Source organism: Planococcus beijingensis (assembly GCF_016820615.1).
Classification (GTDB): domain Bacteria; phylum Bacillota; class Bacilli; order Bacillales_A; family Planococcaceae; genus Planococcus; species Planococcus notacanthi.
The window spans coordinates 860,562-975,904 of the sequence record NZ_JADHDZ010000001.1; the positions used below are offsets into that span (position 1 = coordinate 860,562).

Below are 115,343 nucleotides of genomic sequence, written 5' to 3' on the forward strand. Positions count from 1 at the left end.
CCGATGGATGTCCATTTGATGATTGAAAATCCGGATCTTTATATTGAAGAGTTTGCGAAAGCAGGTGCTGACTTTATCACGGTTCATGTAGAGGCATGCCCGCACCTTCACCGGACTATTCAATTGATCCGTTCGTTTGGCGTCAAACCGGGTGTTGTTTTGAACCCGCATACACCGATTGAAACGATACAGCATGTGTTGGAAGATATTGATTTGGTTCTGTTCATGACTGTAAACCCTGGTTTTGGCGGACAGAAATTCATTCATTCTGTCGTTCCAAAAGTCAAGCAGCTGTCGGATATCATTAAGGAAAAAGGCCTTTCCATCGAAATTGAAATAGATGGCGGCATCAACGAAGAAACCATCAAACCTTGTGCAGAAGCTGGCGCGACTGTCTTTGTGGCAGGATCAGCCATCTACAGCAAGAAAGACCGGACGCAGGCTCTTCAAGCGATCAGGAAAGCGGGAGAAGAGGCGATTTCGTGAAACTCATCCTGATTGCAGGAGGTCCGGCAGGTGAACTGCCGGACTTTTCTTTTTTTCCGGAAGCTTCTTATATCGGCGTCGATTCGGGTACGTTGACGCTTCTCGAAAAAGGCATTCGGCCATTAGCGGCCGTAGGCGATTTTGATTCGGTTACTGCTGAAGAATATGAAAAAATACTTGCAGTCATGCCGGAATTGGCACGGGCTCCATCTGAAAAAGAACAGTCCGATACCGAGTTGGGACTGGAGAAGGCGATGACCTATCGTCCGGATCAAGTCATCTTGACAGGGGTAACAGGCGGACGGCTCGATCATTATATGAGTGCTTTGCATATCATGTTCAGTTACCAGCAGAAATTCCCGGAAACCCACTTTCTCCTATTGAATAACCAAAACCGCATTCGCTTCCTAAGTCCAGGCACGCACGCCGTGGAAAAGGATGAACGCTATCGTTATGTTTCGTTTTATCCATTTGCAGAGGAAGTGGAGGGATTGACTTTGTCGGGATTTAAATACCCAGTGACCGATGAAGCTGTGCCTTACGGGACCACGCGCTTTGTCAGCAATGAACTGCTTGGGCATGGCAGTGTCATTATACAAAGCGGAAGCTGTCTGATGGTGGAAAGTTCCGACGCTTAAACATTCAAAGCGACACAAAACAGGCAGCGAGAAGGAGACTCCTTCTCGCTGCCTGTTTTACAGTTTTATATTACGTTGAAGCGATTATGTAAGCATACTTTTACAACGAAAAAATGCCGGGCTGATTAGATCAGCACCGGCATTATCCATGAGCGATTATACGCGCTCAACTTTTCCTGATTTCATGGCTCTTGCAGAAACCCATACACGTTTCGGTTTACCGTCTACAAGGATGCGAACTTTTTGAAGGTTTGCTCCCCATGTACGTTTCGTCGAATTCATTGCGTGCGAACGGGCATTTCCGGCGCGAGCTTTACGTCCACTAATTGCACATACTTTAGGCATGTAAGTCCCTCCTCACAAGTGAAGCTGAAAATTATTATAGAATTTCAGTTCGTTTTTCGTTTCACATACTTTAATAATTTACCACAGACATATCGGGTTTGCAACTATATTTCGAGGTCTTTAAAGAAAAAAACCTTTACACCCTAAAACGCCTCCTTTTCTTCTATAAGGGTTTAAGGTAGAATGAAAAGAGTGAAATAGGACTCAAGGAGGAATTTCAATGTCGATTGAATTGAAGAACGAATATGGTCAAATCGATATTTCCAATGATGTAATTGCTCAAATAGCAGGCGGCGCCGCTATCGAATGCTATGGTATTGTAGGCATGGCAACGAAACACCAGATACGTGACGGCTTGACAGATATCCTTCGCAAAGAAAATTTTGCTAAAGGAGTGCTTGTGCGCCAGGAAGATGACGATTTGGTCATTGATATGTATGTCATCATCAGTTATGGTACAAAAATTTCTGAAGTGGCTTATCAAGTCCAGTCCAAAGTGAAATACACAGTAAACCAAACATTAGGAATGTCAGTAAAAGCAGTAAACATTTTTGTCCAAGGAGTTCGTGTAACGAACCCGTAGGAGGAGGAAGAGTCAGTTATGAAGTCATTAAACGGATTAAAGTTCGCTGAAATGGTGCAGATGGGATCACACCATCTTTTTCAAAATGCGGATTATGTTGATGCATTAAACGTGTTCCCGGTGCCTGATGGCGATACAGGAACGAATATGAATTTATCGATGACTTCTGGAGCGAAGGAAACGACTGCCCAAGCAGAAGAACACATCGGCAAAACAGCAAACGCTTTATCAAAAGGCTTGTTGATGGGTGCCCGAGGAAATTCGGGTGTTATTCTTTCTCAGCTTTTCAGAGGTTTCAGCAAATACATTGCAGCCGAAACGGAATTGTCCGCACTTAAGTTTGCTGAAGCTCTTCAGCATGGCGTAGAGACGGCGTATAAAGCTGTAATGAAACCGGTTGAAGGAACAATTTTGACGGTCGCAAAAGATGCGGCTGCCAAAGGCATGGAAACAGCGAAGACAGAAGAAGATATCATTGTATGGTTCGAAACGGTTTTGGCGGAAGCACAGGCTTCTTTAGAGAGGACTCCGGATCTTTTGCCCGTTTTGAAAGAAGTGGGTGTCGTTGACAGTGGCGGACAAGGTCTTGTATATGTCTATGAAGGTTTCTTGGCTTCATTGAAAGGCGAAGAATTACCGGAAAAACATACGCATAACTCAATGACGGACTTAGTCAGTGCAGAACATCATAAAAATATTGCGAGCTTCATGGATACAGCTGATATTGAATTTGGCTACTGCACGGAGTTTATGGTGAAATTTGAAAAAGGCAAGAAAGAGTTTAACGAAGCTTTATTTCGTTCTGATTTGAGTGAGTATGGAGATTCTTTGCTGGTCATCGCTGATGACGAAATTGCAAAAATTCATATCCATTCGGAAGAACCAGGAAAAGTGCTTACATATGGGCAGGACTACGGAAGCCTGATCAGCATGAAAATAGAAAATATGCGTCAGCAGCATATTGATATTGTGGGCGAAGACTTCCAGAAAAATGCACCAAAACAGCAGACAGTACAGCCATACGCGGTGGTGACGGTTGCAATGGGCGAAGGTATCGCAGACTTGCTTCGCAGCATCGGCGCTTCCTATGTTATTGAAGGCGGCCAGACGATGAACCCATCGACAGAAGATATCGTCAACGCGGTCAAGTCGATCGGTGCAGAGCGCGTGCTGATCTTGCCGAACAACAAGAACATTATTATGGCTGCAGAACAGGCAGCTGAGCTTTTGGATATAGAAGCCGCAGTCGTACCGACAAAAGATGTACCTCAAGGGATGTCTGCTTTGCTGGCCTTTAATCCAGATGCTTCGGTGGAAGATAACCAGGCTGCCATGGCGAGCGCTTCAAAACATGTGAAATCTGGATCTGTGACGTATGCGGTCCGTGATACTTCAATCGATGGCATCGAAATTAAAAAAGATGACTTCATGGGGATTTCCGAAGGCAAAATCGTTGTCTCTGACAGCAACCTGGATTCAGTAACCGAAAAACTGGCTAAACAGCTGGTGGACAGTGAAGCGGAAATTGTCACCATTCTTTTCGGTGAAGATGTGACAGCGGCAGATGCTGAAAAACTGGGGCAATTCATCGAAACGCTGAACGGTGATGTCGAAGTTGAAATTCACGAAGGCAAACAGCCTTTGTATCCATTTATAATTGCTGTAGAATAATATTTTTTATTCATTCGATCCAGTAAAATCAAGAAACGGGCGCATACTCTGTATGCGCTTTTATTTTTGTTAAATATGTCGAAATCGTGTAAACTATTGATATACGTAACCGAAAGAGAGGGGTTTGAGCCATGAAGTTCAAATCTGTTTTTGATATTATCGGCCCAGTCATGATTGGGCCTTCATCTTCGCATACTGCGGGAGCAGCCCGCATCGGAAGAGTAGCGAGGGATTTATTCGGCAGACAGCCGAACTGGGCAAAAGTGCATCTTTATGGCTCGTTTGCAGAAACCTATAAAGGACATAGCACGGATGTCGCAATCATTGGTGGATTATTGGATTATGACACGTTTGATGAACGCATTAAGACTTCATTCGAGGAAGCTGAGAAAGTGGGAATGTCGTTTGAGTTTATTCCGGAGATCGGCCATGTAGACCATCCGAACACAGCGCGCATCGTCATCGGTGACCAGGATTCTGAAATGTCGATGATGGGCATTTCAATCGGCGGCGGAAAAATTGAAATTACGGAATTGAACGGCTTTCCACTTCGCTTGTCAGGCAATCACCCGGCGATTCTGGTAGTTCATGAAGACCGTTCAGGCTGTATTGCCAATGTGGCAAACTGTTTGTATAAATATGATATTAATATTGGCCACATGGAAGTATCCCGCAAAGAAAAAGGGCATATGGCATTGATGGTCATCGAAGTCGATCAAAATGTGGATCGAGAAGTAATGGATGAGTTGAGAAAACTTCCGAATATCACGCAGGTGACGAGAATCGCCGATTAAATTGGAGGGTATAAAAATGGAAGCTTTATTCCGCAATGTACGAGAATTGGTTGAGCGGGCTGAAAAAGAACAGAAATTGATTTCTGAAATCATGATTGAACAAGAGATGCTCATGACAGACCGTTCACGTGAAGATATTATGAAGCAGATGGACCGTAATTTAACGGTCATGGAAGAAGCCGTAGAAAAAGGCCTGCAAGGCGTTCATTCCGTGTCAGGATTGACTGGCGGAGACGCTGTCCTGTTGCAGGCTTATCGTGCGAAAGGCAATACGCTCTCTGGGGACCTTTTGCTTGATGCAGTCAGCAAAGCAGTTGCGACTAATGAAGTAAACGCTGCCATGGGAACTATTTGTGCGACACCGACAGCAGGATCGGCTGGCGTGGTGCCGGGAACTTTATTTGCGGTACAGAATAAATTAAATCCGACCAGAGAGCAGATGATCCGCTATTTGTTTACGGCAGGGGCTTTCGGATTTGTCGTAGCCAATAATGCCTCGATTTCTGGAGCAGCAGGCGGATGCCAGGCAGAAGTAGGATCGGCAGCCGGAATGGCATCGGCGGCGATAATCGAAATGGCGGGCGGAACACCTCAGCAAAGTTCGGAAGCATTTGCGATCACGATGAAAAACATGCTTGGTTTGGTCTGCGATCCAGTGGCGGGATTAGTGGAAGTGCCGTGTGTGAAGCGTAATGCAATGGGAGCTGCCAACGCAGTTGTAGCAGCAGATATGGCCCTGGCCGGCGTCACCAGCCGCATTCCATGCGATGAAGTGATCGGTGCAATGTTCGAAATCGGCCAATCCATGCCGAGCGCATTGCGGGAAACTGCAAAAGGCGGACTTGCTGCAACTCCTACCGGAAAGTGGCTTGAGTCCAAGATCTTTGGAGGAGCAGTTGTTGGCAGTGGGCAGTAAAGATTCAGTCGCCACATTAAAAGGGGTCGGCAAACAAGCCGCTGAAACCCTGCAGGAAATGAAAATTGAGACCATACATGACTTGATCATGACATTTCCATATCGCCATGAAGATTTTCAATTGAAGGATTTGGCGGATACACCGCATAATGAACGGGTGACGGTGGAAGGACGGGTGGAGAGCGAAGCTTCCATCCTTTTTTTGGGTAAGAAAAAATCACGCACACAAGTACGGGTGCTGGTTGGCCGTCACTTGGTTAAGGCTATTTTCTTTAATCAGCCTTATGTTAAAGCGAAATTGCATTTAGGCGAAATCATCACGCTTACCGGAAAATGGGACCGTGGCCGTCAAGTGATTACGGTCTCGAGCCATTCCATCGGTCCGCGTACCGAGGGCGCGGATTTTGAACCTGTCTATAGCTTGAAAGGCAGCATCCACCAAAAAACATTCCGTAAACTGATGAGGCAGGCGTTGGATCTGGCGAAAGAAGACATTGAAGAATGTCTGCCCAAGCGCTTTCTTGACACTTACCAGTTGGCTTCAATTCAGGATGCCTTGGAATGGGTTCACTTTCCGCCAGACGGGGAAGCGGTCAAACAGGCGCGCAGGCGCTTTGTCTATGAAGAGTTATTGATGTTTCAATTGAAGATGCAGGCCCTCCGCAAAAAGAACCGTGAAGAAGAAGGCGGTTCGTTTATCGACTACGACCTGGAGCGCTTGAAGGTCTTTATTGACGCCTTGCCTTTCGATTTGACTGCGGCGCAAAAACGCGTAGTCAATGAAATTTGTAAGGACATGAAAGAGCCGTTCCGCATGAACCGCCTGTTGCAGGGGGATGTAGGTTCCGGTAAGACAGTTGTCGCGGCCATTGCGTTGTATGCAGCCCATACGGCTGGGTTACAGGGCGCTTTGATGGCGCCGACTGAAATCCTCGCTGAGCAGCATGCCAATACACTGGCAGAATGGTTCCAGCCATTTTCTTTGAATATTGCTTTGCTGACAGGATCGGTAAAAGGCAAGAAGCGCCAATTGATCCTCCAGCAGCTGGCAGCAGGAGAAATCGATTTGCTGATCGGTACCCACGCGTTAATTCAGCCGGAAGTACAGTTCCATAAACTGGGGCTCGTCATAACTGATGAGCAGCATCGTTTCGGTGTAGACCAGCGGCGTGTCCTGAAAGACAAAGGTTATAATCCGGACGTGCTGTTCATGACTGCTACTCCAATTCCACGGACCTTGGCCATTTCTGCTTTCGGGGAAATGGACGTGTCCATTATTGATGAAATGCCAGTTGGCCGAAAAGAAATTGAAACCTACTGGATGAAAAAAGAAATGTTCGGCAAAATTGTTGGGCGAATGGAAAAAGAGTTGTCGGCTGGACGACAAGCTTATGTCATCTGTCCATTAATTGAGGAATCCGATAAATTGGATTACCAAAATGCAGTCGATCTGTTTCAGCAGTTGGCGATGTATTTCAAAGACCGTTTTACGGTCGGATTGATGCACGGCCGCCTGCACTCTGAAGAAAAAGAACAGACCATGCGCGAGTTCACAGAAGGCAAAATCGATGTCTTGGTATCGACAACTGTAGTGGAAGTCGGAGTCAATGTGCCGAATGCTTCTTTCATGCTCATTTATGATGCTGAACGCTTCGGTTTGTCGCAGCTCCATCAATTGCGTGGCCGTGTCGGGCGCGGCAGCGAACAATCTTATTGTGTCCTGTTGGCGGATCCGAAAACGGAAATCGGCAAAGAACGCATGGCGACGATGACTGAAACCAATGACGGCTTTGTGCTTGCAGAGAAAGATCTGCAGCTGAGGGGACCGGGAGACTTTTTCGGCCGCAAACAAAGCGGTATTCCCGAATTTAAAATGGCAGACCTTGTGCATGATTACCGGGCACTGGAGACAGCCAGAAAAGACGCGGAACAACTGATCGGCAGCGAAGAATTCTGGCAAGCGGATGAAATGCGCTGTCTGCGCCGCCAAATAGAACAGTCGGGTGTATTATCCGGTGGAAGATTGGATTAAGAATGCAGGGAGCATAATTTTCCTTGCATTCTTTTTTTGTTATTTATATACTGATATTAGTACCAAGTGCTAATAGCGGGCGGTGACACAGTGAGAAGACCAAAAAAAGAGCGGCAACAAGCATTAAAAGATACCATCAGAGACAATCCGTTTGTAACGGACGAAGAACTGTCGGTAGAATTTGATGTCAGTGTGCAGACAATCCGTTTGGACCGGATGGAACTAGCCATACCGGAGTTGCGGGAGCGCATTAAACATGTCGCTGTAAAGACCTTTGAAGACGAAGTGAAATCTCTCCCGATAGATGAAGTGATCGGAGAGATTATTGATATTGAATTGGATAAAAAAGCAATTTCGATTTTTGATGTAAAACCGGAACATGTTTTTCAGCGCAATCAGATTGCCAGAGGACATCACCTGTTCGCTCAGGCCAATTCCTTGGCAGTTGCGGTGATGAACGAAGAGCTGGCATTGACTGTGAAATCGGAACTGCAGTTTTTGCGTCCGGTAACAGCGGGTCAGCGTGTCGTTGCGAAAGCGGAAGTGATCGACAGCCATCCTGAAAAAAATCGGGCGTTCGTGAAAGTCGTTTCGGCAGTCGATCAGGTGACGGTTTTCATCGGAACATTTGAAATGTATCGAATGACAGAGCAAAGTGAAGGTGACGAGAAATGAAAATAGCGGTTGACGCAATGGGTGGAGATAATGCCCCAAAAGAAATTATCGCAGGAGTATACAAAGCATTGGATGAATTCAGTGATATTGAAATCCAACTATACGGCCATCAGGAAAAAATGCAGGAATTTCTTAAGGAACATGAACGCCTGACAATCGTCCATTGTGAAGAGGTCATCGAGTCGGAAGATGATCCGGTCCGTTCAGTCAGACGCAAGAAAGACGCTTCTATGGTCCGTATGGCTCAAGCTGTAAAAGACGGCCAGGCAGACGCATGCGTATCAGCGGGAAATACAGGAGCACTCATGTCAGCAGGCTTGTTTGTTGTAGGCCGAATTGACGGTGTGGACCGGCCTGCATTGGCACCAACCTTGCCGACTATTGATGGAAAAGGGTTTGTTATGCTGGACATGGGCGCCAATGCAGAAGCCCGGCCGGAGCACCTTGTGCAATACGCCATCATGGGAAGCATCTATGCGGAAAAAGTCCGGGGTATTAAAAATCCGACGGTCGGATTACTGAATATCGGAACGGAAGAGAAAAAAGGCAATGATTTGACCAAAGCAGCTTTTCCTTTATTAAAAGAAGCGCCTGTCAATTTTATCGGCAACGTGGAATCGCGTGATCTGTTGAATGGTGTTGCGGATGTTGTGGTCACCGATGGGTTTACAGGCAATATGGTGTTGAAAACAATAGAAGGTACGGCAATGAATGTCTTTTCCATGATTAAAGATGTGTTCATGAGTTCTGCTAAAACAAAAGTTGCCGCTTTCTTGGTGAAAGACAATATCAAAGGCTTGAAAGGCATGCTGGATTACAGCGAATACGGCGGTGCTGGCCTGTTTGGTTTGAAGGCGCCGGTCATCAAAGCTCATGGTTCGTCGAACGCTACAGCATTGTTCAATGCGATACGCCAGACACGCACGATGGTGGAATACGATGTAACCGGCACAATTTACAGTACGCTGAAAAAGGAGACTGTCCATGAAGACTAAAATTGCATTTATCTATCCAGGCCAAGGATCTCAGGCGGTCGGAATGGGCGAAAGCTTTTTAACTGATGATACAAGCCGGAAGTTCTTTGAAAACGCGGATCAGTCCCTAGGCCTGAACTTATCCAAACTGATGCTTGAAGGGCCGCAGGAAGAATTGACGCTGACTTATCATGCTCAACCTGCCTTGCTGACAGTCAGTTCAATGATTACAGAACGGTTGATCCGTGCTGGTATCCGGCCTGACTATACAGCCGGCCATAGCCTTGGTGAATACAGCGCGCTGGTTACTTCCAATGTGATGGAATTTCCGACAGCTGTCGACATCGTACATAAACGTGGTTTGTTCATGAATACCGCTTTTCCTGCAGGAGAAGGCACGATGGCGGCTATTCTGGGTATGGACAGTGCAGAGCTGGAAAAAGTGACGAATGAAGTCACTGATACCACAGGTGTTGTTCAATTGGCCAACTTAAATTGCCCAGGACAAATCGTTATCTCTGGAACAAAAGCAGGAGTGGAGCAGGCTTGTCTGCTGGCCAAAGAACGCGGTGCTAAAAGAGCGATTCCGCTTGATGTCAGCGGACCCTTCCATTCGGAATTGATGCGTTCGGCATCGCAGGACCTGGCAAAAGAATTGAGTGCTGCTTTCCTATTGGATGCTAAAGTACCGGTGGTTTCGAATGTTACGGCCAAATCGGAAACGAATGCTGCTCAAATACAGGATCTATTGGTACGCCAATTGTATTCACCGGTGCTATGGGAGCAATCTGTCCGTGAAATGATCGATTTGGACGTTACGGTCTTCATCGAAATCGGCCCAGGAAAAGTATTGAGCGGACTTGTGAAAAAAATTGACCGTTCGGTTAAAACCTTGCCGGTCTATGACCTGGAGTCATTTGAAAAAGCGGTAGAGGAGTTGGCGAAATGAGCAAATTAGCTGGGAAAACAGCAATCATTACCGGAGCGTCCCGCGGGATCGGAGCGGAAATCGCTCGGCAATTCGCAGCAAACGGAGCTAAAGTGGTTGTCAATTACAGCGGCAGCCAAGAAAAAGCGGAAGCGGTTGTAGCAGATATCCAAGCGAACGGCGGAGAAGCGATTGCAGTCAAAGCCAATGTCTCAGATTCAGAATCAGTCAAGGCAATGGTGGATGGAGCCATGAAAACTTTCGGGTCTGTGGATATTTTAGTCAATAACGCCGGAATTACCCGTGATAACCTGATGATGCGCATGAAAGACGATGAATGGGATGACGTCATCAACACCAATTTAAAAGGCGTCTTTGTTTGCACCAAAGCAGTGACCCGCCAAATGATGAAACAACGTGCTGGCCGGATCATCAACATCGCTTCAATCGTGGGTGTCATGGGCAATGCGGGACAGGCAAACTATGTCGCATCAAAAGCGGGTGTCATCGGACTGACTAAAACAACAGCCCGTGAATTGGCAAGCCGTGGCATCACAGCCAATGCTGTAGCGCCCGGATTCATCACGACCGATATGACCGACCAATTGACCGAAGATGTCCAAAAAGCAATGTTGGGACAAATTCCGTTGGGCCGGTTCGGTGCGCCTGAAGATGTCGCGAAAGCTGCGCTTTTCCTGGCTTCTGATGATGCTTCCTATATGACGGGCCAAACGCTTCACCTTGATGGCGGAATGGTCATGTAAGAAAGTTTTTTGTATACTGATTTGAGGGGAGGTGACGACATTGTCAACAGTATTAGAGAGAGTAACTAAAGTAATCGTGGATCGTCTAGGTGTAGAAGAAAGCGAAGTGAAACTTGAAGCTTCATTTACCGGTGACCTAGGTGCAGATTCATTGGACGTAGTGGAATTGGTTATGGAACTTGAAGATGAATTCGATATGGAAATTTCTGACGAAGATGCTGAAAGCATGGCTACAGTAGGCGACGCAGTAACGTACATCGAGAAGAAGCAAGCTTAAGGCCGAAATGCTGAAGCGATCGTTAAGACCCGACAGGCATAAGGCGCGTTGACGAAGCGGCGTGTTTTTGCCGCACAGTCGACGTGACTTATGACCCCGAGGGTCTGATCGCTGAAGCTGGACACCAAGAAATGCAGAAGCGACCAAGCGGTCCTTTCGAAAAAGATACTTAAACACCCATTGACGCACAATTGCTGTTATACTAAGCAGTTGTGCGTCAATTCTCTTTTTGCACAATAGCTGAAAAAAAGGTAAAATTGATGGAAGTCTACAAAGGAAGGCAGATAAAAAATGGCAATGAATAGAAAAGCGAATCATCAAAAGCCGGGCGTTATAAAAGAAAGTGCCAAAGTGGCGTTTGAACAACTGCAAAAAGAGCTGAACGTTTCATTTAATAAACCCGCCCTGCTGTATCAGGCATTTACGCATTCATCTTATGTGAATGAGCATCGGAGAAAACAATTTACCGATAACGAACGATTGGAATTTTTGGGAGATGCAGTGCTGGAACTATCGGTTTCGCATTACCTCTATATGAAATATCCTGAAATGAGCGAAGGTGAATTGACGAAGCTGCGTGCAGCCATCGTTTGTGAACCGTCACTTGTTTTATTTGCCAATGAACTTGGGTTCGGCAAATACATCCTGTTAGGAAAAGGGGAAGAGCTGACAGGGGGGCGGACGCGTCCAGCTTTGCTTGCAGATGTATTTGAATCCTATATCGGCGCTCTGTACCTGGATCAGGGAATGGACCCAGTTGTCGCGTTTTTGGAGAAGATATTGTTTCCAAAAGTAGAAATCGGTGCTTTTTCGCATGTGATGGATTATAAAAGCCAATTGCAGGAATTAATACAGCAGAAGAATAATGGGGCATTGAGTTATGAAATTATCGATGAAACCGGACCTGCACACAGCCGTGTGTTCGTGACGCGAGTGTCTCTGGCAGACCAGGAGCTCGGAGTCGGCAACGGCCGGTCCAAAAAAGAGGCGGAACAGCAGGCAGCTCAGCTGGCAATCCGTAAATTGCAAGAAGCAGCGGAGGATTAACGATGTTTTTGAAGAGATTGGAAGTCATGGGGTTCAAATCGTTTGCTGATCGCATTGGCATTGATTTTGTACCTGGAGTAACAGCCGTCGTCGGACCGAACGGCAGCGGCAAAAGCAATGTCACCGATGCCATCCGTTGGGTGCTCGGTGAACAATCCGCGAAATCACTGCGCGGAGCCAAAATGGAAGATGTGATCTTTTCAGGAAGCGATTCCCGAAAACCGCTGAATTTTGCGGAAGTCACGTTAATTTTAGATAATGCAGATGGCCGTGTCCCTCTCGATTACAGCGAAGTCAGCGTAACGAGAAGGGTTTTTCGCAGTGGCGAAAGTGCCTATTTGCTGAACAAGCAAAATTGCCGGCTAAAGGATATCACCGACCTGTTTATGGATTCAGGGCTTGGAAAAGAAGCCTTTTCCATCATTTCACAGGGGCGTGTAGACGAGATCCTGAATTCCAAAGCAGAAGAGCGCCGGTCGATTTTTGAAGAAGCCGCCGGTGTCCTGAAATACAAACAGCGCAAGAAAAAAGCTGAAGTGAAATTAAACGAAACCGATGAAAACCTGAATCGGGTGCTGGATATCCTGCATGAATTGGATGGCCGGATGGAACCGCTTCAGATCCAAGCTTCTACAGCGCGCGATTATTTGGATATGAACGAACAACTGAAAGATGCCGATATCGCTTTATTGGCATTTGATGCGGGCAACTTGGAGCAGGAATTGGAACAGCTGACGTTCGATGCTGCAGCACATACGGAAAAAGAACAGCAATTATCAGCTGATATCCATCTGAAAGAACGTGCAGTTGCAAAAATCCGCCGTACTTTGGCTGATCTGGATAATAAAATAGATCAGGCGCAGAATTCTCTTGTGGAAGCGAGTGCGGAGACCGAGAAATGGCAAGGGCGCAAATTGCTCATGTCCGAGAAAAAGAGCAATGCCCATCGGCAAGCCAAGCAATTGCAGGAAAATGTGGATGCTGAAAAAATAGAAAATGTTTTTTTGGAAAAGAAGCATACCGAGCAATTAGTTTTGCTGGAAGAGCGCAAAGTGGAGCTGCAGACAATTAGAGCGGCAATCAAACAACTTGAAGAACAATTGAACCGCAGCCCGGCTGACATCGAAAATGAAATTGAAAACTGCAAGTCTATTTATATTGAATTGATGAATGAACAGGCAACAGTTAAAAATGAATTGAAGAATATCGGTTTGCAGGCACAGCAATTATCCGAGTCGACAGGACGCATCGAATCACAGCGCACGGACTTTACGGCAGAGTTGTCCAAGCTGGAAAGTGAAAAAACGAAAGCGGAGCAGAACGCTCAAGAAATCCGAACGTTATTGGATGACAAACGCCAGCAATACAAAGACAGCGAAGCTGCCTACCAACAGCAGAAGCAAAACTTCGAACAAAAACAGTCGATGCTGTTCCAGGCGTATCAATCGCAGAAGCAATTAGCTGCACGGATTGGCACACTTCAAGAATTGGAAGCTGATTTTTCAGGGTTTTTCCAAGGGGTACGTGAAGTGTTGGTAGCGCGTGAAAAAGGTCATCTAGCAGGAATTAGAGGGGCTGTCGCTGAGCTTGCGCAAGTGGAGAAAACCCACGCCAAAGCCATCGAAACGGCTTTGGGCGCTTCCAGCCAGCACATTGTCACGGAAAATGAACAGCATGCCCGTGAAGCCATCAATTTTCTTCGGAAGAAAAGAGCAGGCCGTTCTACGTTCCTGCCGATGACTGTCATGAAGGCCAGAAAGATTCCAGAACATACACTGGCCACGGTCCGTGAACATCCTTCCTATATCAGCATGGCTTTTGAATTGGTCAGCTACGATCCACAATACAGCATGATCATTGAAAACTTATTGGGCAATGTCATCATTGCGACTGATTTAAAAGGTGCCACGGCTATTGCAAGAGCAACCGGCAACCGTTTCCGTGTTGTGACACTAGAAGGCGATATCGTCAATGCCGGTGGATCGATGACAGGCGGAGCCAGCAAAATGCAAGCCTCTTTCTTTACGCGAAAAGCGGAGCTTGAACAATTGCTGGTACAGGCTTCGGAATTGAAAGAAACGATCCTGAATGCAGAGAAAACCGTTCAGAAAGAGCAGGCGGATGTCAAAGCAGCTGAAGAATCGATTCAAATTCTGCGGGCCGAAGGCGAAAAATACCGCGATATGGAAGCCGAAAGTGCCATTATCCTGCGTGAAATTGAGGCGGTACTAAAAACCACCATTGAGCGTTTCCGCCTTTTCGAAGCGCAACAGAAAAACAGGGAATACGATTTGACGGCCATTACCGGGCGTCAGGAAACAGCCGCCAGCCGCCTTGAGAGCATCGTTAAAGAATTGCACGCCATTACTGTGAAAATCGACGAATTGACGCTGTTCAAGCAGCAAAATGAATCAGCACGCGATCAGGTTCTGGAGAAATTAGCTGAACAGAAGTCCTTATATGCGGTGACAAAAGAACGTGTCACGCAATTGACTGCCAGCGAAGCTGAACTTTCTGAACGCTTGGAGAAAAGTAACCGCAAGCTGCAGGAACATCAAAAAGAACTGCAGTGGATCCAGTCGGAAGAAGCGGCAAAAGTCTATTCGGATGAGGAAATCCTTCGTGAAATCGAGTCTTGGTCAGCGAAGAAAGTGCAGATTCAGCAAACTGTCAACCAGACGAAAGAACAGCGGGCAGAGCAGCAAAATGGCCTGAATGAGCTTGAAGAAAACCTAAAGGAACAACAGCGCATCTACAAAGGCTATGTAGAGGCCATCCGAATCTGTGAAGTCAAATCGACGCGATTGGATGTCCAGATCCAAAGCCTTATTGCGCAGCTTGAAGCCAGTTACCAGCTGACACTGGAGCAGGCGAAACAATTTGAAATGATGGACGAAGAAACAGTTGTCCGCAGAAAGGTCAAGTTGCTGAAGCAGTCGATTGAGGAACTCGGGCCGGTGCATCTTGGCGCCATCGAGGAATTCGATCATGTTTCTGACCGCCATGCATTTTTGACGGAGCAGCGCAATGACTTGAATGAAGCAAAAGATACTTTGCGTACATTGATTCGTGAAATGGATGGGGAAATGACCAGCCGTTTCGATGAAACCTTCCACGCAATCCGCAAACAGTTCCAACGTGTCTTCAAAGAGCTTTTTGGTGGAGGTTCGGCGGATCTCGTACTGACCGATCCGCAGGACTTGCTTATGACCGGTGTGGAAATAATCGCTCAGCCGCCAGGCAAAAAACTGCAGAACCTGACCCTTTTATCGGGAGGGGAACGTGCACTGACTGCCATCGCTTTATTGTTTGCGATTTTGAATGTGCGCCCTGTGCCATTCTGTGTCCTTGACGAAGTAGAAGCGGCACTTGATGAATCGAATGTCGTGCGTTACAGTCAATACCTGAAGAAATTCAGCGAAGACACACAGTTCATCGTCATTACGCATCGTAAAGGAACGATGGAAGGCGCGGATGTTTTGTATGGCATAACCATGCAGGAATCTGGAATTTCGAAATTGGTGTCCGTTAAACTTGAAGAGAAAATTTAAAAGAGGAGTGGTCACGTGAGTTTCTTTAAAAAATTAAAAGAAAAATTTGCTGGGAACGCCGAGGCTGAAGAATCAACTGAAAAATACAAGGAAGGCTTAGCCAAAACCCGTACAGGCTTTACTTCAAAAATCAATGATTTGGTGGCGAAATACCGCAAAGTCGACGAAGACTTTTTTGAGGAACTGGAAGAAATCCTGTTGCAGGCGGACGTTGGATTTGAAACAGTCCTTGAGTTGATGGACGACTTGCGTTTTGAAGTCCAGAGGAAAAACGTCAAGGACACATCAAACGTTCAATCTGTCATCTCTGAAAAATTGGTTGAAATCTATCAGGCTGGCGAAGCCGAAATCAACGAAATCAATTTCGTTGAGGGTCTGACGGTTATTTTAATGGTCGGCGTCAATGGGGTCGGAAAAACTACCACAATCGGTAAATTAGCGCATCGTTTCAAAAACGAAGGCAAAACCGTCATGTTGGCCGCAGGTGATACATTCCGTGCGGGAGCAATCGAACAATTGGATGTTTGGGGCCAGCGTGTAGGCGTTGACGTCATCAAGCAAAGCGAAGGTTCAGATCCTGCGGCCGTCATGTATGACGCTGTCCGTTCGGCTAAATCCCGCGGAGTGGATGTTTTGATCTGTGATACGGCTGGCCGTCTCCAGAACAAAGTCAATCTGATGAATGAACTGCAGAAAGTGCACCGTGTCATATCACGTGAAGTTCCAGGCGCGCCCCATGAAGTGCTGTTGGCACTTGATGCCACAACCGGACAAAATGCCATGATCCAAGCGCAGACGTTCAAAGAAGTAACGGATGTTACAGGCATTGTCCTGACCAAATTGGATGGAACGGCAAAAGGCGGTATTGTCTTGGCGATCCGCAACAAGCTGAAGATTCCTGTGAAATACGTAGGCTTGGGTGAAAAATTGGATGATCTCCAACCGTTTGACGCCCAAAAATATGTCTATGGTCTATTTGCTGAAGGCTTGGATAAAGAGCAGCAATTGGAAGATGCACAGACAGACAAGTAAAATTACTTGACAGCACTATTAAAATTCAGTATTCTAAGCAGTAGAATGAGTGGGGTGAGCATCAATGATGGGATTGGAAAAAACAACACGCATGAACTATTTGTTTGATTTCTATCAGGAGCTCCTGACGCCTAAACAGCGCAGCTATATGATGCTGTATTATTTAGATGACCATTCACTGGGCGAAATTGCGGAAGAATACGACATCACCCGCCAGGCAGTTTATGATAATATCCGCCGAACGGAAGCGATGCTCGAAGAATATGAACGCAAATTGCAGCTGTTCGAGAAATTTCAGAAACGGCAGCAATTGGTTTCGTCATTTGAAAAACAGCCATTCACAGAAGAACACGTCCAGCAATTTCTGGACGAACTGAAGGAATGGGACTAGGAGGCGGAAAGAATGGCATTTGAAGGATTATCCGAACGCCTGCAAGGCACCATGACAAAGATCAAAGGCAAAGGAAAAGTCAACGAAGCAGACGTTAAGGAAATGATGCGGGAAGTCCGTTTCGCCTTAATCGAAGCGGATGTCAACTTGAAGGTCGTCAAAGAATTCGTCAAGAAAGTCAGCGAACGTGCGGTTGGTGAGGATGTCATGGAAAGCCTGACTCCTGGCCAGCAAGTCGTCAAAATCGTTAAAGATGAACTGACTGAATTGATGGGCGGCGAAGAACGGAAAATCGAATTTTCCACAAAACAGCCAACCGTCATTATGATGGTCGGGCTGCAAGGAGCCGGTAAAACGACCACTACCGGAAAACTGGCCAATCTGTTGCGCAGAAAACACAACCGTAAACCGCTGCTGGTAGCAGCCGATGTTTACCGTCCGGCTGCAATTCAGCAGCTTGAGACAATCGGTAAACAACTGTCTCTTCCAGTCTTTTCGAAAGGGACAGAACTGTCTCCTGTTGAAATTGCCCGCCAGGCGATTGAACATGCAAAAACAGAACATTTGGATACAGTCATCATCGATACGGCAGGCCGTCTGCATGTCGATGAAGCCTTGATGCAGGAATTGAAGGATATTCGTGCCCTTAAAGAGCCGGATGAGATTTTCCTGGTCGTTGATGCTATGACTGGTCAGGATGCCGTAAACGTGGCGCAGAACTTCGATGAAGCTGTCGGCATTTCAGGTGTCGTCTTAACGAAACTGGATGGCGATACGCGAGGCGGTGCAGCTCTGTCAATCCGTTCTGTTACCCAGAAACCGATCAAGTTTGTCGGGATGGGCGAAAAAATGGATGCGCTGGAAGCTTTCCATCCGGAACGTATGGCATCGCGTATCCTTGGGATGGGCGATATGCTGTCGCTGATCGAAAAGGCGCAGTCAAGCGTGGATGAAACAAAAGCCAAAGAACTGGAAGAGAAGTTCAGAACTTCCACGTTCACTTTTGATGATTTCCTTGAACAAATGTCTCAGGTCAAGCAAATGGGGCCATTGGATGAAATTCTGAAGATGCTTCCAGGGGCCAATAAAATTAAAGGCCTTGAAAACGCTAAAGTTGATGAAAGCCAAATGGATCGTGTGGAAGCCATCATCTATTCGATGACGACGAAGGAAAAAACCACACCCGAAATCATCAACGCAAACCGGAAAAAACGAATTGCCAAAGGTTCGGGAACGAGCATTCAAGATGTCAACCGGCTCTTGAAACAGTTTGAAGACATGAAGAAAATGATGAAACAAATGTCCGGCATGACCAATAAAAAAGGCAAAAAGAAAATGGGAATGCCAGGCCTGGACTCACTTTTCAAGTAAAAATTTAAGGTGTTAAGAAAAAATACTTTACAAACTATTTAAAGCTTGCTAATATAATATCTTGTGTGAAACTATTCGGAGGTGCTTTAAGAAATGGCAGTAAAAATTCGCTTGAAACGTATGGGAGCTAAGAAATCTCCTTTTTACCGTATTGTAGTAGCTGACTCACGTGCTCCACGTGACGGCCGTCAAATCCAGACAGTAGGTACTTACAACCCGCTGACAGTTCCAGCTGAAGTTAAGATCGACGAAGAACTAGTGTTGAAATGGCTTCATGATGGCGCTAAACCATCTGACACTGTACGCAACTTGTTTTCTCAAAAAGGCATTATGGAGAAATTCCATAACGAAAAATTAAGCAAGTAAGGGAGATTTTCTTATGAAGCAGCTGATTGAGACCATTGTGAAACCGTTAGTTGATTATCCGGAACATGTTCATGTCGAAACCGACGAAAACGCAAGCCGAATCGTCTACAAGCTTTCCGTGCATCCTGAGGATACAGGGAAAGTGATCGGGAAACAGGGACGTGTAGCGAAAGCTGTCCGTTCAATTGTGTACTCATCAGCAGGTGGTTATCATAAGAAGAAAACTTACCTCGATATTGTGGATTAAGAAGAAGGAAGGAGCCCTGGTTCCTTCCTTTTTTTTCAGAAAAAACGAAAGGATGTCTGCTTGTGCAATGGTTTAATGTAGGGAAAATTGTCAATACCCATGGAATCCGTGGCGAAGTACGCGTTTTGTCGCGCACCGATTTTCCGGAAGAACGATTTGCGGTAGGAACGAAACTGGGGCTTTTCACGCCGGATGCAAAAAAACCGATCATGGTGAAAATCGCCAGCCATCGCCAGCATAAGAATTTTGAATTGGTGACGTTTGAAGGCTACCCAAACATCAATGATGTAGAACCGTTTAAGGAATCCTATTTAAAGATCGCTGAACACGATTTGTCGGAGCTCGAAGACAATGCGTTCTACCATCATGAAATTTTAGGCTGTACAGTTTTTTCAACTGATGGAGAGGAAATCGGAACTATCAGTGAAATTTTGGAGACAGGCGCCAATGATGTTTGGGAAGTGACCCCGAAAACAGGGAAGAAACACTACATTCCTTATATTGAAGATATCGTCAAAGAAGTGGATGTAGATGAAAAGAAAGTGATCATCGAAGTGATGGAAGGTTTGTTGTCTTGATGAACATTAACGTCTTATCGCTGTTTCCTCCGATGTTTGAAGGTGTCTTTCAACATTCGATCATGAAAAAAGCGCAGGAAAAAAATGCGGTCAGCTTGAATGTCGTGGATATCCGTGAATTTGCCGATAACAAGCGGCAAGTTGATGACTATCCATTCGGCGGAGGTGCTGGCATGGTATTGAAACCTGAGCCCATTTTCAATGCCGTTGAAAGTCTGACTCAAGAAAGCACGCCAAGGGTCATTTTGATGTGTCCGCAAGGCGAGCGTTTTACGCAGCAAAAGGCAGAAGAGCTGGCAGCTGAGAAGGAACTGGTATTCATCTGCGGCCATTATGAAGGCTATGATGAACGCATCCGCGAACACTTGGTGACGGATGAGATTTCGATTGGGGATTTTGTGTTGACTGGCGGGGAGCTGGCAGCCATGACAGTCATCGACAGTATCGTCAGACTGCTTCCAGGGGTATTAGGGAACGCAGACTCGCCGGTTCGCGACTCATTCTCTACCGGGCTCTTAGAACACCCACAATACACACGCCCAGCCGAATTCAGAGGGTGGAAGGTGCCGGAAGTCTTGACTTCCGGGAATCATGGCAAAGTCGATCAGTGGCGTGAAGAACAAACCTTGAAACGGACTTTGGAGCGCCGGCCGGATTTGCTTGATAAAATCGAATTGAACGACAAGCAACAGAAAATAATCGCTCAGCTGAAAAAACAAAAATAGATCGCAGTATGCTCTTGCACTGGAATATGTTTAGTGGTAGTATGGATACTGTACTTTTATGTGAAGTACAGGATCACGATGTTCCGCTGCAACAGTCCATTTGGGTGTAAGAGCATCTGTAGAAGGAGAGAAAAATAATGCAAAACATTATTACAGAAATCACTAAAGAACAGCTTCGTACGGATCTTCCAACGTTCCGTCCTGGAGATACTGTCCGCGTCCACGTTAAAGTTGTAGAGGGTACACGCGAACGTATTCAGGTATACGAAGGAGTAGTTATCGGTCGTCGTGGAGGCGGAATCAGTGAATCATTCACTGTTCGCAAAATCTCATACGGTGTTGGTGTTGAGCGTACATTCCCTGTACACACACCAAAAATTGCACAGCTTGAAGTTACCCGCCGTGGTAAAGTACGTCGTGCGAAATTGTACTACTTGCGTGATCTACGCGGTAAAGCAGCTCGTATCAAAGAAATTCGATAAGATTGCATTAATGAAAGAGGGCGCTTGCGCCCTCTTTCTTTTTGCTAAAAAGTTTATTTCCTTGTACAATTAAAGCAGTACGCATGGGGAGGAACACGCATGGAGACTGAAGTGAAGAAGAAGAATGAACTGTGGGAATGGTCCAAAGCTCTGTTGATCGCCTTCGGTTTGGCAGCAATTATCCGTTTCTTTTTATTCACGCCGATTGTAGTGGATGGAGAATCGATGATGCCGACTCTAGAACATGGAGATCGGATGATCGTCAACAAGATCGGTTATTCTGTCGGAGAACCTGACCGTTTCGATATCATCGTTTTTCATGCACCGGAACAAAAAGATTATATCAAGCGTATAATCGGATTGCCGGGAGATCATGTCGCCTATGAAAACGATCAGTTATATATAAATGGTGAAGCAGTTGAAGAGCCCTATCTGGATATCTACAAGCAAGGAATAACCGGTACATTGACAGAAGATTTTGCTCTGGAGGATGTAACGGGAGAAAGCACCATACCCGAAGGATCTGTTTTTGTGATGGGCGATAATCGCCGCCAAAGCAAAGACAGCCGCCATATCGGATTGGTCCCGACCGACGAAGTGATCGGGGATACAAGTTTTGTTTTTTGGCCGTTGGCTGAAGCGGGAGTTGTCAAATAAGGAGTGGTTTTATGACGATACAATGGTTTCCTGGACATATGGCAAAAGCACGGAGACAAGTTACTGAAAAATTAAAGTTGGTTGATATCATTTTTGAACTTGTGGATGCCAGGTTACCTTTATCTTCACGAAATCCGATGATCGATCAAGTGATTCAGCAAAAACCCCGTCTCATTATCTTGAATAAAATGGACATGGCAGATGAAGTTGAAACGAAAAAGTGGATTCGTTATTTTGAGGATCAAGGTACCCGGGCGGTAGCCATCAATTCCCTTGAGGGAAGAGGGCTCCAGCTCGTGACAAAAGCGTCGAAAGAAATACTGTCAGACAAATGGGATCGCATGATTGCCAAAGGCATCAAGCCCCGTGCCATTCGTGCGATGATTGTCGGCATTCCAAACGTCGGAAAATCGACGCTCATTAACCGTTTGTCGAAGAAGAGTCTTGCGAAGACCGGTAATATGCCGGGGGTGACAAAAGCACAGCAATGGATTAAAGTCGGCAAGGAAATTGAGTTGTTGGATACACCTGGTATTTTATGGCCGAAGTTTGAGGATCCGGAGACCGGCTTGAAATTAGCGGTAACGGGTGCCATCAAAGATTCAGTCATCCAAATGCAGGAATTGGCGATTTACTCTTTGAAATTCCTGGAAGAGCGCTATCCGGAACGCATGATGGAGCGCTATGGCATTGACCATGTTGACGAGGAAATCGTCAATACCTTTGATCACATCGGCAAAAAACGCGGTTGTTACGACCAACACGGCGATATCGATTATGAAACGACGGCAGAAGTAGTGGTTCGGGATATCCGCAACCAGCATTTAGGTAAAGTGACGTTCGATTACAGAGATGAAATGATTGAAGAAGAGTGAGGATTCGCTCCATTCGGTAACTGGCTGTTCCTCAGGTTTGAGGAACAGCTTTTTATGTTGAAGCGAAGAATAATGGGCTTTTAGATCTTGGCAAGGTATGCGGCAAACGAGAAAAATTGCAAAAGAAAGAAGTTGGCGAAATGCAAAAAACAAATGAAATAAAAATCAGGCTGAACGCGACCACAGAATGGCAGCTGTGGATGGATGAACTCCAAGATGATCCGCGCAAAAGCGTACAGGCTTTATTGGCCTCATGGCATAGAAAAAGAATGCAGCAGGAAAAATTGCTGGAAAACCATAATGCTAAATTGCATTTCGACAGTTTGTTTAGAAAGCAAGGCTCTGACTTAGTGGCAGGCATCGATGAAGCAGGCAGAGGTCCGCTTGCTGGCCCGGTTGTCACGGCTGCAGTCATTCTGCCTGAGGATTGTTCCAGCCTTATAGGGTTAAATGATTCCAAACAATTAAGCAAACTTAAACGCGATCAGTTTGCCGAAATCATCAAACAAATTGCTGTCAGCTACTCAGTGCACGTTCAGCCGCCGGCAGAGATCGATCGTCTTAATATTTACCAGGCGACTAGGAATTCCATGACCAGAGCAGCTCTGGCACTTTCACCTGCGCCTTCTGTAGTGCTGGCAGATGCCATGATGCTTGAATTGCCGATGCCTTGTGAATCCATCATCAAAGGCGATGCCAAGAGTTTGAGCATTGCAGCGGCTTCAATTTTGGCAAAGACCGGAAGAGACGCCATCATGGAAAAGTATGCAGTTCAATATCCACAATATGGTTTTGAGAAACATGCCGGATACGGCACCAAAGATCATGTTGCTGCACTTGAAATGCATGGTCCATGTGAGATCCATCGCAGCACGTTTGAGCCTGTTAAATCTCTTTTAACGCAAAGTTCTCTGTTTTAAGCATAGGAAGTTTCATCCATACAGCTAACTTCGGTGGACATTTTGTGTCAACTTTAATACAATGGTAAAGGTAGTGAAATAACGATACAGATGTTTGATTGGAGGATGACAGATGAATATCCATGAATATCAGGGAAAACAAATCCTAAAGCAATATGGAGTAGCAGTTCCTGAAGGTTATGTAGCTTTTTCTCCTGAAGAAGCCGTAAAAGCCGCTAAAGAACTTGGTACAGATGTTGTTGTGGTGAAAGCCCAAATCCATGCAGGTGGCCGAGGTAAAGCTGGCGGAGTAAAACTTGCAAAAAATTTAGACGAAGTGCGTACATATGCTAAAGAGCTTCTTGGCAAAGTGCTTGTTACGCATCAGACAGGTCCAGAAGGTAAAGAAGTGAAACGCTTGTACATTGAAGCGGGTAGCGACATTCAAAAAGAATATTACCTTGGATTGGTTCTAGACCGCGAAACTTCACGTGTAACTCTTATGGGTTCTGAAGAAGGCGGAATGGACATTGAAGAAGTAGCGGCAAACACACCGGAACGCCTTTTCTATGAAGAAATCGATCCGGTTGTCGGATTGACTGGCTTCCAGGCACGCCGTATGGCTTTCAACATGAACATTCCTGCAAAATTGGTCAATAAAGCAGCTAAATTGATGCTTGGCTTGTATCAAGCTTATGTTGACAAAGATGCGGCAATCGTTGAAATCAACCCATTGGTTGTCACTGGAGATGGACAAGTTGTAGCGTTGGATGCGAAATTCAATTTTGACGCCAACTCTCTTTACCGTCACCAAGACATTATGGAGATGCGCGACTATGACGAAGAAGATCCAAAAGAAATTGAAGCTTCCAAGTACGACTTGAGCTACGTTTCTTTAGATGGGAATATCGGCTGTATGGTTAACGGCGCCGGACTTGCTATGGCAACGATGGACACGATCAACTATTACGGCGGAACACCCGCTAACTTCCTTGACGTTGGGGGCGGTGCCACTGCTGAGAAAGTAACAGAAGCTTTCAAAATCATTCTGTCTGATAAGAATGTAAAAGGAATCTTCGTTAACATTTTCGGTGGTATCATGAAGTGTGACATCATTGCGGAAGGTGTTATTCAAGCTGCTAAAGAAGTAAGTTTGGAAGTGCCGTTAGTTGTCCGTCTTGAAGGAACTAATGTTGATTTAGGTAAAAAACTGCTAAACGAATCAGGTCTTAATATTATCGCTGCTGGCACAATGGCAGATGGCGCTAAACAGATCGTAGAACTTGTAGGCTAAAGAAGGGCAGGGACAAAAATGAGTGTATACATTAACAAAGACACAAAAGTGTTAGTACAGGGAATTACAGGGTCAACTGCCCTTTTCCATACGAAGCAAATGCTTGAATACGGAACGAAAATCGTTGCGGGTGTAACACCGGGTAAAGGCGGAACTGAAGCTGAAGGCGTGCCTGTTTTCAACACAGTTGAAGACGCAGTTAAAGCTACAGGTGCCAATGTATCTGTAATTTATGTGCCGGCTCCTTTTGCAGCTGACGCAATTCTTGAAGCTGTTGATGCTGATCTTGATATGGCCATCTGCATCACTGAACATATTCCTGTATTGGATATGGTCAAAGTGAAGCGTTACATGGAAGGCAAGAAAACACGTCTTGTCGGACCAAACTGCCCGGGCGTAATTACTCCGGACGAATGTAAAATCGGCATCATGCCGGGCTACATTCACAAAAAAGGACATGTTGGCGTTGTTTCGCGTTCAGGTACTTTGACGTATGAAGCGACTCACCAATTGTCAGAAGAGGGAATTGGCCAGTCGACAGCTGTCGGCATCGGTGGTGACCCTGTCAATGGCACGAACTTTATCGACGTATTGAAGGAATTCAATGAAGATGAAGATACTTACGCAGTCGTAATGATCGGTGAGATTGGCGGAACAGCTGAAGAAGAAGCTGCTGCGTGGATTAAAGCGAACATGACGAAACCTGTAGTAGGATTTATCGGTGGACAAACTGCACCTGAAGGAAAACGTATGGGCCATGCCGGTGCGATCATTTCTGGCGGTAAAGGAACAGCTGCCGATAAAATCAAAGCGATGAACGAAGCAGGCATCGAAGTTGCAGACACTCCATCCGTTATCGGAGAAACTTTGATCAAAGTCATCAGAGAAAAAGGGTTGTACGACAAGTGTAAAACCCATTAATAATAAAGGCTCAAAACGCTGCTTATATAGCGTTTTGAGCCTTTTTCTTTGTATGTGTATTGATGAAGCGGAAAAGTCTTGCGCAGCTTCCAGTGGGCGTTTTTTGAAGGCAATGAAACTTTATGAAACCTTCGATAACTTTCCGTACATTCATTACTTTTTGCTTGTAAAAGCCCCGGAACTGCCAAAAGCAATTCCAATCCCTATGCCAAGTGCGATGCCAATAGCCAAATTATCCATAGCCACCCCGATAGCGGATCCAATAGATACCCCAAGTGCAATGCCGACGCCCATGTTGATAGCGTTGTATTTGTTTCGTTTTTCTTCTTGAACATCTTTATTTTCACCCATACTGGCACCTCCATCATTTTATTCTGGAGAAGTTCGAATATCTATATATACGGACAAAGTTAACGATGGTTTCAAGAATTCAACAAGTGAATTTCAGGGTGAGCTTTTTAAACTGCAAATCAGAAAGGGATAAGTGTTCATCTAGCGTATTTCTATTATTATATAGAAGAAAAACGGATTTTTGTGGATGGAATTTAGAGATGATGGCAATGCCATCCCCTTGTCGGTCTACCTAAATGTCCCTGTTAAAGCTAAAAACAGATCTGCAGTAAACCAAATGGCGAATCCGATATAGAAAATGAAAATAAACAAATTCACTTTGTTGAAGCCCAACCGACTTATAATGACAATAAAATATAAAAACAAGCTGACGTACAACGGATTTTTCCAATACCCCGCATTCAAATAATAAATATAGACGAGATAAGCAGCAGAGAAAGACCAGAGGACTGCCGCTAAGCAATGAATGATGATTTTGATCTGCATTATATGGACTCCTTCCGATAATCAGCTCATAAAAAGCAGGAGGTTGTGTCTGATGGATAGCTATTTTTTTCAATGTGGTGTATGCGGAATGCCGGAAAACCAATTTTAAAAATCAAAAGGCAAGCCCACAAGCAATAATAATATTTTCCGGTTTACGGTTAGCCTAAAACCCATTAGTATAGAGACAAGGTGCTCTTTTGCTGAAGCAGTTTATTTTCATCCAAACTAGAACAGGAGGAACAAAATGGACAAAAAATTTACGAAGCGCTTATTGGCGTTGCACTATGTATTTCCGAAAAGCTTGCAGAAATTACTGCCGCTTTTGGCACAGGATCCGGATTTGACGAAGCTTGAACAAAAATCTCCATACGAACTGATGCTGTTATTGAACATAAAACTGGAACAGGCGACCAAGCTGAAGGCCTCTTACCGACAATCTTTGACATTCCCCTTGATTGAAACCTACGAAAAGTATAAGATAATCCCCGTATCTTATCAACATCCCCTGTATCCTCAGAACCTGTTTGAATTAATCGATCCACCCGCTGTGCTCTATGCTAAGGGGGACCTTACTTTATTGGCTGAACCGAAAAAGATGGCGATCATTGGTTCACGAAAAGCATCCTCCTACTCACGGGCAGCGTTGCAGAAGATTGTGCCGCCACTCGTTGAAAACGGCTTTGTCATAGTCAGTGGACTGGCAAGAGGCGCAGATGCGATGGCCCACCAAAAAACGATCGATCTTGGTGGCCGGACGATTGCTGTGACCGGCAGCGGCTTTCTTCACCCTTATCCAAAAGAGAATGCGTCATTGAATAATATAATAGAAGAAAAACATTTGGTTATAACGGAATACCCACCGTATATGGAACCGAGAAAATGGAATTTTCCGATGAGGAACCGCATTATCAGTGGATTATCTAAGGGCGTTGTTGTCACAGAAGCCTACGTGAAAAGTGGAACTTTGAGTACAATTGAACATGCCCTAGATCATGGCAGGGATATTTTTGCAGTGCCAGGGGACATTAGCTCTCCATTATCCGAAGGGCCGCATAAATTAATTTTAGAGGGTGCAAAACCAGTTTGGAATGGCTGGCAAGTGCTTGAAGAGTACCAACAAATGACAGCTGAAAAAGAATGAGGAAATGAAAAGCCTTGCATTAAGCGAAAATCTGTTATACATTTTGCAACAGGTAATTCTTTAAGCAGTTCTGAGAAACCTCTATGAGGAGGAAAATATTATGGCGGATTTTTTAGTGATTGTTGAGTCGCCTGCAAAGGCGAAAACAATCGAACGGTATTTGGGCAAGAAATATAAAGTCCGTGCATCACTTGGACATTTACGCGATTTGCCCCGCAGCCAAATGGCTGTAGATGTTGAAAACAATTATGAACCCCGTTACATTACAATCAGAGGCAAAGGGCCGATCTTGCAGGATCTGAAAAAAGAAGCGAAAAAAGCGAAGAAAGTCTTTCTCGCGGCTGACCCCGACAGAGAAGGGGAAGCGATTGCATGGCATTTGGCGACAGCGCTCGGCATTGACCAAACCTCGGATTGCCGAGTGGTATTTAACGAAATCACCAAGGATGCCATCAAGGAATCATTCAAGCATCCCCGCAAAATCGATATGGATTTAGTCGATGCGCAACAGGCGCGCCGAATATTGGATCGTCTCGTGGGCTACAGCATCAGCCCGTTGTTGTGGAAAAAAGTTAAAAAAGGCCTATCGGCTGGACGCGTGCAATCTGTTGCTCTTCGACTCGTCATTGACCGTGAAAACGAAATCAAAAACTTTGAACCAGAAGAATACTGGTCCATCACTGGTGATTTCGAGAAGGACAAGAAGAAATTTGAAGCGCAGTTTTACGGCAATGCAAAAGAAAAAATGAAATTACAGAATGAAGCTGACGTTAACGCCGTTATGGCCACCATGTCCGGCAAAGACTTTACAGTAAACCGCGTGGTGAAAAAAGAGAGAAAGAGAAACCCATCCCCCTCTTTTACAACCTCTTCACTCCAGCAGGAAGCTGCCCGCAAATTAAACTTCCGTGCTAAAAAAACAATGATGCTCGCGCAGCAATTGTATGAAGGTATTGCAGTGGGTAAAGAAGGCATCACCGGTTTGATTACGTATATGCGGACAGATTCCACACGGATCTCCGATACAGCGAAAAAAGATACAATCGATTTCATCGTTGATAATTACGGTGAACAATACGTCACGCAAAAAGCTGCTGCCAAGCAATCAGCGAAATCTCAGGATGCCCACGAAGCGGTGCGTCCGACAAGTGTGATGCGGACACCGGAATCGATGAAGAGTATTCTATCAAGAGATTTATATCGTTTGTATAAATTGATTTGGGATCGTTTCGTAGCGAGCCAGATGTCACCAGCAGTCCTGGACACGGTTATGGCTGAACTGCAGAACGGAGAAGCAGTATTCCGTGCGAATGGTTCCCAGGTCAAATTCCCGGGCTTCATGAAACTTTATATTGAAGGCACGGATGACCAAAAAGAAGAAAAAGACAATATTCTGCCGGAAATGGATGAAGGGGATATCGTGACAGCGCTTGAAGTTACGCCGAATCAGCATTTTACGCAGCCGCCTCCACGCTTTACGGAGGCCCGCTTGGTGCGGACACTCGAAGAACTGGGGATAGGGCGTCCGTCCACGTACGCGCCTACACTGGATACCATCCAAAAACGCGGCTATGTGACATTGGATGCCAAACGGTTTATCCCGACCGAATTGGGTGAGATTGTCCATCAGCTGGTGCTCGAATTTTTCCCGGACATTTTGAATATCGAGTTTACTGCCAAAATGGAACACGATCTGGATACCGTTGAAGATGGCGAAGTCGATTGGCGTGCTATTATTGACGCATTTTATCAAGACTTTGAAAAAAGTGTTGAAGTCGCGGAAAGTGAAATGGAAAAAGTCCAGATCAAAGATGAGCCTGTGGGAGAGGATTGTGAGTTATGCGGTTCGCCGATGGTCTATAAATTGGGGCGTTACGGCAAATTCATGGCTTGCAGCAATTTCCCGGAATGCCGGAATACAAAAGCGATCGTCAAACACATCGATGTCAAATGCCCGACCTGTAAAGAAGGCGAGATCGTTGAAAGAAAGAGCAAGAAGCGCCGGATATTCTACGGTTGCGAACGGTATCCGGAATGCGAATTCGTTTCATGGGATAAACCGATTGAACGGCCGTGTCCGAAGTGCAACGAATTGCTGGTAGAGAAAAAAGTGAAAAAAGGCGTTCAAATCAATTGCACGAGCTGTGATTACAAAGAAGAAGTTCAATAATAATTATAGAGGTGTTCGAAAATGACGAAATATGTAAACGTAATTGGCGCAGGACTGGCGGGCAGTGAAGCTGCTTGGCAAATCGCGAAACGGGGAGTAAACGTCCGTCTATACGAAATGCGTCCGGTAAAGCAGACAGCAGCCCATCATACGGACAAGTTTGCGGAACTGGTATGCAGCAATTCATTGCGCGCCAATTCCCTGACAAATGCAGTTGGTGTCATCAAAGAAGAAATGCGCAAATTGGATTCGGTGATCATTGAATCTGCAGACCGGGCATCTGTGCCAGCTGGTGGAGCACTTGCTGTGGATCGCCATGAGTTTGCCGGAGCTGTGACCGACAAAGTAAAAAATCACCCATTGGTGGAAGTGATCAACGAAGAAGTGACTGAAATTCCGGAAGGCATCACAATCATTGCCACTGGTCCATTGACTTCTCCGGCACTTGCGGAAAAAATTCGCGTTTTGACAGGCGAAGAATATTTGTATTTTTATGATGCAGCAGCGCCGATCGTCGAAAAAGACAGCATTGATATGGACAAAGTCTATCTGAAATCCCGTTATGACAAAGGGGAAGCGGCTTATCTGAACTGCCCGATGACAGAAGAAGAGTTCAAGCGTTTCCATACAGCTCTTGTCGAAGCAGAAGTGGTGCCATTGAAAGAATTCGAAAAAGAGATTTATTTTGAAGGCTGTATGCCAGTCGAAGTAATGGCAGCCAGAGGCGAGAAGACCTTGACGTTTGGACCGATGAAACCAGTTGGACTGGAAGATCCGAAAACGGGCAAAATCCCTTATGCAGTCGTTCAGCTTCGCCAGGATGATGCGGCTGGAACACTTTACAATATTGTTGGTTTCCAAACGCATTTGAAATGGGGACCTCAAAAAGAAGTGCTTAAATTGATTCCAGGACTTGAAAATGTCGAAATCGTCCGTTATGGCGTGATGCACCGCAATACATTCATCAACTCACCGCGCGTTCTTAAGCCGACTTACCAATTGAAGGCCGATGAAAACATTTTCTTCGCGGGTCAAATGACTGGAGTCGAGGGCTATGTTGAATCAGCAGGAAGCGGATTGCTGGCAGGAATCAACGCAGCTAAAATGGCTTTAGGTGAAGAATTGCTGGTATTCCCGGCTGAAACAGCCTTGGGCAGCATGGCGCGTTACATTACGGAAGCCGACAGCAAGAACTTCCAGCCGATGAACGTCAACTTCGGACTGTTCCCGGATTTGGGTGAACGTATCCGTTCGAAGCAGGAACGAGCTGAGAAACATGCCGATCGTGCATTGGCGGCAATTCAAAATTATATGAATACAGTGACTGTTTAATTGATAAAAGCCTCTAAATGTTGGTATAATTTAGAGGCTTTTGTATTTGGTGAAAGGTGGAGCATATATGGAAAAAGAAAAGATGCTTGAATCTTTTATGACCTATATTCAACTGGAGAAGAACTATTCTGAACACACCGTCCACCATTATGAACATGATTTGATGGATTTTTTTCTGTTTTTGAATGCGGAGGGCGTACCTGATATCAAAGAAGTCGAATATATACATGCACGAAATTACGTGACGAAATTATATGATGCCAAATTATCCAGAACGACGGTTTCCCGAAAGATTTCAGCGATCCGCTCATTTTTCCGTTATGGAAACCGTGAATTCGGATTGAATGAAGCAGCATTCAGGTCATTGTATCATCCGAAAAAAGAAGAGCGGCTACCGCAATTCTTTTATGAAGAAGAGCTGGCACAGCTGTTCAAATCGGTTGTGGGAGAAGATAAATTGTCGATCCGCAACACCGCGTTATTGGAATTGCTGTATGCTACGGGCATGCGTGTCAGTGAATGCGTATCGATTCGAATGGGAGATTTGGATCAAACGATGCAGATTGTCAAAGTGATGGGGAAAGGCCGGAAAGAGCGCTATATCCCATACGGACAGTTTGCCCAGGATGCCCTGGAACATTACATTGAGGATTCACGTCCTAAGTTGATGAAGAATCAAAAACATGATCATCTGTTTGTTAACAGCCGGGGAGAAGTTTTGACAGACCGGGGTGTTCGCCACATTTTAAGTGAATGCATGAAGAAGGCATCTGTCAATTCATCGATTTATCCGCATATGATCCGCCACACATTCGCTACTCACCTGATCAATAATGGTGCTGATATCCGGACTGTACAGGAACTGCTGGGCCATTCCCATTTAAGTTCAACACAGGTATACACCCATGTCACCAAAGAGCATTTACGGAATACCTATTTAAATTCACACCCGAGAGCTTAGAGAGGAGATTTTATCATGCAAGAATTCCATGCCACCACGATATTCGCGGTTCAGCATAACGGCAAATGCGCCATGTCAGGCGATGGCCAGGTAACATTCGGCAACGCCGTAGTCATGAAGCATACAGCCAGAAAAGTACGGAAATTATACAACGGACAAGTGCTAACCGGATTTGCGGGATCGGTTGCAGATGCTTTTACCTTGTTCGAGATGTTCGAAGGGAAGCTGACGGAGTACAACGGCAATCTTCAACGCGCTGCAGTTGAACTGGCTAAACAATGGCGTGGGGACAAAATGCTTCGCCAATTGGAAGCTATGCTCATCATCATGAACAAAGACGAATTGCTGCTGGTATCCGGAACAGGTGAAGTCATTGAACCGGATGATGGCATTTTGGCAATCGGTTCAGGTGGAAATTATGCATTGGCAGCAGGGCGTGCCTTGAAAAAATACGCAGGCGATAATCTGACTGCTGCACAAATCGCACAATCCGCTTTGGAAACAGCTGCGGACATCTGTGTCTACACCAATCATCAAATCGTTGTGGAGGAATTGTCCTAATGAAAAATCAATCTGATTTAACGCCAAGACAAATCACTGACCATTTGGATCGCTACATCGTCGGCCAAAAAGAAGCGAAACGTTCTATTGCCATCGCATTGCGCAACCGTTATCGCCGAAGCCGGCTGGATGAAGAAATGCGTGGGGAAGTCATTCCGAAAAACATTTTGATGATCGGGCCGACAGGTGTGGGCAAGACGGAAATCGCCCGCCGTATCGCTAAACTGACGGGAGCGCCTTTCATTAAAGTGGAAGCGACGAAGTTTACGGAAGTCGGCTATGTCGGCCGTGACGTCGAATCGATGGTACGCGACCTGGTTGAAGCTGCCGTAAGAATCGTCAAAGAAGAAAAATTCGAAGCTGTGAAGTTCCAGGCGGAAACCGCTGCCAATGAGCGGATCGTCAAGTTGCTGGCACCGTCCATGCGCAAGAAACAACCGAACCAAAACCCGCTGGAAATGCTTTTTGGCCAGAAGTTCGAGCAGGAAGAGGAAGAACCGACAGCGGAAGTGGAAGTTCGGGTGAAGAGAAGAGAAATTGCTGCAGACCTGAAAGCTGGAAAGCTGGAAGATGAATGGGTAACAGTGGAAGTGCTTGAAAACACATTGTCCATGTTTGATGCCATGCAAGGCTCAGGAATGGAACAAATGGGTGCGAACATGCAGGATGCGTTATCATCGCTGATGCCGAAGAAAAAGAAAAAACGGCGTTTGCAGGTGAAAGAAGCCCGCCGCATTTTAACGACTGAAGAAGCCGCTAAATTGGTGGATGATGAAGAAATTTCACAGGAAGCGATTGACCGCGCTGAGCAGCACGGCATCATCTTCATCGACGAAATGGACAAAATCGCCAGCAAGAGCAATTCTTCATCTGCTGATGTATCGCGTGAAGGTGTCCAGCGTGACATTTTGCCGATCGTTGAAGGTTCCACGGTTTCGACTAAGTACGGTGCAGTCCAAACGGATTATATGTTGTTTGTGGCTGCTGGGGCATTCCACATGTCGAAACCATCCGATCTGATCCCTGAGCTGCAAGGCCGATTCCCGATCCGTGTGGAATTGCAGAAGCTTGAAGTTGAAGATTTTGTCAAAATCTTGACGGAACCAAAACATTCTTTGATAAATCAGTATAAAGCCCTTCTCGAAACAGAGGGAATTGTGGTACACTTCAATGATGCCTCAATAGTCAGACTTGCAGAAATTGCATATGAAGTAAATCAGGACACAGATAACATCGGTGCTCGTAGGCTGCACACTATACTCGAGCGCCTGTTAGAGGATTTGTCTTTCGAAGCTTCCGAGATTTCACCAGCGCAAATTGACATTACCCCCCAATATGTGAATGAAAAGCTCGAAAATGTGGCAAAAAATAAAGACTTGTCACAATTTATTCTGTAAATCAAGGCGAATTAGTTTCAATAAAGAGTAAAAACCTTTAGAATATTGAATAAACAGGGTACGAATTATGTAGGAGGTTCATTTAAATGAATTTATTAGGAAAAACAAGACGAATTAACTCTATGCTGGAAGCAGCAGGCGGTAAAAAAGTAAACTTTAAAGACATGGCTGAGACATTGAGCGAAGTAATTGAATGTAACGCTTTCGTAGTTAGCCGCAAAGGTAAAGTATTAGGTTATGCAATTAACCAACAAATCGAAAACGAGCGTATGAAAGGGATGTTGGAAGAACGCCAATTTCCGATTGAATACACTCAAAAGCTTTCGAACATCACTGAAACAACTGAGAACTTGGATGTTAACAGTGAACACACGATCTTCCCGGTGGAAGAACGTGAATTGTTCAAAAATGGTTTAACAACAATCGTACCGATCAATGGCGGCGGAGAACGTTTAGGAACACTTCTTCTTGGACGTGTAGATGCAGAATTCCATGACGACGATTTAATTCTTGGAGAATACGGCGCTACTGTAGTAGGGATGGAAATCCTTCGTGAAAAAGGCGACCGCATCGAAGAGGAAGCACGCAGCAAAGCTGTTGTGCAGATGGCGATTTCTTCACTTTCATACAGTGAACTTGAAGCAATCGAACATATTTTCGAAGAACTTGACGGCAACGAAGGCTTGTTGGTAGCTTCGAAAATTGCTGACCGCGTGGGTATTACACGTTCAGTTATCGTAAACGCACTTCGCAAGCTTGAAAGTGCAGGCGTTATCGAATCACGCTCTCTAGGAATGAAAGGGACATACATCAAAGTATTGAACACGAAATTCCTAGCTGAACTTGAACAATTGAAAATGAACTAAGTAAACAAGAAACGATGCTGGGGATTTGCCTGGCATCGTTTTTTATTGGATTAAAACCGGTTTTTCTGTACTTAACGGATTGAAGCTCACAAGTTCTGCCTTAAGAGCTCGGATGACTTGAATGTATGGAGGGCGCTTCTGCGAGAGTATTCCCGTAAAACTGCCAAAGTGATGAAAGAAAAGGCATTTGATCATTTTAAATTTGTTTTAGTTTTTATGAGAGAAACTTGTTGCGGTCTTCGCGTAAAGCGTGGTATAATTTCAAATGGTGTTAAATACACACGCATTTCGATTTGAGTCGTAGGTGCCCATGCGGGTAACGGTTCAGAGAAGAAAAATGCGGAGGGAAAAAATAACCTATCAGGAGGAAACAAATCATGGCAGTAATCTCAATGAAACAATTGTTAGAAGCTGGTGTACACTTCGGTCACCAAACTCGTCGTTGGAACCCGAAAATGAAAAAATATATTTTCGTGGAACGTAACGGTATCTACATCATCGATCTTCAAAAAACAGTCCGCAAATTGGAGGAAGCTTATAGCTTCATGAAACAAGTGGGCGAAGAAGGCGGTAAAGTACTTTTCGTTGGTACGAAAAAACAAGCTCAGGACGCAATCAAAGAAGAAGCAGAACGTTCTGGCAACTACTACATCAACCAACGTTGGTTGGGTGGAACACTTACTAACTTCGGTACAATCCAAAAACGTGTGAACCGTTTGAAACAAATCGAGCGCATGGAAGAAGATGGAACTTTCGAAGTTCTACCGAAAAAAGAAGTTGTTCAATTGAAGAAACAACACGAACGCCTTGTTAAATTCCTTGGCGGTATCCGTGATATGAGTTCACTACCGGACGTTATGTTCGTAGTTGACCCACGCAAAGAACGCATTGCAGTTGCAGAAGCAATGAAATTGAACATTCCAATCGTTGGTATCGTTGATACGAACTGTGATCCGGATGAAATCGATTATGTTATTCCTGCAAACGACGATGCTATTCGCGCAGTTAAATTGTTGACTGGTAAAATGGCGGATGCTTTGCTTGAATCAAAACCGGAAGAAGAAGAAGAAACTCAAGCTGAATCTGCTGAGTAATTCGTAATTTACACAGGTGATAAGCGGCCAACCCCTCTTATCACCTTTTTTTGAGAAAATGATAGCAAGCAAATACAGAGGAGGAATTTAATCATGGCAGTTACAGCACAAATGGTAAAAGAATTGCGTGCAAAAACAGGCGCAGGTATGATGGATTGCAAAAAAGCATTAGTAGAAACAGACGGTAATATGGAAGCAGCTCTTGATTTCCTACGCGAAAAAGGCCTTTCAAGCGCTTCTAAAAAAGCAGACCGTATCGCAGCTGAAGGAACAACTTCTATTCTTGTAAAAGAAAACGAAGCAGTAATCTTCGAAGTGAATGCGGAAACTGACTTTGTTGCGAAAAACGAAGGGTTCCAAACATTAGTAAAAGAATTAGGCGAGCACTTAATTACAACTAAACCAGCTACAGTAGAAGAAGCTAATGCTTCAACTATGTCTAATGGTTTGACAGTTGCTGACCACATCTCTAACGCTATCGCTAAAATCGGTGAAAAAATTACTTTGCGCCGCTTTGAAGTACGCACAAAATCAGATGCAGATGCTTTCGGTCCTTACCTGCACATGGGCGGAAGAATTTCAGTACTAGTTGTTCTTGAAAACTCTACTGATTCAGATGCTGCACGCGATATCGCTATGCACATTGCTGCATTGAACCCTAAATATGTATCACGCGATGAAGTTTCTGCTGAAGAAGTAGAACACGAGCGCAAAATCTTGACTGAGCAAGCATTGAATGAAGGCAAACCTGAAAAAATCGTTGCTAAAATGGTCGAAGGCCGCCTTGGCAAATATTTCGAAGACATCTGCTTGCTTGACCAAGCATTCGTTAAGAACTCAGATCAAAAAGTTCGTGATTTTGCAGCTTCAACAGGTGGATCTGTTAAAGAATTCATCCGTTACGAAGTTGGAGAAGGCATCGAAAAACGCGAAGATAACTTTGCTGATGAAGTTATGAGCCAAGTTAACAAAAAATAAGATCATTTATCATATGATTCATTTCGGGGAACACGAGAATGTGTTCCCTATTTTTCAATAAATTATGTAATGGAGGGTACCGATGAGTGTTCAGCAATATAAACGCATTGTATTAAAACTAAGTGGTGAAGCAATGGCAGGAGGGCAAGGTTTCGGATTGTCCCCTGAAATTATCAAATCAGTAGCAAGCCAAGTTAAAGAAGTGGTTGAACTCGGAGTGGAAGTGGCAGTCGTTGTAGGCGGCGGCAATATCTGGAGAGGCAAAGTCGGTTCTGAAATGGGAATGGACCGTGCGACAGCTGATTACATGGGCATGCTGGCAACAGTTATGAACTCATTGGCTTTACAGGATTCATTGGAAAAGCAGGACGTGGAAACCCGCGTATTGTCCTCCATTGAAATGCGCCAAGTAGCTGAACCTTATATCCGCAGAAGAGCGATTCGCCATTTGGAGAAAAAGCGTGTCGTCATTTTTGCAGCCGGTACCGGAAATCCTTACTTCTCAACTGATACAACAGCAGCATTGCGTGCGGCAGAAATTGAAGCCGATGTCATCTTGATGGCGAAAAACAATGTTGATGGTGTTTATTCAGCTGATCCGAAGACGGATTCTGAAGCTGTGAAATACGAAGAGCTTTCTTATTTCGATGTGATCCAACAAGGCTTGCAAGTGATGGATTCTACAGCTTCCACACTTTGTATGGACAATGATATCCCACTCGTAGTATTCTCAATTATGGAAAACGGAAATATAAAACGGGCTGTTCTCGGAGAGAAAATCGGGACAGTAGTGAGGAGAACAATATAATGCCGAAAACAGTGATGAGTGAAACTAAATCTAAAATGACTAATGCAATTCAGGCTTTCTCGCGCGATTTGTCTTCAATCCGTGCCGGCCGTGCAACGCCGTCGATTTTGGATAAATTGACGATCGATTATTACGGTTCTCCAACACCGGTTAACCAGGTTGCTGGAATCTCGATTCCAGAAGCGCGTCTAATCATGATTCAGCCATACGACAAATCAGTTCTGGGCGATATTGAAAAAGCGATTCTTAAATCTGATCTGGGATTAAGCCCATCAAATGATGGTTCAGTGATTCGCTTGGCAGTTCCTGCTTTAACGGAAGAGCGCCGCAAAGACCTTGTGAAGCAAGTGAAAAAAGAAGCAGAAGAAGCGAAAGTCGGAATCCGTAATATTCGCCGTGATGCGAATGACGAGTTCAAGAAGCTGGAGAAGAAAAGTGAAATTACAGTGGATGACTTGCGTGGCTATACCGATGATGTCCAGAAATTGACGGATGACAACATCGCGAAGATCGACGAAATGGCTAAAGATAAAGAAAAAGAGATTATGGAAGTTTAAATCGAACTTCATTTCATGTCAGGCGTCCTGTTAAGCAGGACGCTTTTTCATGCCAAAAATAAATGCTGTATTGGGAAAGAAGCGCACAATGCCGTTTTTTTTGATATGATAAGCAATAGACATGCCGATTTGTAATAGGTGGAGGACTAACTATGTTTAATAAACTACTAAAGCGAAATACTGATTTGGTCTTGGAAAGTGGAGATCGCTCAGTTTTGATTTCGAATGAAGCCGTTCCGGCCCATATAGCAATTATTATGGACGGTAATGGACGCTGGGCAAAAAAACGTTCGTTGCCAAGAGTCGCTGGACATCACGAAGGAATGAAAACGGTCCGAAAAGTGACCAAACTGGCCAATGAACTTGGGGTTGGCGTATTGACCTTATATGCATTTTCCACTGAAAACTGGAAACGCCCAAAAATCGAAGTGGATTTTTTGATGCGTTTGCCTGAAGAGTTTTTGACAACCTTCCTTCCAGAACTCATTGAAGAAAATGTTCGTGTGGAAATGATGGGGTATCATCATAATTTGCCTTTGCATACATTGAGAGCCATCAAAAAGGCAAAAGAGGCGACCAAGGAAAATACGGGGCTTGTTTTGAACTTTGCTTTGAACTACGGCAGCCGCGCAGAAATAGTCGATGCCGTCAAAGACATTGCTGCACAGGTTGCTGCGGGAACGTTGGATGTCAGTGATATCAACGAAGACCTTATTTCGGGGGGCTTAATGACAAAAGGGCTGCCTGAGCCGGATTTATTGATCCGCACAAGTGGTGAGGTTCGTTTAAGCAATTTTATGCTTTGGCAATTAGCCTATACCGAGTTTTGGTTCACGGAAACCTTATGGCCCGATTTTAATGAAGATTCCTTACTGGAAGCGATTGAGAATTACCAAAAACGCAATCGCCGGTACGGGGGGTTGAAAGGAGACGAAGTGAAATGAAACAGCGTATTATAACAGGGGTTATTGCGGCTGCCCTTTTTATCCCTTTTGTCATTTATGGAGGAGTGCCATTTATCCTCTTGGTCTATTTGTTGGGGACAATCGCATTGCAAGAGCTGTTGAAAATGAAAGGCCGGAGTTTATGGAGTATTCCCGGCCTTATTTCTTTGTTGGCGCTATACGCCTTTATGCTGCCCGATCAATGGGCAGACAATGTGCTTGAATGGACAGGCTATGAAAAAGTCGAATTTGCCTTTTTAGCTGTTATTCTTTTATTGATACATACGGTTATTGTGAAAAACAGCTTCACCTTTGATGATGCGGCTTTCGCTATTATGGGTACTTTATATGTCGGCATCGGGTTCTTTTATTTTATTGAGACACGTGAAGCCAGTTTGAGCTTTTTGATTTTTGCTTTGTTGGTTGTGTGGTTCACAGATTCAGGTGCTTATTTTACAGGCCGGAAAATCGGCAAGCGGAAGCTATGGCCGGAAATTTCCCCAAACAAAACAATAGAAGGTTTTGTGGGTGGCATCATCTGGGCGATTGGAATTGCTTTGATCTTCAATTATTTTATTCCTTTAAACCATTCAATATTCCTGATTATCATTGTGACGATCATCGCCTCGATTTTTGGGCAAATGGGTGATTTGGTGGAATCTGCATTAAAACGCCACTTCAATGTGAAGGATTCAGGTTCGATTCTGCCGGGGCATGGCGGGATTCTGGATCGTTTCGACAGTATTTTATTTGTAATGCCTTTGCTTCATTTTTTACATTTCATCTAAGAGAGGAAATTGCTGAATGGTTAAGAAAATTACGTTGCTGGGTGCTACGGGTTCAATTGGTGTGCAGACAGCTGACATCATCCGTGAACATCCACATGAATTTAAATTGGTCGGTTTTTCTGCCGGAAAAAATATGGACATCACACGTAACCTGATTGCTGAATTCGAACCTGAAATCGTCTGTGTGCAACGGAAAGAAGATGCTAAGGACTTAGCGGCTGAATATCCGGCTGTGGCAATCGTATCAGGCGCTGAAGGGCTTATCGACATTGCTGTTTATGATGCTGACATTTTGGTTAATGCGGTTCTTGGCAGTGTGGGACTGGAACCGACCCTTGAAGCCATCAAACTTGGACGAACTATTGCGATTGCCAATAAAGAAACCTTGGTGACAGCAGGACATCTTGTGATGGAAAGCGCCAAACAATTCGGTGCGGCCATCCTGCCTGTTGACAGTGAACACTCAGCCTTATTCCAAGCCTTGAATGGAGAAAAGAAAGACCAGGCAAGCCGTTTGATTCTAACGGCTTCAGGCGGCAGTTTCCGTGACTTGACGCGTGAACAGTTGAAAAACGTCACCGTCCAAGATGCGTTAAACCATCCGAATTGGTCAATGGGATCGAAAATCACTATTGATTCAGCCACTATGGTCAATAAAGGGCTTGAAGTGATCGAAGCACACATTTTGTTTGATTTCGCATATGCGGATATAGATGTGGTGCTTCACCGGGAAAGCATCATCCATTCCATGGTCGAGTTCCAGGACACCAGTGTTATGGCACAGCTCGGCACGCCGGATATGCGTGTGCCGATTCAATATGCTTTGTCGTATCCTGACCGCCTTCCACGCGAGCAGGCGAAACGGTTGAATTTGGCTGAAATCGGAAAACTGAATTTCCAGGAGATGGACTACACGCGGTTTCGGGCATTGCAGCTTGCGTTTGATGCCGGTGTTGCCGGGGGCACGATGACCACTGTCCTCAATGCCGCAAACGAACAGGCTGTTGCGCTATTCCTGAATGAGGAAATTAAATTCCTGGAGATTGAGGAAATGATCGAGCGGGCGATGGATCAGCATGAAGTTATTGCAACACCTGACTTGGAAACGATTTTGTATGTCGATGCTGAAACGAGAAAATCTGTAAAAAACATGCTAAAATAGCTAAAGATCAAAACCGAATAACTTTATAAGGATGGGTTCAAAATGGAGACAGTTATCTCGTTTATAATAATTTTCGGTGCTTTAGTGTTTTTCCATGAATTTGGCCATTTCCTGTTCGCCAAACGCTCCGGCATTTTAGTGCGCGAATTTGCGATCGGAATGGGCCCGAAAATTTTAGGGATCACCAAAGGGGAAACGCTTTATACACTGCGTTTATTGCCGATTGGTGGATATGTACGCATGGCCGGGGAAGATATGGATACCATTCATCTTCAAGCAGGCCATCGCATCGGCGTTCTGTTGAACAAAGAAGGCCAGGCTAAAAAAATCATCATGAACCAAAAGCATGTTTATCCGGAGATCTTATTTCTTGAAGTAGAAGAAGCGGACCTAGAAAAAGAATTGTGGATCAAAGGATATGATGAAGAGGAAAAGCTGATCCGTATCGAAGTGGCACGAGATGCGGTTGTAGAGGAAAATGGCAGAGAAACCATTTTGGCCCCTTACGACCGTCAGTTTGATTCGAAGTCAGTCGGAAAACGGTTTATGACGATTTTCGCAGGTCCGTTATTCAACTTCATCCTGGCGTTTCTGATTTTCACGGCGCTTGGCATGATGCAAGGAATTCCGACCTTTGAACCTGTCATTACCGAAGTGACAGAAGACAGTCCGGCAGCAGAAGCCGGGATGCAAAACGGCGATTTGGTGACTGAAATTGAAGGGAATCCGATTGGCACTTGGGATGAACTGGTTGAATCAGTTCAGAACAATGCCGGCAATGCTCTTGAGTTCGAAGTTGAACGTAACGGAGAGCCATTGAATTTCACCATCACTCCTGAGGTATCCGAACAATCGCCTGAAGAAATCGGCGTAATCGGCGTACTGTATCAAAGTCCTGTCGAAAAAGACTTTTTTGGGTCTTTTGTGTACGGTGCTGAACAAACCGTCTTCTGGTTCAAAGAGATCTTCCGTTTGCTAGGAATGCTTGTAACCGGCCAATTTACGATTGATGCTTTATCAGGTCCGGTTGGAATTTACAAGACGACTGAAGAAGTAGCCAAATACGGTTTCTTCACATTGATGAGCTGGGCAGGTATGCTCAGCATCAACTTGGGAATCATGAACCTGCTTCCGCTTCCGGCATTGGACGGCGGACGTCTCATGTTCTTCATTCTTGAAGCGGTGCGCGGCAAGCCGGTTGATCGGCAAAAAGAAGGAATGGTTCATTTTGTCGGGATCATGCTTCTCATGCTGTTGATGATCGTCGTCACGTGGAACGATATCCAAAAATATTTCTTTTAATAATTGATTGAGCATTACCGGACAGGCGATTATTATTGCCTGTCCTGAACTTTTAATCCCTTTATAAAAATTCTATAGTCAGTTGAGGTGTATTCTGGAATGAAACAAACAGCAACTTTTATCCCAACATTACGTGAAACTCCAGCCGATGCCGAAGTAAAATCGCATCAGCTTTTATTGCGCGCAGGCTTTATCCGCCAAAACACAAGCGGCATTTACTCATTCCTGCCGCTCGGCAAACGTGTACTGCAAAAAGTGGAAACCGTTATCCGAGAAGAAATGGAAGCCGCTAACAGTGTTGAAATCTTTATGCCAGCACTTCAGCAAGCTGAATTGTGGCAGGAATCAGGGCGTTGGTATTCTTACGGTGATGAATTAATGCGTTTGAAAGACCGGAATGATCGTGAATTCGCTCTAGGTGCGACACACGAAGAAGTCATCACCAGCTTGCTGCGGGATGAAATCAAATCCTATAAGAAACTGCCTTTAAATCTGTTCCAAATACAGTCAAAGTTCAGAGACGAAAAACGTCCGCGTTTCGGATTATTGCGTGGCCGCGAGTTCCTGATGAAAGATGCTTATTCATTCCATGCCACTCCTGAGAGCCTGGACGAAACTTATGACGTCATGATGAAAGCTTATACCAATATCTTCACACGCCTTGGTCTTGATTTCCGTGCTGTAATTGCGGATTCAGGTGCTATCGGAGGAAAAGATAACCACGAATTCATGGTGCTGTCGGAAATCGGTGAAGATACGATTGCGTATTCCGATAGTTCTTCTTATGCAGCGAACATCGAAATGGCAGCAGTCAATGTTTCATATCCGGTTTCAGACGAAACACCAGGAGAAATGGAAAAAGTGGCAACGCCAGGCAAGAATACCATTGCTGAGGTAGCAGAATTCATGGGGACGACTGCTGAAAAATGCATCAAAACATTGGTTTTTAAAGCAGATGAAGAACTGGTAATCGTTTTGGCGAGAGGCGATCACGATATCAATGACGTCAAAGTCAAACATGCCACAGGTGCTAAAGTTGTTGAGATGGCAACACCTGAAGAAGTACAGCAATTACTGGCGTGTGACATCGGCTCTCTTGGACCAATTAATCTTCCTGCTGAAGTCCGCTTGTTTGCTGATCATGCGGTAGAAAACATGGTCAATGGTGTAACTGGCGCGAACGAAAGCGGCTATCACTACAAAAATGTTACGCCTGGAAATGACTTTACGGTCGCTGCTTACCACGACCTTCGTTTTATCCAGGAAGGGGATGCATCGCCAGACGGCCAAGGTACAATTCAATTTGCCAAAGGCATTGAAGTCGGACATATCTTTAAATTGGGCACGACATACAGCATTCCGCTTAAAGGCACATTCCTGAACGATCAAGGAAAAGCGATGCCTTATATCATGGGATGCTATGGAATCGGCGTATCACGTGTGATGGCTGCCGTTGCTGAACAATTCCAGGACGACAATGGCTTTACATGGCCGGACATTGTTGCTCCTTACGAAGTTCATCTTGTGCCTGTAAACGTCAAAGACGATGCACAGCGCGAGTTGGGTGAAGAGTTGTATTCCCTATTGAAATCAAATCGCTACGAAGTGCTGCTTGATGACCGCAAAGAACGGGCAGGCGTGAAATTCACAGACGCTGATCTGATTGGGTTGCCGATTCGCATCACCATCGGCAAAAAAGCGGCTGAAGGAATTTTGGAAGTCAAAATACGTCGGACAGGTGAAACATTCGAATGGACGCGTGACGAATTGCTTGATCAATTGCAGCAGTTTTTTAAAAAATAACAGGAAAATCTGATATGATGAAAGGAAAGTACAAATTGTACTTTCCTTTCTTTTTCTGCTTGTTCGAGAAAAATGTAAATGTGAGTTTGCACTTTTTTAAGGTGAACGAAAGAAATGGTTTTAGCAAAATAGTTAAATGTGTAAAGTGTAAAGGAATCGTTGCGGGAAAGCAGATCAGTGATACAGCTCTCATTTTGTATCAGAGCTATCTCAGCTGTGCAGATGCTAAAGCTTGGGGTTTAGTGGAACTGGATGGCGAAAAATCCATACCAGCAAATGTTTAGTATGTTCAAATGTTAAATTGCCCTAATCCAACGCCGCCAGACAAAATGCACGTACGCTTTCTTAAATCACTACTACGAAGGGGATAATTATGACAAACCAGCAAGATCCTAAGATGCGGTTTAAAATGCTGCTTCAGCATCTCGACTTAACGGACGATGTACATATGCCCTTTTTCGAAGAGGCTGAACTGACACGGATGACTGTCCATAAAAAAGAACGATCGTGGAAATTCCTTGTAAAAGTAAAGAATATCCTGCCGATCGATTTGTACCTATTACTTAAAGAACGACTATATAGCACATTTTCTCCAATTGCTTCGGTTCAATTGAACATCGAATTTACACAGGAGACAGCACAGGAAAACCTCGTCTTATCCTACTGGAGATACGCGGTTGAAGAATTGGCTGACATGGCGCCGCCGCTGCGTGAACGATTGCTGTCACAGGCGCCGGTTTGGAACGGCAATAAGCTTCTGCTGCAATGCAATCATGAACACGAAATGATGGCACTAAAGTCAAAATACAGCGATAAACTGGCTGGGGTATACCGCCAGTTTGGATTCCCGCATGTCTCCATCGATTTTCAGTTGTCGAACGAAGACCAGGAAGCGGCGCATGCGGCTTTCATGGCAGAACGTCTGCGTGAAGAAGAGGAGATGGCGAGTAAAGCCTTGTCCGATATGAAAAAACGGGAGACGAACCGAAAAGAGAACGGTACGCCTTCTGGGCCTTTCCAGATGGGTACGGCTATCAAACCGGATGAAAATATTGTGGAAATCCAATCGATTGTTGATGAGGAACGTCGAGTGACCATTGAAGGCTACGTCTTTGATGCGGAAGTCAGAGAACTTCGGAGCGGCCGTTCATTATTGACCGTCAAGATTACAGACTATACCGATTCGATCCTCGTGAAGATGTTCTCACGTGACAAAGAAGACGCTGAATTGATGGCCAATGCTAAAAAAGGCATGTGGCTAAGAGCTCGCGGTTCGATTCAAACCGATACCTTTGTGCGGGATCTAGTGATGATGGCACAGGATATGGTTGAGATCAAACCGGTTCTTCGCCAAGATACAGCTGAAGAAAAACGCGTCGAGTTGCATCTGCATACACCGATGAGCCAAATGGACGCCGTTTCGTCTGTTGAATCATTGGTCAGCCAAGCTGCCAGATGGGGCCATCCGGCGATTGCCATTACGGATCATGCCGGCGTACAGTCATTCCCGGACGCATATGCAGCCAGCAAAAAACATGGCATTAAAGCGATTTTTGGCCTGGAAGCGAATTTAGTGGATGACGGTGTACCGATCGCTTACGAAGAGCGCCATGCTTTATTGGAAGATGAAACGTTCGTTGTGTTTGACTTAGAGACCACGGGCTTGTCAGCTGTTTACGATACCATCATTGAATTAGCTGCTGTTAAAATCAAAGGCGGCCAGATCATCGATAAATTCGAGAGCTTTGCGAATCCTCATCATGAGCTGTCATCGACAACGATTGATTTGACTGGCATCACCGATGATATGGTCAAAAACGCACCGGAAGTGGAAGAAGTGATCCGCAAATACCACGAATGGGCAGGAGACCACATTATGGTCGCCCATAACGCTTCATTCGATATGGGCTTCTTGTATGTCTGCTATAAGAAATACGGTATTGAAACAAAGCATGCTACGATCGATACACTGGAATTGGCGCGTATGCTTCATCCAGAACTGAAAAACCACCGATTGAACACATTGGCCAAAAAGTTCGGCATCGAGCTGACACAGCATCACCGAGCCATTTACGATACGGAAGCGACATCTTATTTATTGACGCATCTCTTAAAAGAAGCCGATCAAAAAGGCATTCTTTATCATGATCAATTGAACGATTATGTGGGAAGTGGAGACGCTTATAAACGTTCACGGCCGACCCATTGCACACTGTTGGCGCAGAACGATGAGGGGCTGAAAAATCTCTTCAAACTGGTGTCTGCATCTCATATCGATTATTTCTACCGGGTGCCTCGCATTCCGCGTTCATTGCTCCAACGACATCGGAAAGGCCTGCTGGTCGGTTCCGGTTGTGACAAAGGCGAAGTTTTCGAAGCGGTCATGCAAAAATCAATGGAAGAAGTTGAACAGACTGCGCAATTCTACGATTATCTGGAAGTTCATCCAAAAGAGGTTTATTCCCATTTGATTGAGCGGGAAATGATCCGTGATGAATGGAACTTGGAAGACATTATCCGGAAATTGGTGAAAATCAGCCGTAAGTTGGAAATACCTTTGGTTGCGACGGGCAATGTCCATTACTTGGATGAGACAGATGCCATTTTCAGACAAGTACTTATCGGATCCCAAGGCGGTGCGAATCCATTGAATCGCCACAAGCTGCCGAAAGTGCATTTTAGAACAACCAACGAAATGCTCGATGCGTTTGATTTCCTTGGTGCTGAAACAGCCCATGAACTGGTTGTGGAAAACTCGGTTAAAATCTCCGAGATGATCGACGTTGTCAAACCGATTAAAGATGAATTGTATACACCGAAAATTGAAGGCGCTGATGAAGAGGTTCGGGAATTGAGTTACAACATGGCCCGACAAATTTACGGAGATACTTTGCCTGAAATCGTAGAAGCGCGGATTGAAAAAGAATTGAAATCCATCATTGGACATGGTTTTGCGGTCATCTATCTGATCTCCCATAAGCTGGTTAAAAAATCATTGGATGACGGTTATTTGGTTGGTTCCCGTGGATCGGTCGGTTCTTCGCTTGTAGCGACGCTGACTGAAATAACGGAAGTCAATCCGTTGCCGCCGCATTATATTTGCCGGAAATGCAAGAAATCGGAGTTTTTTGATGACGGTTCTGTCAGCTCAGGATTCGATTTAAAAGACAAGAACTGTCCGGATTGTGATGTTCCTTATCAAAAAGAAGGACAGGATATTCCGTTCGAAACGTTCTTAGGATTTAAAGGGGATAAAGTTCCCGATATCGATTTGAACTTCAGTGGAGAATACCAGGCAGTTGCCCATAACTATACGAAGGAACTGTTTGGAGAAGACAATGTTTTCCGTGCAGGCACCATCGGCACAGTAGCGGAAAAGACGGCTTATGGCTATGTTCGCGGCTACGCGAACGATCGAGACATGACATTGCGCGGGGCGGAAATTGACCGGCTTGTACAAGGATGTTCGGGCGTTAAGCGCAGTACTGGACAGCATCCGGGGGGGATCATCGTTGTTCCGGACTATATGGACATCTATGATTTCTCGCCAATCCAATTCCCGGCAGATGCGCAGGATTCAGAATGGAAGACTACACATTTCGATTTCCACTCTATCCACGATAATCTATTGAAGCTCGATATACTTGGTCACGATGATCCGACAGTGATCCGCATGCTCCAGGATTTGTCCGGCATCGATCCGAAGACCATCCCAACTGACGATCCGGAAGTCATGAAAATCTTCGCCGGACCTGAATCACTCGGTGTGACGAAAGAGCAGATTGGCTGTAAAACAGGCACGCTCGGCATTCCTGAATTCGGTACGCGTTTTGTGCGCCAGATGTTGGAAGAAACAAAACCGAACACGTTCTCGGAACTTGTCCAGATTTCCGGATTGTCCCACGGGACGGATGTATGGTTGAGCAATGCGCAGGAATTGATCCAAAATGGAACCTGCCAGCTGTCTGATGTAATCGGCTGCCGCGATGACATCATGGTCTATTTGATTTACCAGGGACTTGAATCTTCCTTGGCATTTAAAATCATGGAGTCTGTCCGTAAAGGTAAAGGATTGACGCCTGAATTTGAAGAAGCCATGAAAAAAGAAGGCGTGCCGAACTGGTACATCGAGTCCTGCAAAAAAATCAAGTACATGTTCCCGAAAGCGCACGCCGCCGCCTATGTTTTGATGGCTGTCCGCATCGCCTACTTTAAAGTGCATTTCCCTGTTCTTTACTATGCGGCTTATTTTACAGTGCGTGCAGAAGATTTTGATGTTAACGCTATGGCCAAAGGATCACATTCGATTCGTGCTGTAATTGATGAAATCAACAGTAAAGGCCTGGAAGCATCGACAAAAGAGAAGAACTTGCTGACGGTTATGGAATTGACGCTGGAAATGGTGGAGCGGGGCTACAGCTTCCAAAAGGTTGATTTATACAAATCATCTGCTGATCAGTTCATCATAGATGGCAACAGCCTGATTCCGCCATTCAATGCCATTCCTGGATTAGGGACCAACGCCGCAAAATCCATCGTGGCTGCACGCGAACATGGAGAATTCCTATCCAAGGAAGACCTTCAGCAACGTGGCCGCGTTTCAAAAACGATCATCGAATACATGGATGATCATGGCTGTTTAGAAGGGATGCCTGAAGCCAACCAGCTGTCTCTCTTCTAGCCAGTTGCACCACAGCGCGATTTGTGGTATTATTGTAGTAACATTTACTGATAGCTCTGTCGCAGAAGAGTGGGTTCTCCCGCTCTTTTCTGTTTGTTATGGCATAAAATTGGCGGGAGGCATGTATGAGCAAAATTACAGAACAAATCGAGAAGATAGCACAACCCATCACCAGTGAACTAGCCCTGGAACTTGTAGATGTGGAATTCCTTAAGGAAGGCCGCAACTGGTTTTTACGAGTGTATGTGGACAATCCGGAAGCACCGATTGATATTGATCAATGTGCTTTAGTAAGTGAAAAGCTCAGTGAGATTTTGGATCAACTCGATCCGATTGAACAAAATTATTTCTTGGAAGTTTCATCTCCGGGTGCAGAACGTCCGTTGAAGAAGGAAAAAGATTTCGAGAAAGCTATCGGTAAATTTATCTACATCAAAACTTATGAGCCGGTTGAAGATGCAAAAGAGTTTGAAGGCTATTTAAAGTCCTATGACGATGAACAAGTGGAAATTGAAATTAAAATCAAAACACGCAGAAAAATAATCAACATTCCGAAAGATAAGATTGCGATAATCCGTTTGGCCATTGATTTTTCTGTTAAACCTGATTGAAGAACCTGGGAGTGAATAAAATGAGCAGTGAGTTATTGGATGCTTTTGAAGTACTAGAGAAACAAAAAGGGATTTCCCGTGAAGTCCTGATTGAGGCAATTGAAGCTGCGTTGGTAACGGCATACAAACGGAATTTCAACCAGGCACAAAACGTCCGCGTGGATTTGAACTTGGACACCGGCACGATGCTGGTCTATTCCCGCAAGGATGTTGTAGAAGAAGTGGAAGACGAACGTCTTCACATTTCATTGGAAGATGCTAAAGTCATCAACCCTGCTTACGAGCTTGGAGATGTCGTGGAAGAAGAAGTGACGCCCCGTAATTTCGGACGCATTGCTGCACAGACAGCGAAACAAGTTGTAACTCAACGTGTTCGTGAAGCTGAGCGCGGCCTAATCTTCGAAGAGTTTGTTGACCGTGCTGACGATATCGTCAACGGCATCGTTGAACGCATGGACGTACGCAACTTGTATGTAGGACTTGGCAAAGTTGAAGCAGTGCTTCCGCAGACTGAGCAAATGCCGAATGAGCATTACAAGCCTCATGACCGCATCAAAGTGTATATCACAAAAGTGGAGCGCACAACTCGCGGGCCACAGGTATTTGTGTCGCGCACCCATCCGGGATTGCTTCGCCGTCTGTTTGAAAACGAAGTGCCTGAAATTTACGACGGCATCGTTGAAATCAAATCGATTGCACGCGAAGCAGGAGACCGTTCTAAAATTTCCGTATTCGCACACCGCGATGACATTGATCCAGTAGGGTCATGCGTCGGGTCTAAAGGCGGACGTGTCCAAACGATCGTCAATGAGTTGAGTGGAGAAAAAATCGATATTGTTGAATGGTCTGAAGAGCCAGTAGTCTTTGTAGCCAATGCACTTAGCCCATCCAAAGTATTGGATGTGCAAGTCAATGAAGAAGCAAAATCAACGACGGTTGTTGTTCCTGACTATCAATTATCTCTTGCGATCGGCAAACGTGGACAAAATGCCCGTTTGGCAGCAAAATTGACTGGCTGGAAAATTGACATTAAAAGCGAGACTGACGCTCGGGAAATGGGCATCTACCCGAACCCGAATGCCGATATCGAATTAGTGGAATCCGGTGAAGAACTGGACGATTTTGATTTTTACGAAGAAAAAGAATAATGTAGAAAAGGTGATGTCCGTTGGCTCTGCAAAAGAAAATTCCATTACGGAAGTGTGTAGCTACAGGCGAGATGCATCCTAAAAAGGAAATGATCCGCGTTGTCCGTTCAAAAGAAGGCGAAGTAGCCGTCGATTTGACTGGCAAAAAATCAGGACGCGGCGCATACCTTTCGAAATCGGAAGATGCCATCGCGACTGCCCGCAAAAAGAAAGTGCTGGACAAGCAATTGGAAGTCAAGATTCCAGACGAAATCTATGATGAGTTAATTCGCGTCGTTCTCAGAGAGCAGTTGAAATAATGACGAAACAAAAAATTCTTCAATTACTTGGATTGGCGACACGTGCAAGGATGACCATTTCCGGTGAAGAAATGACCGTGAACGAAGTTCGAAAAGGAAAAGCGAAATTAGTGATAATTTCAGAAGACGCTTCGGACAATACCAAAAAGAAATTGCAGGACAAATGCAAATCATTTGGAGTGGATCTGCATGTTTTAGGATCGCGGTTCGATTTGGGACATGCGATAGGCAAAGAAGAGCGGGTAGTGATTGCAATCACCGATAAAGGTTTTGCAAAAAAAATAACCAGCTTATTCGAAGAAATTAATCGGGGGCGAGCAGATGACCAAAATTCGAGTACATGAATACGCTAAGAAGGTAGACAAGCCAAGCAAAGAAATCATCAATGAATTGTCTAAACACAATATTAACGTGCAAAACCATATGGCTACATTAGAGGACAATGCTGTTTCGAAATTAGACAGCATCTACAAAAATGCGTCTGCAGGACAGCGTCCAGCAGCACAATCGCGTCCATCAGGACAAAGCCAATCCCGTCCGTCACAAGGCGGCCAGTCCCGTCCATCACAAGGCGGCCAGTCCCGTCCATCAGGACAAGGGCAATCACGTCCATCACAAGGCGGCCAGTCACGTCCATCAGGGCAAAGCCAATCACGTCCGGCAGCAGCTCCAAGCCAAGGGCAATCCCGTTCGCAAGGAAACGGCCAGCGTCCGACTACACCAGCAAAAACTGGTTCGAACTTCACACCCAAAGCAGCTAAACCGACGGCAGGTCCAGGCCAACGTTCTTCAGGACGTCCAGGAGGCGGAAACCGCAATGGCTTCCAAAACCGCAACCGTAAAGGGAAGCAGCAGCAACCGGTAAATCCGTTGCCGCCAATGCCTAAAAAAGAGAAAGAATTGCCGGCTAAAATTACGTTCAGCGAGTCATTGACAGTAGCTGAGCTGGCGAAGAAATTAGGGCGCGAGCCTTCTGAAATCATCAAAAAATTATTCATGCTTGGTGTAATGGCTACCATTAACCAAGAGTTGGATAAAGATGCAATTGAATTGATCTGTGCTGAGTATGAGGTTGAAGTGGAAGAAGAGATTCTTGTTGATAAAACAGATCTTGAAGTTTACTTTGAACCTGAAGACGAAAGCCTGAACGAAGAACGTCCACCGGTTGTGACAATCATGGGGCACGTTGACCATGGTAAAACAACGTTGCTTGATTCAATTCGCCACACGAAAGTGACGGCAGGAGAAGCCGGCGGAATTACGCAGCATATCGGTGCTTACCAAGTTGTAGACAACGGCAAAAAAATCACATTCCTTGATACTCCTGGACACGCAGCATTTACAACCATGCGGGCACGCGGAGCGAAAGTGACAGACCTTGCCATTATTGTTGTTGCAGCAGACGATGGCGTTATGCCACAAACAGTTGAAGCCATCAATCATGCTAAAGCTGCAGAAGTTCCGATCATCATCGCAGTCAACAAAATGGATAAGCCAAGCGCAAATCCTGACCGTGTTATGCAAGAACTGACTGAGCATGGCTTAGTTCCTGAAGCATGGGGCGGAGACACGATTTTTGTACCGATTTCCGCATTGACTGGAGACGGCATTGATTCGTTGCTTGAAATGATCTTGCTTGTTTCTGAAGTAGGGGAATTGAAAGCTAACCCGGCACGCCGTGCAATTGGTACGGTTATTGAGGCAGAGCTTGATAAAGGCCGTGGTTCAGTAGCTACACTTCTAGTACAGGACGGTACGTTAAACGTTGGAGATCCGATCGTTGTCGGCAACACATTTGGACGCGTCCGTGCAATGGTTTCGGATGTAGGCCGTCGCGTAAAAGAAGCGGGCCCATCAACTCCAGTTGAAATCACTGGGTTGAATGATGTACCACAAGCAGGAGATCGTTTTGTTGTCTTTGAAGATGAAAAAACAGCTCGTCAAGTGGGCGAAACACGTGCAACATCTGCGCTTCAAGTTCAGCGTTCAGAAAAAACACGCGTAACACTTGATAACTTGTTTGATCAGTTGAAACAAGGCGAAATGAAAGAGTTGAACCTGATCGTCAAAGCAGACGTTCAAGGAGCAGTTGAAGCTATGGCAGCATCACTTCTTAAAATCGATGTAGAAGGCGTCAACGTGAAAATCATCCACACAGGCGCTGGTGCGATTACAGAATCTGATATCTCATTGGCAGCTGCATCAAATGCCATCGTTATCGGCTTTAACGTTCGTCCGGATGCAAACGCGAAACGCGCTGCTGAAGCAGAAGGCGTAGATATCCGTTTGCACCGCATCATCTATAAAGTGATCGAAGAAATTGAATTCGCAATGAAAGGGTTGCTTGACCCAGAATTCGAAGAAAAAATCATCGGCCAAGCTGAAATCCGCAGCACATTCAAAGTATCTAAAGTCGGAACGATTGCCGGAAGCTATGTAACAGAAGGCAAAATTACACGTGACAGCGGCGTTCGCGTCATCCGTGAAGGCATCGTAGTATTTGAAGGCGAAATTGACACGTTGAAACGTTTCAAAGACGATGCAAAAGAAGTGGCTAAAGGCTATGAATGTGGTATTACAATCAAAAACTTCAACGATGTGAAGGAAATGGATATCATTGAAGCGTATATTATGGAAGAAATCGTACGCAAATGATCCTGTACATGGAATGCGAATTTTTCATTCCAACGGCACATTCGTTAAAAGATAAGCGGGCAGTCGTGAAAAGCATGCTGACCCGCAGCAGACAAAAATTCAATGTTTCCGCAGCGGAAATTGACCACCAAAATGTTTGGCAGCGGACCCGCATCGCTTTTGTTATCGTCTCTTCCTCAAAAGAAATGGCTGATAAGGAAATGGCGCAGGTTCTCTACTATTTGGAAAGCAACCCCGCTTGGGAATGTTTGGATATTGAGAAAGAATATTTGTAAGAACGAGGTGGATTAGCAATGACAATGCGCGCGAATCGTGTAGCCGAGCAGATGAAAAAAGAGCTCAGCGATATCATCAGCCGAAAACTGAAAGATCCACGTATCGGATTTGTCACTGTAACAGATGTTGAAGTTACAGGAGATCTCCAGCAGGCAACTGTATATATCAGCGTATTAGGTGAAGACCATGCAAAAGAACAGACATTGCTTGGGTTAACGAAGTCGAAAGGATTTATCCGCACCGAAATCGGACAGCGGATCCGTCTTCGCAAAACTCCTGAATTGTCTTTTGAAATCGATTCATCGGTTGCTTACGGCAATCGAATCGATACATTACTGCGTGATATTCAAGAACCAAAAGAAGATTAAAAAAAGCCTGCTGTCTATTTTAGATAGCAGGCTTTTTTTGCATCAAGCAAAGGAGTTAAGGCATATGGCGCTGAACGGAATTCTACCATTGTGGAAAGAAAAAGGGATGACCTCCCATGATTGTGTCTTTAAGTTAAGAAAGATCCTGCAAACGAAAAAAGTCGGACATACGGGGACTTTGGATCCTGAAGTGGATGGCGTACTGCCAATCTGCATCGGCAATACGACCAAAGTGGCAGAATATATCACCGACCAAGGAAAGACTTATGAAGCGGAAGTGACCATCGGCTATTCGACTGAAACAGAAGATGCAACAGGCGAAACGGTGGATACGGACCTCTCAGAAAAGCTCATTACCCGCCAGCAAATTGCTGAAGTCTTTTTGCAGCTTACCGGAAATATCAAACAGATTCCCCCAATGTATTCAGCCGTCAAAGTGAACGGCAAAAAGCTATATGAATATGCACGCCAAGGAATCGCCGTTGAACGGCCTGAGCGGACAGTCCGCATCGATTCGATTGAGTTATTGGATGATGATCTTCAATGGACTGGCCAGCAAATCAAATTCAATATCCGTATCCGCTGCGGCAAAGGAACTTATATCCGGACATTGGCTGTGCAAATCGGAGAAGCATTAGGCTTTCCTGCGCATATGTCCCGGCTGACTCGGACAGAATCCGGTAAATTCGCCAAAAAAGATTGCGTAACACTTGCCGAAGTGGCTGAACTTGCTCAAAATGGAGTTATCGGCGACATTTTGAAACCGCTCAGCTATGGTCTAGAGGCGTTTCCATTCATGGAAATCGAACCGAAACAGATATTTGCTGTAAAAAACGGGCAAGTACTGGCGCGTCATGCCATACTTGATCAAATGGGATTTGTAGTTTTGACCTATCAGGGACAACCCGTGGCACTCTATAAAAACCATCCTGAAAAAGCGGATAAGATGAAGCCTGAAAAAATGTTCGGTTTTCCGACAGCGGACGAGGTGTAGTATGGAAATTATTCATTTAAGTTATCCGATTCACGTTAAACCCGATAGTGAGACGGGACCATTGTCCTTGGCCCTCGGCTTTTTCGACGGTGTACATAAAGGACATCAGCGCGTGATAGGCGACGCCATCAAACAAGCTGAAAGCAAAGGCATTAAATCAGCGGTTATGACGTTCGATCCACATCCTTCATTGGTTTTGGGCGGCAGAAAAGAAGAAGTCTTTTATATTACGCCTATGCAGCAGAAGATGGAAATCCTTGAAGGAATGGGCGTCGATTATTGCTTTATCGTGCGCTTTACTTCAGAGTTTGCCAAATTGACGCCGCAACAGTTTATCGAGATATTCATTAAGGAACTGAATGTCAGCCATGTCACAGCCGGGTTCGATTTTTCGTTCGGCAGCAAAGGCAAAGGCGATATGACCTTGATGAAAGAGCTGGGTGACGGGCAGTATGGCGTCACTGTCATAGAAAAACAGGAAGATGGCAATGAAAAAATCAGTTCGACACGCATCCGTGAGCTATTGAAAAACGGTGCAGTCGAGCAGGTTTGCCATTTGTTGGGCCGGCCATTCCGTGTTTTAGGAACCGTGGTCAATGGTGATAAACGGGGACGCACCATCGGATTTCCGACGGCCAATATAGAGCCGGAACTGGGTGCTGTCGTGCCAAGCCGCGGCGTTTACGCGGTGAAAATTCAAGTGCAGGGGCAGACTTACAATGGTGTCTGCAATATTGGCTTCAAGCCGACGTTTAATAATCCCGATGTAAAAAAGCAAGTCATCGAAGTGCATATTCTTGATTTTGACAAGTCGATCTACGGGGAAATGGTGGAAGTCGAATGGCATGAACGGATCCGGGATGAGCAGAAGTTCTCCGGCATTGATGAGTTGAAAGCGCAAATTCAGCGTGACAAGATGACGGCTGAGCAGTTTTTCGCTGGCATTAATTAATCAGTGTGGTTGATTTCGGAAATGGCTTATGCTATTATTTATGAGTACTGAATGTACAAACCGTTGCTTGGCAAATCGAATCACCAACGTTTGCTCGGTAATTGGGGATATCAGAAATTAGGAGGTGGAAACAGTATGGCAATCACACAAGAACGTAAAAATGAATTGATCAATGAATACAAAGTGCATGACACTGATACTGGGTCTGCAGAAATTCAAATCGCCATTCTTACAGAAGACATCAACAACTTGAATGAGCACTTACGTACTCACAAAAAAGATCATCACTCACGTCGTGGTCTATTCAAAATGGTTGGACGCCGTCGTAACTTGCTAAAATACTTACGTGAAAACGAAGTTGCTCGCTACCGCGAGTTAATCGCAAGACTTGGCCTACGCCGTTAATAGCAAAAAGTAAAAGCGGGATTCGTCCCGCTTTTTCTTTATGGATAAAACTTTAAATTATCGCATCGCATACCGGATGCTTTTTTGATACACTACTATTGGATACATATAGTATAGAGAAACAAGGTAAGAGAGAGGAGCTCGATATTATGGGGCAAACAAAAAAAGTCTACACACTTGATTGGGCTGGCCGCGAATTACAGGTTGAGGTCGGCCAATTGGCAAAACAAGCAAACGGAGCAGCATTGATCCGTTATGGTGATACAGCAGTTCTTTCAACTGCAACCGCTTCAAAAACTCCGAAACCTTTGGATTTCTTCCCATTGACGGTCAACTACGAAGAGCGTCTTTACGCTGTCGGTAAAATCCCAGGCGGATTCATCAAACGTGAAGGACGCCCTTCTGAAAAAGCGACTTTGACAAGCCGTTTGATCGATCGCCCAATCCGCCCGTTATTCCCGGATGGTTTCCGCAACGAAGTTCAAGTCATCTCCATGGTTATGTCTGTAGATCAGGATTGTCCATCAGAAATGGCTGCAATGTTCGGTTCTTCTCTAGCCTTGATGATATCGGATATTCCTTTCGGCGGTCCGATCGCTGGAGTAATCGTCGGTTTGATCGACGGACAATTTATCATCAACCCGACAAACGATCAGCTTGAGCAAAGCTCGATCAACTTGACGGTTGCCGGTACTAAAGAAGCCATCAACATGGTGGAAGCCGGAGCGAAAGAAGTTTCTGAAGAAGTGATTTTGGAAGCCATCATGTTCGGACACGAAGAAATCAAGAAATTGATTGCCTTCCAAGAACAGATTGCTGCAGAAGTCGGCAAAGAAAAAACGGCAATCCAGCTTTACGAATTGGATGCAGAATTGACGGCGACACTTAAAGAAGCAGTAGAAGCTGAATTGAATGCAGCTGTCCAAATCAATGAAAAACAAGCACGAAATGAAGCGATTGACGAAGTCAAAGCCCGTGCAATGGCGGCATACGAAGAATCGGATGACGCTGTGAAAAAACAGGCTGGCCAGATCCTTGATAAAATGGTCAAAGACGAAGTACGCCGCTTGATCACAGATGAAAAAATCCGTCCGGACGGCCGTGGACCTTCTGAAATCCGTCCATTGTCATCAGAAGTCGGCATTCTTAACCGCACACACGGTTCAGGCTTGTTCACTCGCGGTCAAACGCAGGCGATGAGCATCTGTACGCTAGGCGCTTTAGGTGATGTTCAAATCATCGACGGCCTTGGCATCGAAGACACAAAACGTTTTATGCACCATTACAACTTCCCGTTGTTCTCAGTAGGTGAAACCGGATTCCTTCGTGGGCCTGGACGCCGCGAAATCGGACACGGAGCACTTGGTGAGCGCGCTCTTGAAGCAGTCATTCCAAATGAGAAAGATTTCCCTTACACGATCCGCCTTGTTGCAGAAGTATTGGAATCTAACGGTTCGACTTCACAGGCGAGTATCTGTGCTTCCACACTTGCGATGATGGATGCCGGTGTTCCGTTGACAGCTCCAGTTGCAGGTATTGCGATGGGCCTTGTCAAAAAAGGCGAAAACTACACAGTACTTTCTGATATCCAAGGCATGGAAGATCACCTTGGCGATATGGACTTTAAAGTAGCCGGTACTGCAAAAGGCATTACCGCTCTTCAAATGGACATCAAGATAGATGGCCTGTCACGTGAAATCTTGGAAGAAGCGTTGACGCAAGCTCAAATCGGACGTATCCACATCCTTGAATCGATGCTGGCGACGATTGCTGAACCAAGAACGACACTTTCCAAGTATGCACCGAAAATCATCATGGTGAAGATCAATCCTGACAAGATCCGTGATGTTATCGGACCTGGTGGAAAAGTGATCAACAAAATCATCGATGAAACAGGCGTTAAGATCGATACGGAGCAAGACGGTACGATCTTCATTTCTTCAGTAGACGAAGAAATGAATGCGAAAGCGAAAGCGATGATCGAAAATATCGTGCGTGAAGCGAAAGTCGGCGAATATTACGAAGGCAAAGTCAAACGCATTGAAAAGTTCGGCGCATTCGTTGAATTGTTCCCGGGCAAAGACGGACTCCTTCACATTTCGGAAATCCAGGAAGAACGGACGAAAGAAGTGGAAGATGTTCTGAAGATGGACCAGATCGTCCAAGTCAAAGTAATTGAAATTGACCGCCAAGGACGTGTAAACTTATCACGTAAGGTTGTTTTGAAAGAACAAAAAGAGGCAGCTGAAAAACAAAACCAAGAATAATCATCTATTCAAATTGCCGACTTTGTCGGCAATTTTTTACTATGAGGAGGAACATGCACATGGTGACTACACAGACTTGCAAAAATGGATTGCGCATTGTTTCCGAACACATTCCCCATTTTCATTCCGTAGCAGTTGGGGTTTTTGTCAATAACGGTTCACGGGATGAGTTGCCGGAAGAAAACGGCATTACGCATTTTATTGAACACATGCTGTTCAAAGGAACGGATTCGCGCACTGCGAAAGAAATCGCCCGGGAATTCGACCGCATCGGCGGCGATATCAATGCCTATACATCAAAAGAATATACCTGTTACTACGCAAAGGTTTTGGACCATCATGCGGAACATGCTGTAACGGTACTCGCGGATATGCTGTTCAATTCGCAGATGGATCCGGTGGAATTCGACAAGGAACGCCAAGTCATCCTTGAAGAAATCAGCATGACTGAAGACATGCCGGACGACGATGTGCATGAGCAATTATGGCGCGTCATGTATCCGCAGAACTCGATCGGCGCACCGATTCTTGGGACCGCTGAAACCTTGGCAAGCTTTACGCCTGAGAAAATCCGCGACTATATGGATCGCCATTATACACCTGCAAATACGGTCGTTTCGGTGGCAGGCAACATCACTCCAGCTTTACTGGAAAAGATTGAAGCGTTATTCGGCTCATTCGAGAAAAAAGAAAGTCCGAAAAAGTACGAACTTCCTGTTTTCACATCCGGCTATTCACTGAAAAATAAAGAAACGGAACAAGGGCATCTATGCCTTGGCTTTCCCGGCCTGTCTTTAAATGATCCGGATATCTACAGCTTCACGGTTCTGAACAACATCATCGGCGGCTCCATGTCTTCAAGGCTGTTCCAGGAAATTCGTGAGCAACGTGGATTGGCCTACTCGATTTTCTCCTATCATTCTGCTTATTCCGATCATGGAACATTGGCGATCTACGGTGGAACATCAGATGAACAAATGGCTGAAATGCAGCAAGTCATTATGACCTTGTTAAAGGAATTGAAAAATGGCGGTATTACGGAAGAGGAAGTGACCGACTCCAAAGAACAGCTGAAAGGCAGTTTGATGCTGGGTCTTGAAAGCACAAGTGCGCGTATGAGCCGTAACGGCCGTCACGAACTATTGCTGGGCAAACACCAGACTTACGATGAAGTGCTTTCTCAAATCGATCAGGTAACATTAGAAAAAGTTTATTCCTTATTGGAGATCCTGGTGGAATCGCCAGCGGTTTCCATCATACGTCCGAAAGAAGCTTCCTTAGTATAAAGGGAGCTTTTTTGCTGTTTTGCTCCTTTAGCAGGGTAAATTATGTTACAATAATTCAAATCAACATTGAAGGAGCGAATATTGTGAAAACATTCAACGTAGCGATAATGGGAGCAACAGGTGCAGTCGGCCAGCAAATGACAGAGCAATTGGAGAAACGGAATTTTCCTATAAAAGACATTGTCTTTTTGTCTTCAAGCCGATCTGCCGGAAAAGAGATTACATTCAATGGCCAGACTTTCACCGTTCAGGAAGCCAAACCTGAATCATTTGAAGGCATTGATATTGCTTTATTCAGCGCAGGAGGAAGTGTTTCAGAAAAATTCGCCCCTGAAGCGGTTAAACGTGGTGCCGTTGTTATAGATAATACCAGCGCGTTCCGTATGGACAAGGAAGTGCCTTTAGTTGTTCCTGAAGTGAATAAAAGCGATCTTTCTCTCCATAAAGGAATAATTGCCAATCCAAACTGTTCTACAATCCAGATGGTCTGTGCATTGCAGCCATTAAAAGAACTGTTTGGCATGACGAAAGTGGTGGTTTCCACTTATCAGGCAGTATCGGGAGCGGGAATTGATGCCATCAATGAATTGAAAGAACAAGCTGGCGACTTTGACAACGCAAAAACAGCTGATGCAAAAATGCTGCCGGTCAAATCGGCTGAACGCCATTACCCGATCGCTTTCAATGTAATTCCGCAAATTGATCAATTCACCGACAACGGTTATACATTCGAAGAAATGAAAATGATCAACGAAACGAAAAAAATCATGCACGATGATTCCCTGGCAGTCGCAGCGACATGCGTACGCTTGCCGGTGGTCACAGGGCATTCTGAATCGGTTTACGTGGAACTCAAAGAAGCGGCAACTGTTGGGCAGGTCAAGCAGGCAATTGCACAGGCACCAGGCGTGGAGCTGATGGACGACCCATCAAACCAACTGTACCCGATGCCTTTGATGACTGCAGGACTTGATGAAGTGTTTGTCGGCCGTATCCGCCAGGACTTGGACAACCCGAATGGCTTCCACCTGTGGGTCGTTTCAGATAACCTGGTAAAAGGCGCAGCACTGAACTCGGTTCAGATTGCAGAAGCCCTGATTGAAGAAAATATCATTTAATCCCGAACGGCAATCGAAAAAATGAACCGGCCTATGAGCCGGTTTATTTTTTTCTTTGGACTGTTTCCGGTGATTCCCGTATAATGAATTCTATGGATGTGTACGGGTGAATTTTAGGAGGAAATAAATTGAGCAAAATTAAAAATGAAGTAATAAGAGTTATCCCTTTAGGCGGAGTCGGTGAAATCGGCAAAGCAATGTACGTAATCGAAATTGACGAAGATCTATTCGTCGTGGACAGTGGATTGATGTTCCCAGAGGATGAAATGCTGGGTGTGGATATCGTCATTCCGGATATGACTTTCCTTGAAGAAAACAAAGACCGCGTCAAAGGAATCTTTTTGACACACGGGCACGAAGATGCGATTGGTTCAATTGCTTATTTACTGAAGAAAATCCAAGCGCCGGTCTACGGATCAAAATTGACGATTGCATTAGCTAAAGAACATATTAAAGAACAAGGTTCTTTAAAGCATGTCAAGTTCTTTGAAGTTACTAACAAGAGCCGCATGAACTTCGACAAAACACATGTGACGTTCTTCCATACGACACATAGTATTCCTGACGCATTTGGGATCGTCTTCCACACATCTGAAGGCGCAATCGTGCATACAGGCGAATTCAAATTTGATCAGTCAGCTAAAGGCAGTTACAAGCCCGATATCGCAAAAATGGCGAAATTGGGAGAAGACGGCGTATTGATGCTGCTGTCCGACTCTACTGAAGCTGAACGCCCAGGATATACAACTTCGGAAATTGTGGTTGCAGACCATATCCTGTCGGCATTCCTTGCTGCTGAAGGCCGTGTACTGGTATCCCTTTATTCATCAAACTTTATTCGTATCCAACAGGTATTCGATATCGCGGCAGCGACAGGCAAAAAAGTCGCTGTAGCCGGAAGAAGTCTGGAGAGCAGCTATGAAGTCGGCCTGCGCCTAGGCTACTTGACAGTCGACGAAGATACAGTCATTTCCCTGAAAGACCTGGAGAACTACCGTGATGACGAAGTGGTCATCATTGTTACCGGTAACCAAGGGGAGCCGCTTGAAGCTTTGGACAAAATGGTCCGCAAGCAGCACAAAGACGTAAAAATCAAAGAAACAGATACAGTATTAATTACATTCACACCATCACCCGGTATGGAAGTTCCAATGTTCCAAACAATGAATAAGTTGGCGAAAGCCGGCGCAAATGTTTTGACCGCCAGCAAAAAAGTCCACGTATCAGGACACGGCAGCCAAGAAGATCTTAAAATGATGCTGAACATGATGAAGCCGAAATATTTCATTCCGATACAGGGTGAATACAAAATGCTGATTGCGCATTCTAAATTGGCGCAGCAGGTCGGCTTGCATAAGTCTGAAATCTTTATCGCCGATAAAGGCGATATCGTGGAATACAAAGAAGGCAAAGTCCGGATGAGCGGGCGCGTTACTGCCGGCAATGTACTTATTGATGGAATCGGCATCGGCGACGTAGGCAATATCGTTCTGCGTGACCGTAAGCTATTGTCCCAGGATGGGATTTTCATCGTTGTGGTTACGCTGAACCGCAAAGAGAAGAAAATCGCTTCCGGCCCTGAAATGATTTCACGCGGTTTTGTCTATGTCCGTGAATCAGAAGAGCTGATGGATGAATCTACAAGACTTGTACGCAAGGTCGTTGAAAAATATGTCACCAGAGACGCATTCGAATGGAATAACATCAAGCAGGAAATTCGCGATACATTGAATTCCTACCTATTCCAGCAAACGAAGCGCCGTCCGATGATCATCCCGATAATTATGGAATACTAAGAAAAAAGCAAAAGGATTTCCATACCGATCTAATCGGAGGGAATCCTTTTTCGATTATGGAAGAAAAGAGGGATCGCTATGACCAGGGCTCGTACAACTACGAAAGCAAAACCAAAAGCGAGAGCAAAAGCAAAACCGCGGCAAAAGCCGAAAAATAAAAAAAAGCAGCCGATGCCGATGATCGCTTATGAAGTGATTGGTTTGGTACTGCTTGGAATCGCCGTGTTGATGGTGTTCCAGTTGGGCGTCATCGGCAAGATGTTCTACAATTTAGCTGAGTTTATCGGTGGCTATATGGCCTTCCTGATTCCACTGGCAATTGTCTATGTCGCTATCTATGTAATGGTTAAGCGGAAATGGCCAAAGCCAAGACTGAAAGTGGCAACAGGAGCCGGCTTTATCCTGATCGGCATTTTGTTGATTTGCCATTTAATCTGGGCGGCCGGATCCATCCTGCCGATTACATCAGCCAATGTCATTTCTGAAACCATTCGCCATACGCAAATGACCGGCACAATCTGGACTACGTATTTGGCGACAGGCGGCGGAATCGTCGGTGCCTTTTTATATGCGCTATTGCATGTGTTGTTTGATACAGCGGGAACTTGGATCGTCGCGATTATCCTGATGTCGATTGGTGCCATCATCTTGACAGGAAAAGCGGCCGCACCGTTTATTGCCGAAAAAATTCCAAGTGCACGTCCGGCAATCGATTCGCTGATGAATCGTTTCCAGCGGAATGAGCCGAAAAAACTGCGCGCTCCGCGCAAGAAATCAGCACCTGAACAAGTGCTGGAAATCAATGAATCCCTGGCTTATGAAGAAGAGGAAGAAGAAGACCTTCTGTACCGCCCACAGCCTGAAGAACCGATCATATCGGCATTTACTGAAAACGTGAAACCCAAACAGCCGGAAGTGCAGAACGTGCCTGCTGCGGAAACTGCTGCAGAACCGGACACCGGTGATATCCAGTTGATGTCGACTGCAGAAGAACTGGAAAACGAAGAATACCAGCTGCCGCCTCTCAGCTTGTTGACACTGCCGCCGCACCACGACCAAAGCGGCGAGTATTCAGGCATCCAGAAAAACGCCAAGAAACTTGAGAAAACGTTCCAGAGCTTCGGCGTCCGTGCGAAAGTGACGCAGGTCCATTTAGGGCCAGCTGTGACGAAGTACGAAGTGCTGCCCGATACCGGCGTCAAAGTCAGCAAAATCGTCAGCCTGCACGACGATTTGGCATTGGCCTTGGCTGCGCGCGATATCCGGATTGAAGCGCCGATTCCCGGAAAATCCGCAATCGGCATTGAAGTGCCAAACACGGAAGTCTCGATTGTTAGTCTTCGTGAAGTGCTGGAATCGGAAGAAAACAACCGGCCTGATGCCAAATTGCTGTTTGCCTTAGGCAGAGATGTTACAGGCCAAGCAGTGATGACAGAATTGAATAAAATGCCGCATCTGCTCGTTGCAGGATCAACAGGAAGCGGGAAGTCGGTGTGCATCAACGGCATCATCACCAGCATCATCATGCGGGCAAAGCCGCATGAAGTGAAAATGATGATGATCGATCCGAAAATGGTGGAGCTGAACGTCTATAATGGCATTCCACATTTGTTGGCACCGGTTGTCACAGATCCGCGGAAAGCGGCACAAGCGTTGAAGAAAATCGTTTCGGAAATGGAAAGAAGATACGAACTGTTTTCTCACACCGGAACTCGCAATATCGAAGGATACAATGAATACGTACGGGTCTTCAATGAGGAAAATGAAGACAAGCATCCAAAGCTGCCGTTTATCGTTGTCATTGTCGATGAGTTGGCTGATTTGATGATGGTTGCTTCAAACGAAGTGGAAGACGCCATTACTCGCCTGGCACAGATGGCGCGTGCAGCAGGGATCCATTTGATCATTGCGACACAGCGCCCGAGCGTCAACGTCATCACTGGCGTCATCAAGGCGAATATTCCATCACGCATCGCTTTTGCGGTGTCATCTTCCATCGATTCACGGACAATCCTGGATATGGGTGGAGCTGAAAAATTACTAGGACGCGGGGATATGTTATTCCTTGGAGCAGGCCAATCAAAACCGGTCCGTGTGCAAGGGGCATTCCTGTCGGATTCAGAAGTTGAAAAAATTGTTGACTTTGCAATTGAGCAACAAAAAGCTCAGTACCAGGAAGACATGATTCCAAGTGAAATCGACGAGACCAAAATCGATGAAGAAACAGATGAAATCTATGATGATGCGGTCCAGTTGGTGACAGAAATGCAGACAGCTTCGGTTTCCATGCTGCAACGACGCTTCCGTGTGGGCTACTCGCGTGCTGCCCGCATCATAGACCAAATGGAGCAGCGGGGAGTCGTCGGACCTTATGAAGGCAGTAAACCGCGGACCGTGTTAGTTCCAAAGCAGGAAGAATATTGAGTAATTTGGGTTTTTTTGTGACAAAATGATTAGTATCTTTGAATATAGGGAAATGAAAATTCGCTAAATTCGACAAATTACTATTTATTTCATTTCTAATAAGTGGTATAGTAATTTTGATTAGTAGGAATGTTTTACATCAGATGTCTGATCTCTGTCATGGGTGGTGAATCATATGACAATTAAATCGGATCATCGTGCTTTGTACCTTCAGGTTATTGACCGAATGAAGCAGGATATTGCTGCGGGCGTCTACAAAGAAAAAGAGAAGTTGCCGTCCGAATTCGAATTGTCAAAAACCCTGGGAGTCAGCCGGGCGACTTTGCGAGAAGCGCTCCGGCTGTTGGAAGAAGATAATATCATCGTCAGACGCCACGGAGTCGGCACATTCGTCAATTCAAAGCCTGTTTTCACATCTGGGATTGAACAATTGACGAGTGTGTCCGATATGATCCGTCAGGCAGGAATGGAACCCGGCGCTATCTACTTGAGCACGTCGGAGACCCTTTCTTCTGAGGAAGATATAAAACGCTTTCATTGCACCGCCGATGATACTGTCATTACAATTGAACGCGTTCGCACGGCAAACGGAGAGCCTGTCGTTTACTGCATCGACAAGGTGCCTTCGGACTATTTGCCTGCAGATTTTTTAGGGCGCAAGGAAAGTTCCATTTTTACAGCGATTGAAGAATCCGGCGATATTCATATTTCCTACGCGGTGACGTTCATTGATCCGACTGGGTATCATGAAGATGCTTCTCCAATCCTGGAATGTGAACCGGAAACGGCTTTACTGGTATTAAAACAGCTCCATTACGATGAAGACGATCGATTGGTGCTTTATTCAAAGAATTACTTCAGAGCTGATAAATTTAGCTTTCATGTGGTTCGCAAACGCGTGTAAAACATCAAATTCCTGCTAATATCAAAAAAACCTTGGGGGTTATTACATTGACAAAACGTAAATTTGGTCTAGGTTTATCATTAATGCTTGCTGCTGGTACGATGCTTGCTGCCTGCGGAAGCGAAGAAGATACTTCAACAGGTGAAACTGGCGGAGGAGAAGGCACGGAAGAAGCTGCTGATTTCTCGGTTGCCATGGTTACAGATGTTGGCGGTGTGGATGATAAATCCTTCAACCAATCTGCTTGGGAAGGGGTCCAGCAATTTGGTGAAGAAAATGGCCTTGAAAAGGGCGATGGCGGCTTTGACTACCTTCAATCTGCATCAGATGCGGATTACAACACCAACTTGAACAACTTGATCCGCCGTGATTTTGATGTCGTATTCGGTATCGGCTACCTTATGGAAGGTGCTGTAGCAGAAATTGCTGAGCAGCAGCCGGAAGCTCAAATCGCCATCATTGATGCGGTAGTAGAAGCTCCAAACGTTGCAAGTGTCCTGTTCAAAGAGCAGGAAGGCGCATTCCTTGCGGGTGTAGCAGCAGCTCTAATGACAGAAACGAAAAAAATCGGATTTGTCGGTGGGATGGAAATTCCAGTAATCGAACGTTTTGAAGCAGGATTCCTTGAAGGGGTTGCAGCTGTAGACGAAACAGTTGAAGTCGATGTTCAATATACAGGGGCTTTTGATAAAGCGGAATTAGGTAAAACAACTGCAAACCGTATGTACTCAGCTGGAGCTGATATCATTTTCCACGCAGCTGGCGGTACTGGGAATGGTGTATTCACTGAAGCAAAAGAACGCAAAGAAGCAGATCCGGATGCAAACATCTGGGTTATCGGCGTAGATGCTGACCAATACGATGAAGGCCAAACTGGCGATGCCAACGTAACTTTGACATCTGTATTGAAAGGTGTAGACAAAGCAGTAATCAACATTTCTGAACAGGCAATGGCGGGAGATTTCCCAGGTGGCGAAACAATCACTTACGGCCTTGCTGATGATGGTGTAGGCCTTGCGGATTCTCGTGGAGCAATTCCAGAAGATGTGATGACTAAAATCGAAGAATTTAAAAAACAAGTTATCGATGGCGAAATCACAGTACCAGAAAAAGTAGAGTAACAGTCACTCAGAAACACGGTCATCATAAAGACCGGGTCAACCGGTCTTTATGATTTTTTTTGTCTAAAGAAGGAAGTTAATAGATGAAAGGCTTTTGGCAACGGAAGCCTTTCCTGTATTAATTAAATAAAAGAAGTCAGCAGTTTCGAGGGAGTGACAACAGTGGAATATGTAATTGAAATGCTGAATATCCGTAAAGAGTTCGGTACGTTTGTCGCAAATGACAATATTACGCTGCAACTGCAAAAGGGAGAAATTCACGCATTATTAGGGGAGAACGGCGCAGGGAAATCGACGTTGATGAACGTCTTGTTCGGTTTGTACCAGCCGGAAGGCGGAGAAATCCGGGTTCGGGGCAAGAAAGTGGATATTGCCAATCCGAATGTCGCAAACGATCTGGGAATCGGAATGGTCCATCAGCATTTCATGCTGGTCGAAAACTTTTCGGTCACCGAGAACATCATCTTGGGCAGTGAGCCAACCAAATACGGCATCACCAATAAAAAAGACGCGGCCAAGAAAGTTCAAGCGTTATCTGAACAATATGGGTTGAACGTAGATCCGTATGCGATTATTCAAGACATTTCTGTAGGCATGCAACAACGGGTCGAAATATTGAAGACTTTGTACCGCGGAGCCGAAATTTTGATTTTTGATGAACCGACTGCTTCCCTGACACCTCAGGAAATCACGGAATTGATTCAAATCATGAAAAGATTGATTGCTGAAGGAAAATCAATTATTTTGATTACCCATAAACTAAAAGAAATCATGGATGTGTCGGACCGGGTTACGGTTATTCGCAAAGGCCAGGGAATTGGCACAGTCATCACTTCAGAAACAAATCCAAATGACCTTGCGTCGTTGATGGTTGGTCGGCAAGTGGAATTCACCACCGTTAAAGGGCAAGCTTTCCCAGGCGAAGAAGTCTTGGATATTAAAGATTTGGTCGTCCAGGATTATCGCGGGATCGATAAAGTGAAAAGCTTGAATCTGAACGTTCGCAAAGGTGAAATTGTCGGAATTGCGGGAATTGATGGGAATGGCCAATCCGAATTGATCGAAGCCATAACTGGCCTTCGAAAAGTGAAAAGCGGCACTATTTTTGTCAATGGCAAAGACGTCACGAATATGAAACCACGCAAAGTGACAGAAACGGGAGTCGGCCATATCCCCCAGGATCGCCATAAGCATGGCCTTGTACTGGATTTCCCGGTAGGCCATAACATTTCACTTCAAACGTACTATACAAAACCCATCTCTAAATCAGGAATTATTGATTACAATAAAATCAATGAGAAGGCGCTTCAAATTATCAAGGATTTTGATGTCCGGACGCAAGGACCGTCAGAATTAGCCCGTTCGCTATCGGGAGGAAATCAGCAAAAAGCCATTATCGGACGCGAAGTGGACCGCAATCCGGATCTATTGATTGCAGCGCTGCCGACACGGGGGTTGGATGTCGGTGCAATCGAGTTTATCCATAGCCGCTTGATTGAACAGCGTGACAACGGCAAAGCCGTTCTATTGATTTCGTTTGAACTCGACGAAGTCATGAACGTTTCAGACCGTATTGCTGTTATCCACGACGGAGAAATTGTGGATATTGTCACGCCTGAAACCACCACTGAGCAGGAATTGGGCTTGTTGATGGCAGGACACACCGGTCACAAAGATACACAGGATTTGACGAAGAAAGGTGAGGATCAGCATGTCGAATAGAGCGACCAATCTCCTGGTCCCCATCGTTTCCGTTATTTTAGGATTGCTAGTCGGTGCAGTGATCATGCTGGCCAGCGGCTATAATCCATTGGAGGGCTATGCCGCCCTTTGGAACGGAATTTTTGGAGACATGTATACGATCGGAGAAACGATTCGCCAAATCACTCCTTATTTACTGGCTGGTCTGGCAGTTGCTTTTGCGTTCCGCTCAGGACTTTTTAACATTGGTGTGGAAGGGCAACTGATCGTTGGCTGGTTTGCTGCGGCGTATGTGGGAGTAGCCGTCGAATTGCCGAAGATCATCCACTTGCCATTAGCCATTATCGCAGCAGCAGTAGCTGGAGCTTTATGGGGCTTTGTACCAGGTCTTTTGAAAGCGAAATTCCATGTCCATGAAGTAATTGTCACAATCATGATGAACTACATCGCTTTGCATGTTACAAATGCATTGATTCGGACCGTTTCTGATGGCGGTGACCGCACAGAAAGCATTTTTGCAAGTGCTTCCCTGCGCTCAGAGTTTTTAGAGAATCTGACGGAATTTTCGCGTCTGCATCTGGGAATTGTCATTGCTTTGCTTATGGTCGGTGTCATGTGGTTCATTTTGGAGAAAACAACGCTCGGCTTTGAGCTGAAAGCTGTTGGATTTAACCAGAATGCTTCTCAATATGCCGGCATGAATGTCAACAAAAACATCATTCTCGCCATGGTCATTTCAGGGGCGTTTGCTGGATTGGGTGGAGCGATGGAAGCACTTGGAACATTTGAGTATGTTTCTTCCAAGGGTGGGTTTACCGGAATCGGTTTTGATGGAATCGCTGTTGCCTTGCTCGGCATGAATACGCCGCTGGGTGTCATCTTCGGTGCAACCTTGTTCGGTTCCTTGAAATATGGGGCTTTGAATATGCCGAACGCTGCAGGTATTCCAATTGAGATTGTAGAGATTGTAATTGCGGTTATCATCTTCTTTGTAGCTTCAGGATACATCATTCGCTTGCTGCTGCTCCGTGCATCAGCTAAGAAGAAGGAGGCGAAGTAATATGAGTTTCCTTGACGTTCTATACTTCATCATTCCTTCAGCGATCTTCTATGCAGCGCCACTTATCTTGGTGGCGATCGGCGGTGTCTTCTCGGAAAGATCGGGTGTTGTCAACATCGGCCTTGAAGGGCTGATGGTCATCGGTGCGTTTGTCGGGATTTTGTTCAACTTATTGTTTGCCGATACGTTCGGCGCAGCCACACCTTGGATTTCATTGATCGCCGCCATGGTTGCCGCATTGCTGTTATCTTTATTGCATGCAGTTGCATCCATTTCATTCCGCGCAGATCAGGTAGTATCAGGTGTTGCCATCAACTTATTGGCAGTTGCGTTGTCTTTGTATCTGGTGAAAAGAATTTTCGATAAAGGGCAGACAGACTTTATCACTGAGCGCTTTTCGCGCTATAATGTTCCGTTCCTTTCGGACATACCGGTTATCGGTCCATTATTCTTTACTTCTGTTTACAATACATCGTTCTTCGCGATTGGGGTTGCCTTTGTAGCCTGGTTCATCATCTATAAAACGCCGTTCGGCTTACGCTTGCGTGCTGTAGGTGAGCATCCAATGGCAGCGGATACGATGGGAATCAATGTAGCGAAAATGCGTTATGTCGCGGTTATGATTTCCGGTGCGCTAGCGGGAATCGGTGGTGCAATCTATGCGCAGACCATCACCAATGATTTTGGCCATGCCACAATCAATGGCCAGGGCTTCATGGCGCTGGCAGCGATGATTTTCGGTAAATGGCATCCGCTTGGTGCAATGGGAGCTGCTTTGTTCTTCGGATTCGCGCAATCCTTGAGTATCGTCGGATCATCTATACCGATAATCCAGGAAATTCCGAATGTGTTCCTATTGATTTTGCCGTACGTCTTGACGATCTTTGCACTAGCCGGATTTATCGGACGCGCCAATGCACCACTGGCGAACGGAAAACCATATATCAAAGGACAACGATAAAGTATTTTGAAAAGGGGCTGTCCCAAAAGGTCATGAAAAATGACTTTTGGTGACAGCCCTTTTGTCGTTCCCGAAAGACCTGGCTGATGTCCAATGCGGCGGACGCGTTCCGCGGGCACGTCTTCTGCCGCTTTCCTTTCCATCAGCCGGCTGCTCTCAGAAAAGGTATTCCTACATCCAAAAACAACCGGAGAGAAAGGCTTTTTTTCTCTCCGGCCATGTTATTTTAGAGACTTACGAAAAAGCCACTTTTTATTGTATGCCGATCCAGTCGCTTTCGCTTTTCTTATGATCCAGCTCCGACGCCCGGTCCCTCGAGGTCGCTTCAGACTTGCTGATGATGGCAAAAAGCGCCATTAACAGCAAATCCTTCAGCGCTTGTCAGGGCGAATACGGGCATCTTCGCTTTTCTTTATTTGCAATTAACGGAAAAGGTTCGGTATAGTTAGAACATGAACGACGAGAGGGGATTCAACATGTTTGAAACGATTAACATTGCTAAAGGCGTTAATGTGCACGTCAATGAAACTACACAGTTTAAAACGATAAATTTCTCGATTAAATTCAAAGATAAACTTACCAAGGAAAAAGCATCTGCCCGTTCGATTTTGGCAAATGTATTGCAGCACAGCAATGAGGTCTATCCCTCACACACGGCGCTGCGTATGGTTCTTGACGACCTGTACGGTACATCTCTTTACATAGATTCTTCAAAGCGGGGCAATGAGCATATTGTGACGCTGAACGTTGAAACGGTGAATGATCAATACCTGTCTGAAAAAGGGGTTTTGGAAAAAGTCCTGAATTTGATGTACATCGTTTTGTTCAAGCCGAATTTTGAGCATGGCTTATTTAAGGAAGCTATTTTTAAACGTGAGAAAAATGCCATTATCCAACGCATTGAATCCGTTTTTGATGAAAAGACGCGTTATGCGCAGCAGCGTATGATGGAATTGGCATTGCCCAATCATCCGGCTTCAATCACATCGAATGGTACTATTGAGGATGTAGAAAATGTCACCAACGAACAATTGGTTGCCGAATACAAAGAAATGTTGACTGAAAATGAAATTGAAATATATGCAGTGGGTGACGTTAAACCGGAAATGATTGCGTCTCATATCCGTGAATTTTTTCACTTCAAGGATCGGGAAAAAGCGATAGCTGCACCGCCTTTGGAATTGGTTAAACCGGAACAGTCACGCGTGCTTGAATATGAAGACATGAAACAAGGGAAATTGCATATGGCATTCTTTACACCGATTACGTTCCGCGACGAAAAATTCCCCGTCATGCAATTGATGAATGGCGTCTTTGGCGGTTATGCACATTCGAAGCTGTTTGTTAATATTCGCGAAAAAGAAAGCATGGCTTACTATGTATCAAGTTCTTTCGCTTCGCAATTTGGCTTGATGTTCGTGCTGGCAGGGATTGATTCAAAGCTGGAAGAAAAAGCAGTGGCATTGATTCTGGAACAATTGGAAGAAGTCAAAAAAGGCAATATTTCTGATATTGAGCTTGAACAGACAAAGGCCTTGCTGACCAACCAATTGAAAGAGGCATTGGATTCAGCGCGTGGACAAATCGATATTTATGATCAATACATGGAATTGACGGATTCATTTGAACCGGAATTTATGATCAACAGATGGAAACACGTTACCAAAGACGACATTGCCGCTGTTGCTCAGGAACTGTCTTTGGAAATGACTTATTTCTTATCAGGCAAGGAGGATGAAAAAGATGCATAAAGTCGAATTTGAACAATTGGAAGAAACGCTTTTCCACGAGAAGTTGGATAATGGGCTGGACGTTTATATTCTGCCAAAAAAAGGATTTTCAAAGACTTTTGCGACTTTTACTACTAAATACGGTTCGATCGACAACCATTTTGTCCCTCAAGGTGGAATGGAACCGATTAAAGTGCCGGACGGCATCGCTCATTTCCTTGAGCATAAAATGTTCGAAAAAGAAGAAGGGGACGTTTTCCAGGAGTTCAGCAAACAGGGTGCTTCAGCAAACGCCTTTACTTCATTTACCCGGACCGCTTATCTGTTTTCGGCTACGGGCGAAATCGATAAAAACGTCAAAACACTTTTGGATTTTGTCCAAAGCCCTTATTTTACGGAAAAGACCGTAGAAAAGGAAAAAGGCATCATTGCGCAAGAAATTACGATGTACGATGACCAGCCTGATTGGCGCCTGTATTTTGGCATCATCGAAAACCTTTATAAAAACCATCCGGTGAAAATTGATATTGCGGGTACTGTGGAATCCATCCAGGACATCACGGCTGAACATTTATACACGTGCTACAACACGTTCTATCATCCGTCCAATATGTTGTTGTTCGTCGTCGGAAATGTCGATCCGGATCAGATGATGAAATTGGTGAAAGAAGATCAAGCGCAGAAAACATTTGAAGCGCCAACAGAAATCAAACGCATTTATCCGGAAGAACCGAAAGAAGTGGCAATCAAGGAACGCGTACTGGAAATGAGCGTTCAGAAGCCGAAAGTCTTTTACGGCATCAAACCGGAAAAGTTGGATTTGATTGGCCCTGATATGCTCAAGCATGAATTGGCAGCTCAATTGGCTTATGAATTGCTGTTCGGTCGGACATCGGATTTTTATCATCATGCTTACGAAAACGATTGGATCGATGAATCTTATTCTTTTGATTATTCATTAGAGCATGGTTTCGGATATGCTTTGATCGGTTCTGATACCCACAAACCCGAAGTGCTGATAAAGGAAATCAAACATACGCTTCAAAATGCAATTGAAAAATGGCCTTTTGGACAGGAAGACCTTGACCGTGTTCGCCGCAAGAAAATCGGTTTTTTCCTGAGAGCGTTGAATTCGCCTGAATATATCGCGAACCAGTTTACTCATTATGCGTTCAATGAAATGAACTTATTCGATGTTGTGCCCGTTCTGGAGAGCCTGGAAGTGGTTGACCTTCAAAATGCTTTTGCTTTAGTCAGCCATGAATCCCAGCAATCGATCTTCACTATTATGCCGACTGCGAAAGAAGCAGAGTGAAACGGTTTGCCGTCTTATTAGGAGCTTCTGGAGAAATCGGTGAAAGCATCGCTCATCAATTGGCAAAGAGCGGATGGTCGCTGTACTTGCATTGGAATTCGAATCCAGCAAGTGGGCTTGCGGCCCGGTTAACGGAACAGTATCCTGCACAGGAGTTTGTTCCGATACAGGCTGACTTTGCTGATGAAGCAGGAGCCGGGCAGTTGGCTGGAAATGTTTATGATGCAAGCTGCGTTATTGTGGCGAGTGGGCATTCCTTACAGAAAATGCTCATTGATACAACAGAACAGGACATGGAGTCACTTTGGCGTGTGCATGTGAAAAATCCGATTTCGGCGATCCGTTCGATTTCACCTTTTTTTCATCGTTACAATAAATCTTATGTTGTCTTTATCTCTTCAATCTGGGGTGAGACCGGTGCCTCTATGGAAACGGTGTATTCAGCTGTGAAAGGTGCCCAACTGGCATTTGTTAAAGCCTATGCCAAAGAAATGGCGCCGTCTGGAACACGTGTCAATGCAGTGGCACCAGGGTTCATCATGACGAAAATGAATGATTCCTTTTCTGCAGAAGAATTGCAGGAAATCGAGGACGATATCCCATTGGGGTTGGGGTCCCCTCAGGATATAGCGGATGCCGTCGAATTTCTGGTCGGCGGAACAGCGGATTATATGACTGGGCAAACCCTCCGAATTAATGGCGGATGGCTGATATAATCGCATTTCCTGTAACTATATGCCCCTTTCCCCATAGCAGTAAATCCGCTATCATATTAACTAGAGATTCCTGTAGAGAAAGGTCTGGTATTGCATGAAAGAATGGTATTTTGAATACGAAATTCAAGTGAACCGTCCTGGTCTGCTTGGCGATATCGCTTCTCTTCTGGGAATGCTGCGCGTCAATATCGTAACCATCAATGGTGTCGACCAAGGCCGGCGTGGAATGCTGCTGCGTGCTGAGCATGATGTTCAGCTGGAGCGCTTTGAACAGATACTGTCGACCATCGAAACTATCAAAGTGACGAAATTCCGCGAACCGAAGCTGCGTGACATCCTGGCAGTGCGCCATGGGCGTTATATCCAGCGTGACGCGGATGATCGGAAAACCTTCCGCTTTGTGCGTGATGAATTGGGTCTGCTGGTTGATTTTATGGCTGAAATCTTCAAGCAGGAAGGCCATAAGTTGGTGGGGTTAAGAGGGATGCCACGAGTCGGAAAAACCGAGTCGATTGTCGCAGCCAGTGTCAGCGCCAATAAAAAATGGATATTTTTATCTTCCACAATGATCAAGCAAACCGTCCGCAATCAATTGATGGGCGACGAACACAACGCCAATAATATATTTATCTTGGATGGCATTGTCACTCGCCGTTCATCCGATGAACGCCATATGCAATTGGTGCGTGAAATGATGCGTATGCCCACCATTAAAGTAGTGGAGCATCCGGATAAGTTTGTTGAGCAATCAGATTACAGCATTGAAGATTTTGATTATATTATCGAATTGCGCCATCATCCAGAAGAAAAAATCACCTATGAAGTGTTGGAAAAAAACACTTTTATGAACGAAAAATCACAAGGCGATATGTTTGGTGACGGATTCAACTTCTAAGTAGGCAGGTGATTGTATTGAGTGAATTGGGTACGCGGCTTAAAGAGGCCAGAATCGCCAAAGGGTATAGTTTGGAAGACCTGCAGGATTTGACCAAAATACAAAAACGTTATTTGGCTGGTATAGAAGACGGCAACCATAGTATGATGCCTGGCGCTTTCTATATACGTGCGTTTATCAGGCAATATGCTGCAGCTGTTGGGCTGAACGGGGAAGAATTGCTCGAGCAGCATAAATTGGAAATGCCGGCCGATCAACCTGCTGCTCAACCACAAATGCCAAATACCTTTTCTTCCAGAAGCCGCTCAGTCACAAGGACAGCGCCCAATGAAGCATATGCCGAATTTATCCCTAAAGTGTTAGTGGCGCTGTTTATAGTCCTGATCCTTGCGGTTGCCTGGTATTTTTACAGCGCATCAACAAACAGGGATTCTACGGGTACGCCTGTGGAGGAGGGCAACGGTGTTCCTTATGAGACTCCGGCTCCTGCTGTGCCGGAGGAGACGGAAGAACCTATTGAGGAAGAGCCCGCCGACGAGCCTGCTGCAGAACCTGAAGAGCCGGAAGCAGTATTGACTGTTGAAGGAACGCAAGGGGAAACAACGACTTACTCGTGGCAGGGGCCCGCTGAACGTGAGTTGGAAATAACGGCAAGCGGCCCGTCGTGGATTGCAGTTACTGATGAAAATCAGCAGGAATTGACTTCTGAAGCCCGTGTCATGCAAGCTGAGGAAACAGAAAAAATCGATTTATCAGAAGTGGAAAGCGTTCGTTTGCGTATTGGCGATTATTCAAATATTACCTTGACGCTCAATGGTGAACCGATTGAGTATTCCCAAAACATTCAACCCCAAAATATCGTTATTCAATTTATGAACGCCGAATAGCCATCTTGGATGGCTATTTTTCTTGACAGTTTGAAAGGAGAAACAATATGAACATACCAAATCAGATCACCATTTCGAGGATTTTATTGATTCCAGTATTTATGGTGGTCATGCTAGCAGGTTTCGACTGGGGAAACATAACGCTTTTCGGAGCTGAAATGCCCGTCACTCATTTTGTAGGAGGACTTATTTTTATCTTTGCTTCATTGACGGATTGGGTGGACGGCTATTATGCCCGTAAATATAACCTCGTCACGACTTTCGGGAAGTTTTTGGATCCGTTGGCCGACAAACTATTGGTTTCAGCTGCATTGATCATTCTTGTAGAACTGGGCTTTGCCGCATCATGGATTGTCATCATCATCATCAGCCGTGAATTTGCAGTGACGGGCCTCCGATTGGTGCTTGCTGGAGAAGGCGAAGTGGTCGCTGCTGGCAGCCTGGGGAAAATCAAGACAACCGCGCAAATCTTGGCGATTGCGGCCTTGTTGCTGCATAATACTATTTTCACATTGGTTGGCTTGCCGTTCGGTGAAATTATGCTCTATATTGCTTTGATCTTCACGGTGTGGTCGGGCTGGGATTATTTCTATGCCAACCGCCGCGCATTGATGGCTTCAAAATAACTCAAAAAAATTGTAGGCAGTGGAGTTGTTTTTCTTCACTGGCTTTAACTGCAGGATAAACGCATGCAAAGGGGATTGAACAGATGAACGCTGAAATTATTGCGGTAGGTTCAGAATTATTATTAGGCCAGATCACCAATACAAATGCCCGTTTCCTGTCTAATCATTTAGCGGAACTGGGCATCAATGTTTATTATCATACCGTGGTGGGAGACAACTCAGACCGTTTGGAAGATGCAATTAAAATTGCAGAAAGCCGCGCTGATTTGATCTTGTTCACTGGAGGGCTGGGACCGACTAAAGATGATTTGACGAAAGAGTCGATCGCCCGACACTTGGACACGACGCTCGAAATGAACCAGGAAGCATTGGACTCCATCGTTGCTTTTTTTCAGCGAGCAGGCAGACCCATGACCGAGAACAATAAAAAGCAGGCGCTGGTATTGAAAGATAGCGATGTGCTCGTCAACCATAACGGAATGGCGCCGGGCATGATGTACGAAAAAGACGGACGCGTCTATATTCTGCTACCCGGACCACCAAAAGAAATGGAGCCCATGTTCCAGTTCGAAGCAAAACCGAAGCTGGCCAGACTGCTGAATAAGGCGGATGTCATTTTGTCGCATGTTCTGCGTTTTTATGGCATTGGCGAAGCTGAACTTGAAGACCGGCTGCAGCACATTTTAGATAAACAGTCGAATCCGACCATTGCGCCTTTGGCTGCAGATGGGGAAGTGACTCTTCGCATTACGGCCAAAACCAATACGGTTGAAGAAGCATGGCAATTGATCAATAGCACCAAGAACGAAATATTGGATTTGGTGGGTGACTATCTCTACGGCTATGACGACGATTCGCTGGCTTCAAAGACGGTGGAACTTTTGAAAGGGCAGGGAAGAACGATTTCCGCCGCTGAAAGTTTAACCGCGGGTCTTTTTCAGTCTGAATTAGCATCGGTCGCAGGAGCAAGCGCTGTGCTTGCAGGCGGTGTCATCACTTATAATGAGGAAATGAAAATACAACAGCTTGGCCTGTCTTCTGAGCTTCTTGCTGAACACGGTGTGGTCAGTGAACAGACAGCGCTAGCGATGGCTGAAGCTGTGCGCAGCAAATTTAAGACTGATATCAGCGTTTCACTGACAGGCGCAGCAGGTCCCGATGCCCATGGCGATCAGCCGGCAGGTACGGTTTGGATCGGCATCGCTACAGAAAAGGGTTCGCAGTCTTTCCGGCTCCAGTTATCTGGCATGCGGAATACAAACCGCTTGCGGGCTGTTAAACTGGCGCTGCATTATGTGATTCGAACGTTAACCAATGAAGATGCACGCAAAATTTAATTTTGCGTGTTTTTTTCTGCCCATAAATGGGAATTGCACTTTATAAGGCGTTTAAATTTCGCTTTTAAATAAATAAAGCGAATAAACGTTCGCTTTTTTCTTGTGTATTTCTCAATAAGCTAGTATACTAGAAACAGGTAGAAAATTAGGTTTTCATTTAGAGGAGGATTTCTTTTGAGCGATCGTAAAGCAGCGTTAGACATGGCGTTAAAACAAATAGAAAAGCAATTCGGTAAAGGTTCTGTCATGAAATTGGGGGAAAAAACCGACCGTAATATCTCATCAGTTTCCAGTGGATCTTTGGCATTGGATACAGCGTTGGGAATAGGCGGATATCCGCGCGGACGTGTGATTGAGATATATGGTCCTGAAAGTTCAGGTAAAACGACTGTCTCGCTTCATGCGATTGCAGAAGTGCAGGCAACCGGCGGAACAGCAGCATTTATCGATGCGGAACACGCATTGGATCCGGTTTACGCAAAAAACCTTGGCGTTAATATCGATGAATTGCTATTGTCTCAGCCGGATACTGGCGAGCAGGCATTGGAAATCGCAGAAGCGCTTGTCCGTAGTGGAGCAGTTGATATCGTAGTTGTCGACTCGGTAGCAGCATTGGTGCCAAAAGCGGAAATCGAAGGCGAGATGGGCGATTCTCATATGGGATTGCAAGCGCGTTTAATGTCTCAAGCTCTACGCAAACTTTCTGGCGTCATCAACAAATCGAACACGATTGTGATTTTCATCAACCAAATCCGTGAAAAAATCGGCGTTATGTTCGGTAACCCGGAAACGACTCCTGGTGGCCGTGCGTTGAAATTCTATTCTTCCGTACGCTTGGAAGTGCGCCGTGCAGAAGCCTTGAAATCAGGTACTGAAATCATCGGTAACAGAACGAAGATCAAGATTGTGAAAAACAAGGTTGCACCACCATTCCGTACAGCTGAAGTTGATATCATGTACGGAAAAGGGATTTCTCGTGAAGGTGAAATCGTTGATATCGGTTCAGAATTGGAGATTATCCAGAAGAGCGGTTCATGGTATTCATACAACGACGAACGCATTGGCCAAGGCCGTGAAAATGTTAAACAGTTCTTGTTGAATAACCCTGAAGTCCGCAATGAAATTTCTGGGAAAATCCGTGAGTCTTACGGTATGGCGGCAGCATCCTACACAATTGCCGGCAATAAAGAAGACCCAGAAGATTTCAACCTTTTACTGGATGAAGACGACGAATAAAATCACTTGAATAAGCAGGGAAAAGCCGCCAAGCACATGCTAAGCGGCTTTTCTGCGATTTCAGGAATGAATTATTAGGTTCGATTTGTATAAGAACCAGGAAAGCGTTTGTCTGATGTCTATCAGAATTCCACAGACTCTGAATCAGGTAACTGGTGATACAGGAAGTCTCATACTTAGGCTACTTCCCTTATATGATCGCTTGCGCTTTTCTCTAGTCCAGCTCCAGCGATCAGCCCCTCGGGGTCATAAGTCCCTCTGTCCATGCGGCTGAAGAGACGCCGCACAGCCAAAGTGCCTTATGCCTGTCAGGGCCAGACGATCGCTTGCGCTTTTCTCTAGTCCAGCTCCAGCGATCAGCCCCTCGGGGTCATAAGTCCCTCTGTCCATGCGGCTGAAGAGACGCCGCACAGCCAAAGTGCCTTATGCCTGTCAGGGCTAGACGATCGCTTGCGCTTTTCTTGGTTGACACGACATAAGTCCATCTATACAATTAAAATTGTATAATTTACTAATTCTTAAATAGTTGCAGTTGAAAAAATTTTTACTTATTCATCTTTTAAACTGAAAAAAATCAATAGCAAGAGGAGGTGTCCGAATGGGTATTAACGAGTTCATCTTCGCTTTGCTTGGTATCATCGTCGGTGTGGTTGTTGGATATTTTGCATTGAAAAAAGCTAACGATTCCAATATTGCAGGCGCTAAAAACTCTGCGGAGCAAATAGTCGAAGATGCAAAACGAGAAGCTGAAGCGCTGAAAAAAGAAGCCTTATTGGAAGCGAAAGACGAAAATCATAAATTGCGTACTGAAACAGAATCTGAAATTCGGGAACGCCGATCTGAGTTACAAAGACAAGAGAATCGGTTGTTGCAGAGAGAAGAAAATTTAGATCGCAAGGATGATGCTTTAAACAAAAGAGAAGCGAGTCTGGAACGCAAAGACGAAGCGCTCGCAGAAAAACAACAGCATATTGAACAGATGGAAAGCAAAGCTGAGGAGTTAGTCCGACAGCAGCAGTCCGAAATGGAACGCATTTCATCTTTGACACGCGAAGAAGCGAAATCAATCATCTTGCAGGACGTTGAAAAAGAACTTTCAACTGATATTGCTGTAATGATGAAAGAATCGGAAGCCCGCGCCAAAGAAGAATCGGACAAAAAAGCGAAAAACATTTTGTCATTGGCGATGCAGCGTTTCGCAGCAGACCATGTAGCAGAAACTACCGTATCGGTAGTCAACTTGCCGAATGATGAAATGAAAGGTCGTATCATCGGGCGTGAAGGACGTAATATCCGTACGCTTGAAACCTTAACAGGAATCGATTTAATCATCGATGATACGCCGGAAGCGGTTATTCTATCAGGATTCGACCCGATCCGCCGTGAAACGGCGCGATTGGCACTTGAAAAACTTGTATCAGATGGCCGTATCCATCCTGCACGCATCGAAGAAATGGTCGAGAAGTCAAGACGCGAAGTGGATGAACAAATTCGTGAAATTGGTGAACAAACCACATTTGACGTAGGTGTACATAACCTGCATCCTGACTTGATCAAAATTCTTGGGCGCCTTCGCTACCGCACAAGTTACGGACAAAATGTACTGAAGCATTCTGTGGAAGTTGCATTCCTGTCAGGCTTGATGGCAGCAGAACTTGGAGAAGATGTTACACTTGCCAGACGTGCTGGCCTTCTGCATGATATCGGTAAAGCGATTGATCATGAAGTGGAAGGAAGCCACGTGGAAATCGGTGTGGAACTTGGAACCAAGTACAAGGAACATCCGGTTGTCATTAACAGTATTGCCTCTCACCATGGCGACACCGAAGCGACTTCAATCATTTCGGTCATCGTTGCAGCAGCAGATGCATTGTCTGCCGCTCGTCCAGGTGCACGAAGCGAAACACTGGAAAATTACATCCGCCGCTTAGAGAAGCTTGAAGAAATTTCCGAATCGTATGAAGGTGTTGAGAAATCATTCGCCATTCAAGCGGGACGCGAAATTCGCATAATGGTTCGCCCTGAACAGATCGATGACATGACGGCGCATCGTCTGGCCCGTGATATCCGGAAACGGATTGAAGAAGAGCTGGATTATCCAGGTCATATCAAAGTGACGGTCATCAGAGAAACCAGAGCAGTTGAATACGCAAAATAATAAGGGTGAGGCTTCGATGAATGTCTATTCAAAGAAGCCTTTTTCTTATGGAAAAAGGTGAGTTTGTGAAAATTTTATTTATTGGAGATATTGTAGGATCAATCGGAAGAGATGCATTGGAGTCATATTTGCCGAGATTGAAAAGAAAGTATTCGCCGGATGTCATCATCGCCAATGGCGAGAACGCCGCAGCAGGCCGCGGCATCACTAAAGCTATCTATCAGGATTTACTGTTCATGGGAGTGGACATGGTGACGATGGGCAACCATACATGGGACCAGAAAGAGATTTTTGATTTTATTGATGAAGTGGATTACTTGATCCGTCCCGCCAATTTTTCGGACGAAGCACCTGGCCGTGGCATGGCGACTGTGACGAAAAATGGCCAGACTTTGTCTGTCATCAACTTGCATGGCCGCGTCTTCCTGCCGCCGCATGAAGATCCCTTCCAAAAAGCAGACGAGCTGATAGAGGAAGCCAAAGCAATTTCTCCGTTAGTGTTTGTGGACTTCCATGCAGAAGCAACCAGTGAAAAAATCGCCATGGGCTGGCATTTAGATGGCCGTGCCTCCGTTGTAGTGGGAACCCATACGCATGTTCAGACTGCCGATGCACGTATTTTGCCAAATGGCACAGCGTATATCTCGGATGTCGGGATGACAGGTCCATATGATGAAATACTCGGCATGAATAAAGATGCCGTACTTTACCGTTTCAAAACCAATATGCCGACGCGTTTTGAAGTGCCGAAACGCGGCCGGTCAGTGGTCAGCGGATTCTTTACGGAAGTGGACGACCAATCGGGCAAGGCAAAATCATTTGAACGTGTATATATCAATGAAGATTATCCGTTCCAAGGCTAAATCTGCAGCTTCTTGACGAAACACCGACAATTCGAGCAGACGCCTTGTAGAACATGCGTGATTTTCAGTATAATAAGGTATCGAATGAAAGTTTTTATGCAATAGAAGTCAAGGCAATACTTTCAACTTGTCCATGCATTGTCTTCTTTTCATCGTGCGACTAAAACTTTCAGCGAATAATTGAAGGCATTGCTTGTATAAGGCGGAAATCTTGTCTGCCATATCCATTTACCTGTACAATCAGATTCAGTGGCAATAGTGAAGAATGCAGTATGCAACTATTCACGTCCGCACTGCATGGCGCATCAAGAATTACTAAAACTAAAACATGGTCATTGAACGGTGAACTTATGGAAGTCGTATCAGACCAAGAAGTGGGTGTCTATAAATGACGTATACAAAGCAGGAAATCATCGACAAAGCACGTGAAGTAGCAGATATGATCGCAGCAACAGAAGAAGTGGATTTCTTTAAACGCGCGGAAGCACAAATTAACGAGAACCAACAAATCCGCGAAAAAATCGCCAGCTTGAAGAGCTTGCAGAAACAAGCAGTCAACTTCCAAGCATACGGTAAAGAACGCGCATTGACTTTGATTGAAGGCAAAATCACTAAAATCGAAGAAGAAATCGACGCTGTGCCGATTGTCCAGGAATTCAAACAATCGCAAAGTGACGTCAACTCTTTATTGCAGATGGTCTCAACAGCCATCGCTAACCAAGTGACAAACAACATCATCACAGAAACAGGTGGCGACTTGTTGCGTGGCGAAACTGGATCAAAAGTCCGCAACGACACACCAGGAAGCTGCGATTAAAAGAAAAGCGGAAGCGATCGTGTAGTCCTGACAGGCATAAGGCACTTTGGCTGTGCGGCATCTCTTCTGCCGCATTGCCAGAGGGACTTATGACCCCGAGGGGCTGATCGCTGGAGCTGGACAAGAGAAAAGCGGAAACGGCCGTTCAGCTCCGACAGGCATAAGACGATTTGGCGAAGTGGCGTTTTTTCAGCCGCATAGCCAGAGGGACTTATGACCCGAGGAGCTGGCCGTTGGAGCTGGACAAAAAGAAAAGCGGAAACGATCATTTAAGGAAGGTAACCTAAGTACGCGACGTCCTGTCGCAACGGTTACCTGATCCACATCCTGTGGACCTCCGACAGGCACAAGACAGGCCAGCAGAGTGGCGCACTTTGCCACGCAGCTGAGTTGGCTTATGACCCCGAGGGGCTGATCGCTGGAGCTGGACAAAGAAAAGCGGAAACGGCTGTGTGTTGAATACCAACACTGACTTATAACTTTTTCCATCAGCATTAAACTGAAAGAGCCAAAGCTCTTTCAGTTTTTTCTTTTCCCCTTTGAATTTTGGTATAATAGAGAAACGACGAATCGATTTGAAAGAGGTTTTAAAATGGCACCGACACCAATGATGCAACAATATTTTCAAATAAAGTCCGAATACCTGGATGCGTTTTTATTTTTCCGTATGGGCGATTTCTATGAGTTGTTCTATGATGATGCCATCAACGCATCGCAGATTTTGGAAATTACGCTGACGAGCCGCGGAGGCACTGGAGATGACCGAATTCCCATGTGCGGCGTTCCCCATCATGCAGCGAAGAATTACATCGATCAATTAATACTGAAAGGCCATAAAGTGGCCATCTGTGAACAAGTGGAAGATCCGAAAACGGCCAAAGGAGTGGTCAAGCGTGAAGTGGTGCGCCTTGTTACCCCAGGTACGCATACAGAAGGGAAAAGCGTCGATTCCAAATCGAATGTATTCCTTGCAGCTGCTGACGAGTTATCGGATGGCTTCGGGCTATCGTATGTTGATATCAGTACAGGCGAAGCTACAGCTACATACATAATGGGGACGGAAAAAGCCCTTCTTCAGGAACTTCAATCGTTGAACATCCGTGAATTGGTGGTTTCCGAGCAGTTATTTGTCTTATTGACCGAAGAAGAGCAGGACCTGGTGCTGTCTATCGAAACGATGGAAGAAGCGGCTCCGTTAAGCCCTTCGCTTGTGGCTAACTGTCCGAATGACCTGCAGATGAGCTGCCACCGTCTTCTGGCGTATATTGCGCGGACTCAAAAGCAATCACTTGATCACATTCAAGCGTTTGCCTACAAAGAGAACAATCAATTATTGAGCATCGATTTCCACTCGAAGCGCAATCTGGAGTTGCTGCAGTCGATCCGTGGAGGTGAAACAAAAGGCACTTTGTTGTGGCTCTTGGATGAAACCGTTACAGCGATGGGCAGCCGAAAATTAAAGCAGTGGCTGCACCAGCCTTTAGCGAATAAACGGATGATTGAAGAACGCCAGCACATGGTGGCCGCATTGATCGATCAATATTTCGTGCGTGTAGAGCTTCAGGGGCTGTTGAAGGAAGTCTATGACTTGGAACGCCTATCCGGCCGTATCGCCTTTGGGAGCGCCAGTGGGCGCGATTTGGCGCAACTTCGGAGCTCGCTTGAGAAAGTGCCGGTGCTGATTGAAGAATTGGCCAATTCGGGAAATCCGGCATTGGTGGAGTTCAGTGAAAAACTGGATCGCTGCATCGAGGTCTGTGAATTGCTGCAGGCCATCAGTGAAAATCCACCCTTGTCTTCAAAAGAAGGCGGCGTCATCCGTGATGGCTTTAATCAGCAACTGGATGAATACCGGGATGCTTCACGCAACGGCAAAGACTGGATTGCAGAACTAGAACAGAAGGAACGTAAACTGACAGGCGTCAAATCCCTGAAAATCGGGTACAACCGCATATTCGGCTATTACATTGAAATGTCCAAAGCGAATATGCATTTGGCGGATTTGGAGCGTTATGACCGCAAACAGACGCTGGCGAACGCTGAACGCTATACAACGCCTGAACTGAAAGAAAAAGAAGCGTTGATTTTGACAGCTGAAGAAGAAAGTCTGTCACTTGAATATGATTTATTCGTAGCGATCAGGGATGAAGTCAAACAATACATTTCTCGTATTCAGCGATTGGCTTCCTCCTTGAGCGGGCTGGATGTCTTCCTGAGTTTCGCCAATGTAGCGGAAAAATATCGTTTTGTTAAACCTGATTTTAACGATGCCAATGAAATTTCCATCATCGAAGGACGGCATCCGGTTGTGGAAAAAATGCTCAACAAGCAGCATTATGTGCCGAACGATTGCGTGCTCGCAGAAGGCCAAAACATGTTGTTGATCACCGGACCGAACATGTCGGGTAAAAGTACGTATATGCGGCAAGTGGCACTGACGATTGTTTTGGCCCAGATCGGCAGTTATGTACCGGCTGAATCTGCAAATCTGCCGATCGTCGACCAAATCTTCACGCGCATCGGGGCAGCTGATGACTTGGTGTCCGGACAAAGTACATTCATGGTTGAAATGCTGGAATCGCAATATGCCATCACCCACGCGACCAAAAATAGCTTGCTGCTGTTTGATGAAATCGGCCGAGGCACCTCGACCTACGATGGCATGGCACTGGCACAATCGATGATCGAATACATCCACCGTGAAATCGGGGCTAATACGCTGTTTTCCACGCATTACCATGAGCTGACGGCGTTGGAAGGTACGCTTGATAAGCTTCACAATGTCCACGTGGCGGCAATGGAACAATCGGGCAAAGTGGTGTTTCTCCACAAAGTGAAAAAAGGCCCGGCGGATAAGAGTTACGGAATCCATGTCGCGGAGCTTGCGAACTTGCCGGAACCGATATTGGCACGCGCACGCGAGCTGCTGAAAACATTTGAACAAGATAAAAAGCAACAGCCAAAAAACATTGAACAGTTATCCTTCTTTGATGAGATGGATACCGAAAAAGATGAAATCCTTCAGACCATCACGGATGTGCAAATTGCCGCGATGACACCGCTTGAAGCGTTGCAACTCATTAACGAATTGCAGCAAAAACTGATTAATAAGGAGTGAAATCATGGGCGTCATTCGATTGATGGACGAACCTTTATCCAATAAAATAGCCGCTGGTGAAGTGGTCGAACGCCCGACTTCGGTCGTTAAGGAATTGGTGGAAAATGCCATCGATGCCGGCAGTACAGCAATTGAAGTGCTGCTGATCGAAGCCGGACTGACGTCCATCCAGATTATCGACAATGGTGTGGGGATGGATGCCGACGATGCATTGTTGTCGTTCTCCCGCCACGCTACCAGTAAAATTGCCAATGAACATGATTTGTTCCGGATCCGCACGCTTGGATTCCGCGGAGAGGCGCTGGCCAGTATCGCCTCGGTCTCCAAAGTGACTTTGCACACATCCAATGGAACAAGTGGGACGTTTGTACAAATGGAAGGCGGACGCCTGACAGAGCATCGTGCCGGTTCTTTGAGAAAAGGAACCGACATTAAAATCGATCAACTGTTCTTTAATACGCCGGCGCGCTTGAAATACATGAAGACGCTGCAAACGGAACTGGGCCATACCATCGACTTGCTGAACCGGTTTGCATTGAGTTATCCCGCCATCGCCTTCAAATTGACCCATGACGGCAGAACCATTCTGCAAACAGCCGGCAGCGGAGAAATTAAGCGTGTACTGGCAGATATCTACGGAGTGGTCATCGCCAAGAAAATGGTGCCCTTTGAGGGTCAATCGCATGATTATAAGATATCAGGTTACGCGTCACTACCCGAAATCACCCGTGCCAATAAAAACTATATTTCGTTGTTCGTCAATGGCCGTTGGGTAAAACATTACGCGATCACTAATACGGTACACCGCGCTTATCATACCTTTTTGCCGCTTGAGCGGCAGCCGATTGTGGTGATGAATATTGAAGGCGATCCTTATTTGACAGATGTCAATGTCCATCCGGCGAAACTGCAGATTCGGTTAAGCAAAGAAAAAGAATTGATGGAATTGATTCATGAAACGATCCGCCGGACGATCAGTACGGTCGTTCGTGCACCCGTCATCGATAAACCAAAACCAGTAAAGCAGGCGCCGACCAAACAACTGGATCTGTGGAAAAGTTCCTTTACAGTCCAGGAGCCGAAGCAGCCTTTGCCTGAGAGGGCCGCGGAGGACTGGAGCGAACTGCCGATTGAAAAAGAAGTGGAGCCGGTTCGCCGGCAATCCGAGGAAGCCGCACCGGTCAAGGAAGTGCTGCAGCCATTGCCGGAACGTGAAGAAGATGACAGCCCGCAATTCCCTGAGCTGGAAGTAGTGGGGCAGATCCACGGCACTTATATTGTGGCGCAAAGCAATGACGGATTTTATCTCATTGATCAACACGCGGCACAGGAGCGCATCAAATACGAATATTTTCGCGAAAAAGTGGGCGATATCGACAGCAATGAGCGCCAATCACTGCTCTTGCCGTTGACGTTCCATTACAGCCGCGATGAAGCTTTGCGGTTAAAGGATAATTTGAATGTGCTGGCAGACAGCGGGGTGTTTCTCGAGGAGTTTGGCGATACGTCATTCATTGTGCGTGAATACCCGACCTGGTTCCCGAAAGGCTTCGAACAGGAAGTCATCGAAGACTTAATTGAACAGGTCCTGACAGAACGCAAAGTCGATGTTAAAAAGTTGCGTGAAGACGCAGCCATCATGATGAGCTGCAAGCGGTCGATCAAAGCGAATCATTTTTTGCAGAAGCATGACATGGAGCGGCTGTTGGCGGATTTAAAGCAAGCGGAACAGCCGTTTACTTGTCCGCATGGACGTCCTGTAATCATTCATTTCAAAACCTATGATGTTGAAAAAATGTTCAAGCGAGTCATGAATTAGGTGTCTCAGTTTGGAGAGTTTTGGGTAAGTATAAAGAATAGGTGATATGACTCAGTGAGGAAGGGTGTGGAGAATGCAGGTACGCAAAGATTATATGCATGTGTCTGATGGACACGAACTTTATTATGTATGCTATGAACCGCCAAACCCAATCGGACATGTCCATATCATTCATGGAATGGCAGAACATATTGCCCGCTATGAAGAGTTTGCTGAGTATTTGGCATCGCGGGGGTTTATTGTTTCCGGCCATGATCAGCGCGGCCATGGGAAAACTGCGGAACGCAACGGTGTGCAAGGCTATTTTGCAGATCATGACGGTTTTAACGAAGTCGTTGAAGATGCCCGCTCAGTCATCAGTGAAGTCCAGCAGGCAACCGGCAACTTGCCGCTTATTTTATTCGGCCACAGTATGGGGTCATTTGTGGCCCGGCGTTATATGCAGCTGTACAGCGAAGACATCAGCCGAGTCGTCTTATCAGGCACAGGCGGCAACCCGGGGGCTTCCGGAAAAATGGGGTTGGCTGTGGCGTTGGCCTCTGCAAAAATGCAAGGCAAACAGCAGCCCAGTAAGACTCTTGGTAAAATGACATTCGGCAGTTTCAATAAACCTTTTGGCGACGAAGGTTCAGCGAGTGCTTGGCTATCGAGTGATAAAGAAGCGGTTGCAAAATACGAAGCGGATCCTTGGTGCGGTTTTGAATCGACCAATCAGTTTTATGTGGATTTGTTCTCAGGCTTGGCCCTCATCAACAAACCGTCCGAAATTGACCGCATCCGCAAAGACTTGCCGGTGCTGTTGATCAGCGGCGCAATGGATCCTGTTGGCGGCAATGGAAAAGGGGTTTTCAGTTCAGCAAAGCAATTCGATAAAGCAGGCATGAAGAACGTCAAAATTTATCTGGCGGAGCAAGGACGCCATGAATTGTTGAACGAAATTGATCGCCATTTTCATTTTGAGCTGATCGGTGATTGGATGTGCGGAAATGATTGATGTAATAGCCATCGTTGGCCCGACCGCATCCGGCAAGACGGCATTGAGCCTCGAACTGGCTAAGCGATTGGACGGGGAAGTCATTAATGGGGACTCGATGCAGATCTATCGGGACATGACGATAGGGACGGCGAAGATTTTGCCGGAAGAAATGCAGGGGATTCCTCACCATCTTCTGGATATTAAAAATCCGGACGAAAGTTTCTCTGTTGCTGAATACCAAACGCTGGTACGCGAAAAAATTGCAGATATTCAATCGCGCGGCAAGCTGCCGATTATTGTTGGCGGCACTGGACTTTACGTGCAGGCGGTTTTGTTTGATTACCGATTCTCAGAGGAAGCAGTGGACCAGGAACTTCGAGACAGTCTGCATCAGGAACTGGAAGAACTGGGTCCTGATAACATGCACCGGAAATTGCTGGCACTTGACCCAGATTCGGACATCCATCCCAATAATACACGCAGGGTTATTCGTGCTATTGAAATCCTGATGAGCGGCCAGAAAAAAGGTGACCGGGAGTTAGCTTTATCGCCTATGTACAATGAATTGATCATCGGCTTGGATATTTCGAGAGATATCCTTTATGAGCGCATCAATCAGCGTGTAGAGGTGATGCTTGGGCGAGGCCTGATTGCTGAGGTTGAGTCATTGCGAAACAGGGGCATACGGGATGTCCAATCCATTCAAGCCATTGGTTATAGAGAAATCTACGCTTATTTGGACGGGCAGGCTACCCGTGAAGAAGCGGTTCGAAAACTCAAACAAAACTCAAGGAAGTATGCCAAAAGGCAATTTACTTATTTCAAGAACAAATTACCGATATTCTGGATTGATGCATTGGCAGATCCCGAAAAGAATCTGCAGGAAATAATCGCCTTCATGCAGGAAAATGACAGAGACTGTCGAATTGATAAACTGACAACAAAATTTAATACAAGTAGAAAATTAGGGGGATTTTCATGAAACCGATCAATATCCAAGATGTCTATCTGAATCAGCTTCGTAAAAATAATATTTATGTAACTGTCTTTTTACTCAACGGCTTCCAATTAAAAGGAACCATTAAATCCTATGATAACTTTACGGTGCTGGTCGAAACGGAAGGCAAGCAGCAATTGATCTATAAACATGCTATCTCAACGTTTTCTCCAGCAAAAGCTGTAGCGATCGAACACGAAGAGTAAGGGAGATTCCGGACTGCCGTTGCAGTCCGGTTTTTTATTGGGCTTAGTTTCAGTGTTCTGTCGCTTTGCCAAAATGGCTTATGCCTGTCCAATCTAAACGGCTGTTTCAGCTTTTCTTGATGTTCAGCTTCAGCAGCCAGCCCCTCGGGGTCATAAGTCACTCCGGCAATGCAGCTGAAAAGATGCTGCACAGCCAAAGCGCCTTATGCCTGTCAGGTCTAGACGGCTGCTTTAGCTTTTCTGGTTGACAGGTGGCTTTTGACGGTATAGCATTTTCAGTGGAAAAGGAATTACATTCAGGAGGCGTATGTATGAAAACCATCACAGCAGATGAATTACAGCAACGAGTAGAAGCTGGAGAAGAACTGAACATCATTGACGTTCGCGAAGCGGACGAAGTGGCCGCGGGAATGATTCCTGGAGCTAAGCACATTCCTCTGGGGGAAGTGGCAGACCGCATCGAGGAACTGGATGCCGGGAAAGAATATCATATGGTGTGCCGTGCAGGCCGCCGCAGCGAAATGGCATGTGGTATTTTGGAATCAAACAACATCGATACAATCAACGTCGAAGGCGGCATGACTGCCTGGAACGGCGAGACAATCGCATAACATAAAAAATCAGACCGCCCGGGAAATTTAGCCGAGTGGTCTGTTTTCATGAAGTTTGGATTTTGCGGGCAGGCAATCTCCATTTGAATGTATAAGAGAGAATCCGCAAGGCTGTAATCAGCACAAACAAAGAATAGAGCATCAGGTCAGTTTGCACTAAATTAAAGCTGATAAACAATCCCGCCAAAGCAGCCCAGACTGCATAGATTTCCGCTTTTAAAACCAATGGCTTACGGCCTGCCAGCAAGTCGCGGATGATTCCTCCTCCGGATCCTGTCAGGACTGCTGCAACGATCACTGCAAAAAGCGGCAATTCCAAATCGACCGCATAAATGGCACCTTGTACGGCGAACGCCGACAATCCGATTGCATCAAAGAAATAGCCCCAGCGATTCCAATGGCCAAGCAATTTATGCGGGAATAAAAACACAATCGTGATAGAGATAAGGGCTAGCTGAAACATAAACTCCTGTTCCCACAGCGCCGAAACCGGCACGCCAATCAATAAATTCCGGACGGCACCGCCTCCAAAGGCAGTGACTACGCCAAGAAGGTACACGCCGAAAATATCGTATTCTTCTTCCATTGCAATAATGGCCCCGGAAATTGCAAAAGCAATCGTTCCAATGGCGCTCAGTACTTCCCAAGCCATAGCCTTTTATCCCCCTTCGCGTACAACTCTATGAATTGTATCAGAATTTGACGCTATTTCAAGTCGTGCCTCATAATAAGATGAGAAGTTTAACAGAATGGAGAATTGCATGCATACACAGATTAGAACAATAGAAGAAACTATCCAACTACAGCTTCAACTGGCTGATGAAATTGCATACGTTAATCAGAAGAAAGTGCTGGATGCTTTCCATAACCAGCGTGTCAGTGATCACCATTTCAACCCGTCAACGGGCTATGGCTACGATGATGAAGGGCGCGATACGCTGGAACGCGTTTACGCAGATGTCTTTAAAGCGGAAGCGGCACTCGTGCGGCCTCAAATTATCTCTGGCACTCATGCCATCACAATTGCATTATTCGGTATCTTGCGGCCGGGAGATGAGTTGCTTTACCTTACAGGAAAACCCTATGACACCTTGGATTCCATCGTTTCAGGAGGAGAAAAAGATACGGGTTCTTTGAGGGATTTCGGCATCAGCTACCAGCATACAGATCTGGATGCTGGCAATAAAATCGATTGGGAAGCTGCTCAAAATGCAATCGGTGACAAAACAAAAGTCATTGCCATCCAGCGGTCCAGAGGATATGATACACGCCCTTCATTTACAATAGAAGAAATTGAAGAGATGATAGTCCGGGTTCGTGAGATAAAACCGGATGCAGTTATTTTTGTCGATAATTGCTATGGCGAGTTTGTGGAGATGCAGGAGCCGATTGAAGTGGGTGCGGATCTGATCGCGGGCTCGTTAATCAAAAATCCAGGAGGTGGATTGGCGAAAATCGGCGGTTATATCGCAGGAAGAAAGGATTTAATCGAAAAATGCGGTTACCGGATGACGTCTCCGGGTATAGGGGGAGAGGCAGGTGCTTCTCTTAATGCACTGCCTGATATGTATCAAGGCTTTTTTATGGCACCGCATATTGTTTCGCAAGCGTTAAAAGGGGCCATTTTCACTTCAGCGCTTCTGGAACAGGCTGGCATGATGACGACGCCTCATTGGAGCGACAAACGGACCGACTTGATTCAATCAGTGTCGTTTCAGAATGCTGAACAGATGATTGCGTTTTGCCAAACCATTCAGGCGAGTTCACCGGTCAATGCGCAGTTTGCGCCTGAACCAGCTTACATGCCGGGCTATGAGGACGATGTCATCATGGCTGCCGGTACATTTGTGCAGGGATCCAGTATCGAGCTGACTGCGGACGGTCCGATTCGTCCACCTTATACGGCATTCGTTCAAGGCGGTCTTACGTATGAACACGTAAAAATTGCCGTATTGAATTCAGTAGATGCATTAACAAAATTGAAGTTAATTTAAATGATTTCCCGTATGGAGCATACGGGAAATTTTCATGTAAGAAAACATAACATGTTGTTGACAGGTAATCTGACATGATGTATACTTTAAGAGTAGTAATTATGTGAAATGGGTGAAACTTATGACGAACCGGGTGCGACGAACGATGCCGCTTCTTCCAATCAGCATAGTTATGCAATTGACGGAATTGACCGCTAGGCAAATTCGTTATTATGAAGAGCATGAGTTGATCAACCCTGCCCGTACCGAAGGCAACAAGCGTATGTTTTCCCTGAATGATGTGGATACACTTCTCGAAATCAAAGAATATTTGGATCAGGGACTGAATATTGCAGGCATCAAGAAATTATATGATACAAAAGAAATCCCTAAAAACGAAAAGGCAGAACCGAAAAACTTAAGCGATGCCGAGCTCCGCAAACTATTGCGCGAAGAATTGAAGCACCAAGCCCGCCCTTTTGAAAAAGGCGGTTTCAGACAAAGTGATTTAACCCGTTTCTTTAAATGAGATGGGGTTACATACAATATTTATAGGAGAGTGAAGAGAACATGGGCAAGTATTCAAAAGAAGACATTCAACGATTAGTAAAAGAAGAGAACGTTAATTTTATCCGTCTGCAATTTACAGATATTCTTGGGGTCATCAAAAACGTTGAAATACCGACATCCCAATTGGACAAAGCACTCGATAACAAAATGATGTTTGATGGATCTTCCATTGACGGTTTTGTACGCATTGAAGAATCTGATATGTACCTATACCCTGACTTGGATACATGGGTTGTATTCCCTTGGATCACAGGAAAAGGAAAAGTTGCACGTTTAATCTGTGACATCTACAGCCCAGATGGCACGCCATTTGCTGGAGATCCACGTACAAACTTAAAACGTGTATTAAAGGAAATGGAAGAGCTAGGATTTACGCATTTCAACCTTGGACCAGAGCCGGAATTCTTCCTGTTCAAACTTGATGAAAGAGGCGAACCATCTCTTGAATTGAATGACCACGGCGGCTATTTTGACTTGGCACCGATGGACCTGGGCGAAAACTGCAGACGCGACATCGTTCTTGAACTGGAAGAAATGGGCTTTGAAATCGAAGCTTCCCACCACGAAGTGGCACCAGGACAACACGAAATCGACTTTAAATATGCAGATGCCGTACAAGCATGTGATGAAATCCAAACCTTTAAGCTGGTTGTTAAGACCATTGCCCGTAAACATGGCCTTCATGCTACGTTCATGCCGAAACCACTATTTGGTGTCAGCGGTTCAGGAATGCACATGAACCTTTCCTTGTTTGATGGAAATCGCAACACATTCCTGGATGAAGACGGCGAAATGAAATTGAGTGAGACAGCTTACCAATTCATCGCTGGAATCATTGAACACGCGAAAGGCTTTACAGCTGTAACAAACCCGCTTGTAAACTCGTACAAACGTCTTGTGCCAGGTTATGAAGCGCCTTGTTACATTGCATGGTCAGGCCAGAACCGTAGCCCGTTAGTGCGTATTCCAGCATCACGCGGTTTGTCTACACGTGTAGAAGTGCGTTCAGTCGATCCGGCAGCTAATCCATACTTAGCGATGGCTGTTCTTCTTGGCGCAGGCCTTGATGGAATCAGAAGAAAACTGACTCCACCAAATGCTGTAGACCGCAATATCTATGCAATGAACCAAAAAGAGCGTGAAGCAGTTGGGATCGAAGATCTTCCAAGCACACTTTACAACGCTTTGCAGGAATTGCAAAAAGATGAAGTAATGACAAAAGCATTGGGAAGCCACATTTTGAACAATTTCGTCGAAGCGAAAGAAATCGAATGGGATATGTTCCGCACAAGCGTCCACCCGTGGGAACGCGAGCAATACTTGAAGATGTACTAAAAATTACCTTAAGCCGTTGGTGCTGCAAAGCGCCAACGGCTTTTTTCTGTTTTCCGTCGAGTCCAGAAAGAGAAAATGAAAAAAAATAATGGAAATTGAAAACTAATAGAAACTTATTCGTGCGCTAAAGCGACTAATTGGCAATGACCTGGCAGACTGAGATATTAAAAAGTTTTTAAAAAAAGAAAGTTAATATTTGACTATGTTGCTGATTAGTAAAAGAGGAGGAATCATTATGTTCATTGTCTTATACGCAATTCTAATTTCTCTCTGGATCACGTCTTTAGTCGCTTTCGGAAAATCATACATCCGTTACCACAAAGAAGAACGTGCTTATGAAGAAAGCCACCGCGTCGATTCTTGATCAGCAGAATGCTTCACGGTTGAGAATTGAGTGATTCTCGTTGATGGTGGAATATCTGTGTGTGTTTCCTGTTAAAGGGATTCCGGCTTCAATTGCTCCTCAAATAATTGGCGAAGAATTTCAACGGAGTTTTTAAAAGAAGCAGGCCACAAGATTAAAGAACAGTATGCCGTTTGGAATTTAGTGAACAGGTCGGGTGTGATTCTTACTGTCTTGGAAGAAAGCGTGATAGAAATAGAGCCTAGGCTGATGGAAGTTAACGAGCAGGCTCTCTTCGATGGAATCATTAAAATAAGTGAACTGGAGCAAAGAACCTCGGATTTACTGAACTGTTTCGGTGATATTGAAAGAACCCTGCTGATTCGTCGTACAGACATCTATACTCTGCTCGAAAATGAATGGATAGGCATGGGTATTGAAGACCCCTTGAAACTGGCTAAACGGCCATTAGAAGATAAATTATTTAAACAATCAACATTGGAAAAGATACTGAAGAGACCGATAAATGAAATTTTTGTCGATTGGAGCTTCAAAGCCGATAAAGGTTATGCTGTTCTGACTCTGCAGAAAAAATAAACATGAAAACAGTTTCTCCTCGGAGATGCTGTTTTTTTATGTGCTGGCCAAGAAAGATTCCAGATGCAAGCGGATATCTCTTTGTCTTGCTGTTGCTTGAAAATATCCTGATTCTAACTAAACAGGCTTTGTGAAATTTATGATGAAAATATGCAGAGTATGCGAAGAATACCTTTTTATAGTTTACAGCCGGTCAATTAAGGTTATAATTAGTTGCAGCCTGAAAAGTTAATAACTCATACTGAATTTTTCTTTCTCTTGAAAGAAGAAAGATTCTGTGGGAGGCGATTAATTTGAGGAAAATCCAAGGACTTTCGAATCTTGTAGAATATTTGGAATCAGTGAATTATCCATTGGCTGCAGAGCAGATTACAGATTTAATGTCGAAAAGAAAGATTCCGCACCGCAAAGCATTCCAAGACACTGTGATCTTTAATTTAGAACACATTGACTGGTGGATTGCTGAGCAGCAGAAACGATGATTAATTGATGAACATGCTTGAGTAAAAGAAATAACCTTGTCGTCCGTTCTGCAAAGAACGAACTGCGAGGTTATTCTTTTTTGGTAACTTTATACACTTTTTTGTGTCTACTGTTATAATAGTCTAAAAACGGAGGGGGAATCGGCTATGCGCTTTTTAATGTCTATCATTGTTTTTTTAATCTTCTTTTCGTTTGCAGGCATTGGCACATATGTTATCGGACCCGATTTGTCGACCGACCGGCTGGTCGCCGAGGCGACAGAAGAGCTTCGGAACAACGGGCAAATGGAAAAAGTGGTGGAATATGTTGAAAGTGATCCACAAATGCTTGAATATGTAGAAGAAGCCAAAATTGCAGAGGAAGAGAGTATGCCTTTGCCATTTGAAACAACTGGAGATGCGGCGGGTACGGTCATCAAAAAGGTCGGCATTGCGGATCTGGCTAAAATGAAATCGGGAATTGAAGATGGCACGATGTCAGCAGACGAAGTGATTCAGAAGCTTGAAGAGGATTTGAATGAAGAAGAGCTGCTTGCCCTGAAAGTGATCGTATACAAGGAATTATACAAACAGCAATAATGAAGGATATATGCTAAACTGAGTCACGAAGATAAAGTAAAAGTTTAAAGGAGGCTATTGCATGAAACCGTTTCGCGTAGAGTTTTATTTTGATCAAGGCAATACCATCGTACACAATGTCCAGGCTGTAGATAAAGAATCGGCATTAAGCAAGATTCCTTCCAATGGCACTTATGAAATTTCAGATGAACAAACAGGCAATATTTATCGCATTACTATCAATTTAGTTAAATATATTATCGTCAGCGAACTGTAGAAGATTTTTTCTCGGCAAGCTGCACTTAAGGTGTTGCTTGCGCAACTCCTTTTTTTAAAAGATTTTTTGCATGACAATTCGATTGGGAGGCAAATGAATGGAATTCAGAGGATCGAGTGCTTACGAGGAAAAAGATTTTTTGAAGAACTTTCTGCAAAGAAGAAATCGGGCGGAGAGCCCTAATAACAGCATTGAAAAACCAATAATCTATGGGTTGCTTGGCAACTTTCAAAACCAGGAAATACTCGATTTAGGATGTGGAGATGCCTTATTCGGAAAAGAACTGTTGGAAGCAGGAGCGCATTATTATCATGGTGTAGAAGGGTCTGAAGAAATGATCGGCTTAGCGGCTGCAAATTTGGAGGGTGTCAATGCCGATCTGACATTGGCAATTATGGAGTCATTTGTCTTTCCTGAAAATACCTATGACATTGTCTCCTCTCGATTAGCCATCCATTATTTACTGGAAGTGGACGAACTATTCCGAAATGTATATGAATCCTTAAAAGCTGAGGGGAAATTTGTGTTTAGTGTGCAGCATCCACTGACGACCTCATCTTTTTCAAGTAAAATGTCAGGAGAAAAAAGAAGCAACTGGCTGGTGGACGATTACTTTAAAGAAGGGGAACGGCACGAACCGTGGATCGATAAAATTGTCGTCAAGCATCACCGGACCATTGAAAGCTATTTTACTTCTTTGACAAACGCGGGATTTAGCGTAACGAATGTTCGGGAAGGGAAGCCCGAACGTCAATATTTCAGTTCTGATGAAGAGTATAGTAGGAGAATGAGAATTCCTGTAATTTTAGCTTTCAGCTGTCATAAACGCTAAATCGAAATTGTTTACATAATATAAATATCCATTAAAAAAAACCGGGGATTTCCCCGGTTTTTTTTAATGGATTTGGCGGTAAACGCCTACAACTTTACCAAGAATTGATACTTGGTCTACAATGATCGGATCCATTGATGAATTTTCAGGCTGAAGACGGAAATAATTTTCTTCTCGGAAGAAGCGTTTGACTGTTGCTTCATCCTCAGTCGTCATTGCGACAACAATGTCCCCATTATCCGCGGTCTGCTGCTGCTTAACCACTACATAATCTCCGTTCAAAATTCCGGCTTCGATCATACTTTCACCCATGATCTCCAGCATGAAGATGTGATCATCTTCAGTGCCATAACTTTGCGGAAGCGGGAAATACTCTTCCACGTTCTCAATTGCTGTAATAGGAACACCGGCAGTTACTTTACCGATCAAAGGAACATGCAGTACCGGACTTTTATCGATTAACGCTTCATCAGTGCTTATTACTTCAATGGCTCTCGGCTTAGTGGGATCCCGTCTGATCAAGCCTTTGCTTTCAAGACGCGCTAAATGTCCATGTACAGTCGAACTGGATGCAAGACCGACTGCCTCACCGATTTCGCGTACGGATGGCGGATAGCCTTTCAGCCGAACTTCCTCTTTTATAAATGACAGAATGTCTTCCTGGCGTTTGGATACTTTTTTCAACAGTTTCACCTCATTTGAGTAATTCTACTTGATTTCTACCAATAGTATACCAACTCGGGCATTGAAATGCAAACATAGGTTCGAATTTTATTCTTGACAAAAACACCTGTTCGCATTAATATGAGAACATACATTCCGAACACAAATTATTAGGAGGCGGTTCAAATGACATTCATTCGACAAAATTCTTATCTTATCGCATTTTTCTCATTAATTGTGGTATTTACTTTTTACGCCATACTGTCCCATAATACAAACAGTACATCAATGAGCCAAGTTGAAATAGAAGAAGGCGATACGCTTTGGACTTTAGCTGAATCTTTCAGTGGCGCGACTCCCCATCATGAATGGATAGAGGAGATTATGAAAGAAAACAACCTTTCTACTCCAAAAATCATTGCAGGACAATCCCTTAAGATTCCAAGCGACCAATTGAAATTTGCTCCTGATGAGACCATTAAATTTGCAGGTGATGCTGAATGAAGAAAAATGCATTAATTTATTGCCGTGTCAGCACGACCAAAGATACGCAGGAATCCTCCCTTGAGAGACAGGAAGAAGAACTGATGAAATTCGCGTTTGAACAATCTTATAAAGTGGATGGTGTATACACCGATCAGCACAGTGGATACGAAATGGATCGTGACGGTCTGCTTGAAATGCTTAATTGCATTAAGGGAGACAAAATCGATGCCGTTTTTATTCAGGATGAAACGCGTTTGGGCAGAGGGCACGCACGTATTGCTCTTTTGCATGTCATGAAGAAATATGGCGTGGAAGTTTATACCTTATCGGATATGGGGCCAATAGCCCTTAATGATATGGATGACATGGTGCTTGAAATTCTGGCAATCGTTGAAGAATATCAGCGCAAAATACATAATGCCAAAATCAAGCGGGGCATGAAACGCGCTGTGGAAAATGGCTATAAACCGGAAAAAAATCTAAAAGGCAAAGGCAATCCTGATGGGCGTGAACGCTTGGATCTGCCTATCGATCAAATTGTCAGCCTGAAAACTAATGGGCTGACTTTCAGTGAAATTGCTGTAACCTTGCAAGGATTCGGCTACCAAGCGAGCAAGGCGACGGTTCATCGGCGATATAAGGAATACGAAAAGCTGATGAAAGACTAAAACATTGCAGAAACCTTACTTTTTTTGTACCATATGAAAAGAAGAAAGGTGGATGTCTATGTTATCACCAGACAAATTAACTAGAATTAATGAACTATCACGTAAATCGAAAACGACTGGATTATCCAAAGAAGAAGCAAAAGAACAATCTTCTTTGCGCCAGGAATATTTGCAAACGTTCCGTAAAACGATGCGTGGAACAATTGAAAATGTAAAAGTAATTGACCCGAATGGGAACGACGTAACGCCAGAAAAGGTCAAAAATATTCGAGAGAATAAGTATTTGAATTAAATACTTATTCTCTTTTTCATTGTATTCTTTTCTATTGTTGACTAAACTAGAAAGGGATTATATTTTTGTTTGAGAGAGGATGTTACTATGTCAACCCACGCAGATCAACTTGCAGTGACAACAATTCGTACACTTTCCATCGATGCAATCGAAAAAGCAAATTCTGGTCATCCAGGATTGCCAATGGGCGCAGCTCCAATGGCATATACTTTGTGGACTAAGCATATGAACCACAATCCAAAAAATCCGGATTGGTTTAACCGTGACCGTTTTGTGTTATCCGCTGGACATGGTTCCATGCTTCTATACAGTTTGCTTCATTTAAGCGGCTATGGTTTAGAAATGGATGAAATCAAAAACTTCCGTCAATGGGATTCAAAAACACCTGGACATCCCGAATATGGCCACACTACAGGCGTTGAAGCAACGACCGGTCCACTAGGACAGGGAATTGGTATGGCCGTCGGTATGGCAATGGCTGAGCGTCATTTAGCGGCTACTTACAATAAAGAAGGAATGAATATCGTCGATCACAACACTTTCGCTTTATGCGGTGATGGAGATTTGATGGAAGGCGTTGCCGGAGAAGCTATTTCTCTTGCGGGCCACTTGAAATTAAACAAATTGGTTGTTCTATATGATAGCAACGACATTTCGTTGGACGGTCCACTTGGCAAGAGTTTCTCTGAAAATGTTCAAAAACGTTTTGAATCATACGGCTGGAACTATTTGCGCGTAGACGATGGCAATGTATTGGACGACTTATCAGAAAAAATCGCACAAGCCAAAGAATCTTCAGACAAACCGACATTAATCGAAGTCAAAACCGTTATCGGTTACGGAGCTCCGAACAAATCAGGTAAAGCAGATGCACACGGCGCGCCGCTTGGTGAAGATGAAATGAAATTGGTTAAAGAATACTACGAGTGGACTTTCGAGCAAGATTTCCATGTGCCGGAGGAAGTATATGAAACTTTCCAACAGGCAACTGAAGAGCTTGGGGCAAAAGCTGAGTCACAATGGAACGAATTGTATTCACAATACGAATCAGCACATCCGGAATTGGCGGAACAATTGCAGATGGCGATCCGTGGTGATCTTCCAGAGAACTTTGATGCAGAGTTCCCGACATATGAATTCGGTAAGAAACAAGCAACTCGTTCTTCTTCAGGAGATATGATCAATGCAATCGCTAAAACAGTTCCTTCCTTCTTCGGAGGCAGTGCTGACCTTGCTGGATCCAACAAAACGAACATCAAAGGCGCTGGCGATTTTGACGCTGAACATCCTGAAGGACGCAATATCTGGTTTGGTGTGCGTGAATTTGCAATGGGTGCAGCCTTAAACGGTATGGCTCTTCATGGCGGACTTCATGTCTTCGGCGGAACGTTCTTCGTCTTCAGTGATTATGTCCGTCCAGCAATCCGTCTGGCTGCATTAATGGGGCTTCCTGTCACTTATGTCTTCACACATGATAGCGTAGCTGTAGGCGAAGATGGCCCAACACATGAACCGGTTGAACATTTGGCTTCTCTTCGTGCAATGCCGAACTTGAGCGTTGTTCGTCCCGCTGATGCTAACGAAACAAAAGCGGCATGGCGTTTGGCGTTGACGGCGAAAACTACACCGACTTTATTGGTTCTTTCTCGTCAGGACTTGCCAATTTTGGAAAATAGCGCAGAACTTGCAGAAGCTGGCGTGGAGAAGGGTGCATACGTTGTGTCCCCTGCTGAAAATCCACAAGCGCTATTGCTTGCGACTGGATCGGAAGTTAGCTTGGCTGTAGCTGCACAAAAGCAATTGGCTGAAGAAGGAATTGCAGTTTCTGTCGTTTCAATGCCATCATGGGATCGTTTTGAAAAACAGGATAAAGAATACAAGCAATCCGTCATTCCAAGAACTGTCAAGAAACGCCTGGCTATTGAAGTCGGTACTTCATTCGGTTGGGATCGCTATACAGGCGACGAAGGCGATATTCTTGCAATCGACCGTTTCGGTGCAAGTGCACCGGGAGATCGCATCATGGAAGAGTTCGGCTTCACAGCTGACAATGTTGCAAACAAAGTGAAAAACTTAATCAACGAAAACTAATATGGAAGGGCTGTCCCAAAAGGTCATGAAAAATGACTTTTAGTGGGCAGCCCCTTTTCTATTTGATGAGCAGTAAAAAAGGTGATGTTTCGTTTATCCCGCTTTAACGGGCAATAAGATCTCCCGCTTTTCGATCTGTAAGGGGGAGAGACCCCTACTGATTGAAGTTTCACTTTATCCCGCTTTAACGGGCAGTATGGTCTCCTGCTTTGACAAGCAGGAGATCCACTGACCGTAAAAGTCCGATTGGTTCAACTAACAATCAGTAAGGGGGGGAGACCCCTACTGTTTGAAGTTTCACTTTATCCCGCTTTAACGGGCAGTAAGATCTCCCGCTTTTCGATCAGTAAGGGGGTGAAGACCCCTACTGATTGAAGTTTCACTTTATTATTTTCCTCCTTATGGTCACAATTCCTTTTTTATAGTATAATCCATTGTGGTGCACTACTTATTTACGCAACACGAAGGAGGTAACAAGAATGGATACATGGATCTGGATCGTAATCGTTATCGTGGCTTTACTCGCAGGTGTTGCACTTGGATTCTTTATCGCACGTCGATATATGATGAAATATTTGCAAGATAACCCACCAATCAATGAAGAAATGCTGCGAATCATGATGATGCAAATGGGACAAAAACCGTCTCAGAAAAAAATCAATCAAATGATGACTCAAATGAATAAAGCGTCAACCAAACCTAGCAAAACTGCTAAAAAATAAAAAGTACTCTTCGGAGTGCTTTTTTTATTTTGTTCGAATCTGCTATTAGAATTTCGGATTTCGGGTATTGAGCCAGTAAGATGCCAATTTTTGATGGCGGCTTGTATGCAGAAATCAAAGGAGGAATTCAGGATGGCGGAAAATGAAGAACTGCTGTTTTATTTACCGGTCATTGAAGAAGATGCCAAGGAAGCAGGGAAGTTTCATCTTGAAAGCAATCAATTGAAAAAGGCTTTTCCCGTCTCATTGGATAAGATCGATGATTTGGTGAAAGATATGACAGATTATAGCTTAGATACAATCGAACTCCACGTTACCGGTATTGTAAAAAGTGGACCGATTACGGAATTGTTCATTGGCGCTGAAGGGCAGGCAGGCATGAAGTTGGTCCTCAACAAAAAGAAGAAACCATAATAAAAAGCACTCCGCGGAGTGCTTTTGTCATTTTACGATAGACACGGCCGAATTTGCTGAGATAGTGTGTAGGTCCTGTTGTTTAGGCGTCAGTAAATCATACTTCATCAGGAAATTTGCAACTGCCTCTTCGTATTGATCAGGGTTGCTGTTGAAAGATTGCGCATGTGCGCCTTCTTCAAACATTTTCAATTGTTTTGGTCCTTCTTTTAATGCATAAAGTTCCTCGCTCATTTTCGCCAGGACAAAATCATCATGAATACTGTGTATGAAGAGCACAGGTTTTTTTATATTGGCTACTGTTTCCCTCGGAGAAACAGTAGAAATGGAATAGCCATCACGCATTTTCATGAACAAACTGGCGAGTCGCAGAGCCAAAGTTGTGCGCAGGGGTGTCGTGGTTTTCATGACATGCAGAATCTGTTCATAAATGTCGGAATAAGCGCAATCAGAGATATAGAAATCTGCGGTGTCTTCCATACCGGCGTAAAGCAAAGTTGTAGCAGCCCCCATGGATTCACCGTGGATGCCATAAAAAAGCTCATCACCAACATGCAGTTTTAATGCAGCTACGACAGCTTTCAAATCGATTTTTTCAAAATGTCCGAAACTGGTTGTTTTTCCTCCGGAATCTCCATGGCGCCGATGGTCATAAACCACCGAATTAAACCCTAAACGCTCAAACATCCGTGCGTACTTAAAAGAATTGACTTTCGTTTCGGTCACGCCATGGCAAATGATGACATAGCGATTAGTATCGTGAGGTTCGAGAAAAATAGCTTTTATCGGGTAGCCATTCTCGGATTCGATCCATTGCTCGCTTTTAGGGACATTGGCATACCAGACTTCATCATAGCGTTTAGCGCTCGTTTCCCTTTCTAGAATCAGCTTTTCATCTTTTTTCTTTACATACATCAGCCGGTTGCTGGCGATAAATCCCGCAACTGTAGCTGTTGCTGTAAGGACGCTTGATATAATGGCGGAAGTCCAAAGCAATCTTTTTTTCATGGCATAAGCTCCTTAAGGTTGGTTTTTATATAAGGTATACATGCCTGTGGCAACTGGATTGGTTACGTGGGGCTCGATTTTTTCGATGGCTTGATATAAAAGATTCTCATCAATTCCTGTATTGATGCCCATCCGGTGGAGCATATTGACGACATCCTCTGTGGCGACATTTCCGGTTGCGCCTGGTGCGAATGGACAGCCTCCGAGGCCGCCTGCAGAAGCATCAAACCGAGTGACGCCAGCCTGCAACGAAGCCAGTATGTTGGCAAGGGCCATTCTGCGGGTGTCATGGAAATGGGCTGTCATCAAGACATCTGGAAACGCTTCGATTAGTTTAGTAAACAGTTCATAGCTTTCCTTCGGATTCGCCATGCCGATGGTATCGGCGACGCTCAGTTCGTCGACTCCCCATTCCACGAACTGGCGGCATAAATCCAGTGTTGCTTCCGGTGATACCGCTCCTTCAAATGGGCAGTAAAAGGCAGTCGATATACAGGCGCGGACAAAAGTGCCTTGTGCTTTCAAGTTAAGAATCAACGGTTTTAAAGTTTCCATGCTTTCAGCGGTAGTTTTATTGATATTTTTTTTATTGAAGGTATTGGAAACGCCAACAAAGACGGCGAGTGATTGAGCTCCAGCTTCGAGAGCTGCATTGATGCCGCGTTCATTTGGTGTCAACACGAATTGGCGCCCGGTTTTTTTCGTCTGTGTGACGATATCCCGGGCATCACCCATTTGCGGCACCCATTTAGGAGACACAAAGGATGTCAACTCCATTTCCTGAACTCCGGCGTCCTGCAAAGCAGCTATAAATTGAAGTTTATTTTCAGTAGTAACAAGTTTTCCTTCATTTTGGAGACCATCCCTTGGTCCGACCTCGATAATTGTTGCATTTTTTGGTAAACTGAACATAATATCCCCCCTGCTTTCCATTGTATATAGGGAAGGGATAAAAGAGCAACTAACAGACAATCACTCAAGGGGGAAAAGTACATGTCACAGGAAATCGTTATTGTAAGCGCTGTCCGTACAGCGGTAGGTTCATTTCAAGGGTCATTAAAAGACGTGCCGGCTACACAATTAGGAGCGATCGTCATCAAAGAGGCGATCGGACGCGCCGGGATTCAGCCGGAGCAAGTTTCTGAAGTCATTATGGGGAATGTTCTTCAGGCCGGGTTAGGCCAAAATCCAGCACGCCAGGCATCCATCCATGCGGGGCTGCCGGAAACTGTGCCCGCTATGACCATCAACAAAGTCTGTGGATCTGGATTGAAATCTATTCAGCTCGCTTACCAGGCGATTTATGCTGGGGATGCAGACATTGTCGTTGCAGGTGGAATGGAAAACATGAGCCGTGCACCGTATCTCATGGAAAATGCCCGCAGTGGATTCCGCATGGGGGATCAGAAAGTAGTCGACAGCATGCTCGTTGACGGCTTGACCTGTGCATTCAATGATTACCATATGGGAGTCACTGCAGAGAATTTATGTGATCGTTACGACATCACACGTGAAGAACAAGATCAATTCGCTGCCCGCTCACAAGCACGTGCCACCGCTGCAGTCGAATCTGGCAGATTTGATGACGAAATTGTGCCAGTGGAAATTCCCCAGCGCAAAGGAGATCCAGTTATCTTCAAGGCAGATGAATACATTAAGAGTGATTCCAATGAAGCGCGTTTAGGAAAGCTGCGTCCGGCTTTCAAAAAAGACGGTAGTGTGACAGCGGGCAATGCATCAGGCATTAACGATGGTGCAGCTGCAGTTGTGGTCATGTCCAAAGCGAAAGCGGATGAACTTGGACTGACGCCGCTGGCAACTGTAGTAGCAAACGGCAGTGCAGGAGTTGATCCCGCTGTAATGGGAATCGGTCCCGTGCAAGCTGTGAAAAATGCCTTGAAAAAAGCCGATATGGCATTAGAAGACATTGAACTGATCGAGGCAAATGAAGCGTTTGCTGCGCAGTCGATTGCGGTTGACCGTGAGCTGAAGTTTAATCATGATATACTGAATGTCAATGGAGGAGCCATTGCGATTGGTCACCCGATCGGCGCAAGCGGCACACGCATTTTTGTCACTTTGCTGCACGAAATGATCAAACGTGACGCTAAGACGGGATTGGCGACTCTTTGCATCGGCGGCGGCCAAGGGATCGCAACGGTTATTAAACGTCCTTAAGGAGAGAGAGCAATGGCTAAAAGAAAAGAAGAATCCAACAGTATGTTGTCTGACGATGTGTTGGCAAAACTGAAGGAAACGAAAAAAGAATTGTTGAAACACGAACAGAAGTTGGAAGAAGAAAAAGAAGCACAGCGTTTATTCGAACGCAAAGAACGCGAGAAGAATCTATCATTTGCTGAACTTCTGGAGCGCCATGGAGATAAAGGGAATAAATTTTAGTTTTAAAAAGGAACACAATAGTTCTTATATGAAAAGGCAACGAATCTACTCATCACAGCAGCCAACCTCGAAAATTGAGGTTGGCTGTTTCTGTTTCAAGAAATCGGGTGGTTTGAACTATTTCTGTTGAGGGCAGTGAAGATAACGTGATTTGAGAACCAGAGATAGAACGAAAATGATAAACGCCAATATTGCAGAAACAACAAGCGCTGTTTGTTCTCCGTATTTATCGATGATAAAAGTGTAAAAAATGGGTGAAATCGCAGACAACAAGAAGCCAGGTACTAATAATTTTCCTACGGTGGCTCCGTAAGTATTGTGGTCAAACAGAATCAACGGCAGGGTTCCACGCGTAATCGTCATCAATCCGTTGCCGGCTCCGAAAAGAAATGCAAACAATAAAGCAGCTATAAGGAACCGGCCGCTGAGAAGTCCGCTGAAAAAACCAAGGGGCAATATACCTGAAGCTAAAATTGTCAATGAAATAGGATGGAGGCGGGCGCCGAACAGAACTTCGCAGACACGCGCAAAGGATTGTCCTATTCCCCGGAGAGTTGAAATCCATACTGAAAGAGCGGCGGTCAAACCGAGGCCGGCAAGAATAGTAATCATGTAAGTCGACATGGCAGAGTTCAAAATATTTAACAGCGTGAATATCAATGCATAGAGGCTGCCTGCGACCCATCGTTCTTTGTCTGCAGTAATGACAGGAAGGAGAGAAGGCGGCAGCTCCTTTTTATTATTGAACCGCTGTTTAGGAAGAGATAGATGCAAAGGGATGGTTAAAAGGGCAAATCCCGCATAAATTAGAAGAGCTGCTCTCCATCCGAAAGCTTCAGCTAACATGAAACCGACAGGCCAAAAGACGCTGGAAGCCAATCCGCCCAAAAGAGTGATTTGTGAAATGGGGCGTTTTGCATGTATGCCACCTATACGCGCTAATGCTGCAAATGCCGCATCATAGAGAGTCAAGCGCATAGCAAACCCGAGCAGCACCCACGACACATAATAAATCCCAATAGAATAGGATAAAGCAATGCCGCTGCAGCCTAATGACAATAGGGCAGATCCCCCCGACATAACGAAGCTTCCGCCATAGCGGTCGATTAATCTTCCCGTCAGTGGAGATGTAATTGCCATAATCACTAAGGCTGTTGAAAATCCACCATAGACAGTCGTTTCGCTCCAGTCCAAATCAGCAGCGATCCGTGTCCCGAATACAGCGATCGAATAATAGGAAATTCCCCAGCAGATAAGTTGAGAGATACCGAGTGAAATAACAGTTCGGCGAGTGATCATTGTTTCACTTCCTTACTATTCCTTATCGATAAAGCCATTATAGAATTTTTTAAGGGGCTATGGTTAATTTATAAGGAATATCTCGGATGCTATTCGGACGAAAAAAAAGGAACCCGCGGCTGCAGGTTCCTTTTTGAAAATTAATGTGTTTCATCATATTTCAATGCTCTGTCCATGAAGACAGCAAACTCTGCTCTCGTGACGTCGGCTTTTGGATTGAATTTTCCATTAGTTGAACCGATGGTGATCCCAGCAGCGTACAAAGTATCGATATACTTATCTGACCATCCGCCCTTTTTAACATCTGGGAAGTTATGGGAGCCTTTTGCTTCGATATCAAACGCTGTTACTAGCACCTTAGCCATCTCTTCGCGTGTCAGCTTGCTTTTCGGTTGGAATAGGTTGTTATATCCTTCGAAAATTCCGGCACGTTGTGTTGCTGTGATTGCATCGAAATTCGGATGCGATTTCGGAACATCTTTGAACGCTTTATATGGCAGTTCATTTTCTAAGTCCACTGCGCGATCGAACATTAGTGATACATGTTGACGTTGAATTCCATCTCTCCATTTGAAAGTTCCATCTGGATGTCCTTTAATAATGCCTTCTGCTGCCATGCGCTCAATTGCTTCGTAAGCCCAAGCAGGCTTTTCAGGCGTTACATCCGGGAAAGTTGGTTTTGTCGGTTCTGGTTTTGGATCTGGTTTTGGATCCGGTGCAGTTGAACCAGTCGTAAATTGATAAATTGGTGATTTTTCACTCTCGCCTGCCGCATTGGTTATATTCATGTACCAATGATAAACGGTGTTTTTGCTTAAGCCTTTCCACTCGGCAGAAGCCACTTCGCCTGATTTCAAGTCTTTATCCTGGCCGATAGCCTGGTCGGTATAGATGTTGACGGCCATATAATCCGTTTCGATTTGTCTAGGGTTGTCTTTTGCTTTTACATCCGCCAAATCGAATTGGGCTGTAAAGCTTTCTTTTGCAGGGTCGAATTGTTCGAAATCGTAATCATTTTCGAAAGGAGAGTATGACACAAAATCCAATGTTTCATCCGTTGGATCGAACGTCAGCTTCTTCAAATAGCCTTGTCCACGGTCAGGAGCAGTATTGCCCTGATGATTTGCCAACACTTCCAGCACTTCACGTGTTGAGCCATCTTCATTTTCAATCTGTTTGACACGGTAGTTAGCGCCGTGATGATGGCCACTGAGGACCATTTTAACATTTTCATTAGGGACGACAATTTCTCTGTTGACCACTCGTGCTTGTTCGGTTACGTATTGTGCCAACGAATTGATATTCTCATGCATGCCGACAATGGCATTGCGGTCTGCATGCTGCTTAAGAACTTTGTTTGCCCAGGCGACGGTTTCAGCTGATCCATCTCTTCCGTAGCCAAGATATAGAAAAATGAAATCATGATCGCCGAAAGAAAACAAATCGTAATGGTTTTGATTTTCTTCGTTCATTGCTTCACCAAACCACGATTTGTCTTTAAAGCGATCGATTCCAGCGTATCTCGCGAAAATGGAATAATCATAAGTTTTGTTGAGGGTGTCGATTCCTACATCATGGTTACCGGCTAGTACCCCATACGGAATGTTGGCAGCATCGAGCCGATCCAAGTTTTCCTCTGCAACTTTCCATTGTTCCTCATCGATTACATTATTGACAAGGTCTCCGGTATGCATGGCGTACTCATAAGTTCCTTTTTTGTATTCGTCGATCATCCAGTCTGTCATGGATGTCCAGACTTCAGGGAAATCCTGTGCATAGTATTGGGTATCCGTAAACCAGACCATAGAGAAGTCTTCATCTTTGGAATCTGTCAGCGTTCCGGAATCGTGGACCATGGCCTGAACTTTTCCATCTTTGACGAATCTCTCTTTATCAATTTCAGCTTTCAGGACAATTTCTTCGCCCTTTGCATTTCCTTCCGCCTGGTTCAAAGCGACCCAGTTGCCCGCTTTATAATCCCATGCTGAAAGATTGGCTAAACCACTTGCCAAAGTTTTTCCTTCCCAATACAGCTGGATCGCGTTGCCGGCTGCCAAGTCCTTGGAGACGTCAACTACAAAACGTTGAGAAGGAAAGCCGTTGCTGCTTTTGGTGACGGCTGTTTTTCTGTCGTCAGCTGCCATCGCTTTTATTTGTTCACCCGTTAAAGGAGCGGCATTTGTTTGGATCGGCACAGTAATCGGGTTGTCGGCTGAATCATTTGCAAAGCCGGTTATCCCTTTGCCTGCAAAATCATATTTGAATCCTTTTTTGAAATCGACGGTTTTGATGCCTGCCCCTGTTGAATCTTTTACAATAGCCTCTAAGGTGGGGGTAAGGCTGACATCTTTTGAGTAATTAGCAGGCTTTACCTGTTCTGGTTTTTGCGGGGCTGCCAGTGGAGTTAACGAAACACTGGTTAGCACTAAAGCTACTGCCGCTGTGGTGGTGAAAAACTTTTTAATCATCTGTTGTCCTCCTTTAATGGGTGTTGCGTGTTTAGTAGGTAAAAAAGACTTAAATAAACAAAATTAATTATAAAAAAATAGTTTACCAGGGATATATATCCTTTCTTTTATTTTTTAGTGAACCTATTTATTCATAATAACAAATAAAAAATAAAAAACAACTTAATTTTCCATATTTTTAGAATATTTAATTATCTGAAGCATTACCTTCAGCTTACATGGGATAAAACAAGGCAGGATTACCTGCTTTATAGTTGGATAACATTGTCATAAAAAAAGGCAAAATTTTTGAACCTATTTAGAGGGAAGAGTACAATGACTGGAGATTTATCAATAAATATTCATAAGATTGAAAGGGCGGCGAAGTAAAGTGAGTAAAGATAAGATGAATGTATTGGGCTTTTATAATCCAGGATCGAAAACAGCAGCGCCGAATTTTGAGAAGGTTGAAATTGACCGTCCAAAAGCGGCAGGAAGAAATTTGCTTGTTGAAGTCCGTGCGGTATCGGTCAATCCGACGGATCTGCGGACTCGTGACGCCAAAGGGGAAGATGATCAGACATTAACGGTCGTTGGACGTGATGCATCAGGAATTGTTGTAGAAACAGGGGATGACTGCAGGTTGTTTCAGGTGGGAGAAGAAGTGTTTTATGCCGGTACAAGCATTGCGCAGGGAAGCCTTAGCGAAGTCCAGCTGGTAGATGAGCGGATTGTTGGAAAGAAGCCGAAAAGCATCGGTTTTGCGGAAGCTGCAGCACTGCCTCTGACCAGCGTCACAGCCAGCGAAGCGCTTTTTGATCGGCTTGGTGTATCACGGAATCCGACTGATAACAAAGAAAAAGTAATCTTGATTATCGGTGCAGCAGGCGGGGTGGGATCTGTGGCCACTCAAATGGCTAAATTAGCCGGATTGACTGTCGTAGGAACTGCTTCCCGTCCAGAATCAAAAGAGTGGGCGTTGAATCATAAAACAGACTTTATCATCAATCATCACGAAGCTTTTGAACCGCAATTGGAAGCTTTGGGTATTTCGGGGTTTCATTATATATTCTGTTTAACCAATATCGATGACCACATGGAGAGCATGGCTAATGCTATCCTTCCACAAGGTAAAATCTGTTCGATCTTACCGGCAATGAAGCCGCTTCATCCAGCTTTTTTTTCAAAATCGGTCAGCTTTTCCTATGAGTTGATGTATACGCGCTCAGTGTATCAAACAGAGGATATGATTTCACAGCATCATATTCTGAACCAGTTAGCAGATTGGGTGGATGAAGGGGAAATTCGTTCGACAATGTCCAAAAAACTTGCGCCTCTCTATCCAGAGACATTAAAAGAAGCCTATGAGATCCTGCTCACAGGGCGAACTATCGGAAAAATTGTTGTTGAGGGTCCGATTTATCCCTAAAATGCCAAAAGAAAACTGAGTCAAAATTATTCCATAAATTTTCTTCTGTTTTGAATAATCAGAAAAATGATGTTATGGTGAATATGTATCCACCCACACTTCTGCTTGATGGAAAATTAGTTGACAATCATTAAAAGGAGGAACTTCAATGGCTGATGAAAAAAAACCGGAAGAAACTTATTCAAGCAGGGCTGAAAGAGAACGGATTGGCCGTGAAACGAATGCAGGTTTTGCGCGAGTGGAACGTGCGGAAAGAGAGAATAGTTCCACTGATATTCCGACAGGACCCATCGGAAGAAAGTTAACTGAAGATGAAATTCGCCAAAGGGTTGGTCAAGGGAATTTTGATTCTGCAAAAGACGACAATCAAACAAGTTCAATCAATAGCTGAATAAATTAAGAGGCTGCATCTTCTATTAAAGAAGAACAGCCTCTTTTTTGATTTATTCAGTTATTCTGCTGATTCGAATCTTGCTTACAGATTCTCGAGAGTAGGTGCCAAAAACGTCCAGATTAGCCCTGCTTCTTCAGGAGAACGTGGGGTGATGACAGACGATTTCGGATAAGGCAAAGCGGCAATCCGTTGTTCGACATATTTCTTTACGTATGGATTTTGATCGATGGCTTCTATATAAGTCGTTTGAGCAGTTTGGGAAAGTATTCCTTTCTGCCGCTCCATAGACCACCTCAACCAAGCATAGAATGCATTATCGTTGAGTTCTTCTTCGTAATGGCTGATCAGACTCTCGGCTTCTTTAAGGCGGCCCAAGGCGATTAACGCCGAAACCGCTAAATATCTTACCCCCTGATGATCTCCTGGGTTCAAACGCAGCACCTCATAATAAATAGGGAAAGCCTCTTCGAAGCGGGCTTGCTCCCAATAGAAATTTCCAAGCAAAAATAGGGATCTCAAATACGGCCGGTTTGGAACGTACAACCAAGCTACATCCATTTCCGGTTCAAAGCGTTCTTTTCCGCTGGAAACCGCTTTTTGAAGCAATTGTTCTTTTAAGGACAAATTCTCTTCCATTTCAGCTGCCAGTAGGAAGGCATCTGTATTTTGGGGATCCAACCTCTGAATCTGCTCCACTTGGCTGGTCCGATTTATAGTTGTATAGGCACTGTAGGCAAGAAGTTGAGCTTTTTCAGCTTTGGTTTTCGGTTCATAGGATTTGCTGTGGTAGTACTCCATCTGGCGTTTCAATTCATTTTCACTTGTAATGGTCGCATTTTTCAAATGCATATATAATTGCCAATTCTGCAGTTCATTGCCTTTGGGATCCGTTCCGACTTCAAATGCATAAACGGCTCCTTTCTCTGGGTCTTCTTTGCTTTTGGCGGTGTGATAAAAAGAACCGAGGTCATTTTTGAAAAGTGTCAGTCCTTCTGTATCCACGCCAAAATGCTGTGCGGTTTCTTCAGTCTTCCAGTCGAGCTTCACCAATTGGTGATCGATGGCAAATTGGACTGCGCCGGCGACCGCTTCTTTAGGAATTATTGCTAAGGGTTCTGCGTAATGAAAGAAGGCTTCGATTAATTCGTCACTCTTCAAATCATGGGCAATTAGGAAATTCTCCAATTCCTCCACAGTTTCAAGAACAGCATAAGCGACTTTTTCGGTGCTCAGAAGGCCACTGCTTAGGAGCTGGTAAACAGCCAAAATGTTCCGGCTGTAGAATTCCTTTGCGTTTGCCGTTTCGGATGACTGATACATCTCCTGAAGCTTTCGGACACTTTCCGGTTTCACTTTAACAGCAACCGTCAGGCTGTTCAACACCATCATGAAATGCTCGCCTATCCGGACATCGGGCAAATAGAAACCGGTGGCTATGTTTCCAGCTTCAACCGGAAAAGACTCATTAACTTCAATTTCCATAATATCTTTAGTCAGCAAATCACGGACTTGAGCTTGGTAATTGGAAACGGAAAGAACTTCGCCGGCCATAAACAGTGGGTTAAGCCAGGATTCAAGGATCAGTTTGATTTGCATTCTTTCTTCCTTGATGATCTTCCGTTCAATAAAACTATTCCATACATCGACGCGTTCAGAAAAGAAAAAGATATCTCCGATAATGCCATTCGATTTATCTTCTCCGTAAAGTGGGACGAGAAGGTTTTCGACTTTATCTTTCCATTTCACCAATTCTTTCTGTTCTGACCGACGGGGATTATTTTCAAAAAAATCCCGAAGCGTCCCTTGCAGTACTTTGTTTTGTTCTTCAATCATCAGCTTGGAGGATCCGCCCGTCCCACAGCATTTTTTATATTTTTTGCCGCTTTCACAATGGCAAAGCTCGTTTCTGCCAATCGCCTTTATCATATAGAAGGCTCCTGAAGCAGCAGACGTTCTTCATCGCGGCTATGGATGGCGTTCACTACCAAAAGTGCATGAAACTGTTTCATGACCTCATAGCTGAGGCCTTCTTCTGCAAGCAATATTTTGATGTCAGCCACAATGATGCGCAAGATATCATGATCGCGTGTCAAATCAGCCACTGTTTGCTTGAGTTCTGGTTTCTGGTCGATCATTTCCTGATAAAATCCTTCTTCCTCTGCATCCGCATGGCTGATGATCCGTGTTTCCCAATACTCCAGCAAATGATCCGCCGCTTGATGGGCAACTTCGTATTCTTTAGCTCTCAATAAATCTTCAACTTCTTCTGTTTTAGTTACTGCTCCAGATAAGGCGCCTTCATGGATGGCATGATGGGCATGCAGCTGGCGCAAAGATGGTCCTGACATAGTCATTCATTCCCCTCATTTTTTTTCAGTATAACATGCCAAAAACCGCTGATTTTCCAGCTAGGGCATTTCCTTTGGTGAAAGAGGGAACTCCCTTATCCGATGAGAAACGGGGAGTTTTGAAGCTGGAAAAATAGATGGAAATCGGCATTTTTTTTCGG

The 115,343-nt window shown here is 45.0% G+C and carries 112 protein-coding genes (1 of these 112 only partly in view); 101 read left to right on the plus strand and 11 right to left on the minus strand.

Annotated features, from left to right (window positions below; genetic code table 11):
* Positions 1–486, plus strand: the 3' portion of a protein-coding gene (gene rpe, locus IRE19_RS04030) for a ribulose-phosphate 3-epimerase (RefSeq protein ID WP_191714033.1). Its footprint begins 180 nt before the window's first position; 486 of the gene's 666 nt are visible here — the last part of the coding sequence; the start codon falls outside the window, past its left edge; it ends in the stop codon at positions 484–486.
* On the plus strand, positions 483–1,124 hold the full coding sequence (locus IRE19_RS04035; protein ID WP_203339421.1) for a thiamine diphosphokinase: 642 nt from the start codon (positions 483–485) through the stop codon (positions 1,122–1,124). The genes rpe and IRE19_RS04035 overlap by 4 nt, the downstream gene beginning before the upstream one ends.
* Positions 1,125–1,280: 156 nt before the next feature.
* On the opposite strand, the gene rpmB is transcribed toward IRE19_RS04035, so the two are convergent.
* Positions 1,281–1,469 carry a 50S ribosomal protein L28 gene (rpmB, locus tag IRE19_RS04040; RefSeq protein ID WP_049693306.1) on the minus strand — a complete coding sequence of 63 codons (189 nt, stop codon included), beginning with the start codon at positions 1,467–1,469 and terminating at the stop codon, positions 1,281–1,283.
* 220 nt (positions 1,470–1,689) lie between these two features.
* Between rpmB and IRE19_RS04045 the strand changes: the two genes are divergently transcribed.
* The 25 genes from IRE19_RS04045 (at position 1,690) to sucD (ending at position 25,519) form a co-directional block, all read left to right on the plus strand.
* Positions 1,690–2,052 carry an Asp23/Gls24 family envelope stress response protein gene (locus tag IRE19_RS04045; RefSeq protein WP_191714035.1) on the plus strand — a complete coding sequence of 121 codons (363 nt, stop codon included), beginning with the start codon at positions 1,690–1,692 and terminating at the stop codon, positions 2,050–2,052.
* A gap of 18 nt (positions 2,053–2,070) precedes the next feature.
* Positions 2,071–3,723, plus strand: a complete 1,653-nt coding sequence (locus IRE19_RS04050; RefSeq protein WP_203339422.1) for a DAK2 domain-containing protein — start codon at positions 2,071–2,073, stop codon at positions 3,721–3,723.
* A 131-nt stretch (positions 3,724–3,854) separates the two neighbouring features.
* A complete protein-coding gene (sdaAB, locus tag IRE19_RS04055; RefSeq protein WP_203339423.1) occupies positions 3,855–4,517 on the plus strand; it encodes an L-serine ammonia-lyase, iron-sulfur-dependent subunit beta in 663 nt (220 codons plus the stop codon).
* 16 nt (positions 4,518–4,533) lie between these two features.
* Positions 4,534–5,433, plus strand: a complete 900-nt coding sequence (gene sdaAA, locus IRE19_RS04060; RefSeq protein ID WP_203339424.1) for an L-serine ammonia-lyase, iron-sulfur-dependent, subunit alpha — start codon at positions 4,534–4,536, stop codon at positions 5,431–5,433.
* Positions 5,423–7,465, plus strand: coding sequence for an ATP-dependent DNA helicase RecG (gene recG / locus IRE19_RS04065; protein ID WP_203339706.1), 2,043 nt, complete (start codon positions 5,423–5,425; stop codon positions 7,463–7,465). Before sdaAA ends, recG begins: the two co-directional genes overlap by 11 nt.
* A 90-nt stretch (positions 7,466–7,555) precedes the next feature.
* Entirely contained in the window at positions 7,556–8,140 is a 585-nt protein-coding gene (gene fapR, locus IRE19_RS04070; RefSeq protein WP_191714039.1) for a transcription factor FapR, read from the plus strand.
* Positions 8,137–9,135: a phosphate acyltransferase PlsX gene (gene plsX / locus IRE19_RS04075; RefSeq protein ID WP_191714040.1), complete on the plus strand. Its 999-nt coding sequence runs from the start codon at positions 8,137–8,139 to the stop codon at positions 9,133–9,135. The genes fapR and plsX overlap by 4 nt, the downstream gene beginning before the upstream one ends.
* Entirely contained in the window at positions 9,125–10,063 is a 939-nt protein-coding gene (gene fabD, locus IRE19_RS04080; RefSeq protein WP_191714041.1) for an ACP S-malonyltransferase, read from the plus strand. The genes plsX and fabD overlap by 11 nt, the downstream gene beginning before the upstream one ends.
* Complete coding sequence (fabG, locus tag IRE19_RS04085; protein ID WP_191714042.1) at positions 10,060–10,806, plus strand: 3-oxoacyl-[acyl-carrier-protein] reductase; 747 nt, start codon at positions 10,060–10,062, stop codon at positions 10,804–10,806. Before fabD ends, fabG begins: the two co-directional genes overlap by 4 nt.
* A gap of 40 nt (positions 10,807–10,846) precedes the next feature.
* On the plus strand, positions 10,847–11,083 hold the full coding sequence (locus IRE19_RS04090; RefSeq protein WP_146556574.1) for an acyl carrier protein: 237 nt from the start codon (positions 10,847–10,849) through the stop codon (positions 11,081–11,083).
* Positions 11,084–11,374: 291 nt separating this feature from the next.
* Positions 11,375–12,130 carry a ribonuclease III gene (gene rnc, locus IRE19_RS04095; protein ID WP_284700300.1) on the plus strand — a complete coding sequence of 252 codons (756 nt, stop codon included), beginning with the start codon at positions 11,375–11,377 and terminating at the stop codon, positions 12,128–12,130.
* A 2-nt stretch (positions 12,131–12,132) separates the two neighbouring features.
* Positions 12,133–15,681 (plus strand): chromosome segregation protein SMC, encoded by a 3,549-nt coding sequence (smc, locus tag IRE19_RS04100; protein ID WP_203339425.1) that lies wholly within the window; start codon positions 12,133–12,135, stop codon positions 15,679–15,681.
* Positions 15,682–15,696: 15 nt separating this feature from the next.
* Complete coding sequence (gene ftsY / locus IRE19_RS04105) at positions 15,697–16,713, plus strand: signal recognition particle-docking protein FtsY (protein ID WP_191714044.1); 1,017 nt, start codon at positions 15,697–15,699, stop codon at positions 16,711–16,713.
* 67 nt (positions 16,714–16,780) lie between these two features.
* Positions 16,781–17,104 carry a putative DNA-binding protein gene (locus IRE19_RS04110; protein WP_191714498.1) on the plus strand — a complete coding sequence of 108 codons (324 nt, stop codon included), beginning with the start codon at positions 16,781–16,783 and terminating at the stop codon, positions 17,102–17,104.
* Positions 17,105–17,116: 12 nt separating this feature from the next.
* The gene (gene ffh, locus IRE19_RS04115; RefSeq protein ID WP_191714045.1) at positions 17,117–18,475 is read left to right on the plus strand and encodes a signal recognition particle protein; all 1,359 of its coding nucleotides are present in this window, start codon (positions 17,117–17,119) and stop codon (positions 18,473–18,475) included.
* A 93-nt stretch (positions 18,476–18,568) separates the two neighbouring features.
* A complete protein-coding gene (gene rpsP, locus IRE19_RS04120; RefSeq protein WP_191714046.1) occupies positions 18,569–18,841 on the plus strand; it encodes a 30S ribosomal protein S16 in 273 nt (90 codons plus the stop codon).
* Between the two features lie 13 nt (positions 18,842–18,854).
* Positions 18,855–19,088, plus strand: coding sequence for a KH domain-containing protein (locus IRE19_RS04125; RefSeq protein WP_203339426.1), 234 nt, complete (start codon positions 18,855–18,857; stop codon positions 19,086–19,088).
* A 62-nt stretch (positions 19,089–19,150) separates the two neighbouring features.
* A complete protein-coding gene (rimM, locus tag IRE19_RS04130; protein ID WP_203339427.1) occupies positions 19,151–19,666 on the plus strand; it encodes a ribosome maturation factor RimM in 516 nt (171 codons plus the stop codon).
* On the plus strand, positions 19,666–20,391 hold the full coding sequence (gene trmD, locus IRE19_RS04135; protein ID WP_203339707.1) for a tRNA (guanosine(37)-N1)-methyltransferase TrmD: 726 nt from the start codon (positions 19,666–19,668) through the stop codon (positions 20,389–20,391). Before rimM ends, trmD begins: the two co-directional genes overlap by 1 nt.
* Before the next feature lie 137 nt (positions 20,392–20,528).
* The gene (gene rplS, locus IRE19_RS04140) at positions 20,529–20,873 is read left to right on the plus strand and encodes a 50S ribosomal protein L19 (RefSeq protein WP_191714049.1); all 345 of its coding nucleotides are present in this window, start codon (positions 20,529–20,531) and stop codon (positions 20,871–20,873) included.
* Between the two features lie 99 nt (positions 20,874–20,972).
* Entirely contained in the window at positions 20,973–21,530 is a 558-nt protein-coding gene (gene lepB / locus IRE19_RS04145; protein ID WP_191714050.1) for a signal peptidase I, read from the plus strand.
* A gap of 11 nt (positions 21,531–21,541) precedes the next feature.
* Positions 21,542–22,405, plus strand: a complete 864-nt coding sequence (ylqF, locus tag IRE19_RS04150) for a ribosome biogenesis GTPase YlqF (protein WP_191714051.1) — start codon at positions 21,542–21,544, stop codon at positions 22,403–22,405.
* 140 nt (positions 22,406–22,545) lie between these two features.
* Entirely contained in the window at positions 22,546–23,325 is a 780-nt protein-coding gene (gene rnhB / locus IRE19_RS04155; protein WP_203339428.1) for a ribonuclease HII, read from the plus strand.
* Positions 23,326–23,437: 112 nt separating this feature from the next.
* Positions 23,438–24,598: an ADP-forming succinate--CoA ligase subunit beta gene (gene sucC / locus IRE19_RS04160; RefSeq protein ID WP_191714053.1), complete on the plus strand. Its 1,161-nt coding sequence runs from the start codon at positions 23,438–23,440 to the stop codon at positions 24,596–24,598.
* An 18-nt stretch (positions 24,599–24,616) separates the two neighbouring features.
* Positions 24,617–25,519, plus strand: coding sequence for a succinate--CoA ligase subunit alpha (gene sucD / locus IRE19_RS04165; protein ID WP_191714054.1), 903 nt, complete (start codon positions 24,617–24,619; stop codon positions 25,517–25,519).
* Positions 25,520–25,672: 153 nt separating this feature from the next.
* Here sucD and IRE19_RS04170 read toward each other — a convergent pair whose 3' ends face one another.
* The gene (locus IRE19_RS04170) at positions 25,673–25,870 is read right to left on the minus strand and encodes a glycine zipper domain-containing protein (RefSeq protein WP_203339429.1); all 198 of its coding nucleotides are present in this window, start codon (positions 25,868–25,870) and stop codon (positions 25,673–25,675) included.
* Between the two features lie 228 nt (positions 25,871–26,098).
* The gene (locus tag IRE19_RS04175) at positions 26,099–26,356 is read right to left on the minus strand and encodes a hypothetical protein (RefSeq protein ID WP_203339430.1); all 258 of its coding nucleotides are present in this window, start codon (positions 26,354–26,356) and stop codon (positions 26,099–26,101) included.
* Between the two features lie 244 nt (positions 26,357–26,600).
* On the opposite strand from IRE19_RS04175, the gene dprA reads away from it, so the two are divergent.
* The 55 genes from dprA (at position 26,601) to IRE19_RS04450 (ending at position 91,554) form a co-directional block, all read left to right on the plus strand.
* On the plus strand, positions 26,601–27,497 hold the full coding sequence (gene dprA / locus IRE19_RS04180) for a DNA-processing protein DprA (protein ID WP_203339431.1): 897 nt from the start codon (positions 26,601–26,603) through the stop codon (positions 27,495–27,497).
* Positions 27,498–27,597: 100 nt separating this feature from the next.
* A complete protein-coding gene (gene topA / locus IRE19_RS04185; protein ID WP_191714117.1) occupies positions 27,598–29,667 on the plus strand; it encodes a type I DNA topoisomerase in 2,070 nt (689 codons plus the stop codon).
* Positions 29,668–29,688: 21 nt separating this feature from the next.
* Positions 29,689–30,999 (plus strand): FADH(2)-oxidizing methylenetetrahydrofolate--tRNA-(uracil(54)-C(5))-methyltransferase TrmFO, encoded by a 1,311-nt coding sequence (gene trmFO / locus IRE19_RS04190; RefSeq protein WP_191714118.1) that lies wholly within the window; start codon positions 29,689–29,691, stop codon positions 30,997–30,999.
* 67 nt (positions 31,000–31,066) lie between these two features.
* Positions 31,067–31,960 (plus strand): tyrosine recombinase XerC, encoded by an 894-nt coding sequence (xerC, locus tag IRE19_RS04195; RefSeq protein WP_203339432.1) that lies wholly within the window; start codon positions 31,067–31,069, stop codon positions 31,958–31,960.
* A 15-nt stretch (positions 31,961–31,975) separates the two neighbouring features.
* The gene (gene hslV, locus IRE19_RS04200) at positions 31,976–32,521 is read left to right on the plus strand and encodes an ATP-dependent protease subunit HslV (protein WP_146556600.1); all 546 of its coding nucleotides are present in this window, start codon (positions 31,976–31,978) and stop codon (positions 32,519–32,521) included.
* A complete protein-coding gene (gene hslU, locus IRE19_RS04205) occupies positions 32,521–33,918 on the plus strand; it encodes an ATP-dependent protease ATPase subunit HslU (RefSeq protein ID WP_203339433.1) in 1,398 nt (465 codons plus the stop codon). The genes hslV and hslU overlap by 1 nt, the downstream gene beginning before the upstream one ends.
* An 86-nt stretch (positions 33,919–34,004) precedes the next feature.
* The gene (gene codY, locus IRE19_RS04210) at positions 34,005–34,784 is read left to right on the plus strand and encodes a GTP-sensing pleiotropic transcriptional regulator CodY (RefSeq protein ID WP_191714121.1); all 780 of its coding nucleotides are present in this window, start codon (positions 34,005–34,007) and stop codon (positions 34,782–34,784) included.
* A gap of 377 nt (positions 34,785–35,161) precedes the next feature.
* Positions 35,162–35,878 carry a 30S ribosomal protein S2 gene (gene rpsB, locus IRE19_RS04215; protein WP_142826560.1) on the plus strand — a complete coding sequence of 239 codons (717 nt, stop codon included), beginning with the start codon at positions 35,162–35,164 and terminating at the stop codon, positions 35,876–35,878.
* 93 nt (positions 35,879–35,971) lie between these two features.
* Complete coding sequence (tsf, locus tag IRE19_RS04220) at positions 35,972–36,856, plus strand: translation elongation factor Ts (RefSeq protein ID WP_203339434.1); 885 nt, start codon at positions 35,972–35,974, stop codon at positions 36,854–36,856.
* Positions 36,857–36,938: 82 nt separating this feature from the next.
* On the plus strand, positions 36,939–37,664 hold the full coding sequence (pyrH, locus tag IRE19_RS04225) for a UMP kinase (RefSeq protein WP_191714123.1): 726 nt from the start codon (positions 36,939–36,941) through the stop codon (positions 37,662–37,664).
* The gene (gene frr / locus IRE19_RS04230; RefSeq protein WP_191714124.1) at positions 37,664–38,221 is read left to right on the plus strand and encodes a ribosome recycling factor; all 558 of its coding nucleotides are present in this window, start codon (positions 37,664–37,666) and stop codon (positions 38,219–38,221) included. Before pyrH ends, frr begins: the two co-directional genes overlap by 1 nt.
* 152 nt (positions 38,222–38,373) lie before the next feature.
* Complete coding sequence (gene uppS / locus IRE19_RS04235; protein ID WP_191714125.1) at positions 38,374–39,165, plus strand: undecaprenyl pyrophosphate synthase; 792 nt, start codon at positions 38,374–38,376, stop codon at positions 39,163–39,165.
* On the plus strand, positions 39,162–39,953 hold the full coding sequence (locus IRE19_RS04240; RefSeq protein WP_203339435.1) for a phosphatidate cytidylyltransferase: 792 nt from the start codon (positions 39,162–39,164) through the stop codon (positions 39,951–39,953). Before uppS ends, IRE19_RS04240 begins: the two co-directional genes overlap by 4 nt.
* A 16-nt stretch (positions 39,954–39,969) precedes the next feature.
* Positions 39,970–41,115, plus strand: coding sequence for a 1-deoxy-D-xylulose-5-phosphate reductoisomerase (gene dxr / locus IRE19_RS04245; protein WP_203339436.1), 1,146 nt, complete (start codon positions 39,970–39,972; stop codon positions 41,113–41,115).
* A 42-nt stretch (positions 41,116–41,157) separates the two neighbouring features.
* Positions 41,158–42,417, plus strand: coding sequence for an RIP metalloprotease RseP (rseP, locus tag IRE19_RS04250; RefSeq protein ID WP_191714128.1), 1,260 nt, complete (start codon positions 41,158–41,160; stop codon positions 42,415–42,417).
* Positions 42,418–42,516: 99 nt separating this feature from the next.
* Positions 42,517–44,220 carry a proline--tRNA ligase gene (locus IRE19_RS04255; RefSeq protein ID WP_203339437.1) on the plus strand — a complete coding sequence of 568 codons (1,704 nt, stop codon included), beginning with the start codon at positions 42,517–42,519 and terminating at the stop codon, positions 44,218–44,220.
* A 14-nt stretch (positions 44,221–44,234) separates the two neighbouring features.
* Positions 44,235–44,504: a hypothetical protein gene (locus tag IRE19_RS04260; protein ID WP_203339438.1), complete on the plus strand. Its 270-nt coding sequence runs from the start codon at positions 44,235–44,237 to the stop codon at positions 44,502–44,504.
* Positions 44,505–44,593: 89 nt separating this feature from the next.
* On the plus strand, positions 44,594–48,901 hold the full coding sequence (locus tag IRE19_RS04265) for a PolC-type DNA polymerase III (RefSeq protein ID WP_203339439.1): 4,308 nt from the start codon (positions 44,594–44,596) through the stop codon (positions 48,899–48,901).
* Between the two features lie 125 nt (positions 48,902–49,026).
* On the plus strand, positions 49,027–49,512 hold the full coding sequence (gene rimP / locus IRE19_RS04270) for a ribosome maturation factor RimP (RefSeq protein ID WP_191714131.1): 486 nt from the start codon (positions 49,027–49,029) through the stop codon (positions 49,510–49,512).
* Positions 49,513–49,532: 20 nt separating this feature from the next.
* On the plus strand, positions 49,533–50,660 hold the full coding sequence (gene nusA, locus IRE19_RS04275; protein WP_203339440.1) for a transcription termination factor NusA: 1,128 nt from the start codon (positions 49,533–49,535) through the stop codon (positions 50,658–50,660).
* Between the two features lie 20 nt (positions 50,661–50,680).
* Complete coding sequence (gene rnpM / locus IRE19_RS04280; protein ID WP_191714133.1) at positions 50,681–50,959, plus strand: RNase P modulator RnpM; 279 nt, start codon at positions 50,681–50,683, stop codon at positions 50,957–50,959.
* Complete coding sequence (locus IRE19_RS04285; protein ID WP_191714134.1) at positions 50,959–51,303, plus strand: YlxQ family RNA-binding protein; 345 nt, start codon at positions 50,959–50,961, stop codon at positions 51,301–51,303. Before rnpM ends, IRE19_RS04285 begins: the two co-directional genes overlap by 1 nt.
* The gene (infB, locus tag IRE19_RS04290) at positions 51,281–53,614 is read left to right on the plus strand and encodes a translation initiation factor IF-2 (protein ID WP_203339441.1); all 2,334 of its coding nucleotides are present in this window, start codon (positions 51,281–51,283) and stop codon (positions 53,612–53,614) included. Before IRE19_RS04285 ends, infB begins: the two co-directional genes overlap by 23 nt.
* A complete protein-coding gene (locus IRE19_RS04295) occupies positions 53,611–53,889 on the plus strand; it encodes a DUF503 domain-containing protein (RefSeq protein WP_203339442.1) in 279 nt (92 codons plus the stop codon). Before infB ends, IRE19_RS04295 begins: the two co-directional genes overlap by 4 nt.
* 18 nt (positions 53,890–53,907) lie before the next feature.
* Entirely contained in the window at positions 53,908–54,258 is a 351-nt protein-coding gene (gene rbfA, locus IRE19_RS04300; protein WP_191714137.1) for a 30S ribosome-binding factor RbfA, read from the plus strand.
* Between the two features lie 64 nt (positions 54,259–54,322).
* Positions 54,323–55,252 carry a tRNA pseudouridine(55) synthase TruB gene (gene truB, locus IRE19_RS04305; RefSeq protein ID WP_284700301.1) on the plus strand — a complete coding sequence of 310 codons (930 nt, stop codon included), beginning with the start codon at positions 54,323–54,325 and terminating at the stop codon, positions 55,250–55,252.
* Between the two features lies 1 nt (position 55,253).
* On the plus strand, positions 55,254–56,204 hold the full coding sequence (gene ribF / locus IRE19_RS04310) for a riboflavin biosynthesis protein RibF (protein WP_191714138.1): 951 nt from the start codon (positions 55,254–55,256) through the stop codon (positions 56,202–56,204).
* Between the two features lie 135 nt (positions 56,205–56,339).
* Positions 56,340–56,609, plus strand: coding sequence for a 30S ribosomal protein S15 (gene rpsO / locus IRE19_RS04315; protein WP_142826542.1), 270 nt, complete (start codon positions 56,340–56,342; stop codon positions 56,607–56,609).
* A 149-nt stretch (positions 56,610–56,758) separates the two neighbouring features.
* On the plus strand, positions 56,759–58,876 hold the full coding sequence (gene pnp / locus IRE19_RS04320) for a polyribonucleotide nucleotidyltransferase (RefSeq protein ID WP_191714139.1): 2,118 nt from the start codon (positions 56,759–56,761) through the stop codon (positions 58,874–58,876).
* A gap of 59 nt (positions 58,877–58,935) precedes the next feature.
* A complete protein-coding gene (locus IRE19_RS04325; protein ID WP_191714140.1) occupies positions 58,936–60,162 on the plus strand; it encodes a M16 family metallopeptidase in 1,227 nt (408 codons plus the stop codon).
* Between the two features lie 80 nt (positions 60,163–60,242).
* Positions 60,243–61,280 (plus strand): aspartate-semialdehyde dehydrogenase, encoded by a 1,038-nt coding sequence (locus IRE19_RS04330; protein ID WP_191714504.1) that lies wholly within the window; start codon positions 60,243–60,245, stop codon positions 61,278–61,280.
* A gap of 128 nt (positions 61,281–61,408) precedes the next feature.
* The gene (locus IRE19_RS04335; protein WP_191714141.1) at positions 61,409–63,076 is read left to right on the plus strand and encodes a ribonuclease J; all 1,668 of its coding nucleotides are present in this window, start codon (positions 61,409–61,411) and stop codon (positions 63,074–63,076) included.
* Positions 63,077–63,154: 78 nt separating this feature from the next.
* On the plus strand, positions 63,155–65,500 hold the full coding sequence (locus IRE19_RS04340) for an FtsK/SpoIIIE family DNA translocase (RefSeq protein ID WP_203339443.1): 2,346 nt from the start codon (positions 63,155–63,157) through the stop codon (positions 65,498–65,500).
* Between the two features lie 175 nt (positions 65,501–65,675).
* Positions 65,676–66,404, plus strand: a complete 729-nt coding sequence (locus IRE19_RS04345) for a GntR family transcriptional regulator (protein ID WP_191714143.1) — start codon at positions 65,676–65,678, stop codon at positions 66,402–66,404.
* 47 nt (positions 66,405–66,451) lie between these two features.
* Entirely contained in the window at positions 66,452–67,525 is a 1,074-nt protein-coding gene (locus tag IRE19_RS04350) for a BMP family lipoprotein (RefSeq protein ID WP_203339444.1), read from the plus strand.
* A gap of 162 nt (positions 67,526–67,687) precedes the next feature.
* Positions 67,688–69,247 carry an ATP-binding cassette domain-containing protein gene (locus tag IRE19_RS04355; RefSeq protein WP_203339445.1) on the plus strand — a complete coding sequence of 520 codons (1,560 nt, stop codon included), beginning with the start codon at positions 67,688–67,690 and terminating at the stop codon, positions 69,245–69,247.
* A complete protein-coding gene (locus tag IRE19_RS04360) occupies positions 69,237–70,286 on the plus strand; it encodes an ABC transporter permease (RefSeq protein ID WP_191714146.1) in 1,050 nt (349 codons plus the stop codon). The genes IRE19_RS04355 and IRE19_RS04360 overlap by 11 nt, the downstream gene beginning before the upstream one ends.
* Position 70,287: 1 nt before the next feature.
* Positions 70,288–71,247, plus strand: coding sequence for an ABC transporter permease (locus IRE19_RS04365; RefSeq protein WP_191714147.1), 960 nt, complete (start codon positions 70,288–70,290; stop codon positions 71,245–71,247).
* A 476-nt stretch (positions 71,248–71,723) separates the two neighbouring features.
* Positions 71,724–72,998, plus strand: coding sequence for an EF-P 5-aminopentanol modification-associated protein YfmF (yfmF, locus tag IRE19_RS04370; RefSeq protein WP_191714148.1), 1,275 nt, complete (start codon positions 71,724–71,726; stop codon positions 72,996–72,998).
* The gene (yfmH, locus tag IRE19_RS04375) at positions 72,991–74,292 is read left to right on the plus strand and encodes an EF-P 5-aminopentanol modification-associated protein YfmH (protein ID WP_191714149.1); all 1,302 of its coding nucleotides are present in this window, start codon (positions 72,991–72,993) and stop codon (positions 74,290–74,292) included. The genes yfmF and yfmH overlap by 8 nt, the downstream gene beginning before the upstream one ends.
* Positions 74,289–75,008, plus strand: coding sequence for an elongation factor P 5-aminopentanone reductase (ymfI, locus tag IRE19_RS04380; protein ID WP_203339446.1), 720 nt, complete (start codon positions 74,289–74,291; stop codon positions 75,006–75,008). The genes yfmH and ymfI overlap by 4 nt, the downstream gene beginning before the upstream one ends.
* 94 nt (positions 75,009–75,102) lie before the next feature.
* Positions 75,103–75,903 (plus strand): DUF3388 domain-containing protein, encoded by an 801-nt coding sequence (locus IRE19_RS04385; RefSeq protein WP_191714151.1) that lies wholly within the window; start codon positions 75,103–75,105, stop codon positions 75,901–75,903.
* A gap of 8 nt (positions 75,904–75,911) precedes the next feature.
* Positions 75,912–76,790: a helix-turn-helix domain-containing protein gene (locus tag IRE19_RS04390; protein ID WP_349291248.1), complete on the plus strand. Its 879-nt coding sequence runs from the start codon at positions 75,912–75,914 to the stop codon at positions 76,788–76,790.
* 47 nt (positions 76,791–76,837) lie between these two features.
* Positions 76,838–77,416: a CDP-diacylglycerol--glycerol-3-phosphate 3-phosphatidyltransferase gene (pgsA, locus tag IRE19_RS04395; RefSeq protein ID WP_191714153.1), complete on the plus strand. Its 579-nt coding sequence runs from the start codon at positions 76,838–76,840 to the stop codon at positions 77,414–77,416.
* 83 nt (positions 77,417–77,499) lie between these two features.
* Entirely contained in the window at positions 77,500–78,753 is a 1,254-nt protein-coding gene (locus IRE19_RS04400; RefSeq protein ID WP_203339448.1) for a competence/damage-inducible protein A, read from the plus strand.
* Positions 78,754–78,927: 174 nt separating this feature from the next.
* Positions 78,928–79,989, plus strand: a complete 1,062-nt coding sequence (recA, locus tag IRE19_RS04405; RefSeq protein ID WP_191714155.1) for a recombinase RecA — start codon at positions 78,928–78,930, stop codon at positions 79,987–79,989.
* A 598-nt stretch (positions 79,990–80,587) separates the two neighbouring features.
* A complete protein-coding gene (gene rny / locus IRE19_RS04410; RefSeq protein ID WP_191714156.1) occupies positions 80,588–82,147 on the plus strand; it encodes a ribonuclease Y in 1,560 nt (519 codons plus the stop codon).
* Positions 82,148–82,212: 65 nt separating this feature from the next.
* The gene (locus tag IRE19_RS04415; RefSeq protein WP_191714157.1) at positions 82,213–83,010 is read left to right on the plus strand and encodes a TIGR00282 family metallophosphoesterase; all 798 of its coding nucleotides are present in this window, start codon (positions 82,213–82,215) and stop codon (positions 83,008–83,010) included.
* Between the two features lie 388 nt (positions 83,011–83,398).
* Complete coding sequence (locus tag IRE19_RS04420) at positions 83,399–83,827, plus strand: YlbF/YmcA family competence regulator (protein WP_191714158.1); 429 nt, start codon at positions 83,399–83,401, stop codon at positions 83,825–83,827.
* Positions 83,828–84,419: 592 nt separating this feature from the next.
* Entirely contained in the window at positions 84,420–86,945 is a 2,526-nt protein-coding gene (gene mutS, locus IRE19_RS04425; protein ID WP_203339449.1) for a DNA mismatch repair protein MutS, read from the plus strand.
* A gap of 4 nt (positions 86,946–86,949) precedes the next feature.
* On the plus strand, positions 86,950–88,764 hold the full coding sequence (mutL, locus tag IRE19_RS04430) for a DNA mismatch repair endonuclease MutL (protein ID WP_203339450.1): 1,815 nt from the start codon (positions 86,950–86,952) through the stop codon (positions 88,762–88,764).
* A 73-nt stretch (positions 88,765–88,837) separates the two neighbouring features.
* Positions 88,838–89,758 carry an alpha/beta hydrolase gene (locus IRE19_RS04435; RefSeq protein WP_203339451.1) on the plus strand — a complete coding sequence of 307 codons (921 nt, stop codon included), beginning with the start codon at positions 88,838–88,840 and terminating at the stop codon, positions 89,756–89,758.
* Complete coding sequence (miaA, locus tag IRE19_RS04440; RefSeq protein ID WP_432419930.1) at positions 89,736–90,722, plus strand: tRNA (adenosine(37)-N6)-dimethylallyltransferase MiaA; 987 nt, start codon at positions 89,736–89,738, stop codon at positions 90,720–90,722. Before IRE19_RS04435 ends, miaA begins: the two co-directional genes overlap by 23 nt.
* Complete coding sequence (hfq, locus tag IRE19_RS04445) at positions 90,719–90,943, plus strand: RNA chaperone Hfq (protein WP_146556690.1); 225 nt, start codon at positions 90,719–90,721, stop codon at positions 90,941–90,943. Before miaA ends, hfq begins: the two co-directional genes overlap by 4 nt.
* A gap of 311 nt (positions 90,944–91,254) precedes the next feature.
* Positions 91,255–91,554: a rhodanese-like domain-containing protein gene (locus IRE19_RS04450; RefSeq protein ID WP_191714163.1), complete on the plus strand. Its 300-nt coding sequence runs from the start codon at positions 91,255–91,257 to the stop codon at positions 91,552–91,554.
* 46 nt (positions 91,555–91,600) lie between these two features.
* Here the strand turns inward: IRE19_RS04450 and IRE19_RS04455 are convergent, their stop codons facing one another.
* A complete protein-coding gene (locus IRE19_RS04455; RefSeq protein WP_191714164.1) occupies positions 91,601–92,206 on the minus strand; it encodes a trimeric intracellular cation channel family protein in 606 nt (201 codons plus the stop codon).
* 109 nt (positions 92,207–92,315) lie between these two features.
* On the opposite strand from IRE19_RS04455, the gene IRE19_RS04460 reads away from it, so the two are divergent.
* From IRE19_RS04460 to IRE19_RS04495, 9 genes are all read left to right on the plus strand, one after another.
* On the plus strand, positions 92,316–93,548 hold the full coding sequence (locus tag IRE19_RS04460; protein ID WP_203339453.1) for a methionine gamma-lyase family protein: 1,233 nt from the start codon (positions 92,316–92,318) through the stop codon (positions 93,546–93,548).
* A 121-nt stretch (positions 93,549–93,669) separates the two neighbouring features.
* A complete protein-coding gene (locus tag IRE19_RS04465) occupies positions 93,670–94,056 on the plus strand; it encodes a MerR family transcriptional regulator (RefSeq protein ID WP_191714166.1) in 387 nt (128 codons plus the stop codon).
* A 41-nt stretch (positions 94,057–94,097) separates the two neighbouring features.
* A complete protein-coding gene (gene glnA, locus IRE19_RS04470) occupies positions 94,098–95,432 on the plus strand; it encodes a type I glutamate--ammonia ligase (protein WP_191714167.1) in 1,335 nt (444 codons plus the stop codon).
* A 235-nt stretch (positions 95,433–95,667) separates the two neighbouring features.
* Positions 95,668–95,796, plus strand: a complete 129-nt coding sequence (locus IRE19_RS18480) for a hypothetical protein (protein WP_255548218.1) — start codon at positions 95,668–95,670, stop codon at positions 95,794–95,796.
* 249 nt (positions 95,797–96,045) lie between these two features.
* A complete protein-coding gene (locus tag IRE19_RS04475) occupies positions 96,046–96,372 on the plus strand; it encodes a hypothetical protein (protein WP_203339454.1) in 327 nt (108 codons plus the stop codon).
* A 293-nt stretch (positions 96,373–96,665) separates the two neighbouring features.
* Entirely contained in the window at positions 96,666–96,854 is a 189-nt protein-coding gene (locus IRE19_RS04480; RefSeq protein WP_191714169.1) for a hypothetical protein, read from the plus strand.
* Between the two features lie 147 nt (positions 96,855–97,001).
* Complete coding sequence (locus tag IRE19_RS04485) at positions 97,002–97,433, plus strand: hypothetical protein (RefSeq protein ID WP_191714170.1); 432 nt, start codon at positions 97,002–97,004, stop codon at positions 97,431–97,433.
* A 61-nt stretch (positions 97,434–97,494) separates the two neighbouring features.
* Positions 97,495–97,689 (plus strand): hypothetical protein, encoded by a 195-nt coding sequence (locus tag IRE19_RS04490; protein WP_191714171.1) that lies wholly within the window; start codon positions 97,495–97,497, stop codon positions 97,687–97,689.
* A 97-nt stretch (positions 97,690–97,786) separates the two neighbouring features.
* Entirely contained in the window at positions 97,787–98,521 is a 735-nt protein-coding gene (locus IRE19_RS04495) for a class I SAM-dependent DNA methyltransferase (RefSeq protein WP_203339455.1), read from the plus strand.
* Positions 98,522–98,584: 63 nt separating this feature from the next.
* Here IRE19_RS04495 and lexA read toward each other — a convergent pair whose 3' ends face one another.
* On the minus strand, positions 98,585–99,205 hold the full coding sequence (lexA, locus tag IRE19_RS04500) for a transcriptional repressor LexA (RefSeq protein WP_191714173.1): 621 nt from the start codon (positions 99,203–99,205) through the stop codon (positions 98,585–98,587).
* A gap of 165 nt (positions 99,206–99,370) precedes the next feature.
* On the opposite strand from lexA, the gene yneA reads away from it, so the two are divergent.
* The 6 genes from yneA to IRE19_RS04530 all read left to right on the plus strand — a co-directional run bounded on the left by yneA (position 99,371) and on the right by IRE19_RS04530 (position 103,857).
* Entirely contained in the window at positions 99,371–99,688 is a 318-nt protein-coding gene (yneA, locus tag IRE19_RS04505; RefSeq protein WP_203339456.1) for a cell division suppressor protein YneA, read from the plus strand.
* Entirely contained in the window at positions 99,685–100,338 is a 654-nt protein-coding gene (locus IRE19_RS04510) for a YneB family resolvase-like protein (RefSeq protein WP_191714175.1), read from the plus strand. The genes yneA and IRE19_RS04510 overlap by 4 nt, the downstream gene beginning before the upstream one ends.
* 58 nt (positions 100,339–100,396) lie before the next feature.
* Positions 100,397–100,630 (plus strand): DUF896 domain-containing protein, encoded by a 234-nt coding sequence (locus tag IRE19_RS04515; protein ID WP_191714505.1) that lies wholly within the window; start codon positions 100,397–100,399, stop codon positions 100,628–100,630.
* Between the two features lie 87 nt (positions 100,631–100,717).
* Entirely contained in the window at positions 100,718–102,721 is a 2,004-nt protein-coding gene (gene tkt, locus IRE19_RS04520) for a transketolase (protein ID WP_203339457.1), read from the plus strand.
* A 479-nt stretch (positions 102,722–103,200) separates the two neighbouring features.
* Positions 103,201–103,443 (plus strand): YneF family protein, encoded by a 243-nt coding sequence (locus IRE19_RS04525; RefSeq protein WP_191714177.1) that lies wholly within the window; start codon positions 103,201–103,203, stop codon positions 103,441–103,443.
* A 132-nt stretch (positions 103,444–103,575) separates the two neighbouring features.
* The gene (locus IRE19_RS04530; RefSeq protein WP_203339458.1) at positions 103,576–103,857 is read left to right on the plus strand and encodes a hypothetical protein; all 282 of its coding nucleotides are present in this window, start codon (positions 103,576–103,578) and stop codon (positions 103,855–103,857) included.
* Between the two features lie 27 nt (positions 103,858–103,884).
* Here IRE19_RS04530 and IRE19_RS04535 read toward each other — a convergent pair whose 3' ends face one another.
* Both IRE19_RS04535 and IRE19_RS04540 read right to left on the minus strand, forming a co-directional pair.
* On the minus strand, positions 103,885–104,865 hold the full coding sequence (locus IRE19_RS04535) for an alpha/beta hydrolase (RefSeq protein WP_191714179.1): 981 nt from the start codon (positions 104,863–104,865) through the stop codon (positions 103,885–103,887).
* Between the two features lie 12 nt (positions 104,866–104,877).
* Complete coding sequence (locus IRE19_RS04540) at positions 104,878–105,777, minus strand: hydroxymethylglutaryl-CoA lyase (RefSeq protein ID WP_203339459.1); 900 nt, start codon at positions 105,775–105,777, stop codon at positions 104,878–104,880.
* 81 nt (positions 105,778–105,858) lie between these two features.
* Here IRE19_RS04540 and IRE19_RS04545 point away from each other — a divergent pair, with 81 nt between their 5' ends.
* Entirely contained in the window at positions 105,859–107,043 is a 1,185-nt protein-coding gene (locus tag IRE19_RS04545; protein WP_191714181.1) for an acetyl-CoA C-acetyltransferase, read from the plus strand.
* A 12-nt stretch (positions 107,044–107,055) separates the two neighbouring features.
* Positions 107,056–107,265: a YqkE family protein gene (locus IRE19_RS04550; protein WP_191714182.1), complete on the plus strand. Its 210-nt coding sequence runs from the start codon at positions 107,056–107,058 to the stop codon at positions 107,263–107,265.
* 117 nt (positions 107,266–107,382) lie between these two features.
* Here IRE19_RS04550 and IRE19_RS04555 read toward each other — a convergent pair whose 3' ends face one another.
* On the minus strand, positions 107,383–108,564 hold the full coding sequence (locus IRE19_RS04555; protein WP_191714183.1) for an MFS transporter: 1,182 nt from the start codon (positions 108,562–108,564) through the stop codon (positions 107,383–107,385).
* Positions 108,565–108,704: 140 nt separating this feature from the next.
* A complete protein-coding gene (locus IRE19_RS04560; RefSeq protein ID WP_203339460.1) occupies positions 108,705–111,032 on the minus strand; it encodes an S-layer homology domain-containing protein in 2,328 nt (775 codons plus the stop codon).
* A 370-nt stretch (positions 111,033–111,402) separates the two neighbouring features.
* Here IRE19_RS04560 and IRE19_RS04565 point away from each other — a divergent pair, with 370 nt between their 5' ends.
* Both IRE19_RS04565 and IRE19_RS04570 read left to right on the plus strand, forming a co-directional pair.
* A complete protein-coding gene (locus tag IRE19_RS04565; RefSeq protein WP_349291249.1) occupies positions 111,403–112,440 on the plus strand; it encodes a zinc-binding alcohol dehydrogenase family protein in 1,038 nt (345 codons plus the stop codon).
* Between the two features lie 148 nt (positions 112,441–112,588).
* Positions 112,589–112,831 (plus strand): hypothetical protein, encoded by a 243-nt coding sequence (locus IRE19_RS04570; RefSeq protein ID WP_203339461.1) that lies wholly within the window; start codon positions 112,589–112,591, stop codon positions 112,829–112,831.
* Positions 112,832–112,915: 84 nt separating this feature from the next.
* Here IRE19_RS04570 and IRE19_RS04575 read toward each other — a convergent pair whose 3' ends face one another.
* Entirely contained in the window at positions 112,916–114,760 is a 1,845-nt protein-coding gene (locus tag IRE19_RS04575; RefSeq protein ID WP_203339462.1) for a tetratricopeptide repeat protein, read from the minus strand.
* Positions 114,757–115,182, minus strand: a complete 426-nt coding sequence (locus tag IRE19_RS04580; protein WP_203339710.1) for a hypothetical protein — start codon at positions 115,180–115,182, stop codon at positions 114,757–114,759. The genes IRE19_RS04575 and IRE19_RS04580 overlap by 4 nt, the downstream gene beginning before the upstream one ends.
* Positions 115,183–115,343 lie beyond the last annotated feature (161 nt).

Coding starts and splice junctions, on each gene's coding strand:
- rpmB (WP_049693306.1), bottom strand. CDS start 1,469: ATGCCTAAAGTATGTGCAATTAGTGGACGTAAAGCTCGCGCCGGAAAT.
- IRE19_RS04045 (WP_191714035.1), top strand. CDS start 1,690: ATGTCGATTGAATTGAAGAACGAATATGGTCAAATCGATATTTCCAAT.
- IRE19_RS04050 (WP_203339422.1), top strand. CDS start 2,071: ATGAAGTCATTAAACGGATTAAAGTTCGCTGAAATGGTGCAGATGGGA.
- sdaAB (WP_203339423.1), top strand. CDS start 3,855: ATGAAGTTCAAATCTGTTTTTGATATTATCGGCCCAGTCATGATTGGG.
- sdaAA (WP_203339424.1), top strand. CDS start 4,534: ATGGAAGCTTTATTCCGCAATGTACGAGAATTGGTTGAGCGGGCTGAA.
- plsX (WP_191714040.1), top strand. CDS start 8,137: ATGAAAATAGCGGTTGACGCAATGGGTGGAGATAATGCCCCAAAAGAA.
- fabD (WP_191714041.1), top strand. CDS start 9,125: ATGAAGACTAAAATTGCATTTATCTATCCAGGCCAAGGATCTCAGGCG.
- fabG (WP_191714042.1), top strand. CDS start 10,060: ATGAGCAAATTAGCTGGGAAAACAGCAATCATTACCGGAGCGTCCCGC.
- rnc (WP_284700300.1), top strand. CDS start 11,375: ATGGCAATGAATAGAAAAGCGAATCATCAAAAGCCGGGCGTTATAAAA.
- smc (WP_203339425.1), top strand. CDS start 12,133: ATGTTTTTGAAGAGATTGGAAGTCATGGGGTTCAAATCGTTTGCTGAT.
- IRE19_RS04110 (WP_191714498.1), top strand. CDS start 16,781: ATGGGATTGGAAAAAACAACACGCATGAACTATTTGTTTGATTTCTAT.
- ffh (WP_191714045.1), top strand. CDS start 17,117: ATGGCATTTGAAGGATTATCCGAACGCCTGCAAGGCACCATGACAAAG.
- rpsP (WP_191714046.1), top strand. CDS start 18,569: ATGGCAGTAAAAATTCGCTTGAAACGTATGGGAGCTAAGAAATCTCCT.
- IRE19_RS04125 (WP_203339426.1), top strand. CDS start 18,855: ATGAAGCAGCTGATTGAGACCATTGTGAAACCGTTAGTTGATTATCCG.
- trmD (WP_203339707.1), top strand. CDS start 19,666: ATGAACATTAACGTCTTATCGCTGTTTCCTCCGATGTTTGAAGGTGTC.
- rplS (WP_191714049.1), top strand. CDS start 20,529: ATGCAAAACATTATTACAGAAATCACTAAAGAACAGCTTCGTACGGAT.
- lepB (WP_191714050.1), top strand. CDS start 20,973: ATGGAGACTGAAGTGAAGAAGAAGAATGAACTGTGGGAATGGTCCAAA.
- ylqF (WP_191714051.1), top strand. CDS start 21,542: ATGACGATACAATGGTTTCCTGGACATATGGCAAAAGCACGGAGACAA.
- rnhB (WP_203339428.1), top strand. CDS start 22,546: ATGCAAAAAACAAATGAAATAAAAATCAGGCTGAACGCGACCACAGAA.
- sucC (WP_191714053.1), top strand. CDS start 23,438: ATGAATATCCATGAATATCAGGGAAAACAAATCCTAAAGCAATATGGA.
- sucD (WP_191714054.1), top strand. CDS start 24,617: ATGAGTGTATACATTAACAAAGACACAAAAGTGTTAGTACAGGGAATT.
- IRE19_RS04170 (WP_203339429.1), bottom strand. CDS start 25,870: ATGGGTGAAAATAAAGATGTTCAAGAAGAAAAACGAAACAAATACAAC.
- IRE19_RS04175 (WP_203339430.1), bottom strand. CDS start 26,356: ATGCAGATCAAAATCATCATTCATTGCTTAGCGGCAGTCCTCTGGTCT.
- dprA (WP_203339431.1), top strand. CDS start 26,601: ATGGACAAAAAATTTACGAAGCGCTTATTGGCGTTGCACTATGTATTT.
- topA (WP_191714117.1), top strand. CDS start 27,598: ATGGCGGATTTTTTAGTGATTGTTGAGTCGCCTGCAAAGGCGAAAACA.
- trmFO (WP_191714118.1), top strand. CDS start 29,689: ATGACGAAATATGTAAACGTAATTGGCGCAGGACTGGCGGGCAGTGAA.
- xerC (WP_203339432.1), top strand. CDS start 31,067: ATGGAAAAAGAAAAGATGCTTGAATCTTTTATGACCTATATTCAACTG.
- hslV (WP_146556600.1), top strand. CDS start 31,976: ATGCAAGAATTCCATGCCACCACGATATTCGCGGTTCAGCATAACGGC.
- hslU (WP_203339433.1), top strand. CDS start 32,521: ATGAAAAATCAATCTGATTTAACGCCAAGACAAATCACTGACCATTTG.
- codY (WP_191714121.1), top strand. CDS start 34,005: ATGAATTTATTAGGAAAAACAAGACGAATTAACTCTATGCTGGAAGCA.
- rpsB (WP_142826560.1), top strand. CDS start 35,162: ATGGCAGTAATCTCAATGAAACAATTGTTAGAAGCTGGTGTACACTTC.
- tsf (WP_203339434.1), top strand. CDS start 35,972: ATGGCAGTTACAGCACAAATGGTAAAAGAATTGCGTGCAAAAACAGGC.
- pyrH (WP_191714123.1), top strand. CDS start 36,939: ATGAGTGTTCAGCAATATAAACGCATTGTATTAAAACTAAGTGGTGAA.
- frr (WP_191714124.1), top strand. CDS start 37,664: ATGCCGAAAACAGTGATGAGTGAAACTAAATCTAAAATGACTAATGCA.
- uppS (WP_191714125.1), top strand. CDS start 38,374: ATGTTTAATAAACTACTAAAGCGAAATACTGATTTGGTCTTGGAAAGT.
- IRE19_RS04240 (WP_203339435.1), top strand. CDS start 39,162: ATGAAACAGCGTATTATAACAGGGGTTATTGCGGCTGCCCTTTTTATC.
- dxr (WP_203339436.1), top strand. CDS start 39,970: ATGGTTAAGAAAATTACGTTGCTGGGTGCTACGGGTTCAATTGGTGTG.
- rseP (WP_191714128.1), top strand. CDS start 41,158: ATGGAGACAGTTATCTCGTTTATAATAATTTTCGGTGCTTTAGTGTTT.
- IRE19_RS04255 (WP_203339437.1), top strand. CDS start 42,517: ATGAAACAAACAGCAACTTTTATCCCAACATTACGTGAAACTCCAGCC.
- IRE19_RS04260 (WP_203339438.1), top strand. CDS start 44,235: ATGATGAAAGGAAAGTACAAATTGTACTTTCCTTTCTTTTTCTGCTTG.
- IRE19_RS04265 (WP_203339439.1), top strand. CDS start 44,594: ATGACAAACCAGCAAGATCCTAAGATGCGGTTTAAAATGCTGCTTCAG.
- rimP (WP_191714131.1), top strand. CDS start 49,027: ATGAGCAAAATTACAGAACAAATCGAGAAGATAGCACAACCCATCACC.
- nusA (WP_203339440.1), top strand. CDS start 49,533: ATGAGCAGTGAGTTATTGGATGCTTTTGAAGTACTAGAGAAACAAAAA.
- IRE19_RS04285 (WP_191714134.1), top strand. CDS start 50,959: ATGACGAAACAAAAAATTCTTCAATTACTTGGATTGGCGACACGTGCA.
- infB (WP_203339441.1), top strand. CDS start 51,281: ATGACCAAAATTCGAGTACATGAATACGCTAAGAAGGTAGACAAGCCA.
- IRE19_RS04295 (WP_203339442.1), top strand. CDS start 53,611: ATGATCCTGTACATGGAATGCGAATTTTTCATTCCAACGGCACATTCG.
- rbfA (WP_191714137.1), top strand. CDS start 53,908: ATGACAATGCGCGCGAATCGTGTAGCCGAGCAGATGAAAAAAGAGCTC.
- truB (WP_284700301.1), top strand. CDS start 54,323: ATGGCGCTGAACGGAATTCTACCATTGTGGAAAGAAAAAGGGATGACC.
- ribF (WP_191714138.1), top strand. CDS start 55,254: ATGGAAATTATTCATTTAAGTTATCCGATTCACGTTAAACCCGATAGT.
- rpsO (WP_142826542.1), top strand. CDS start 56,340: ATGGCAATCACACAAGAACGTAAAAATGAATTGATCAATGAATACAAA.
- pnp (WP_191714139.1), top strand. CDS start 56,759: ATGGGGCAAACAAAAAAAGTCTACACACTTGATTGGGCTGGCCGCGAA.
- IRE19_RS04325 (WP_191714140.1), top strand. CDS start 58,936: ATGGTGACTACACAGACTTGCAAAAATGGATTGCGCATTGTTTCCGAA.
- IRE19_RS04340 (WP_203339443.1), top strand. CDS start 63,155: ATGACCAGGGCTCGTACAACTACGAAAGCAAAACCAAAAGCGAGAGCA.
- IRE19_RS04345 (WP_191714143.1), top strand. CDS start 65,676: ATGACAATTAAATCGGATCATCGTGCTTTGTACCTTCAGGTTATTGAC.
- IRE19_RS04360 (WP_191714146.1), top strand. CDS start 69,237: ATGTCGAATAGAGCGACCAATCTCCTGGTCCCCATCGTTTCCGTTATT.
- IRE19_RS04365 (WP_191714147.1), top strand. CDS start 70,288: ATGAGTTTCCTTGACGTTCTATACTTCATCATTCCTTCAGCGATCTTC.
- yfmF (WP_191714148.1), top strand. CDS start 71,724: ATGTTTGAAACGATTAACATTGCTAAAGGCGTTAATGTGCACGTCAAT.
- yfmH (WP_191714149.1), top strand. CDS start 72,991: ATGCATAAAGTCGAATTTGAACAATTGGAAGAAACGCTTTTCCACGAG.
- IRE19_RS04385 (WP_191714151.1), top strand. CDS start 75,103: ATGAAAGAATGGTATTTTGAATACGAAATTCAAGTGAACCGTCCTGGT.
- pgsA (WP_191714153.1), top strand. CDS start 76,838: ATGAACATACCAAATCAGATCACCATTTCGAGGATTTTATTGATTCCA.
- IRE19_RS04400 (WP_203339448.1), top strand. CDS start 77,500: ATGAACGCTGAAATTATTGCGGTAGGTTCAGAATTATTATTAGGCCAG.
- rny (WP_191714156.1), top strand. CDS start 80,588: ATGGGTATTAACGAGTTCATCTTCGCTTTGCTTGGTATCATCGTCGGT.
- IRE19_RS04420 (WP_191714158.1), top strand. CDS start 83,399: ATGACGTATACAAAGCAGGAAATCATCGACAAAGCACGTGAAGTAGCA.
- mutS (WP_203339449.1), top strand. CDS start 84,420: ATGGCACCGACACCAATGATGCAACAATATTTTCAAATAAAGTCCGAA.
- mutL (WP_203339450.1), top strand. CDS start 86,950: ATGGGCGTCATTCGATTGATGGACGAACCTTTATCCAATAAAATAGCC.
- IRE19_RS04435 (WP_203339451.1), top strand. CDS start 88,838: ATGCAGGTACGCAAAGATTATATGCATGTGTCTGATGGACACGAACTT.
- hfq (WP_146556690.1), top strand. CDS start 90,719: ATGAAACCGATCAATATCCAAGATGTCTATCTGAATCAGCTTCGTAAA.
- IRE19_RS04450 (WP_191714163.1), top strand. CDS start 91,255: ATGAAAACCATCACAGCAGATGAATTACAGCAACGAGTAGAAGCTGGA.
- IRE19_RS04455 (WP_191714164.1), bottom strand. CDS start 92,206: ATGGCTTGGGAAGTACTGAGCGCCATTGGAACGATTGCTTTTGCAATT.
- IRE19_RS04460 (WP_203339453.1), top strand. CDS start 92,316: ATGCATACACAGATTAGAACAATAGAAGAAACTATCCAACTACAGCTT.
- IRE19_RS04465 (WP_191714166.1), top strand. CDS start 93,670: ATGACGAACCGGGTGCGACGAACGATGCCGCTTCTTCCAATCAGCATA.
- glnA (WP_191714167.1), top strand. CDS start 94,098: ATGGGCAAGTATTCAAAAGAAGACATTCAACGATTAGTAAAAGAAGAG.
- IRE19_RS18480 (WP_255548218.1), top strand. CDS start 95,668: ATGTTCATTGTCTTATACGCAATTCTAATTTCTCTCTGGATCACGTCT.
- IRE19_RS04475 (WP_203339454.1), top strand. CDS start 96,046: ATGGAAGTTAACGAGCAGGCTCTCTTCGATGGAATCATTAAAATAAGT.
- IRE19_RS04485 (WP_191714170.1), top strand. CDS start 97,002: ATGCGCTTTTTAATGTCTATCATTGTTTTTTTAATCTTCTTTTCGTTT.
- IRE19_RS04490 (WP_191714171.1), top strand. CDS start 97,495: ATGAAACCGTTTCGCGTAGAGTTTTATTTTGATCAAGGCAATACCATC.
- IRE19_RS04495 (WP_203339455.1), top strand. CDS start 97,787: ATGGAATTCAGAGGATCGAGTGCTTACGAGGAAAAAGATTTTTTGAAG.
- yneA (WP_203339456.1), top strand. CDS start 99,371: ATGACATTCATTCGACAAAATTCTTATCTTATCGCATTTTTCTCATTA.
- IRE19_RS04510 (WP_191714175.1), top strand. CDS start 99,685: ATGAAGAAAAATGCATTAATTTATTGCCGTGTCAGCACGACCAAAGAT.
- IRE19_RS04515 (WP_191714505.1), top strand. CDS start 100,397: ATGTTATCACCAGACAAATTAACTAGAATTAATGAACTATCACGTAAA.
- tkt (WP_203339457.1), top strand. CDS start 100,718: ATGTCAACCCACGCAGATCAACTTGCAGTGACAACAATTCGTACACTT.
- IRE19_RS04525 (WP_191714177.1), top strand. CDS start 103,201: ATGGATACATGGATCTGGATCGTAATCGTTATCGTGGCTTTACTCGCA.
- IRE19_RS04530 (WP_203339458.1), top strand. CDS start 103,576: ATGGCGGAAAATGAAGAACTGCTGTTTTATTTACCGGTCATTGAAGAA.
- IRE19_RS04535 (WP_191714179.1), bottom strand. CDS start 104,865: ATGAAAAAAAGATTGCTTTGGACTTCCGCCATTATATCAAGCGTCCTT.
- IRE19_RS04540 (WP_203339459.1), bottom strand. CDS start 105,777: ATGTTCAGTTTACCAAAAAATGCAACAATTATCGAGGTCGGACCAAGG.
- IRE19_RS04545 (WP_191714181.1), top strand. CDS start 105,859: ATGTCACAGGAAATCGTTATTGTAAGCGCTGTCCGTACAGCGGTAGGT.
- IRE19_RS04550 (WP_191714182.1), top strand. CDS start 107,056: ATGGCTAAAAGAAAAGAAGAATCCAACAGTATGTTGTCTGACGATGTG.
- IRE19_RS04555 (WP_191714183.1), bottom strand. CDS start 108,564: ATGATCACTCGCCGAACTGTTATTTCACTCGGTATCTCTCAACTTATC.
- IRE19_RS04560 (WP_203339460.1), bottom strand. CDS start 111,032: ATGATTAAAAAGTTTTTCACCACCACAGCGGCAGTAGCTTTAGTGCTA.
- IRE19_RS04570 (WP_203339461.1), top strand. CDS start 112,589: ATGGCTGATGAAAAAAAACCGGAAGAAACTTATTCAAGCAGGGCTGAA.
- IRE19_RS04575 (WP_203339462.1), bottom strand. CDS start 114,760: ATGATAAAGGCGATTGGCAGAAACGAGCTTTGCCATTGTGAAAGCGGC.
- IRE19_RS04580 (WP_203339710.1), bottom strand. CDS start 115,182: ATGTCAGGACCATCTTTGCGCCAGCTGCATGCCCATCATGCCATCCAT.